The sequence below is a fragment of the Nocardia mexicana NBRC 108244 genome (assembly GCF_001613165.1).
GTDB classification, from domain to species: Bacteria; Actinomycetota; Actinomycetes; order Mycobacteriales; family Mycobacteriaceae; genus Nocardia; species Nocardia mexicana.
Map to the genome: position 1 here is coordinate 1 of NZ_BDBV01000027.1, position 112,779 is coordinate 112,779.

The 112,779-nt window shown below is 69.2% G+C and carries 112 protein-coding genes, 1 tRNA gene, 1 pseudogene and 1 riboswitch (1 of these 115 only partly in view); of the genes and pseudogenes, 41 read left to right on the forward strand and 73 right to left on the reverse strand.

The features are described from left to right. On the reverse strand, positions 1-1,959 hold a 1,959-nt coding region (locus NM1_RS11120; RefSeq protein ID WP_157123889.1), incomplete at its 3' end, for an ATP-binding protein. A 147-nt stretch (positions 1,960-2,106) separates the two neighbouring features. Next, positions 2,107-2,442: a WhiB family transcriptional regulator gene (locus NM1_RS40990; RefSeq protein ID WP_169814244.1), complete on the reverse strand. Its 336-nt coding sequence runs from the start codon at positions 2,440-2,442 to the stop codon at positions 2,107-2,109. A 256-nt stretch (positions 2,443-2,698) separates the two neighbouring features. On the opposite strand from NM1_RS40990, the gene NM1_RS11125 reads away from it, so the two are divergent. Both NM1_RS11125 and NM1_RS11130 read left to right on the forward strand, forming a co-directional pair. Beyond that, entirely contained in the window at positions 2,699-3,049 is a 351-nt protein-coding gene (locus tag NM1_RS11125; RefSeq protein ID WP_068017766.1) for a hypothetical protein, read from the forward strand. A gap of 161 nt (positions 3,050-3,210) precedes the next feature. Next, positions 3,211-5,757, forward strand: coding sequence for a winged helix-turn-helix domain-containing protein (locus tag NM1_RS11130; protein WP_068017769.1), 2,547 nt, complete (start codon positions 3,211-3,213; stop codon positions 5,755-5,757). 13 nt (positions 5,758-5,770) lie between these two features. Here the strand turns inward: NM1_RS11130 and NM1_RS11135 are convergent, their stop codons facing one another. Beyond that, on the reverse strand, positions 5,771-6,181 hold the full coding sequence (locus NM1_RS11135) for a DUF7144 family membrane protein (protein ID WP_174556864.1): 411 nt from the start codon (positions 6,179-6,181) through the stop codon (positions 5,771-5,773). 413 nt (positions 6,182-6,594) lie between these two features. Between NM1_RS11135 and NM1_RS11140 the strand changes: the two genes are divergently transcribed. Continuing rightward, on the forward strand, positions 6,595-6,969 hold the full coding sequence (locus NM1_RS11140) for an SHOCT domain-containing protein (protein WP_068017771.1): 375 nt from the start codon (positions 6,595-6,597) through the stop codon (positions 6,967-6,969). Positions 6,970-6,976: 7 nt separating this feature from the next. Further along, the gene (locus NM1_RS11145; protein WP_068017774.1) at positions 6,977-8,608 is read left to right on the forward strand and encodes an MFS transporter; all 1,632 of its coding nucleotides are present in this window, start codon (positions 6,977-6,979) and stop codon (positions 8,606-8,608) included. Between the two features lie 6 nt (positions 8,609-8,614). Here the strand turns inward: NM1_RS11145 and NM1_RS11150 are convergent, their stop codons facing one another. Beyond that, positions 8,615-9,187, reverse strand: coding sequence for a potassium channel family protein (locus tag NM1_RS11150; RefSeq protein ID WP_068017777.1), 573 nt, complete (start codon positions 9,185-9,187; stop codon positions 8,615-8,617). 75 nt (positions 9,188-9,262) lie between these two features. Next, positions 9,263-10,129 carry an AraC family transcriptional regulator gene (locus tag NM1_RS11155; protein WP_084519442.1) on the reverse strand — a complete coding sequence of 289 codons (867 nt, stop codon included), beginning with the start codon at positions 10,127-10,129 and terminating at the stop codon, positions 9,263-9,265. A gap of 137 nt (positions 10,130-10,266) precedes the next feature. On the opposite strand from NM1_RS11155, the gene NM1_RS11160 reads away from it, so the two are divergent. Continuing rightward, on the forward strand, positions 10,267-10,743 hold the full coding sequence (locus NM1_RS11160) for a VOC family protein (RefSeq protein WP_068017779.1): 477 nt from the start codon (positions 10,267-10,269) through the stop codon (positions 10,741-10,743). 29 nt (positions 10,744-10,772) lie between these two features. Here NM1_RS11160 and uvrB read toward each other — a convergent pair whose 3' ends face one another. Continuing rightward, on the reverse strand, positions 10,773-12,944 hold the full coding sequence (gene uvrB / locus NM1_RS11165) for an excinuclease ABC subunit UvrB (protein WP_068017782.1): 2,172 nt from the start codon (positions 12,942-12,944) through the stop codon (positions 10,773-10,775). 381 nt (positions 12,945-13,325) lie between these two features. Here uvrB and NM1_RS42175 point away from each other — a divergent pair, with 381 nt between their 5' ends. The 3 genes from NM1_RS42175 (at position 13,326) to NM1_RS11175 (ending at position 14,902) form a co-directional block, all read left to right on the forward strand. Beyond that, positions 13,326-13,490 (forward strand): hypothetical protein, encoded by a 165-nt coding sequence (locus NM1_RS42175; RefSeq protein WP_157123891.1) that lies wholly within the window; start codon positions 13,326-13,328, stop codon positions 13,488-13,490. Positions 13,491-13,638: 148 nt separating this feature from the next. Further along, a complete protein-coding gene (locus NM1_RS11170) occupies positions 13,639-14,316 on the forward strand; it encodes a DUF402 domain-containing protein (protein WP_246011352.1) in 678 nt (225 codons plus the stop codon). Positions 14,317-14,377: 61 nt separating this feature from the next. Next, positions 14,378-14,902 (forward strand): ribonuclease FAU-1 family protein, encoded by a 525-nt coding sequence (locus NM1_RS11175; protein WP_068017785.1) that lies wholly within the window; start codon positions 14,378-14,380, stop codon positions 14,900-14,902. 22 nt (positions 14,903-14,924) lie between these two features. Here NM1_RS11175 and coaE read toward each other — a convergent pair whose 3' ends face one another. After that, positions 14,925-16,112: a dephospho-CoA kinase gene (coaE, locus tag NM1_RS11180; RefSeq protein ID WP_068017788.1), complete on the reverse strand. Its 1,188-nt coding sequence runs from the start codon at positions 16,110-16,112 to the stop codon at positions 14,925-14,927. Positions 16,113-16,425: 313 nt separating this feature from the next. On the opposite strand from coaE, the gene NM1_RS11185 reads away from it, so the two are divergent. Continuing rightward, positions 16,426-16,638 carry a hypothetical protein gene (locus tag NM1_RS11185; protein ID WP_068017791.1) on the forward strand — a complete coding sequence of 71 codons (213 nt, stop codon included), beginning with the start codon at positions 16,426-16,428 and terminating at the stop codon, positions 16,636-16,638. 114 nt (positions 16,639-16,752) lie between these two features. Here the strand turns inward: NM1_RS11185 and NM1_RS11190 are convergent, their stop codons facing one another. After that, entirely contained in the window at positions 16,753-18,282 is a 1,530-nt protein-coding gene (locus NM1_RS11190) for a phospholipase C (protein WP_068017794.1), read from the reverse strand. A gap of 215 nt (positions 18,283-18,497) precedes the next feature. Continuing rightward, positions 18,498-19,970, reverse strand: a complete 1,473-nt coding sequence (rpsA, locus tag NM1_RS11195; protein WP_068017797.1) for a 30S ribosomal protein S1 — start codon at positions 19,968-19,970, stop codon at positions 18,498-18,500. Positions 19,971-20,238: 268 nt separating this feature from the next. Between rpsA and NM1_RS11200 the strand changes: the two genes are divergently transcribed. Beyond that, positions 20,239-21,168, forward strand: coding sequence for a class I SAM-dependent methyltransferase (locus tag NM1_RS11200; RefSeq protein WP_084519444.1), 930 nt, complete (start codon positions 20,239-20,241; stop codon positions 21,166-21,168). Between the two features lie 170 nt (positions 21,169-21,338). On the opposite strand, the gene NM1_RS43325 is transcribed toward NM1_RS11200, so the two are convergent. From NM1_RS43325 to NM1_RS11215, 4 genes are all read right to left on the reverse strand, one after another. Next, positions 21,339-23,327, reverse strand: coding sequence for a hypothetical protein (locus NM1_RS43325; RefSeq protein ID WP_068017800.1), 1,989 nt, complete (start codon positions 23,325-23,327; stop codon positions 21,339-21,341). Positions 23,328-23,436: 109 nt separating this feature from the next. Beyond that, positions 23,437-23,604 carry a type II toxin-antitoxin system antitoxin gene (locus tag NM1_RS43010; protein WP_169814245.1) on the reverse strand — a complete coding sequence of 56 codons (168 nt, stop codon included), beginning with the start codon at positions 23,602-23,604 and terminating at the stop codon, positions 23,437-23,439. Continuing rightward, positions 23,604-24,548: an SPFH domain-containing protein gene (locus tag NM1_RS11210; RefSeq protein WP_068017803.1), complete on the reverse strand. Its 945-nt coding sequence runs from the start codon at positions 24,546-24,548 to the stop codon at positions 23,604-23,606. Before NM1_RS11210 ends, NM1_RS43010 begins: the two co-directional genes overlap by 1 nt. A 135-nt stretch (positions 24,549-24,683) precedes the next feature. After that, positions 24,684-26,045, reverse strand: a complete 1,362-nt coding sequence (locus tag NM1_RS11215; RefSeq protein ID WP_068017806.1) for an FAD-binding oxidoreductase — start codon at positions 26,043-26,045, stop codon at positions 24,684-24,686. 71 nt (positions 26,046-26,116) lie between these two features. Here NM1_RS11215 and NM1_RS11220 point away from each other — a divergent pair, with 71 nt between their 5' ends. Next, on the forward strand, positions 26,117-27,043 hold the full coding sequence (locus tag NM1_RS11220; protein WP_068017809.1) for a LysR family transcriptional regulator: 927 nt from the start codon (positions 26,117-26,119) through the stop codon (positions 27,041-27,043). Between the two features lie 131 nt (positions 27,044-27,174). On the opposite strand, the gene NM1_RS11225 is transcribed toward NM1_RS11220, so the two are convergent. The 5 genes from NM1_RS11225 to NM1_RS11245 all read right to left on the reverse strand — a co-directional run bounded on the left by NM1_RS11225 (position 27,175) and on the right by NM1_RS11245 (position 31,857). After that, the gene (locus tag NM1_RS11225; protein WP_068017812.1) at positions 27,175-27,648 is read right to left on the reverse strand and encodes a DUF4383 domain-containing protein; all 474 of its coding nucleotides are present in this window, start codon (positions 27,646-27,648) and stop codon (positions 27,175-27,177) included. A gap of 340 nt (positions 27,649-27,988) precedes the next feature. Then, positions 27,989-28,741, reverse strand: coding sequence for an amino acid ABC transporter ATP-binding protein (locus tag NM1_RS11230; RefSeq protein WP_068018174.1), 753 nt, complete (start codon positions 28,739-28,741; stop codon positions 27,989-27,991). 38 nt (positions 28,742-28,779) lie between these two features. Continuing rightward, complete coding sequence (locus tag NM1_RS11235; RefSeq protein ID WP_373864034.1) at positions 28,780-29,700, reverse strand: amino acid ABC transporter permease; 921 nt, start codon at positions 29,698-29,700, stop codon at positions 28,780-28,782. Positions 29,701-29,705: 5 nt separating this feature from the next. Next, positions 29,706-30,641 (reverse strand): ABC transporter substrate-binding protein, encoded by a 936-nt coding sequence (locus NM1_RS11240; RefSeq protein WP_084519421.1) that lies wholly within the window; start codon positions 30,639-30,641, stop codon positions 29,706-29,708. Between the two features lie 121 nt (positions 30,642-30,762). Further along, the gene (locus NM1_RS11245; protein WP_246011353.1) at positions 30,763-31,857 is read right to left on the reverse strand and encodes an isocitrate/isopropylmalate dehydrogenase family protein; all 1,095 of its coding nucleotides are present in this window, start codon (positions 31,855-31,857) and stop codon (positions 30,763-30,765) included. A gap of 97 nt (positions 31,858-31,954) precedes the next feature. Between NM1_RS11245 and NM1_RS11250 the strand changes: the two genes are divergently transcribed. Both NM1_RS11250 and trxA read left to right on the forward strand, forming a co-directional pair. Further along, the gene (locus NM1_RS11250; protein ID WP_068017821.1) at positions 31,955-32,470 is read left to right on the forward strand and encodes a 2'-5' RNA ligase family protein; all 516 of its coding nucleotides are present in this window, start codon (positions 31,955-31,957) and stop codon (positions 32,468-32,470) included. Positions 32,471-32,516: 46 nt separating this feature from the next. Then, entirely contained in the window at positions 32,517-32,894 is a 378-nt protein-coding gene (trxA, locus tag NM1_RS11255; RefSeq protein ID WP_068017824.1) for a thioredoxin, read from the forward strand. Positions 32,895-33,073: 179 nt separating this feature from the next. On the opposite strand, the gene NM1_RS11260 is transcribed toward trxA, so the two are convergent. Continuing rightward, positions 33,074-33,508: a 2-isopropylmalate synthase gene (locus NM1_RS11260; RefSeq protein ID WP_068017827.1), complete on the reverse strand. Its 435-nt coding sequence runs from the start codon at positions 33,506-33,508 to the stop codon at positions 33,074-33,076. Positions 33,509-34,015: 507 nt separating this feature from the next. On the opposite strand from NM1_RS11260, the gene NM1_RS11265 reads away from it, so the two are divergent. Then, positions 34,016-34,381 (forward strand): four-helix bundle copper-binding protein, encoded by a 366-nt coding sequence (locus tag NM1_RS11265; RefSeq protein ID WP_147288992.1) that lies wholly within the window; start codon positions 34,016-34,018, stop codon positions 34,379-34,381. 156 nt (positions 34,382-34,537) lie between these two features. Here the strand turns inward: NM1_RS11265 and NM1_RS44620 are convergent, their stop codons facing one another. The 8 genes and pseudogenes from NM1_RS44620 to NM1_RS11295 form a co-directional block, all read right to left on the reverse strand. After that, the gene (locus NM1_RS44620) at positions 34,538-34,753 is read right to left on the reverse strand and encodes a three-helix bundle dimerization domain-containing protein (protein ID WP_373864035.1); all 216 of its coding nucleotides are present in this window, start codon (positions 34,751-34,753) and stop codon (positions 34,538-34,540) included. A gap of 204 nt (positions 34,754-34,957) precedes the next feature. Next, entirely contained in the window at positions 34,958-37,702 is a 2,745-nt protein-coding gene (gene polA / locus NM1_RS11270; RefSeq protein ID WP_068017833.1) for a DNA polymerase I, read from the reverse strand. A gap of 90 nt (positions 37,703-37,792) precedes the next feature. After that, complete coding sequence (locus NM1_RS43910; RefSeq protein WP_246011394.1) at positions 37,793-38,488, reverse strand: ABC transporter ATP-binding protein; 696 nt, start codon at positions 38,486-38,488, stop codon at positions 37,793-37,795. A gap of 249 nt (positions 38,489-38,737) precedes the next feature. Beyond that, positions 38,738-39,697 (reverse strand): annotated as a pseudogene (locus tag NM1_RS43915) (ABC transporter ATP-binding protein); the annotation flags it as partial. Then, positions 39,694-40,932 carry a branched-chain amino acid ABC transporter permease gene (locus NM1_RS11280; protein ID WP_068017836.1) on the reverse strand — a complete coding sequence of 413 codons (1,239 nt, stop codon included), beginning with the start codon at positions 40,930-40,932 and terminating at the stop codon, positions 39,694-39,696. The pseudogene NM1_RS43915 and the gene NM1_RS11280, both read right to left, overlap by 4 nt. Further along, the gene (locus NM1_RS11285) at positions 40,929-41,963 is read right to left on the reverse strand and encodes a branched-chain amino acid ABC transporter permease (protein WP_068017838.1); all 1,035 of its coding nucleotides are present in this window, start codon (positions 41,961-41,963) and stop codon (positions 40,929-40,931) included. The genes NM1_RS11280 and NM1_RS11285 overlap by 4 nt, the downstream gene beginning before the upstream one ends. 96 nt (positions 41,964-42,059) lie before the next feature. After that, positions 42,060-43,295, reverse strand: a complete 1,236-nt coding sequence (locus NM1_RS11290) for a branched-chain amino acid ABC transporter substrate-binding protein (protein WP_068017842.1) — start codon at positions 43,293-43,295, stop codon at positions 42,060-42,062. Positions 43,296-43,538: 243 nt separating this feature from the next. Continuing rightward, on the reverse strand, positions 43,539-44,165 hold the full coding sequence (locus NM1_RS11295; RefSeq protein WP_068017846.1) for an ANTAR domain-containing response regulator: 627 nt from the start codon (positions 44,163-44,165) through the stop codon (positions 43,539-43,541). A 203-nt stretch (positions 44,166-44,368) separates the two neighbouring features. Here NM1_RS11295 and NM1_RS11300 point away from each other — a divergent pair. The 4 genes from NM1_RS11300 to NM1_RS11315 all read left to right on the forward strand — a co-directional run bounded on the left by NM1_RS11300 (position 44,369) and on the right by NM1_RS11315 (position 46,456). Next, positions 44,369-44,452: transfer RNA gene (locus tag NM1_RS11300), tRNA-Leu, on the forward strand. 206 nt (positions 44,453-44,658) lie between these two features. Next, positions 44,659-45,171, forward strand: a complete 513-nt coding sequence (locus NM1_RS11305) for a phenylacetaldoxime dehydratase family protein (protein WP_068017849.1) — start codon at positions 44,659-44,661, stop codon at positions 45,169-45,171. Between the two features lie 138 nt (positions 45,172-45,309). Continuing rightward, positions 45,310-45,936: an arsenate reductase/protein-tyrosine-phosphatase family protein gene (locus tag NM1_RS11310; protein WP_068017852.1), complete on the forward strand. Its 627-nt coding sequence runs from the start codon at positions 45,310-45,312 to the stop codon at positions 45,934-45,936. A 157-nt stretch (positions 45,937-46,093) separates the two neighbouring features. Then, entirely contained in the window at positions 46,094-46,456 is a 363-nt protein-coding gene (locus NM1_RS11315) for a hypothetical protein (protein ID WP_246011354.1), read from the forward strand. A 90-nt stretch (positions 46,457-46,546) separates the two neighbouring features. On the opposite strand, the gene NM1_RS11320 is transcribed toward NM1_RS11315, so the two are convergent. From NM1_RS11320 to NM1_RS11370, 11 genes are all read right to left on the reverse strand, one after another. Beyond that, entirely contained in the window at positions 46,547-47,458 is a 912-nt protein-coding gene (locus tag NM1_RS11320) for an acyl-CoA thioesterase (RefSeq protein ID WP_246011355.1), read from the reverse strand. A gap of 2 nt (positions 47,459-47,460) precedes the next feature. Next, positions 47,461-48,882 (reverse strand): pyruvate kinase, encoded by a 1,422-nt coding sequence (gene pyk, locus NM1_RS11325; RefSeq protein ID WP_084519427.1) that lies wholly within the window; start codon positions 48,880-48,882, stop codon positions 47,461-47,463. Between the two features lie 104 nt (positions 48,883-48,986). Next, the gene (locus NM1_RS43920) at positions 48,987-49,655 is read right to left on the reverse strand and encodes an amino acid ABC transporter permease (protein ID WP_068017862.1); all 669 of its coding nucleotides are present in this window, start codon (positions 49,653-49,655) and stop codon (positions 48,987-48,989) included. A gap of 3 nt (positions 49,656-49,658) precedes the next feature. Beyond that, positions 49,659-50,456 (reverse strand): transporter substrate-binding domain-containing protein, encoded by a 798-nt coding sequence (locus tag NM1_RS43925; protein ID WP_246011356.1) that lies wholly within the window; start codon positions 50,454-50,456, stop codon positions 49,659-49,661. 188 nt (positions 50,457-50,644) lie between these two features. After that, positions 50,645-51,157, reverse strand: coding sequence for a TM2 domain-containing protein (locus NM1_RS11340; RefSeq protein ID WP_068017867.1), 513 nt, complete (start codon positions 51,155-51,157; stop codon positions 50,645-50,647). 76 nt (positions 51,158-51,233) lie between these two features. After that, a complete protein-coding gene (lgt, locus tag NM1_RS11345) occupies positions 51,234-52,454 on the reverse strand; it encodes a prolipoprotein diacylglyceryl transferase (protein ID WP_068017868.1) in 1,221 nt (406 codons plus the stop codon). A 125-nt stretch (positions 52,455-52,579) separates the two neighbouring features. Then, a complete protein-coding gene (trpA, locus tag NM1_RS11350) occupies positions 52,580-53,371 on the reverse strand; it encodes a tryptophan synthase subunit alpha (protein ID WP_068018182.1) in 792 nt (263 codons plus the stop codon). A 44-nt stretch (positions 53,372-53,415) separates the two neighbouring features. Further along, positions 53,416-54,657, reverse strand: coding sequence for a tryptophan synthase subunit beta (trpB, locus tag NM1_RS11355; RefSeq protein ID WP_068017872.1), 1,242 nt, complete (start codon positions 54,655-54,657; stop codon positions 53,416-53,418). After that, complete coding sequence (trpC, locus tag NM1_RS11360) at positions 54,654-55,478, reverse strand: indole-3-glycerol phosphate synthase TrpC (protein WP_068017876.1); 825 nt, start codon at positions 55,476-55,478, stop codon at positions 54,654-54,656. The genes trpB and trpC overlap by 4 nt, the downstream gene beginning before the upstream one ends. 150 nt (positions 55,479-55,628) lie before the next feature. Then, complete coding sequence (locus NM1_RS11365) at positions 55,629-56,333, reverse strand: TIGR02234 family membrane protein (RefSeq protein ID WP_068017879.1); 705 nt, start codon at positions 56,331-56,333, stop codon at positions 55,629-55,631. Beyond that, positions 56,330-57,892 (reverse strand): anthranilate synthase component I, encoded by a 1,563-nt coding sequence (locus NM1_RS11370; protein ID WP_068017884.1) that lies wholly within the window; start codon positions 57,890-57,892, stop codon positions 56,330-56,332. Before NM1_RS11370 ends, NM1_RS11365 begins: the two co-directional genes overlap by 4 nt. A 327-nt stretch (positions 57,893-58,219) precedes the next feature. Here NM1_RS11370 and NM1_RS11375 point away from each other — a divergent pair, with 327 nt between their 5' ends. The 4 genes from NM1_RS11375 (at position 58,220) to NM1_RS11390 (ending at position 60,317) form a co-directional block, all read left to right on the forward strand. Beyond that, entirely contained in the window at positions 58,220-58,444 is a 225-nt protein-coding gene (locus tag NM1_RS11375) for a hypothetical protein (protein ID WP_246011357.1), read from the forward strand. Positions 58,445-58,524: 80 nt separating this feature from the next. After that, the gene (locus NM1_RS11380) at positions 58,525-58,986 is read left to right on the forward strand and encodes a peroxiredoxin (RefSeq protein ID WP_068017890.1); all 462 of its coding nucleotides are present in this window, start codon (positions 58,525-58,527) and stop codon (positions 58,984-58,986) included. A 58-nt stretch (positions 58,987-59,044) separates the two neighbouring features. Continuing rightward, positions 59,045-59,650, forward strand: a complete 606-nt coding sequence (locus NM1_RS11385; protein WP_068017893.1) for a permease — start codon at positions 59,045-59,047, stop codon at positions 59,648-59,650. Between the two features lie 157 nt (positions 59,651-59,807). Further along, positions 59,808-60,317 (forward strand): MarR family winged helix-turn-helix transcriptional regulator, encoded by a 510-nt coding sequence (locus tag NM1_RS11390; RefSeq protein WP_174556865.1) that lies wholly within the window; start codon positions 59,808-59,810, stop codon positions 60,315-60,317. On the opposite strand, the gene hisI is transcribed toward NM1_RS11390, so the two are convergent. Genes hisI through priA form a run of 4 tightly spaced genes read right to left on the reverse strand, consistent with a single transcriptional unit; the run spans position 60,308 to position 63,141 of the window. Next, on the reverse strand, positions 60,308-60,655 hold the full coding sequence (gene hisI / locus NM1_RS11395; RefSeq protein WP_068017898.1) for a phosphoribosyl-AMP cyclohydrolase: 348 nt from the start codon (positions 60,653-60,655) through the stop codon (positions 60,308-60,310). The genes NM1_RS11390 and hisI overlap by 10 nt on opposite strands. A 35-nt stretch (positions 60,656-60,690) precedes the next feature. Beyond that, positions 60,691-61,464, reverse strand: coding sequence for an imidazole glycerol phosphate synthase subunit HisF (gene hisF, locus NM1_RS11400; RefSeq protein WP_068017904.1), 774 nt, complete (start codon positions 61,462-61,464; stop codon positions 60,691-60,693). Continuing rightward, positions 61,461-62,405, reverse strand: coding sequence for an inositol monophosphatase family protein (locus NM1_RS11405; RefSeq protein WP_084519432.1), 945 nt, complete (start codon positions 62,403-62,405; stop codon positions 61,461-61,463). The genes hisF and NM1_RS11405 overlap by 4 nt, the downstream gene beginning before the upstream one ends. Before the next feature lie 4 nt (positions 62,406-62,409). After that, positions 62,410-63,141: a bifunctional 1-(5-phosphoribosyl)-5-((5-phosphoribosylamino)methylideneamino)imidazole-4-carboxamide isomerase/phosphoribosylanthranilate isomerase PriA gene (gene priA, locus NM1_RS11410; RefSeq protein ID WP_068017907.1), complete on the reverse strand. Its 732-nt coding sequence runs from the start codon at positions 63,139-63,141 to the stop codon at positions 62,410-62,412. A gap of 229 nt (positions 63,142-63,370) precedes the next feature. Between priA and NM1_RS11415 the strand changes: the two genes are divergently transcribed. After that, entirely contained in the window at positions 63,371-63,850 is a 480-nt protein-coding gene (locus NM1_RS11415; protein WP_068017920.1) for an Rv1363c family protein, read from the forward strand. Positions 63,851-64,202: 352 nt separating this feature from the next. Here NM1_RS11415 and hisH read toward each other — a convergent pair whose 3' ends face one another. From hisH to hisD, 4 genes are read right to left on the reverse strand one after another with little or no spacing between them, the layout of a single operon-like run. Further along, the gene (gene hisH, locus NM1_RS11420) at positions 64,203-64,832 is read right to left on the reverse strand and encodes an imidazole glycerol phosphate synthase subunit HisH (protein ID WP_068017922.1); all 630 of its coding nucleotides are present in this window, start codon (positions 64,830-64,832) and stop codon (positions 64,203-64,205) included. Next, positions 64,829-65,443 (reverse strand): imidazoleglycerol-phosphate dehydratase HisB, encoded by a 615-nt coding sequence (gene hisB / locus NM1_RS11425; protein WP_068017927.1) that lies wholly within the window; start codon positions 65,441-65,443, stop codon positions 64,829-64,831. Before hisB ends, hisH begins: the two co-directional genes overlap by 4 nt. Beyond that, the gene (locus NM1_RS11430; RefSeq protein ID WP_068017928.1) at positions 65,440-66,573 is read right to left on the reverse strand and encodes a histidinol-phosphate transaminase; all 1,134 of its coding nucleotides are present in this window, start codon (positions 66,571-66,573) and stop codon (positions 65,440-65,442) included. The genes hisB and NM1_RS11430 overlap by 4 nt, the downstream gene beginning before the upstream one ends. Beyond that, a complete protein-coding gene (gene hisD, locus NM1_RS11435) occupies positions 66,570-67,907 on the reverse strand; it encodes a histidinol dehydrogenase (protein WP_068017930.1) in 1,338 nt (445 codons plus the stop codon). Before hisD ends, NM1_RS11430 begins: the two co-directional genes overlap by 4 nt. 311 nt (positions 67,908-68,218) lie before the next feature. On the opposite strand from hisD, the gene NM1_RS11440 reads away from it, so the two are divergent. After that, positions 68,219-68,641: a YjdF family protein gene (locus NM1_RS11440; protein WP_068017932.1), complete on the forward strand. Its 423-nt coding sequence runs from the start codon at positions 68,219-68,221 to the stop codon at positions 68,639-68,641. A 150-nt stretch (positions 68,642-68,791) separates the two neighbouring features. Here the strand turns inward: NM1_RS11440 and NM1_RS11445 are convergent, their stop codons facing one another. Continuing rightward, complete coding sequence (locus NM1_RS11445) at positions 68,792-69,394, reverse strand: maleylpyruvate isomerase family mycothiol-dependent enzyme (protein ID WP_068017935.1); 603 nt, start codon at positions 69,392-69,394, stop codon at positions 68,792-68,794. A 380-nt stretch (positions 69,395-69,774) separates the two neighbouring features. Continuing rightward, positions 69,775-70,062, reverse strand: a complete 288-nt coding sequence (locus tag NM1_RS11450; protein WP_068017938.1) for a putative quinol monooxygenase — start codon at positions 70,060-70,062, stop codon at positions 69,775-69,777. Positions 70,063-70,202: 140 nt separating this feature from the next. Here NM1_RS11450 and NM1_RS11455 point away from each other — a divergent pair, with 140 nt between their 5' ends. Beyond that, positions 70,203-71,060: a helix-turn-helix transcriptional regulator gene (locus NM1_RS11455; protein ID WP_068017941.1), complete on the forward strand. Its 858-nt coding sequence runs from the start codon at positions 70,203-70,205 to the stop codon at positions 71,058-71,060. Between the two features lie 125 nt (positions 71,061-71,185). Here the strand turns inward: NM1_RS11455 and NM1_RS11460 are convergent, their stop codons facing one another. The 6 genes from NM1_RS11460 to NM1_RS11485 form a co-directional block, all read right to left on the reverse strand. Beyond that, positions 71,186-72,748: a serine/threonine-protein kinase gene (locus NM1_RS11460; protein ID WP_068017944.1), complete on the reverse strand. Its 1,563-nt coding sequence runs from the start codon at positions 72,746-72,748 to the stop codon at positions 71,186-71,188. 242 nt (positions 72,749-72,990) lie between these two features. Continuing rightward, positions 72,991-74,748: a penicillin-binding transpeptidase domain-containing protein gene (locus tag NM1_RS11465; RefSeq protein ID WP_068018184.1), complete on the reverse strand. Its 1,758-nt coding sequence runs from the start codon at positions 74,746-74,748 to the stop codon at positions 72,991-72,993. Between the two features lie 140 nt (positions 74,749-74,888). Then, positions 74,889-75,755: an arylamine N-acetyltransferase family protein gene (locus tag NM1_RS11470; RefSeq protein WP_068017947.1), complete on the reverse strand. Its 867-nt coding sequence runs from the start codon at positions 75,753-75,755 to the stop codon at positions 74,889-74,891. Between the two features lie 96 nt (positions 75,756-75,851). Further along, the gene (locus NM1_RS11475; protein WP_068017955.1) at positions 75,852-76,793 is read right to left on the reverse strand and encodes an NAD-dependent epimerase/dehydratase family protein; all 942 of its coding nucleotides are present in this window, start codon (positions 76,791-76,793) and stop codon (positions 75,852-75,854) included. A gap of 111 nt (positions 76,794-76,904) precedes the next feature. Next, on the reverse strand, positions 76,905-77,906 hold the full coding sequence (locus tag NM1_RS11480; RefSeq protein ID WP_114699599.1) for an alpha/beta hydrolase family protein: 1,002 nt from the start codon (positions 77,904-77,906) through the stop codon (positions 76,905-76,907). A 232-nt stretch (positions 77,907-78,138) separates the two neighbouring features. Further along, the gene (locus NM1_RS11485) at positions 78,139-79,389 is read right to left on the reverse strand and encodes an FAD-dependent monooxygenase (protein ID WP_246011359.1); all 1,251 of its coding nucleotides are present in this window, start codon (positions 79,387-79,389) and stop codon (positions 78,139-78,141) included. 42 nt (positions 79,390-79,431) lie between these two features. On the opposite strand from NM1_RS11485, the gene NM1_RS11490 reads away from it, so the two are divergent. From NM1_RS11490 to NM1_RS11500, 3 genes are all read left to right on the forward strand, one after another. After that, on the forward strand, positions 79,432-79,767 hold the full coding sequence (locus NM1_RS11490; protein ID WP_068018187.1) for an ArsR/SmtB family transcription factor: 336 nt from the start codon (positions 79,432-79,434) through the stop codon (positions 79,765-79,767). Between the two features lie 144 nt (positions 79,768-79,911). Then, the gene (locus tag NM1_RS11495; RefSeq protein WP_068017968.1) at positions 79,912-81,084 is read left to right on the forward strand and encodes a winged helix DNA-binding domain-containing protein; all 1,173 of its coding nucleotides are present in this window, start codon (positions 79,912-79,914) and stop codon (positions 81,082-81,084) included. 420 nt (positions 81,085-81,504) lie between these two features. Further along, positions 81,505-81,915 carry a tellurite resistance TerB family protein gene (locus tag NM1_RS11500; RefSeq protein ID WP_068017971.1) on the forward strand — a complete coding sequence of 137 codons (411 nt, stop codon included), beginning with the start codon at positions 81,505-81,507 and terminating at the stop codon, positions 81,913-81,915. 26 nt (positions 81,916-81,941) lie between these two features. Here the strand turns inward: NM1_RS11500 and nadC are convergent, their stop codons facing one another. The 3 genes from nadC to nadA are packed head-to-tail and all read right to left on the reverse strand — an operon-like array spanning position 81,942 to position 85,629. Further along, positions 81,942-82,802 carry a carboxylating nicotinate-nucleotide diphosphorylase gene (gene nadC, locus NM1_RS11505; protein WP_068017973.1) on the reverse strand — a complete coding sequence of 287 codons (861 nt, stop codon included), beginning with the start codon at positions 82,800-82,802 and terminating at the stop codon, positions 81,942-81,944. 33 nt (positions 82,803-82,835) lie between these two features. Beyond that, a complete protein-coding gene (locus tag NM1_RS11510) occupies positions 82,836-84,587 on the reverse strand; it encodes an L-aspartate oxidase (RefSeq protein ID WP_068017983.1) in 1,752 nt (583 codons plus the stop codon). Between the two features lie 16 nt (positions 84,588-84,603). Then, positions 84,604-85,629, reverse strand: coding sequence for a quinolinate synthase NadA (gene nadA / locus NM1_RS11515; RefSeq protein WP_068017987.1), 1,026 nt, complete (start codon positions 85,627-85,629; stop codon positions 84,604-84,606). Positions 85,630-85,705: 76 nt separating this feature from the next. Here nadA and NM1_RS11520 point away from each other — a divergent pair, with 76 nt between their 5' ends. Beyond that, entirely contained in the window at positions 85,706-86,464 is a 759-nt protein-coding gene (locus tag NM1_RS11520) for an NUDIX hydrolase (protein WP_068017990.1), read from the forward strand. A gap of 66 nt (positions 86,465-86,530) precedes the next feature. Further along, positions 86,531-86,806, forward strand: coding sequence for a hypothetical protein (locus NM1_RS42180; protein ID WP_147288993.1), 276 nt, complete (start codon positions 86,531-86,533; stop codon positions 86,804-86,806). Positions 86,807-86,814: 8 nt separating this feature from the next. On the opposite strand, the gene NM1_RS11530 is transcribed toward NM1_RS42180, so the two are convergent. The 7 genes from NM1_RS11530 to bioB form a co-directional block, all read right to left on the reverse strand. Then, the gene (locus tag NM1_RS11530) at positions 86,815-87,789 is read right to left on the reverse strand and encodes a MerR family transcriptional regulator (protein WP_084519448.1); all 975 of its coding nucleotides are present in this window, start codon (positions 87,787-87,789) and stop codon (positions 86,815-86,817) included. A gap of 106 nt (positions 87,790-87,895) precedes the next feature. Continuing rightward, positions 87,896-88,453: a P-loop NTPase family protein gene (locus tag NM1_RS11535; protein WP_211339410.1), complete on the reverse strand. Its 558-nt coding sequence runs from the start codon at positions 88,451-88,453 to the stop codon at positions 87,896-87,898. Positions 88,454-88,474: 21 nt separating this feature from the next. Further along, a complete protein-coding gene (locus NM1_RS11540; RefSeq protein ID WP_068018001.1) occupies positions 88,475-88,654 on the reverse strand; it encodes a hypothetical protein in 180 nt (59 codons plus the stop codon). Between the two features lie 154 nt (positions 88,655-88,808). Beyond that, positions 88,809-89,345, reverse strand: a complete 537-nt coding sequence (locus NM1_RS11545; protein ID WP_068018003.1) for a DUF1353 domain-containing protein — start codon at positions 89,343-89,345, stop codon at positions 88,809-88,811. Between the two features lie 85 nt (positions 89,346-89,430). Further along, positions 89,431-90,108 carry a DUF2567 domain-containing protein gene (locus tag NM1_RS11550; RefSeq protein ID WP_068018009.1) on the reverse strand — a complete coding sequence of 226 codons (678 nt, stop codon included), beginning with the start codon at positions 90,106-90,108 and terminating at the stop codon, positions 89,431-89,433. After that, a complete protein-coding gene (gene bsaP, locus NM1_RS11555; RefSeq protein ID WP_114699620.1) occupies positions 90,108-90,317 on the reverse strand; it encodes a biotin synthase auxiliary protein BsaP in 210 nt (69 codons plus the stop codon). Before bsaP ends, NM1_RS11550 begins: the two co-directional genes overlap by 1 nt. A 108-nt stretch (positions 90,318-90,425) precedes the next feature. After that, positions 90,426-91,445 carry a biotin synthase BioB gene (gene bioB / locus NM1_RS11560; protein ID WP_068018012.1) on the reverse strand — a complete coding sequence of 340 codons (1,020 nt, stop codon included), beginning with the start codon at positions 91,443-91,445 and terminating at the stop codon, positions 90,426-90,428. Between the two features lie 103 nt (positions 91,446-91,548). On the opposite strand from bioB, the gene NM1_RS11565 reads away from it, so the two are divergent. The 4 genes from NM1_RS11565 to NM1_RS11580 all read left to right on the forward strand — a co-directional run bounded on the left by NM1_RS11565 (position 91,549) and on the right by NM1_RS11580 (position 95,455). Beyond that, positions 91,549-92,133 carry a TetR/AcrR family transcriptional regulator C-terminal domain-containing protein gene (locus NM1_RS11565; RefSeq protein ID WP_068018015.1) on the forward strand — a complete coding sequence of 195 codons (585 nt, stop codon included), beginning with the start codon at positions 91,549-91,551 and terminating at the stop codon, positions 92,131-92,133. A gap of 24 nt (positions 92,134-92,157) precedes the next feature. Further along, a riboswitch (cobalamin riboswitch) is annotated at positions 92,158-92,363 on the forward strand. Further along, entirely contained in the window at positions 92,323-93,354 is a 1,032-nt protein-coding gene (locus tag NM1_RS11570; protein ID WP_068018017.1) for a FecCD family ABC transporter permease, read from the forward strand. (Overlaps the previous riboswitch by 41 nt.) A gap of 256 nt (positions 93,355-93,610) precedes the next feature. Beyond that, positions 93,611-94,327: an ABC transporter ATP-binding protein gene (locus tag NM1_RS11575; RefSeq protein ID WP_246011360.1), complete on the forward strand. Its 717-nt coding sequence runs from the start codon at positions 93,611-93,613 to the stop codon at positions 94,325-94,327. A gap of 102 nt (positions 94,328-94,429) precedes the next feature. Next, positions 94,430-95,455 (forward strand): ABC transporter substrate-binding protein, encoded by a 1,026-nt coding sequence (locus tag NM1_RS11580; RefSeq protein WP_068018025.1) that lies wholly within the window; start codon positions 94,430-94,432, stop codon positions 95,453-95,455. 11 nt (positions 95,456-95,466) lie between these two features. Here NM1_RS11580 and NM1_RS11585 read toward each other — a convergent pair whose 3' ends face one another. From NM1_RS11585 to NM1_RS11600, 4 genes are all read right to left on the reverse strand, one after another. Continuing rightward, positions 95,467-96,612, reverse strand: coding sequence for an alpha/beta fold hydrolase (locus NM1_RS11585; RefSeq protein ID WP_068018193.1), 1,146 nt, complete (start codon positions 96,610-96,612; stop codon positions 95,467-95,469). Between the two features lie 222 nt (positions 96,613-96,834). Next, the gene (gene bioD, locus NM1_RS11590) at positions 96,835-97,515 is read right to left on the reverse strand and encodes a dethiobiotin synthase (RefSeq protein WP_068018028.1); all 681 of its coding nucleotides are present in this window, start codon (positions 97,513-97,515) and stop codon (positions 96,835-96,837) included. Next, positions 97,512-98,657: an 8-amino-7-oxononanoate synthase gene (locus tag NM1_RS11595; RefSeq protein ID WP_068018034.1), complete on the reverse strand. Its 1,146-nt coding sequence runs from the start codon at positions 98,655-98,657 to the stop codon at positions 97,512-97,514. The genes bioD and NM1_RS11595 overlap by 4 nt, the downstream gene beginning before the upstream one ends. A gap of 57 nt (positions 98,658-98,714) precedes the next feature. Beyond that, a complete protein-coding gene (locus tag NM1_RS11600) occupies positions 98,715-99,869 on the reverse strand; it encodes an FAD-dependent monooxygenase (RefSeq protein WP_068018196.1) in 1,155 nt (384 codons plus the stop codon). Between the two features lie 75 nt (positions 99,870-99,944). Between NM1_RS11600 and NM1_RS11605 the strand changes: the two genes are divergently transcribed. Beyond that, on the forward strand, positions 99,945-100,514 hold the full coding sequence (locus NM1_RS11605) for a TetR/AcrR family transcriptional regulator (RefSeq protein WP_211339411.1): 570 nt from the start codon (positions 99,945-99,947) through the stop codon (positions 100,512-100,514). A gap of 122 nt (positions 100,515-100,636) precedes the next feature. Then, positions 100,637-100,825, forward strand: a complete 189-nt coding sequence (locus NM1_RS42185; RefSeq protein ID WP_147288994.1) for a hypothetical protein — start codon at positions 100,637-100,639, stop codon at positions 100,823-100,825. Between the two features lie 39 nt (positions 100,826-100,864). Here the strand turns inward: NM1_RS42185 and NM1_RS11610 are convergent, their stop codons facing one another. Then, the gene (locus NM1_RS11610; RefSeq protein WP_068018035.1) at positions 100,865-102,133 is read right to left on the reverse strand and encodes an adenosylmethionine--8-amino-7-oxononanoate transaminase; all 1,269 of its coding nucleotides are present in this window, start codon (positions 102,131-102,133) and stop codon (positions 100,865-100,867) included. Between the two features lie 133 nt (positions 102,134-102,266). Here NM1_RS11610 and NM1_RS11615 point away from each other — a divergent pair, with 133 nt between their 5' ends. Further along, positions 102,267-103,202 carry a bifunctional helix-turn-helix transcriptional regulator/GNAT family N-acetyltransferase gene (locus NM1_RS11615; protein WP_068018036.1) on the forward strand — a complete coding sequence of 312 codons (936 nt, stop codon included), beginning with the start codon at positions 102,267-102,269 and terminating at the stop codon, positions 103,200-103,202. 51 nt (positions 103,203-103,253) lie between these two features. On the opposite strand, the gene NM1_RS11620 is transcribed toward NM1_RS11615, so the two are convergent. After that, a complete protein-coding gene (locus NM1_RS11620) occupies positions 103,254-103,694 on the reverse strand; it encodes a MarR family winged helix-turn-helix transcriptional regulator (protein ID WP_068018039.1) in 441 nt (146 codons plus the stop codon). Positions 103,695-103,723: 29 nt separating this feature from the next. Between NM1_RS11620 and NM1_RS11625 the strand changes: the two genes are divergently transcribed. The 4 genes from NM1_RS11625 to NM1_RS11640 all read left to right on the forward strand — a co-directional run bounded on the left by NM1_RS11625 (position 103,724) and on the right by NM1_RS11640 (position 110,640). Further along, complete coding sequence (locus NM1_RS11625) at positions 103,724-104,251, forward strand: cupin domain-containing protein (RefSeq protein WP_068018201.1); 528 nt, start codon at positions 103,724-103,726, stop codon at positions 104,249-104,251. Between the two features lie 174 nt (positions 104,252-104,425). Then, the gene (glgX, locus tag NM1_RS11630; RefSeq protein ID WP_068018041.1) at positions 104,426-106,558 is read left to right on the forward strand and encodes a glycogen debranching protein GlgX; all 2,133 of its coding nucleotides are present in this window, start codon (positions 104,426-104,428) and stop codon (positions 106,556-106,558) included. Then, positions 106,555-108,975 carry a malto-oligosyltrehalose synthase gene (gene treY / locus NM1_RS11635; RefSeq protein ID WP_068018044.1) on the forward strand — a complete coding sequence of 807 codons (2,421 nt, stop codon included), beginning with the start codon at positions 106,555-106,557 and terminating at the stop codon, positions 108,973-108,975. The genes glgX and treY overlap by 4 nt, the downstream gene beginning before the upstream one ends. 222 nt (positions 108,976-109,197) lie before the next feature. Next, positions 109,198-110,640, forward strand: coding sequence for a S1 family peptidase (locus NM1_RS11640; protein ID WP_068018047.1), 1,443 nt, complete (start codon positions 109,198-109,200; stop codon positions 110,638-110,640). A gap of 94 nt (positions 110,641-110,734) precedes the next feature. Here NM1_RS11640 and NM1_RS11645 read toward each other — a convergent pair whose 3' ends face one another. The 3 genes from NM1_RS11645 to NM1_RS11655 all read right to left on the reverse strand — a co-directional run. After that, positions 110,735-111,916, reverse strand: coding sequence for a T6SS phospholipase effector Tle1-like catalytic domain-containing protein (locus NM1_RS11645; RefSeq protein ID WP_068018049.1), 1,182 nt, complete (start codon positions 111,914-111,916; stop codon positions 110,735-110,737). Positions 111,917-112,155: 239 nt separating this feature from the next. Beyond that, entirely contained in the window at positions 112,156-112,473 is a 318-nt protein-coding gene (locus NM1_RS11650) for a putative quinol monooxygenase (RefSeq protein WP_068018057.1), read from the reverse strand. A 204-nt stretch (positions 112,474-112,677) separates the two neighbouring features. After that, positions 112,678-112,779, reverse strand: partial view of a TDT family transporter gene (locus NM1_RS11655; RefSeq protein ID WP_068018061.1) — the 3' portion only. It continues 1,035 nt past the right edge of the window; only the last 102 of its 1,137 coding nucleotides appear in the window; its start codon lies beyond the right edge, outside the window; it ends in the stop codon at positions 112,678-112,680.

The following is a 112,779-nucleotide window of genomic DNA, read 5'->3' on the forward strand; positions in this document are numbered from 1 at the left end:
GCCGCGGGCCGCGTGCCGCGCGCGGCACACCAGGTCGGCGGTGTCGCCCGGGCCCTCCGGCGACCGCCGCTCCAGGAATTCCAGTGCGTTCCAGTGCATCCGGCGCTGGCGCAGCGGCGGGATGCTGTTGTAGACGGTGTCCCGGATCAGTGCGTGGTCCAACGTGATTCGGCCCGCCGCGTCGAAGCCGACCAGCCCGGCGGCCGCCGCGGCGTCGATCCCGTCGACGATGTCGCCCTCGCCCACGCCCGACAGCCCGATCAGGGTGTCGAGATCGATCGCCCGGCCCCACACCGCGATGTGCTGCAGCACCGCGAGGACACCCTCGGGTAATCGCTCGGTGCGCTCGCTCAGCACCGCCCGGATGCTCTCCGGTAACGACCCCGACTCTCCCTGTGTCACCATCAGTTTCGATAGTTCCCGGACGAACAGCGGGTTGCCGCCGGTACGGCGATGCAGCGACTGCAGCGCGTCGTCGTCCAGCGCGACGAGCCCGGCGCCGTGTGCGATCTCCCGGGTCCCGGGCAGGTCCAGTCCGGTCAGCTCGACGCGCTCGCTCACCCGGTCCGCCAGTGCCGCCTCGGTGGCCCGCAGCACCGGCGGCAGCTCGGGGCCGCGCGCCGTCACGATGATCAGCACCGGCTCGCGGTCCAGCCAGCTCACCAGCTGCCGCAGCACCTGCAGGCTCGCCGTGTCCGAGCGGTGCATATCGTCGAGGACGATCGCCACGCCGCCCGCCGCCGCGAGTTCCCGGCACCGCTTGGCCACCGCGCGGACGATGGTGAACGGGTCGACCGCTTCGGCGAGGTCCTCCGAAAGCACCGACTCGCCGCCGAATTCGGCCAGGATCTCCCGCCAGACCCAGGCCGCGGGTGCGCTCTCGACCTCGGGGGCCTTGCCGTAGGCGGTGGCCCAGCCCGCTCCGGCCAGGTCGGCGATCGCCGTGCGCACCAGGGTCGTCTTGCCGGCGCCGACGTCGCCGACGACCCAGACCAGGCGGGTCCCGGCGGTCCGCGCCTCGATCGAGGCGGAGGCGATGGCGCCGCGTTGGACCGAGTAGCAGGTGGATGCCTCGGGCAACGCGCCGCTCTGGTCGGCTCCCTCCGAGACGCCTGCGGATCGGGCCGGTGCCGCGGATACCGCTGCCGCCCTCCGGGGTTCCCCGGGTGCGCGATCGGGCACGACGGTGTGATTGAGAAGTGCGAATTCCAGTTCGCTCAGCCTGGGTCCCGGATCGATGCCGTATTCCGACCGCAGATAGTCGCGCACGCGACGCACGGTGGCCAGGGCTTCCACCTGCTGCCCCAGCCGATATTGCGCCAGCGCCAGCAGGCGGGCGGTCTCCTCGCGGCCCGGATATTCCTCGATCTGCTGCCGGAGCACGGCCACGACCTCGCCGACCCGATCGAGTTCCAGGGCCGCCTGCGCCCGCATTTCGACCGCGGTCGCACGCAGGTCGGTCAATCGCGCCGACTCCGCGGTCGCCCACGAGGCCCCGGCGAACGATTCGAAAGCCGCGCCGTGCCAGCAGGAAAGGACCGCGTCGAGCATTCGATAGCGTTCCAGCGGGCCGGGCGGATCACCCGGTTCGTGCACGCGGTCCTCGTATTGCCGCAACAGCGCCTCGAACTGCCACGCATCGACATTTCCGGAGTCCAGCCGCAGTGCGTACCCGCTACCCTCGGAGACCAGAATCTGCGCGGGTGTGCGGGGCCTTCGGCCCGGCTCCAGGATTCTGCGCAAATTGTGGATCTGCACCTGCAATACCGACGGGGCGTGCGGCGGCGGCGACCCTTCCCAGACGTCGTCGACCAACCGGTCCACGCCGAGCGTCTTGCCTCCCGCCAGAACCAGGCGGCCCAGAATCGCCCGCTGCCGGCCCGCGCCGATACGGGCCGACCGGCCGCCGAGCAGGACCTGCAATGGACCGAACACCTGAACCTGTGGATCCGACATCATCACGCGACGCCCCTCCGACCGCCGGGCTAGCAAAGTAAGAATTGTCTGTATAACTTTCCGGTAAATTACCGTTGCGTGCACCCGAAGACAAATCACGGTCTTCGTGACACATCAGCAAACTGATTGAGCGACAACAACATCCACGATTCACCGGGGAATGTCCGCGAAGCCGCAGAGCTCGCAGATCCGGTCGGCCGAATCGGCCGGGACGATCCGCCAGCAGTGCACACACCGCCGTGAACGCCCGCGGCCGATCGCGATCGCACGCAAATGCACGATGCCGTCGCGGTCACCCACCGGCCATACTCCGGCGACTATCCCGCGCGGCGGACCGACCCTCAGCGAATGCCTGGCACAGTCGGCGACGACCGTGCAGCGACGGCAGTGGGCGAGCGCCTGCCGCGGATCTCCCTTCGGCGGCGGTGGCGGATGAAAGATGCCGGGCGCCGCATCGCGGCAAGCCGCCCGTTTTCGCCAGTTCACACGATCACCTCCTGTTCCGAGTCGCGGGCCGAGGTGCCCCGGGCCCATGATCGGACGATTTCGAAAGATCGTTCCCGAATGCCGTCACTGTATTCATCGGGTCGCGACATGTCGCCACCGAATGGAATTACGAAACGACAACGAAATGGCGTGGAAGTCAACCCGAAGTATCGTGGAACCGAGCTTGAAGAACGACGGAAGTAACCCGTCGGATAATCGCCGGAATATGTCGCTACAACCGCAGGAGTCGAGAATTATGGAAATTTCGCACGACCGAATTCGCCGACCGGCCTCGGACCCGGCACACCGTACCGTGATCGCCGGGCTGCTCGGTGTCGCCGAGCGGGTGATGGAGCTGGCGGGTGATCTGCTGATCTACCCCGTGCCGGGTGCCGCCCAGCGCGGTGCCGAGGAACTCGCCGCCGCACCGGAACCGGCGAATCCGGGCTGGTACCGCGACCGGGACGGCGATATCTGGCAGAAGACCGACTCGGGCTGGCGGCTCTGCCTGCAGCGCGGCGTCGCCGTGGACGGCACGATATGGGATTGGAGGGACGGGCACGTGCGCGACTACGGGCCGTTCGTCCCGGTGCCCGTTGCCCGGTAATTCCCTCTCCACATCGACCGCGAATTCGCGCACCGGGGCCGGTCCGAAAGTCCGATGGAATCGCCCCGGGGTCATTCGGGAAGAAATGTGGAAGTGCCCTGCTGAACACTGACTGCGCTCGGACGTCGGCTCGTATCGCGGTGCAGAATTCAGGAGGATAGATGAAAGATTCATCCGTTTCGTCGCATTCGGCGGTCCCGCGATTCGCATTCACGCCGATCCCGCGGCCCGAGCTGTATGTCCGGATCGACGGCCTGGCCGGGCCGGGCGGCCACATCCTGCTGATCACAGGTGCGGCCGGCGCCGGGAAGACTGTGCTGATCGCGCAGTGGGCGGGCGTACATCTGCCGCGGGCGCGGCCCACGACGCGGGTGGGCTGGGTGACGGCGTCCCGCTGCCCCACGATGCCCGGGCTGTCCGGCGCTGTGGCCGCGGCCCTCGGACTCGGGGGCACAACCCACGATGGTCCGGATACCGCTGCGGCGCAGCTGATCTCCGAGCTCGGCACGGCCGGGCATCCGGTGGTGCTGGTGATCGACGACGCGCACGCGCTGACCGAGCCCGCGGCCATCGCGTACCTGCAGCGCATCCTCACCGACGCTCCGGCGAACCTCACCGCGGTGATCTCGGGACGCCACGCTCCGCCGCTGCGCTGGCACGCGGTGGACCTGCACCGGCGTGTATTCCGGCTGCACGCAACGGATCTGGCGTTCAGCGACGTTCGTGCCGCGCAGCTGTGCCGCGAGCAGCACTGCGCTCCGGAGGGCGCGGAGCTCGCCATGCTGATGGGACTCACCCGCGGCTGGCCCGCGCTGGTACGCATTGCGGCGGGCCTCGTGGCCGCACACGACGATCGCGCCACCGCCCTCACCGAACTGGCGGAACCGCCCGCACCGATCGCGCAGTTCCTGACCGACGAGGTGCTTGCGCCACTACCGCAACGGATTCGGCGGTTCGTGCGGACAACCAGCGTTCCGGATGCCTTCACCGCGCCGCTCGCCGGGGCGCTCGCCGGGGAGGACGCCGTGCCGATCCTGCACGAACTGATCCGCCTCGGCTTCCCGATGACCCGCCTCGCCCGCGACGGCGACCTGTGGTTCACCTTCCACCCCCTACTGCGCGCCCACCTGCTCGCCGAGGCCCGGCGCAGCGACGACCTCGACGCGCTGCACCTGGGCACCGCGGACTGCTACCTGTCCGCCGGTATGCCGCGATCGGCGCTGCATCATCTGCTGCGCGTCCCCGCCTCCCCCGAACTACCGGCCTTCCTGCGCGACAACGCGATTCGGATGGTGCTGGCCGGGCACGGCGCCGACCTGTTCCGGCAGCTCGACGGCGAGCCCGGCCGGGCGGACGACCCCCTGCTGCGGGCGCTGCGAGCGGTGGACGCCCTCGAGCGCCGCGATGTCGCCGAGGCGATCGTCCACCTCGACCTGCTGTACCGCCGCCGGACCAGCGGCGAGACGATCGCGCCGAGCGGCTGGACACAGCTGTTGGCCTGGGCCGCGGCGGCAGGAATCGCGCTGGCGACCGGTGTCGGGCTCGCCGAATTCCGTCTCCCCGAACCGGTCTGCGCCACGGGACAGCCGGATATCGACGGCTACGCGGCCGTCGAATTCGGGACGGTCCTGCTCTCCCGCGGCAACGTCGACGCGGCGGAGCGGCAGTTTCGGCGCGGGCTGGCGATGGCCGACTGCGCGGGCAACGCACCCCTGCGGCTGCGGGCCGCCGTGCGGCTCGCCACCACCGCGGTGACACGCGGGACGGCCGCCCGGATGCGGGAATTCGCCGACCTCGCCGTCGTGATCGCCACCCGGCACGGGCTCGACGACACACCGGAAGCCGGTCGCGCACAGCTCATTTCGATGTATGCCCGCTACCTGCGCGGCCAGCCGGTCGATCGCAGGATCGTCACCGCCGCGGCGGCGCGGCAGCCAGGGCAGTCCTTCGAGGTCATCGTGCATCTGCTGGAGTTCGATCTCGCCGACGACCGGTTCACCGCGGCCGAGACCCTGCGGCGCGCCACCGTCGTCCTGCTGCGCACTCCGCTGGCGCTCCCGGCGGTGGCCGATCGGCTGCTCCCGCACATCGTCCGGGTGCTGCTCGACGTCGATGCCACCCATTCGGCGCGGCTGCTGATCGAACAGGCGGGGGCGGTACTCGGCTCCGGCCCGACGCTCGCGCGCGCGGTGACGGCACTCGCGGACCGGCCGGGCACGGCGCGGACGCTGATCGAACCCCTCCTCGCGACCGCCGATGCGGCACGACCGCTCCCCACCGTCTCGGCGTGGCTCGTCGAGGCCGTGGCACAGGCCGCGCAGGGCAATCCGCGCCGGGCACACGACGCCCTCGCCCGAGCCGTCCGATACGCCGCGCCCGATCATCTGGTGCGGCCGTTTCTCGACGTGCCGGGCGCCGGAGAGCTGCTCGATGCGCACATCGGAACCCTCGGGCACGACAACGATTTCGCCGCCACCGTGCGCCGCCACCCCGCGCTCCATCGCCGCCACCGGCCGCCGGGGCTGACCGCGACCGAGCTCACGGTCCTGAACCTGCTGCCGTCGGGGCGGACCGCCCAGCAGATCGCCGACCTGCTCGGCGTCTCGATCAACACGGTGAAGACCCACCTGCACGGGATCTACACCAAGCTCGGCACCAGCTCCCGCGCCGGCGCCCTCGATCTGGCGCGCCGCAGCGGACTGCTCTGAGCGGCAGCGCATTTCAGCGCGTCTGCACGTGCCAGGTCGCGACGGCCCAGATGACCACGACGTCGAGCACGAGAATCACGATGGACCAGGCCGGGTAGTACGGCAGCGACATGAAGTTCGCGATGATCGACAACGAGGCCACCAGCAACGCGGCGATCCGGGCCCACGCGGTGCCGCTCATCAGGCCGATGCCGGTGAGCGCCAGCACAATTCCGACGGCGATGTGGATCCAGCCCCATGCGGTGGTGTCGAACTGATAGACGTACTCCACCCCGACGAAGTACAGCTGATCGGCGCCGACGGCGGAGATGCCCTGCAGAATGTCCAGTGCGCCAACGGTTATCAGCAGAATCGCCGCAGCGAGCACGCCGCCGGGCACCTCCGTGCGATGTGCCTCCGGCTCGATATCCGACGCGTATGTCATGGTCGAACCCCTTCTGTGCTGTTGAAATACTGAAATATTGAAATACTGCGCGGACACTCAGAAATATTGCGCGGGCACGCTGTGAGGAACGCTTGGTAGCGCGCGCCGACTGTTCGCGCGCGCCGGGATGTGTGGCACACGCCGGATGTGTGGCACGCGCCGGATGTGTGGCACGCGCCGGATGTGTGGCACGCGCCGGATGTGTGGCACGCGCCGTCATGTGGCGCGATGCCCTACTCGAATCGTCCGCGCTCGGGTCGTGATCCGCCTCGTCCGTACCGGATGAAAACAAATGAAGCCGACGGGATTTCGGCGTCTCGGCGGCCGCGCCGGAGAAGTCATCCGCAGCGCATGAGGACACAGGGGACCTGGGCGGGGAGGGTCGTATTCACCGCACGGAAGGATTGCCGAAAATGTCATTCTGGGACATCGTCTGGTTCATCGTTCTCGGCCTTTTGCTGGTCGTCTACCTGATGCTGTTGTTCTCGATCATCGCCGATCTGTTCCGGGACCACGAGCTGTCGGGCTGGCTGAAGGCGCTGTGGGTGTTCTGCCTGATCGTATTTCCGTTCGTCACGGCATCGATCTATGTGGTCACGCGCGGCAGCTCGATGGCGGGGAGGTCCGCGGCGGCAGCACTGAAGCGTCGTGAGGACGAGGCCGATTACATCCGGCGCGTGGCGCGCGGCGATGCCACGGACCCCATGGCCGAGGCGAGAAATCTGCTCGACGACGGCGTGATCACCGAGGAGGAATTTGCCCGGATCCAACGACGCACACTCGGCTGAGCACGGCGTGGAAACATCCGCGACGCAGCGACCGCCGGCCGCGCGCCCGGTGCTGGCCGTCCTCGCCTCCGGCCAATTCCTCATGACCCTCGACAGTTCCGTGATGAACGTGTCGATGGCGGATGTCGCCGCCGACCTGAACACGCCCATCACCGGGATCCAGGTCGCGATCACCCTGTACACACTGGTCATGGCGACATCTATGATCACCGGCGGACGAATCGGCACCCGGCTCGGGCGGCGCCGAGCGTTCGGGGTCGGGCTGGTCGTCTACGGGGCGGGATCGCTGACGACCGCCCTCACCCCGAATCCGGCCGTGCTGCTGCTGGGCTGGTCGCTGCTGGAGGGACTGGGTGCGGCGCTGATACTTCCCGCGATCGTGGCGCTGGTGGCGGCCAACTTCCCGGGGCCTCGGCGGTCGGCTGCCTACGGCATGGTCGCCGCGGCGGGCGCCATCGGGATCGCCGCCGGACCGCTGATCGGCGGCACCGTCACCACCTACGCGTCCTGGCGGTACGTCTTCGCCGGGGAGGTCGTGCTGGTGGTCGTCATCCTGCTAGCGCTGCGGCGGCTCGCGGACGTGTCACCGACGGATGCCCGGATGGATCCCGTGGGGACGCTGCTGTCCGTGCTGGGCCTGGGAGCACTGGTCTACGGCGTGCTGCGGGCGGGCGAGTGGGGCTGGGTGCAGGCCGCACCGCAGGCACCCCGGATATTCGGGCTGTCGCCGGTGATCTGGTTGATCGTCTCGGGACTCGTTGTGCTGTACGGATTTCTGCGCTGGGAGTCGCGGCTCGCCGCACGCGGCCGCGAGCCGCTGGTCGACCCCGCGCTGCTGCGGAACCGTCGGCTCACCGGCGGGCTCGGGTTGTTCTTCGCCCAGTTCCTGGTGCAGGGCGGGGTGTTCTTCACCGTGCCGCTGTTCCTGTCCGTCGTGCTCGAGCTCAGCGCCGTCGAGACGGGCCTGCGCATCCTGCCGCTGTCGATAGCGTTGGTGCTCACGGCGATCGGCATTCCCAGGTTCGCGCCGCGCGCCGGTCCGCGCCGCGTCGTCCGCCTCGGCCTGGCGGCCATGGTCTGCGGGATCGTCGTCCTGATCGCGGGTCTCGATCCCACCGTGGACGCCCGCGTGGTCACCGTCCCGATGATCCTGCTCGGGCTGGGTCTCGGCGCCCTGTCCGCGCAGCTCGGCGCCGTCACCGTCTCGGCCGTACCGGACAGCCGCAGCGCCGAGGTGGGCGGGCTGCAGAACACCGGGACCAGCCTCGGCACCTCGGTGGGAACCGCCCTGATGGGGTCGGTGCTGATCGCAGCCCTGACGACCTCCGTGCTGGACGGGATCACCGGCAACCCCGCCGTACCGGAATCGGTTCAGCAGCAGGCGACCACGCGCCTCACCGCCGGTGCGCCGTTCGTTTCCACCACACAGCTGCAGCAGTCGCTGGGTGCCGCCGGTGTCCCGGCGCCGACCGCGCAGGCGATCGTCGAGGCCAACGCCGATGCCCGGCTGTCCGCGCTGCGGGCGGCGCTCATGGTCGCGGCGGTGTTCGCCGTGCTGGCACTGTTCGGCACCGGGCGTCTTCCCCGCGCCCCGGTCGGCGGGCGGCAACATTCGGGAGGTGAGCCGCGCCGATCGTGATCGGGTTCAGCGATCTCCGGTCGCGGCGCGATCACGCAGCTGCCCGCGCCGAATGTGCACCGAGGCAGTGAGCAGCCGAACTGCGAGTCCTAGCAGTATCAGATTCCCGATCATCTGCGTCAGCACGATCGCCCGCGACGACTGTGCGGTCGCTACGATATCGCCGAATCCGACCGTGGTGAATACGGTGACGCAGAAATACAGCGCGTCCAGCCGAGTCAGGGGTGCGTTGAATGTGTCCGGCTGCTCGGCCAGCAGGAAGTACGCAACGGCATATCCGACGAGATAGCAGCCGAACGTGGCCGCCAATGCCTCGACCGCCTGCGCGAACGGATATTCCGCCCGCAACACCTTGCGAATCTGCCACGCGCACACCACCGCCACCACGACCCCGCCGATCGCCACCAACAGTATCGCCGAGAATCCCGAGATATGGCGGAGGGGCAGCACGAAGTAGGCGGTCACCAAAACCGTTGTCGTGCCCAGCGGACGGAGCAGCGCGCGGCGCAGCGGGCGACGATCCGGGGGCTCCGGAGAATTGCGCTGTGTTTCGGATCGCGATTGCTGTGGTTCCGACATCGATTCGACTTTCCGACGGCGCGGTGTAAAGCAGAACCTCCTGATCCACGCTACTCCCCGGGCCGTCGGATGATGTCATGAACCAACTGCGGTGCGCGCGTACTCCAGCGGGGGCATTCCGACCTCCTTGGCGAATTCACGGGAGAAGTGCGCCTGGTCGAAATAGCCGAGGTCGATCGCGAGGGCCGCCAGGTCGTCGGTGCGGCCGTCGGCCAGCAGCTGGGCGCCGTCCTGCAGGCGGTAGCGGCGCAGCACCCACTTCGGGCCCGCGCCCACATATCGGCGGAACAGCCGCTGCAGGGTGCGGATCGGCACATCGAATCGCTCGGTCACCTGGTCGACGCGGGTCAAGTCGCGGTCGGACTCCATCGCGGCGACGATGCGCAGCAGCGATCGGTAGGACTCGTCGGCGGGCGCGTGGCGGGCCGCCTCGGTGAAGAAGTCCTCGACGATATCGCGGCGCCCCTCGAGGGTCGCTTCGGCCAGCACCTTCTCGCTCAGCCCCACCGCGGCGGGCAGCACCTCGGTGAGTTCCACCGCCGTATCACGGAACGAACCGACCTCGAGCCCGGTGAAGGCGCCGAAGCCGCCGACCCGGAACTTCAGCGCGAATGTCTCCCCCTCCCCGGCCAATTCGCGGGTGAACTTGCTGGTGCACACGCCGTTGACCCATGCGCCGCAGCGGGTATGGCTGCGTTCGAAGGTGACGTTGACGCACGGAAACGGCAGCACCTCGGCCACATACGGCGGGCGGCCGCGCAGGTCCCAGCGCACCGACCAGTACCACTCGACGAACCGGGACAGCTCCGGTCCGGCGGGCAATCGTTGCAAGGTGCGGTGCCGCGCCTGCTCGCGCGGATGCAGGATACCCTTGGCGACCTCGGGCGGCGGCACCGGAATAAGTTCCGGCGCAACGTCTTTCGCCCGGGACTGCGAAGTCATCCGCATCGGTCACCATCCCGCGCCGACCGGTGGCCATCCGTGCCACCGGTGCCGTGCCGATCGGCGTCCCCACGAAGGCAGCACGGCTGTCGCGTTCTTCCAAGACCCCTACGGCGCCGCCGACGAGAGTGGATGGCATGACGAACACCGACACCGTGAACCCCATCCCCGAGGGCTACCACTCCATCAACTGCTTCCTGGCCGTCCCCGACGGCAACAAGGCCATCGAGTTCTACGCCGCCGTCTTCGGCGCGGAGGTGCTCAGCCGCAACGACCTTCCCGACGGGCAGCCCGCGCACGCCGAACTGAAGATCGGCGACTCGACCGTCCAGGTCGGTATGCCGGTGCCGGAGCACGGGGTGCAGGCGCCGAACGGCGACTGGGTGCACACCAGCATCGTGCACTACTGCCCCGATGTGGATGCGGTCATCGCGCTGGCCCGCGAGCACGGCGCCCACAGCGTCGACGACCCGCAGACCTTCGTCACCGGCGACCGCTACGGTGCGGTCAACGACCCGTTCGGCCATCGCTGGGTGTGCATGACGCGCGTCGAGGACGTGCCGCGGGAGGAAGCGGAGCGCAGGGTGAACGAGTGGATGGCCACCCAGGCCTGAGCGATGCCGGCCGGCGTGGGTCACACCGCTCATTTCAACCCGGCCGCATCCATCCCGCGCAGCTCCTTCTTCAAATCCTGGATCTCGTCGCGCAGGCGGCCCGCCAGCTCGAACTGTAGTTCGCGGGCGGCGTTCATCATCTGGTCGGTGAGCTCCTTGACCAGGTCGGCGAGTTCGGCGCGCGGCATGCTCTTGATATCGCGGCCCTCGTACACACCGGCGCTGACGGCGCGCCCGGGTTCGCCCTGGGCGCGCCGGCCGCGGCTGGCGTTGCGGCCGGAGCCACCGACCTCCACCTCGGTCTCGTCGGCCTCCTTGTAGACCTGATCGAGGATGTCGGCGATCTTCTTGCGCAGCGCGCGGGGCTCGATCCCCTGCTCCTCGTTGTAGGCGATCTGCTTGGCGCGGCGGCGCTCGGTCTCCTCGATGGCCTGCTGCATCGAATCGGTGATCTTGTCGGCGTACATGTGGACCTCGCCGGACACGTTGCGCGCGGCGCGGCCGATGGTCTGGATGAGGCTGGTGGCGCTGCGCAGGAAGCCCTCCTTGTCGGCGTCGAGGATCGCGACCAGCGACACCTCGGGCAGGTCCAGGCCTTCGCGCAGCAGGTTGATGCCGACGAGGACGTCGTACTCGCCCAGCCGCAGCTGCCGCAGCAGTTCGACCCGGCGCAGGGTATCGATCTCCGAATGCAGATACCGCACCCGGACCCCGAGCCCGAGCAGGTAGTCGGTGAGGTCTTCGGCCATCTTCTTGGTGAGGGTGGTGACGAGGACGCGTTCGTCGCGTTCGGTCCGCTCGCGGATCTCGTGCACCAGATCGTCGATCTGGCCCTTCGTCGGCTTCACCACCACCTGCGGATCGACCAGGCCGGTCGGGCGAATGACCTGCTCGACGAACTCGCCGCCGGTCTGCCCCAGCTCGTACGGGCCGGGCGTGGCCGACATGTAGATCGTCTGCCCGATGCGGTCGGCGAACTCCTCCCAGGTGAGCGGCCGGTTGTCGACCGCCGACGGCAGCCGGAAGCCGTACTCGACCAGGTTGCGCTTGCGCGACATATCGCCCTCGAACATGCCGGCGATCTGCGGCACGGTCACATGGGACTCATCGATGATGAGCAGGAAATCCTCGGGGAAGTAGTCGAGCAGCGTGGCCGGGGCCGATCCCGCCGGGCGCCCATCGATATGCCGCGAATAGTTCTCGATGCCGGAGCAGAACCCGACCTGGCGGATCATCTCCAGGTCGTACTGGGTGCGCATGCGCAGCCGCTGCGCCTCCAGCAGCTTGCCCTGGCGCTCCAGCTCGGCCAGCCGCTGCTCGAGTTCGGTCTCGATATCGGCGACGGCCCGCTCCATCCGCTCGGCACCCGCGATGTAATGGGTGGCCGGGAAGATGCGCAGGTTGTCGACCTGGCGCACCACATCTCCGGTGAGCGGATGCAGGTAGTACAGCGCCTCGATCTCGTCGCCGAAGAATTCGATGCGTACCGCGAGCTCCTCGTACGAGGGAATGATCTCGACGGTGTCGCCGCGCACCCGGAAGGAGCCGCGCGTGAACGCCATGTCGTTGCGCGTGTACTGGATGTCCACCAGCAATCGCAGCAGCCGATCGCGGTCGACCTCGCCGCCGACCTCCAACTGCACCGAACGGTCCAGATACGACTGCGGCGTGCCCAGGCCGTAGATGCACGACACCGACGCCACCACCACCACGTCGCGCCGGGACAGCAGGTTCTGCGTGGCCGAGTGCCGCAGGCGCTCGACGTCGTCGTTGATCGAGCTGTCCTTCTCGATGTAGGTATCGGTCTGCGCGATGTACGCCTCGGGCTGGTAGTAGTCGTAGTACGAGACGAAGTACTCCACGGCGTTGTTCGGCAGCATCTCCCGCAGCTCGTTGGCCAGCTGCGCGGCGAGCGTCTTGTTCGGCGCCATCATCAGGGTGGGGCGCTGCATCTTCTCGATGAGCCACGCCGCCGTCGCCGACTTGCCGGTACCGGTGGCGCCGAGCAGCACCACGTCCCGCTCCCCGGCCGTGAGGCGGCGCTCCAGTTCGGCGATCGCGGTCGGCTGGTCGCCCGCGGGGCGATGCTCGCTGACCACCTCGAACCGGCCGTCGGCCCGCTCGATCGCACCGATGGGCCGGAACTCCGAATGCGCCAGCGGTGTGTTCCCCTCCGCGGGGACTTCGGTTGCGAAAGCCATGCCAACCAGCCTAGGACGAGCCACCGACAACAAACAGCCGAGCGCGCCGTCCAGCCCGACACGCCCGGGCAACGCATATCTGCCATATGGAATGGATCACAGCCGCGGCGTCCATGGCACTTGTCATACGCTCCGCCCCGGTGCCACGGCACCGGGTGCGGCACACTTCCGGCGCACTCACTCGTCCGACACACACTCGCCCGGACCCGGCCCGCGGTGCGCGGCGGACTCCGGCTCCGGACGCCCTGCCGGGCAACCGAACCCACCCGAGGGACGGCGCAGCGTCGCGGGCGGAACCGCCGAAAGCCGTGCCGAGATCCCGATTTCCCGCGAACACGACGGGAAGACGATGTACCACAGCGCAATTCGAGGCCGAACGGAGTGGGGCAGACCACCCGCGACAACGACCGTGGCCACCGGTACCGGTGCGGTGAGCGGCCCGCCCCCACCGTCGGCGGCGCACCCGCCGAGCAGCCGCCCGCGGCGATAGCCAGCCCCGCCCGCCACCGCCGGGACCTGCCCCGCCCCACGTCGGAGCAGCCCTGACGGTTTGTCCGAATTGTCCGGCGCTACAACGGCATTCACAATTCTCAGCAAATATATGACATGACATTATTCACCAGCGCTGGTTCGTCTTCGAGCGATTGCCCGGGTGTAATCTGATCCGGTCCAAGACGTCGAGAGGACGGGTGTCATGGCCGTTTTGCCTGCACTACGTGTCACACGGCCCGCGGTCACCGATACCGCGGAGCGGACCGTACGCGGCCCGCGCAGCACACGTGAGGGATTCACCGAGCACAACGGAGTCGCAGCCATTCAGACGAGCAACAGCAGACCCGATCCGCATCCCGACGCCGACGGATCGACCCCGGCGCACCGGCCCCATGTCGAATACTTCGATCTCGCCGATCTCACCCTCACCGACCCGCGCGGTTTCGTCCACCCGGTCGAGCGCTATCACGCCGAACCGTGGGGCCTGTACCTGATGCGCGCTGCCGACGCACCGCCGAACCGCTACACCGAGACCTGGCTGCTGCCCAAGCTGGCGATCCGGGTCGGCATGCAGCACGTCAACGCCGCTCACGACCGCGATCCCCACTATCACATCAGGCTCGGCGAGTACGCCCGGATCGAGCCGAAGCGGTGGGCGGCCTACGACCACTACATCGACCTGGTCGCTCGCAACGGCCGTCCCACCGAAATGCACGGCATCGCGGAACTGCTCGCCGCCCACGCCGCCGACTGCATCGACGCCGCGCAGGCGCAGCACATCATCGAGCACGCCAACGCCGTCGCCGACGGGATCGCCGCGCACGGCCGCAACGTCGAACGCTGGCTGCGGTCCCACGGCATCACGCTCACCTGGCTGTAGGACGCGCCCCGAGATCACCAACACCGAGAACCCGGCCGCGATCCTGGGTAGATTTCGATACATGACCCAGGTGCATGCGGTGGATCTGCATCGGCCCAAGGTCGAGTACTTCGATCTGGCCGAACTGACCAATACCGACCCGAAGGGGTTCGTCCGGCCGGTCGAGCGATATCACGTCGAGCCCTGGGGCTTGTATATGGCGCGCACCGCCGACCATCGCGAATTCCACTACCTGGAGTCCTGGCTGCTGCCGAGCCTGTCGATCCGCGCCACCGTATTCCACTACAACGCCGCCCACCACCGCGACCAGGACTTCTACCTCGATATCGGCGAATTCGGCGCCGTCACGCCCGATCGGTGGAAGTCCGTCGACCACTACCTCGACATCGTGGTGCGCACCGGCCGCGACGCCGAACTGCTCGATATCGATGAGCTGCTCGCCGCCCACAACGCGGGCTATCTCGACCTTCCCGACAGCCAGCGCGCCATCGCCGCCGCTACCACCGCGATCGACGGGATCGCCAGCCACGGGCACGATTTCGAGCACTGGCTGGGCTCATTGGGGCTGAAGCTGAGCTGGCTGTGACCGCCGAGCGGGCCGCGAAGGGCTAGGGCCGCTCCCGGCTCGCGAGCACGCGCGGATAGACCTCGTCGAACCAGGGCGTCTTCACATCGAGGTACGCCTGGACCGCGGACTCGCCGGTCAATCCCGCCGCCGCCGTCTCGGCCTTCTGCTTGACGGCCAGGTACTCCTCTCGGGCGGCCGGGTCGGCCCGCAGCCAGTCCCGGAAGGCCAAGGCCCACTGCTGATTCGGCCATCCGTCGACCCGCACGTGCACGTTCGCCGCCCGGCCCGGGTCGGCGTTGACATGAATTCGCTTGCCCCACACCGCCGGATCGGTGCCGGGCTTGGGGTCGTCGGTCGTGTACTCCTCGATGCGCGGAAATCCCGCCGCCTCCAACGACTCTCGCAGACCGTCGGCGGCCGCGAGGTCCGCGACGGTGACCTGGATGTCCAGGACGTCCTTGGCGGGCAGCCCCGGCACCGCCGTCGATCCGATGTGATCGATGCGCCGCGCCTCGGCCCCGCACACGACGGCGAGGCGGGCGATGAGCCGCTGCGCCTGTTCCGCCCAGGTCGGATCCGGACCGACCAGCTGCACCTCGCCGCGTGGCGCCCGGATGCGGTCGCGCAGGTTGCGCTCGAACGGCACCAGCCGATGCTCCCACAGCGCATCCACCTGCAGCTCGAGCCCGGCTGTGTCACCGGCGTTGTCCAGCAGCACGTCGGCCGCGGCGCGGCGCTGGTCGTCGGTGGCCTGCGCCTTGATCCGGGCCAGCGCGTCCTCCCGGGAGATGTCGCGGAATTGCTCGAGCCGATGGACGCGGGTCTCGACGTCGGCCACGACCACGACCACGAGATTCATCATCGCGCCGAGCCCGTTCTCCACCAGCAGCGGAATGTCCTGCACGACAACCGCATCCGCGGGTGCGGCGGCGAACAGCTCCGAGGTGCGGCGGCCCACCAGCGGGTGCACGATGCCGTTGAGGGTGGTGCGCGCCTCGTCGTCGGCGAACGCGCGGGCCGCCAGCGCGGGCCGGTCCAGGCTGCCGTCGGCGGCGAGGATGCCGGATCCGAACGCCTCGACCAGTGCCGCCAGCCCCTCGGTGCCGGGCGCCACCACCTCGCGGGCGATCACGTCGCTGTCGATCAGCACGGCGCCCCGCTCGACCAACAGCCGCGCCGCCGTCGACTTACCCGCTCCCATGCCTCCGGTGAGACCGATACGCAACATTCGACCAGTTTCGCATCCCGGTCCGGACGGGGCTCCAGTCGGTCGGGCTCGACCGGGACGAGCGGTCGAGAAGGCTCAGCTCCGCTGATTACCCACGGCGCCCGCATTTCTCACACCGGTGTCGGCAATTTACTCATTCCGTGATGGCGGCGATATCAATTCGCAACTTTTTCCGGCCGATCCAGACCTGGGGTCGGCAACTTTCCGACACGCCGGGACAAAAGTCGCGCAAAATACGCTGCCCCACACTTTTGTTCCGCTAATGTTTCGCCGCAGGCGATCCAGGCCGCATCAAGCAAGCAAAGGAACACCATTGGGCACCAGAAACATCCAGACGGGTCGCCACCGGCTGGGCACGCCAGGCACGACGCACTGCATCAAGATCCCCGAAGTAGCAAGCGCACTGGCCGAGTTTCGCCGCCCGTGGCTCACCGCCCTGATCAGTCCCGCCCGCCACAGCCTGGCCGCCATCCGCAAGCGCACGGCGGATGCCGCGGCGCAGTGGGTGCCCGCCACCGCGAGTTAGCGCCCGCACACCCGACATACCACCGATTCCCGGCGCGCTTTCGGCCGGGATCCACCTTTGCGCACCACACCTTCGCCGATGGATTCCGGCCGAAAGCATGCCGGAATTACGGGCCTAGACGAGGCCGCTCGGGCGGCGCCGCGCCCCCGGGTCCTGCATCGGCATGTTGTTCGGCGGCACCGGATACGGCGCGCCCTGCCCCGCCGTGCCCAGCGCAATATTGGGCCCGCATTGCGCGAGTGCGGCATCGACACGAGACCTCGGATCGGTGATGCGCGGCGGCACCGCATCGGGTCCCGCGGCGAAATCGAACGCCGTTGTCATATCGCCGGTGACACCGCGCCGCCAGGCCGTCAGATTCGGCACCTCGACGCCGAAACGGCGCTCCAGCAAACGCAATTGCGAGGTGTGGTCGAAGGTGTCCGAACAGACCAGGCCGCCCCGCGAATACGGCGAGACGACCCAGCACGGCACCCGATAACCCAGCCCGATGGGGCCGGTGATGCCCTTGGCGGCGGGCAGCCGGTTCAGGTCGACGGTGAGGAACTCCCCCGGCGTGCCCGGCGGCGGGGTGGGCGGGGTGACGTGGTCGAAGAAGCCGCCGTTCTCGTCGTACATGACGATCAGCGCGGTCTTCTCCCACACCGCCGGATTCGAGGTCAGGATGTCGAGCACCTGCATGATGCCGACCGCACCCAGCGCCGGGGGCAGCGCGGGATGCTCGCAGTTGACCAGCGGCGGAATCACCCACGACACCGAGGGCAGGCTGTTCGCGGCCACATCGGCGGCGAAGTCGTTCGGATAGACCGGCGCCTTACCGCGTTGCGCCAGTTCGGAATTCGGGTCTGCGGCCTGCTTGAAACACCCCATCATGCCGTCGAGGATCACCGAGGAGATGGGGCCGACATCGCGATTGTTGTAGATCTTCCAGCTCACCCCGGCCTCGGACAGGTTCTCCGGGTAGGTGCGCCAGCTGTAGGCGTTCTGCGGGATCAGCGGCGGCGTCTCGATCAGCGGGCCACCGGCCGCGCCGTCCGGATCGATGGTGGCCGAGACCCAGTACAGCCGGTTCGGATCGGTGGGGCCCAGCACCGAGCAGTGGTAGGCGTCGCAGAGGGTGAACGCATCCGCCAGCTCGTGGTGCACCGGGATGTCCTCGCGGGTGTAGTAACCCATTGCGGCAGCGGCATTTCCGGCGCCCACGCTCGCGATCGACATGGGCATCCAGCCGTCGTTGCGGCCGTCGTTCCACGCCTCGTGCATGCCCGCCCAGCCGTGGTCGGGGTCGTTGACGCATTCGCCGTCGAGCGTCGCGCCCCGGGTGGTGTCGAGGCGGAACGGCAGCTGGTAACCGTCGGCGGTCGGCCCGACGCCGGGCGCGTAACCGTACTGCTGCCAGGCGGGCGACGGATCACCGAATCCGCGCACCCCCGACATGGTCCCGAAGTAGTGGTCGAAGGACCTGTTCTCCTGCATCAGCAGCACGAAATGCTCGATATCCCCCAGCCCGCCCATCCCGGCCGGGTCGGCGGCATGCGCCCGCTCGATGATCGGGCTCGCCCACGAAGCCAGCGCCCCCACACCTCCGGCGGCCATCGCCTTCGCCAGGAACTCGCGCCGATTGATGCCGTCGAAGAGACCCATGCTGTGTCGACCTTCCCGCCGAGCCCGGACTGTTACAAAGTCTGAAAAACGATAGTTTCAATAACCTTGCCGAAGGATAGCCGATCCCGAGCAACGAACCGGTGGCGCACAGGTGAACCCGAAACCCCAAGACGCGCAGCGGCTCACGATAGAAGAGGGCCCCGGCCATAGCGACCGGGGCCCTGCCTCTATCTTCTGTCTAACACAGCACCAGCTCAGGCGTTGCCGGACAGCTTCTCACGCAGCGCGGCGAGCTGCGCGTCGCTGGCCAGCGAACCGCCGGTCGACTCCGGCTGCGAAGCCGACTCGGACCGGCCGCCGCCGCTCTCGGAGGAGTAGTTCGACGAGCCGCCGCCGTTCGCGGCCTCGGCCGCGGCGTCGGCCGCCATCTTCTCCATCTGCGCGGTGTGCATCTTGTGGCGACGCTCCGCCTCGGCGTAGCGGCCCTCCCACTCCTCGCGCTGCTTCTCGAAGCCCTCGAGCCACTCGTTGGTGTCGGGGTCGAAGCCCTCGGGGAAGATGTAGTTGCCCTGCTCGTCGTAGCTGTCGGCCATGCCGTACTTCGACGGGTCGAACTCGGCGTGGTAGTCCTCGTTCGCCTGCTTCAGCGACAGCGAGATCCGGCGACGCTCCAGGTCGATGTCGATGACCTTGACCATCGCGTCGTCGCCGACGGAGACGACCTGGTCCGGCACCTCGACGTGGCGCTCGGCCAGCTCGGAGATGTGCACCAGGCCCTCGATGCCCTCCTCGACGCGCACGAACGCACCGAACGGAACCAGCTTGGTGACCTTGCCGGGCACGATCTGGCCGATGGCATGGGTGCGGGCGAACTGACGCCACGGGTCTTCCTGAGTCGCCTTGAGCGACAGCGAAACCCGCTCGCGGTCCAGGTCGACGTCGAGCACCTCGACGGTGACCTCCATGCCGACCTCGACAACCTCGGACGGGTGGTCGATGTGCTTCCAGGACAGCTCGGAGACGTGCACCAGGCCGTCGACACCGCCGAGATCGACGAACGCGCCGAAGTTGACGATGGAGGACACGACGCCCTTGCGGACCTGGCCCTTCTGCAGCTGATGCAGGAACTCCGAACGCACCTCGGACTGGGTCTGCTCGAGCCAGGCGCGGCGGGACAGGACCACGTTGTTGCGGTTCTTGTCCAGCTCGATGATCTTGGCCTCGATCTCCTTGCCGACGTACGGCTGCAGATCGCGGACGCGGCGCATCTCGACGAGCGAGGCGGGAAGGAAGCCGCGCAGGCCGATGTCGAGGATCAGACCACCCTTCACGACCTCGATGACGGTGCCCTTGACGGCCTCGTCCTTCTCCTTGAGCTCTTCGATGGTGCCCCAGGCCCGCTCGTACTGCGCCCGCTTCTTCGACAGGATCAGCCGACCCTCTTTGTCCTCCTTGGTGAGGACCAGGGCTTCGACCTCATCGCCCACGGAAACGACCTCGGCAGGGTCGACATCGTGTTTGATGGACAGTTCGCGGGAAGGAATGACGCCTTCGGTCTTGTAACCGATGTCGAGCAGAACCTCGTCGCGGTCGACCTTGACGATGGTGCCTTCGACGATATCGCCGTCGTTGAAGTACTTGATCGTCTTGTCGATGGCGGCGAGGAAGTCCTCGGCGGAGCCGATGTCGTTGACGGCTACCTGCGGCGAGGTCACGGTGGTGGGCATATGTTGGGTTGCTCCGGACGGATTGTGGTCGGTAGTGGACATGTGGACTTTCGGTTTTGCTGTGAATCCACAGCGATGGAACTAGCGTTGGTCGTGCACAGCACATCGCTGCGACACAGCACAACGCTGTACTCATAGCATGCGGAACTCACAGCGCGCGCGGCCTCAATACGCAAGTACCGAAGACACTCGCGGGAAACAGCGTACGCGACGTGAGTTGCGGCAAGCAAACAAGGGTCCCCCCTCGTCAGATGGCTACTCTTACATGATGCCCGAAGATCATCCCGACGTGCGCGTCGACTCCGACCCGGCGGCCGCGGGCACACCGGTGGCGACCCGTGATCCCGCCGGTGAGGAACGCCACGCACAGGCGAACACCCTGCTCGGCACCGCGGCCGTGGCACGGACCGAGATCGACTCGGCCGACAGCGAGCGGGCGAATCGACGCTGGTGGGATGCCGACGCCGCGCAATATCACGACACCCACGCCGATTTCCTCGGCGTGGACTCCCCGACCGGAGAATTCGTGTGGTGCCCGGAGGGTATGCACGAGGGCGATTGGCATTTGCTCGGCGATATCTCCGATAAGCGGGTGCTGGAAATCGGCTGCGGCTCGGCGCCGTGCTCGCGCTGGCTTTCGGCAAATGGCGCGCACCCGGTCGGGCTGGATGTCTCCGGTGCGATGTTGCGGCGCGGACTCGCGGCGATGGAACGCGGCGGGCCGCGGGTTCCGCTCGTGCAGGCGGGCGCCGAGGCGCTGCCGTTCGCCGACGGCTCGTTCGATCTGGCCTGCTCGGCGTTCGGGGCCGTCCCGTTCGTCGCCGATTCCGCGCTGGTGATGCGCGAGGTGGCCCGGGTGCTGCGGCCGGGCGGGCGCTGGGTGTTCTCGGTGAACCACCCGATGCGCTGGATCTTCCCCGACGACCCCGGGCCGAAGGGTCTGCGCGCCAGCCTCTCGTATTTCGATCGCGCCCCGTATGTGGAGGTCGACGGCGACGGCGTGCCGACCTACGCCGAGCATCACCGCACCCTCGGCGATCGGGTCCGCGAGATCGTGGGCGCGGGCCTGGTCCTGCTGGACGTCATCGAACCGGACTGGCCGGAGTGGCTCGACCGGGAGTGGGGCCAGTGGAGCCCGCTGCGCGGCGAAATCTTCCCCGGCACGGCAATTTTCGTCACCGAGAAGCCGGACCCCTAGGGCTGTCACCCCGGCACGCCAGACCCGTCACCCCGGCACGCCAGACCCGTCACCCCGGCACGCCAGACCCGTCACCCCGGCACGCCAGACCCGTCACCCCGGCACGCTTTTGGCCGGGGTCGAGACGCAACCCGCGCACTTTCGCGACCCGCGGCCCTGCAGGAGCTGCGTCAATGTTTCGGGATCGGCCGCGTCTCCGCCCCGGCGGCGGTCTCGGCGTCCACCGGTACCGATCCGTCGGACAGCGAGCGGCCGGCGCGTCCCCGCCCGGACGGTATCGCCGTAGTCTCCGCCGCCTCGGACGGCACACGTGGAATGGCCGCCGAATTCGGTCCGTCCGGCTCGGACGGCACCCGCGGGATCGCCGCCGACTGCGGATCGTCCGGCTCGGACGGCTGTTCGGCATCGGCTGGCAAGCGGGGGCTGCTCCCGTCGGTCGCCTCGGCCGGTGCCCGCGACTCGGACGACAGGCGCCCGGCAAGTCCCCGGATCGGTCCGGTGGGTATGGCCGCGGTCTTCGCGGCACTCGCGCGTTCGGCGGCGTCCCCGGAGGTCGAACCGGCCGAAAATGCCGTCGTCTCGGCGGGGTCGGACGGGAATCGGGCACCGCTCTCCGAGGCGGCAGGAATCGCCGTGGTCTCGGCGGGATCCGACGGGAATCGAGCACCGCCGTCCGAGGCGGCAGGAATCGCCGTGGTCTCGGCGGGATCCGACAGGAATCGAGCACCGCCGTCCGAGGCGGAACCAGCAGCGATCGCCGTGGTCTCGGCAGGGTCCGCCGAGCTGTCGCTTCCCGGCGCGGGTTCGGGCCGTGCGGCGGATTCCAGGTCTTCCGAGGAGAACCGCGAGCGGATCGCGGACCCGGAACCTGCGGGAATCGCCGTCGTCTCCGGCGCCTCACCGGATAGCCACGAGCTGTCCTCCGACACCGGCGCCGAACCAGAAGGCATAGCCGTCGTCTGCGGCGCGTCCTCCGGTAACCACGGTCCACGCTCCGACACCGAGCCTGCGGACATCGCCGACGCCTCCGGGTCCTCGGACGGCGGCCGGGTTCCGGCGTCCGGCGCCGACTCCGCGGTCAGGAACCGTGAACCGATCTCCGACGCGGAACCCGGGATCGCGGTCGTCTGCGGCGCATCACCGGATAGCCAGGATTCGTCATCCTGCGACGAACCCGCCGACCTGCCCGACTCACCGGCCGGTACGCGCGGCGCACTCCCCAGCGCCATCGCGGTGGGGATCGGCGCGGTTTCGGTGGAGTCCATCGGGGACTGCGAGGTGCCCGGCCGGGAATTGTTCTCCGCGGTCGCCTTCGCGAGCAATGCCGATCGCCGGTCGACGCGATTGGGCGTCGCGCCGATCGGCGAACCCGCATACTGCCGGGCCGCCGCGGGGAGCCGGGGCATGCTGCCCGGCGCCGGACGGTCGGCGTCGGACGTCTCCCGGTCGCCGGTGAGCGCCGCGCCGCCGGACATGGGCGAGGGGTCGACCGCATCGGCCGTCTGCGGTGTCGCGGCCGCCGAGATGCCCACGCTGGGTGCGGGTGCCGTCTCCGCCGGATCATCGGCGGTCTCCGGCCCGGTGAAGGGCGGCAGCGCAGCGAATCGCGGGTCGACCTGCGCGGTGCGGCTGATGTGCGAGATCCAGCGGCGGGCGCGGCTGAGCGGGTGCTCGGGGAACTGCGGATCCCACTGCGCGTCGTCGGCCACGTTGTAGGGCAGCTTGCCCTTCACCTCGGGCGCGTAGGGATGCGCGCGAAACATGTTCTGGAAGCCCACCTTCGGCACGATGGCCGCCTCCCGCACCCCGGACCGCCCGGTCTCGCGGCACATGATCTTCAGGATCGCGCTGCAGGTGGCCTTCGGGAGCACGATCCCGGCCGTGAAGCCCAGCCCGGGCCGATCCGGCAGCGGGAACTTCTCCAGCCGCAGCAGCGCGGGCTGGCCCGCAACGGTGAGAACATGCGCCTCGATCAGGCAGCCGAACTCGGACTGCAGTTCGGTGAGCCGGCGGCGTAACGCGTCGATGTCCTCGAGGGGCACCGGAAGGTCGGGAACGGCATCGACGTAGGCGAGCGTGACCAGATCGCCGGTGGCAGGGTTTCCCCAGGTGCTTGGATCGAGCTGCTGCAGTCCGCCGGTTTCGAACGCGATAGGCACGCGACCACGTTACCGATTCGACGCATAGACGCACGTCCTTGTGCATTTTGTGCCCAATACGTGACTTGTTGGTGATCAATTCCAGACGAAACGGGTATTCGGTCTGTTTTCAACCCCGGGACTTCGGGGAGCGGCCGGACTGCTCCAGCGCCAGCCGCAGGGCGTATTCGATCTGCGCGTTGACGCTGCGGAGGTCGTCGGCCGCCCACTTGGCGATCGCCTCGTGGACGGCCGGGTCGAGCCGCAGCAGCACCCGCTTCGGCTCCCGCTTCGCCATCAGGCGTAGAGGGTTCCGGTGTTCACCACGGGCTGCGCCGATCGGTCGCCGCACAGCACCACCAGCAGGTTCGACACCATGGCCGCGCGGCGCTCCTCGTCGAGCTCGACCATGCCCTCGGCGGTGAGGCGGTCCAGCGCCATCCCGACCATGCCGACCGCACCCTCGACGATCCGGCTGCGCGCGGCGACCACCTGCGCGGCCTGCTGCCGGACCAGCATCGCCTGCGCGATTTCCGGCGCGTACGCGAGATGGGTGATGCGCGCTTCCAGGACCTCGATGCCCGCGAGCAGCGTGCGTTCCCGCAGTTCGGCGGTCAGCTCCTCGGCGACCTCCGTCCCGTTGCGCAGGCTGGTGCGCTCCGGCGCGGCGGCGGGAGCGTCGGAGCCGGAGTCCGCGGCCTGCGTAATCGCCGACGGCGCATCGGGCGCGGCGTCGTAGGGGTGCACGGTGGCCAGGTGCCGGACCGCGGCCTCGGACTGGGTCTGTACGTACTCCTCGTAGTCGTCGACCGCGAAGGCGGATTTGAAGCTGTCCACCACCCGGTACACGACCACGGCCGCGATCTGGACCGGATTGCCGTCGGAATCGTTGACCTTCAGCGTCTGCGTCTCGAAGTTGCGTACCCGCAACGAGATTCGGCGCTTGGCGGTCAGCGGGACCACCCAGAAGAAGCCCGCCTCGCTCACCGAACCGATGTAGCGGCCGAAGAACTGCAGCACCTTGGCCTCGTTGGGGCTGACCGTGGTCAGCCCGGTCAGCAGCAGCACCGCGGCGGCCGCGATCACGTATCCGGCGACCGCGCCCACCCCGGCCCCGGCGCTGCCGCCCTCCGAGGCGGCGCTGGTCGCGGCGACGGCGCCGATCAGCGCGCCGCCGCCGATGACGAGCAGCACCAGCAACATGAGGAACCCGTTCACCCGGAACGCCGGACGAAGCTCCATGACATCCTCCCAATATCGAAGTGATATCACGAAGATAGCATGGAGCGAGGCTGTGCTGTCAGGGCTGTGTTGTCAGGCCGCGGGGCGGCGTTGTCAGGCCGCGGGGCTGTGCTGTCAGACCGCGGGGCCGCGCTGTCAGACCGCGGGTCGAATATTGCGGTTGAAGCGGAACAGGTTGGCGGGGTCGTGTTCGGCCTTGAGCGCTGCCAGCCGGTCGTAGGTCTCCGGCCGGTACCCGCCTCGCGTCTGGTCCTCCCCGGCCCACCCGCCCGCTCCGTACAGGAAGTTGAGGCTGTGGCCGATCGTCCACGGGGACAACGCCTTACCGATCAGGTCGTGACGATCGCGGACAGCGGTGCCGTCGCCCTCGGGCATGGTGATGAACCGGGCGATGTACTCGGCCTCCCGGTGGTCCACCGCCGCACCGGCCGGGCCGGGACGGCGCAGGGCTCCACCGAGATGGCGGAACCCGGCGACCACCGGCACCGGCGAGTCCGGACCGGTGGTGTCCAGGAACGCCCGCGCGGTATCCGCCGTCAGCTCGGCCAGCAGCACGTTGGTGGCGGCGTAGGCGTGCGGGAAGTCCGGATCCCGGTAGATGCCATGGGTTTCCGAGTACCGCATGGCCCGCAGGTCGTCGTTCAGGCGGGGGCCGATCGCCCGCAGCGGGGCCACCAGCCGCTCCCCCTCGTCCGCCGAGCCGGTGTACGCGATGTTGATCGTGGCGATGTACCGCCCGCGCAGCGGCTCCGGGATCACCGGGATGTCGGGCATCGTCATGATCGTGATCGCCGACGTCATCTCCTCGGGCAGCGCACCGGTCCACTGCCGCCACGCCTCCAGTGCCGGTTCCACCAGCGGCGTGTCGAAGGTCAGCTGGCCGCCGTAGACGGTGGTCACGGGGACCAGGTCGATCTCCAAGGCGGTGACCACGCCGAAGTTGCCGCCGCTGCCGAGCACGGCGCCGAACAGCGGATCGCCGGGTGTCAGGCGGCGCAGCCGGCCGCTGGCGGTGACCAGCTCGATCGCGCGGACGTGGTCGGCGGCGTAGCCGAAGGTCCGGGCCAGGATGCCCAGGCCGCCGCCCAGGTGGTAGCCGACGACACCGACCGACAGGGACGAGCCGTTGAGCGGGGCGAGCCCGTGCGCCACGGCCGCCTCGATCAGTCCCTCCGCCTGCACCCCGGCGGCCACCCGCGCGGTGCGGGCCTCGGGGTCGACCGATACCTCGGTCATGCGGCGGGTATTGATCAGGACGCCGCCCTCGGCGGCCACCGAGCGTCCGTGGCCGGTGGCCTGGACCGCCAGCGGAAGACCTTGGCGCGCAGCGTATTCCACCGCCGCGCGGACATCCTCGGCGTGGGCGGCGCCGACGACCAGGGCGGGCCGGTGGGTGTCGGCGGTCTGGAAGCCGGTGGTCTCGGTGTCGTAGCCGGTATCGCCCGGGCGGAAAACCGGGCCGGCGAAGGTGGGGAGGTCGGAGTTCGCAGTGCTCATGACTCCTACTGTTCCGCTCTGGAAGTGAGAAGTAAAACAGATAGTTCTTCTAGTCGCTAGAATCTGTAGTTATGGAGCTTCGCCAGCTGCGCTACTTCGTCACCGTGGTCGAGGAGGCCAACTTCACCCGGGCCGCGGCCCGGCTGCACCTGGCGCAGCCCGGGTTGTCGGCCCAGATCAGGCAGTTGGAACGGGAACTGGGGCAGCAGCTGCTGGACCGGACCGGTCGCACCGTCACCCCGACCGCCGCCGGTGCCGCGGTCCTGCCGTACGCCCGGACGGCACTGGCGGCGGCCGAGCAGATCCGGCACACCGCCGACGAGTTCACCGGGCTGCTGCGCGGCCACATCCGGCTCGGCACCATATCCGGCGCCGCCACGGGGGAATTCGATGTCGCGTCCGTGCTCGCGGACTTCCACGACGATCACCCGCAGGTCGAAATCACCCTCACCGAAACCAATTCCGATCTCATGCTGGGCGATCTGGAGCGCGGCACGCTCGACATCGCGCTCGTCGGACTCACCGGCGCCGCCCTCGACCCGCGCATCGGGATCGATATCGTCCTCGACACCCGGATTGTCGCCGCCGTGGCCGACAACGACCCGGATCCGCGTCGGCGCCTTGCTCTGGACGAACTGCGCAACCGGCCGCTGATCTGCCTGACCCGCGGCACCGGCGTCCGAGGTCAGTTCGAACGCGCCTGCGCCGCAGCCGGTTTCGAGCCGAATATCGCCTTCGAGGCGGCCGCTCCCCCGCTGCTGCTACAACTGGCGGCCCGTGGCCTCGGCACGGCCGTCGTCCCCGCCCTCACCCCCGAGGAGACGGCCGCCTTCGGCGTCCGCACGCTCCCGATCGTCGACCCCGAACTCCGCGGCCAGCTCGCCCTCGCCTGGCGCACCGACCGCCTCACCGCCCCGGCCGCGAAAGTCCTTCTGGGCCAACTCCGTATCGCCCTGCGAACAAAGGAGACTGTGTCAACCCGCGGTGTACGCCCCTAGGCACCGCGCCGAGACTCCACGGCATCGCACCGCCGCACCCCGCATTCTTCCCCGTACAGCGCGAGCCGCGGGCGCACTGGGCAAGCCACGGGAACGCACCATGCCGATTCGGCTATCGACGAGTTCCTCGATCAGCCTGCGGCGGTGGGCAATCCGAGAGTGGTGCGCAGGTCGCCATCCCTGAAGGCCTGGATTGCCACCAATGCCAGCAGCACGACGCCGGTGACTATGTGCTCGACGGCGTCCAGGCGGTGGTTCGGGAAGCTGAACATCAGGACCTGATGCGAGAACAGGGCCCAGACGCCAACCACGAATCCGCCGCCCACCGCGGCGAGCACGCAGTACCAGGCCGACCACGACTTCCGCAGGGCCGCAACGAGAGCCGGGGTGAACAGCAGCAGCCCCGCCACGGCGTGCCAGCCGTTGTAGTCCATGCCGAGCACCGGCGTCGTGGGCGCGTGGTGCCCGACGGCGAAGCTGGGCTCGGCAATCCAGCCCGCGACCGCCCACACGATATGCACCACACCGACGACGAATACGGCCCACTGCAGAAAACTCCACTGCCCCACCAAGTTTCGCGCCCCACCCACCACCTGCACACCCATGACGCCCTCCCATCCGCCCGGCCGAGATTTCTACTACAAAGCGTAGTTTAACTTTCCGGGGAACGGAAGCCCCCCACCCGCAGCGCCCAGTCGTCCCGACACGCGGCCGTCGTCTCCGCAACACAGGTGCCCGCACCACCAAACTTCCCGCACCCCCGGCCTGCTCGCGCACCCCCTGCATTCGCGTACAAGGGGTGCGTGAACACGTACCGGGTGCGGCGAGAGCTGGTACGCCACACGGCGGTTCGCGCTTCCTTCGATGCGCACAATTCTCGCCGCACCCCGAATTGACTCCCGCACCCCGTGCAGCGCGTGCGGGGGCGCGGCGAGGCTGGGAGCGCTACAGGATTCTGGAAAGGAATGCCTTGGTGCGGTCCTGTTCCGGGTTGGCCAGCATCTCGCGGGGGTTGCCCGCCTCCACGACCACGCCCGCGTCCATGAACACCAGCTGGTCGGCGACCTCGCGGGCGAAGCCCATCTCGTGGGTCACCACCACCATGGTCATGCCGGAGGCCGCCAGCTCGCGCATGACGCCCAGCACCTCGCCGACCAGTTCCGGATCCAGGGCCGAGGTCGGCTCGTCGAACAGCATCAGCTTGGGATCCATCGCCAGTGCCCGGGCGATGGCGACCCGCTGCTGCTGCCCGCCGGACAGCTGCGCCGGATACGCGTCGGACTTCTCGGCCAGCCCGACCCGGTCCAGCAGTTCCTTGGCCCGCGCCACGGCGTCGGCCTTGCGCAGCTTCTTGACCTGGGTCGGCGCCTCGATAATGTTCTCCAGCGCCGTGCGGTGCGGGAACAGATTGAAATGCTGGAACACCATGCCGATGTCGCGCCGCTGCCGGGCCGCCTCGCGCGGATGCAGCTCGTAGAGCTTGCCGCCCTTCTCCTGATAGCCGACCAGATCGCCGTCGACATACAGCCGGCCGGCGTTGACCTGCTCCAGATGGTTGATGCAGCGCAGGAATGTCGACTTGCCCGAGCCGGACGGACCGATCAGGCACATCACCTCGCCGCGCTCGACCTCCAGCGAGACACCCTTGAGGACCTGCAGCGCACCGAAGCTCTTGCACACCTGCTCGGAGCGGATCATCGGGACGGCGTCGTTCGCGGGAGTGCTTGCGGCCGCGGTCATTTGCCCACCTCCGACATCTGGGCGTTGGCCAGCGCCTGCAGTTGTTTCGCGGTCAGCTGCCGGGTGGCGCCTCGGGAGAAATACCGCTCCAGATAGTGCTGGCCCACCATGAGCACACTGGTGACCAGCAGATACCACGTGGCGGCGACCAGTAGCAGCGGAATCGGTTGCAGGTTCACGGCATAGATGTCGCGGGCCCGGCCGTACACGTCGGTCGTCAGCGGAATGGCCGTCACCAGCGAGGTGGTCTTCAGCATGCTGATCAGCTCGTTGCCGGTCGGCGGGATGATCACCCGCATCGCCTGGGGCAGCACCGTGCGGCGCATCGTCTGACCCCACGACATGCCGAGTGCGGTGGAGGCCTCGCGCTGGCCCTCGCCGACGGAATTGATTCCGGCGCGGACGATTTCGGCCATGTACGCGGCCTCGTTGAGGCCCAGGCCGATCATCGCGAACAGGAACGGCGTCCGCCAGTCCTGGATATTCCAGTGCAGCAGCTGCGGACCGAACGGAACCCCGAGATCGATGATCTTGTACAGCGAGGGGAACAGACCCCAGAACACCAGCTGCACATAGACGGGCGTGCCGCGGAAGATCCACAGATACACCCACGCCACCGAGCGCAGCACCGGATTCGGCGACAGGCGCATCACCGCCAGCAGCATGCCCAGCACCACGCCGATGGCCATCGCGAGGACGGTCAGCTCCAGCGTGATCAGGACGCCGGACTCGATCCGCGAATCGAACAGGTACTTCCAGTAGATGTCCCACCGGTAGGCGGGGTTGGTGGCGGCGCCGTAGACGAACAGGGCCAGCAACGCGACGATGATCGCCGCGGCGATCCACCGGCCCGGATGCCGCAGCGGCACCGCCTTGATCGGCGTGGGCTCGGTGGGCGCCGAGTCGTTCTCAGTCACGGCCGTCAGCCCACCGCGCCGTTGATCGTGGCCTTGGTGATCGCACCCTCCTGGACGCCCCAGTTCTCGGCGATCTGCCGGTACTCACCCGAGTCGATCAGGTGCTGCACGGCCTCCTGCAGCACGGGGGCCAGCGGCGCGCCCTTGGGCACCGGCCAGCCGTAGGGCTGGGACTCGAACAGCGGCCCGGCCGACTCGATCTTGTCCTGGTTCTGCTTGATCGCGTACGCGGTCACGGGGGAATCGGCCGACATGGCATCGACCTGCCCGAGTACCAGCGCCGTCGTCGCCGCGCTCTGCTCGTCGAAGGCCACGGCCTCGATCTTGGGCTTACCGGCCGCCTCGCACGCCTTGCTCTTGTTCGGCACGTCCTCGGTTTCCTCGATGGTGGTGCGCTGCACCGCCACTCGCTTACCGCAGGCGTTGTTCGGGTCGATGGGCTTGCCCTTCTGCTGTGCCCACTGGATGCCCGCGTTGTAGTAGTCGACGAAATCGACCGTCTGCTCGCGCTCCTTGGTATCGGTCATCGACGACATACCCGTGTCGTAGGTACCGGCCTGGATCGCGGGAATGATCTTCTCGAAGTCCGACTCCTGATATTCGGCCCGGACACCGAGCACCTGCGCCACCGCATTCATCAGGTCGACGTCGTAACCGACGATCTGGCCGGAGGCGTCCTTGTACTCGTTGGGCTGATACGGGATGTTCACCCCGACCACCAGCTTGCCGGACTGCTTCACCTTGTCGGGCAGCTTCGCGGCGATCGCGTCGACCTTGGCGACCTGAATCTTCTCCGCCGTAGGCGCATTGTCCTCGGTGTTCTTGGTACAGCCGGTCAACGCCAGCGCACCGCCGGCGAGTAAACAGACGGCCCGCAGGGCGACCCCGCGGGCACCGATTCGAACAGACACAGCAGCCCTCCATGTTTGGGTGGGCGACATGTAGAGGTCGCCCGCCGTTCGAAATTTAGGCGATTCGGACCGACTGTGTCGGTCGGTTACCGAAGGTTAATCCGCACCGGATATGGCGGAGGCCCTTACACGCCGAGTTCGAAACCCTATATCACCACCGATGCAGCCGGGCCCGCACCTGTTCGGTGAATTCGGCGGTCGAGGCCAGCCCGCCCAGATCCGCGGTGGCGATGCCCGCGGCGAAGGTGGCCGCCACGGCCCGCTCGATATGGTCGGCCGCCAGCGACAGCCCGCGGTCGGCGCGGCGAGAACCCAACCACCGCAACAACATTGCCGCCGACAGCTGCAGTGCCGCCGGATTGGCGCGATTGTGACCGGCCAGGGCGGGCGCCGCGCCGTGCACCGCCTGCGCCATCGCCTGGGTGGCCGAGCAGTTCAGCGAGGCGGCCAGGCCGAGCGATCCGCTCAGTTCTCCGGCCAGATCCGAGAGGATGTCGCCGAACAGGTTCTCCGTCACCAGCACGTCGTAGTCGCCGGGCGCGCGCACCAGATGCGCGGCCGCGGCGTCGACGTGCTCGTCGTCGGCCACCACACCCGGGTACTCGGCGGCGACCTCGTAGCAGACGTCCCGGAACAGGCCCATCGTCATCGGCAGCACGTTCGCCTTGTGCACGATGGTCAGGCGGTGCCGCCGGGAAGCAGCGAGGCGGCAGGCCTCGTGCGCGATGCGCTCGCAGGCGGCCCGGGTCACCACGCCGACCGACAGCGCCACGTCCGCGCTCGGTGCGAACTCGCCGGATCCGGCGAACATATTGCGGTCCGCGTAGAGGCCCTCGCTGTTCTCGCGCACGATCACCAGGTCCATGTCGGCCGCCGCGCGCACGCCTGCGAATGCGCGCGCCGGGCGGATATTGGCGAACAGACCGAACCGCTTGCGAATCGCGCCGCCGGGAGGTGCGCCGATGCGATGCTCGGGGGCGTAGGAGGCGTTGTCGTGCGGGCCCAGAATCCACGCGTCGAGCCGCTCCAACGCCTGCAGCGTCGACTCGGGCAGCGGCTCGCCGAACTGCTCGATCGCCTTGTGCCCCATGGGTAACGGCATCCAGTCGACCTCGGGCGCGGAGACGGCGGCCAGCGCCTCGTCGACCACCTCGCGCGTCGCACGCACGACCTCGGGACCGATCCCGTCCCCCTCGATCAGCCCGAGCCGCAGTAATCCTCGTTCGTTGCCGCTGAGTTCGGTCACGCCACCATCCTCGACTGTGTAGTTTGCTCGATAGTGGCCGGGGGCGCACAGGCTGACTCACCGCGCCCGGCAGCAGCCAAGTAACTTGGCTCAGATCATGGTTCAGTCCGTCGAACTGCTGCTGGACGACGCCGCCGAGGCGGAGGTTCGTCGGCAGTGGCGGCTGCTGGCGGAGGTCGGCGTGCACAGTCCCGCCGCCGATCGGCGGCCGCACATCACGGTCGGGGTGGCCCGGGAGATCTGGCCGCGCCTGGACAGGGCCCTCGCCGCCGAGGAGTTCCACCCGCTTCCGGTGCGGCTCGGCGGGCTTGTGATCTTCGGCGCACGCAGCCCGGTCCTGGTGCGGCTGGTGGTGCCCACGGCGGAACTGCTGGATCTGCAGCGCCGACTGTTCTCGGTGATCGCGCAGTGCCCCGGGATCCCGGCGAATGTGCGGCCGGACGCATGGACCCCGCACGTCACCCTGGCCCGGCGAGTGAAGCCCCAGCAATTCGCGGAGGCCGTCCCCGCGGTGGCCGGTGATCGTGATTTCCCCGCTACGGTGGTGGGTATCCGTCGGTGGGACGGCGATCATCGGCGTGAATGGCCGGTCGCACGCGGAAGCGGAAGATAACCGACGTGCCCGGCGTTGCACCGGGCACCACAGACGAGAGGATCCCATGGCCACGCAGACCCTGACCACGCAGAACTTCGACGAGGTCGTCACCGGAAACGACGTGGTGCTCGTCGACTTCTGGGCCGACTGGTGCGGCCCGTGCAAACAGTTCGCGCCGACGTACGAGAAGTCCGCGGAGAGCCACCCCGATGTCGTCCACGGCAAGGTCGACACCGAGGCCGAGCAGAGCCTGGCCGCGGCGGCGAACATCCGCTCCATCCCGACCATCATGGCGTTCCGGGAAGGTGTGCTCGTATTCGCGCAGCCGGGTGCGCTGCCGGCGAGCGCCCTCGAGGACCTGGTCACCCAGGTGAAGGCCCTCGACATGGACGAGGTCCGCAAGCAGATCGCCGAGCAGCAGGCCCAGCAGGAGCAGGGCTAGGCTGCGCCGGTAAGCCGCTTCGCGCGTCAAGGCCATCACCGTCGGTGCCGCGAGATCTGCGTCTCGCGGCATCGGCGTGCCACGGCACCGATAGCCACGGGGCACCCGGAGTCGACGAAACCGGTTGCCGGGCCATGGCTTCCGGCCGACGATCGTTGCGTCAGCCGCTCATTGACATGTCAGCCGCCCAGCTTGTTGACCCCGGCGATCATCGCGCGGGCGGCGGATTCCGCGCCGTCGTCGGCGACGGCGGCACCCCAGCCCCGGCGGCCGTTGAATTCGCACAGCACGAAGGTGGCCGTGCCGGATTCGGTGCGCCGCTGGTGGAACTTCAGGATCTCCACCGGGAAGCCCTCGTCGTAGAGGGCGGAGGTGAGCGCCGCGACGGGGCTGCCCGCCGAAACCACGGTCCGCAGGTGATCGGCGAACTCGAGAGTCGCGGTGTACTCGGCGCCGTGCCGGTGCCCGGCCCGGCTCCAGTCGCTGAGCTGCACCGGACCGGCATGTTCGCACAGGCGGTCGTAGAACTCGGCGGGACTCAGTCCCGTGCATTCGGTCCGCAGGCCCTTGGGCGCAGCGGTGATGAAGTCGTGTGTGTCGATTGTGATCGTCATTGAACTAGGTCTTCCCGAACCTTGTCGTGTCTGAGTGACAGTCGTGTCTGAAATGACAGAGGGGACCAGCGCAATAAATCTGTACGGCCGCAGCGAGGGGGCCGGTCCGAATCAGACCTCGCTACGGCGAGGTACTACGAGAAGTCGTGCGGCAGCCACCATCGCGGTCAGCGGAAGGCGCGCAGCGCGGTCGCGGTCGGCGACGTTCGGCGCGGCGCTGTGGCTTGCGGCGGGATTCGGCACGGCAACGACAATATGGACTTCCCCACGCGTTGGCAACCACATTCCCGCGGAACCCACGAGTAACTTCGTCACACTGTTTCATGAACGGCGCGCCAACGCTCGATGATTGAGCTGGCAACTGCGTCTCGCAACCGTCCAGGCAGCTCGCACCGCACCGCGACACGGCGGGCAAACAATGGGAAAACCGGTTCTCAGGGCACCGGATGTGCCAGGCTCGAGCCGTGTCAGCGACACCCCGCACCGGTGTGCACCGAGGAGGCACCGATGACCGACCCGACCATCCAGAACGCGATCAACCATCTGCTCGGCTGTCACCGCCGCTGTGAACATCAGATCCACGAATCCCTGAATCGCGGCGGCGAACACGCCACCGACCACCACATCCAGACCCTGCGCGACTGCTCGGACCTGTCCCGCGTCACCGGCGATCTGCTGGACCGCCGCTCCGAATGGGCTGCCCAACTGTGCGAGCTCACCACCCGCGTCTGCACCGACACCGCCGAACGCTGCGACCGCCTGGGCGAAACGGCGTGCGCGTCGGTGGCAAGGGCAGCCGCCGAGGCGTGCGGAGCACTCATCGAGACGCCGGCAACAGCCGACTTCAGCCCGGCGGCGGCTGAACGACGCTGACGGGCGGCACGGGGATAATGCGATCAAGCGCAGGATGGCCATCGGTAGGATCGGTGGGCCTCGACTCGACCTTCGGTCGATATGCCGGATTCGGCTGGAACGGGCCGGGTCGCTCATAGTCGTCGAGCAGCTCGACCCGGTGGTGGCGCCGCGGACCTACCGCCGACGTAGGAGTCTGGGTGGGATCCCGGACAGTTCTCTTTCTGCGCAGCGCTCCACGAGTAATGGGGCGAATTCCCTTACGGCCGAGCCGGAGAACCGTTCGTGGAGGTGTTCGACGGTTGCTGCGACGCTGATCGAGGACATCTCGGGGTGATTGGCGCAGAGTCGCTCGATGATGGCAGCGATCTGCGCGGGCCCGTCATTCTGCATGGCGATCCCTGTCTGGCTGGTTCGTGTGCGCTCGCGCCGGCCGACTGTCCGCGGCCCCGGTTCATCGGCGTCCCTCGTTCGACGCCGGTATGTCGCCGAGCTCGGGAGCTAATCTACCATCGATTGGTGGGCCAATAGATGGCGTTCCGTCATTTTGGGTATGCCGCTGAACACACCGGCCGCCGCGAGACGAGCACCAAACCCTCAGTGCGCGGCCGCATCCCAACTACGCCCCACTCCGACAGAGACCTCCAACGGCACCGACAGATCGATAGCCTTCGACATGTGGTCCCGGGCAAGGGATTCCAGGGCCTCCCGCTCCCCCGCGGCAACCTCGAAGACCAGCTCGTCGTGGATCTGCAGCAGCATCCGAGACTTCAGCCCCGCGTCCTGGATGGCGTGCTGCACGTTGATCATCGCGACCTTGATGATGTCGGCGGCGGTGCCCTGGATGGGGGCGTTGAGGGCCATCCGCTCGGCGGCCTCGCGGCGCTGGCGGTTGCTGGAGTCCAGGTCGGGCAGGTAGCGGCGGCGGCCGAACAGGGTTTCGGTGTAGCCGACCTTGCGGGCCTGGTCGACGGCGTCGCGCAGGTAGTCGCGGATAGCGCCGAAGCGGTCGAAGTAGACCTCCATCTGGGCCTTGGCCTCGTCGGGGGTGATCTTCAGCTGCTGCGACAGACCGTAGGCCGACAGCCCGTAGGCCAAGCCGTAGGACATCGCCTTGATGCGGCGGCGCATCTCCGGATGGACCTCGGAGAGCGGGATGTCGAAGGCCTTGGACGCGACGAAGGTGTGCAGGTCCTCACCCGAATTGAAGGCCTCGATCAGCCCGGCGTCCTTGGACAGGTGCGCCATGATCCGCATCTCGATCTGGCTGTAGTCGGCGGTCATCAGCGATTCGAAGCCGGGGCCGACGACGAACGTGTCGCGGATGCGGCGGCCGGTGTCGGTGCGGATCGGGATGTTCTGCAGATTCGGCTCGGTGGACGAGAGCCGCCCGGTGGCGGCGATGGTCTGGTTGAAGGTGGTGTGGATGCGACCGTCGTCGGCGACCGACTTCAGCAGGCCGTCGACTGTCACCTTCAGCCTGGTCGCGTCGCGGTGGGCCAGCAGGTGTTCCAGGAACGGGTGCTGGGTCTTCTCGAACAGCGACTCCAGCGCGTCGGCGTCGGTGGTGTAGCCGGTCTTGGTGCGCTTGGTCTTGGGCATTTCGAGCTCGTCGAACAGCACCACCTGCAGCTGCTTCGGCGAGCCGAGGTTGATCTGCTTGCCGATCACCTCGTAGGCAGCGTTGGCCGCATCGGCGACGCGGTCGGCGAATTCGGACTGCAGCTGCTGCAGTTCGTCGACGTCGACGGCGATGCCCGCCTCCTCCAGCTGGGCCAGCACGCCGAGCAGCGGCAGCTCCATCTCGGTGAGCAGCCGGGTGGATTCGATGCCCTCGAGCTCGCTGTCGAAGGCGTCGGCGAGATCGGAGACGGCGCGGGCGCGCAGCATCTCGGTCTGCGCGAGTTCGGCGTCGACCTGGTCCTCGTCGTCGAGCAGCGACAGCTGGGTGTCCTCGGCCGACTCGACCCGCAGCTCGCGCGACAGGTAGCGCAGCGACAGGTCGTCGAGGTTGAAGGTGCGCTGGCCCGGCCGGACGAGATAGGCGGCCAGCGCCGTATCGCTGGTGAGCCCCTCGAGCGTCCAGCCGCGGCCGCGCAGCGCATGTGTGGCTGCCTTCGCCTCGTGCACCGCCTTCGGCGTCGCCGGATCGGCCAGCCAGGCGCCCAGTGCCTGCTCGTCCTCTGGGGTCAGCCCGATGACGTCGAAGTAGCCGCCCTCGCCGTCGGCCGCCGAGATCGCGATCGCCTTCACGTCACCCTGGAACGGGGTACCGGTACCCACGATGGAAATACCGTGCCGCACACCGGCTTTCGCATGTTCGGCCAGCCAGTCGGCCGCGGCGCCGGGAGCCACTGCGCCGCCAGTGATCTCGAAGCCGCCCTCGGCCTCGGGCTCCGGCGGGGCCAGGGTCTCGAACAGCCGGTCGCGCAGTACCCGGAATTCCAGATCGTCGAACAGGCGGTGGATCCGGTCGCGATCCCAGGGCTGCTGGGCCAGCTGCTCGGGGGTGTAGGGCAGCGCGACGTCCTTGACCATCTCGGTGAGCTGGCGGTTGAGTACGACGCTGGACAGGTTGGCGCGCAACGCGTCACCGACCTTGCCCTTCACCTGGTCCACCCGGTCCACCAGGGTGGTCAGATCGCCGTATTCGCGCACCCACTTGGCCGCGGTCTTCTCCCCCACGCCCGGAATGCCCGGCAGATTGTCGCTCGGGTCGCCGCGCAGGGCGGCGTAGTCCGGGTACTGGGCCGGGGTGAGGCCGTATTTCTCCTCCACCGCGGCGGGGGTGAACCGCGTCAGCTCGGAGACGCCCTTCTTCGGGTACAGGACGGTGACGTCGTCGTTGACCAGTTGCAGCGCGTCCCGGTCGCCGGTGACGATCAGCACTCGGTAGCCCTGCGGCACAGCCTGAGTGGCCAGGGTGGCGATGATGTCGTCGGCCTCGTAGCCCTCGAGCTGCATCGTCGGGATGCCGAGCGCGCCGAGTACCTCCTGGGTGACCTCCACCTGGCCGCGGAACTCGTCGGGCGTGGTGATGCGGTTGGCCTTGTACTCCGGGTAGGCCTCGGTGCGGAAGGTCTTGCGATTGACGTCGAACGCGGCCGCCACATGGGTGGGCTTCTCGTCGCGCAGCAGGTTGATCAGCATGGCGGTGAAGCCGTAGACCGCGTTGGTGGTCTGCCCGGTGACGGTCTTGAAGTTCTCCGCGGGCAGTGCGTAGAAGGCGCGGTAGGCCAGCGAGTGCCCGTCCAGCAGCAACAGCGTGGGCCGCTCACCGGGGGCATTCGGGGTCGCTGCGGACACACTGCTCGGGCGCTGATCGGTGGTCGCTGGAGTCACGGCCCTGAGTCTATGTACCGGCACCGACAAGCGGGGGCACGGGGGATGACGTGGGCCACATCAGTGCGTCGCCATCCCCCGCGCCTGCGCCTACGCCACCCCCAGGTACGCCGACTTCACCGCGGGATCGGTCAGCAACTCCCGCCCCGAACCTGCCTTGGTGACCTCGCCGGTCTCCAGAATGTAGGCGCGGTCGCTGCGCGTCAGCGCCTGCTGGGCGTTCTGCTCGACCAGCAGCACCGTGGTGCCCTGCGCGTTGATCTCCCCGATGATGCGGAAGATCTGCTTGATCACCATCGGCGCCAGGCCCATCGACGGCTCGTCGAGCAGCAGCAGCTTCGGTCGCGCCATCAGCGCGCGGGCGATGGCCAGCATCTGCTGCTCGCCGCCGGACAGCGTGCCGCCGACCTGTTTGCGTCGCTCCGCCAGCCGCGGGAACAGCTCGAGAATCCATTCCAGGGTCTTGGCGTACTCCGAGCGCTCCTTGAAAGGCCGGGCGTGACAACCCATGTCGAGGTTCTCCTGCACCGTCATGCCGGGGAACACGCCCCGGCCCTCGGGCGCCTGGATGAGGCCGGACACCACCCGATCGTGCGCCTTGACCCGGGTGAGATCCTTGCCGTCGAACAGGATTCGGCCGCCGGTCAGCGGCAGCAGCCCGGACAGCGCCCGCATGGTGGTGGTCTTGCCCGCGCCGTTGGCGCCCAGCAGGGTCACCAGCTCGCCCTGCGTCACCTGTAGCGAGATACCGTGCAGCGCTTGGATTCTGCCGTAGTTGACGACCATGTCCTCGACGACCAGGAGCGGTTGGTCGGGCGCTGCCGAAAACGAATCACCAGCCAGGGCAATACGACTCGACGCGGTGGTCGCGTGTTCACCCGCACGAGAGGCATTCTCGCCTTGACCTCCGGAGTCGGGTGCACCGCCTATCTCGAACTCCGGGCTGGTCCGGTGTTCGGGATCGTCCGGCGACCGGGTCCGGCCGCCTGGATCTCCCGCCGAATCGCCCTGTACAGCACCGTCTTCCACCGTTTCGGCCACCTCGTCGTCGGGCACACCCAGGTAGGCCGCGATCACCGCCGGGTCGTCCCGGATCGCCTCCGGCAGCCCGTCGGCGATCTTGCGTCCGAACTCCAGCACCACGATCCGGTCGGTCACGCCCATCACCAGCCGCATATCGTGCTCGATGAGCAGCACGGTGAACCCGTCGTCGCGGATCTTGCGGATCAGATCCATCAGCGCCGACTTCTCGCTCGGATTGAACCCGGCCGCGGGCTCGTCCAGGCACAGCAGCTTGGGTTCGGTCGCCAGCGCGCGGGCGATCTCCAACCGGCGCTGATCGCCGTAGGAGAGGTTGCGCGCCTTCTCCACCGCCCGCGGCGCGATGCCCACGAACTCCAGCAGCGCCATGCCGCGCTCGATGGCGTCGTGTTCCTCGCGCCGATGCCGCGCGGTGCGAAAGATGGCCCCGGGCACCGAGGTCCGGTGCCGCGCGTCCGTGCCGACCACCACGTTCTCCAGCGCCGTCATCTCCCCGAACAGCCGGATGTTCTGGAAGGTCCGGGCGATGCCGAGCCGGGTGATCTCGTTGCGTTTGGTCTTGGTCAGCGGCCGACCGTCGAAGAAGACCCGCCCCGCCGCGGGCCGGTAGATCCCGGTGATGGCGTTGAAGCAGGTGGTCTTGCCCGCCCCGTTCGGGCCGATGAGCCCGAGGATCTCGCCGCGGCGGATCTCGAAACTCACCTCGTCGAGCGCGGTGAGGCCGCCGAACCGGACGGTCAATCCCTCCGTGCTCAAAAGCGGTGCGCCGACCTCGGTTTCGATCACGCGGGTGGGCGCCACCACCTCGGCGACGGCCTCGGCATCGGCCAGTTCCGGCAGCACCTCGCTGACATCGACCACGCCCGCGCTCGGCGCCGCCTCCGGCGCCTCGGCGTAGCCGGCCGCCATATCCTCGTTGTCGAACAGCGCGCCGCCCGCGCCCGGCCCGGTCATCGGCCCGCCCCCTCGGTCGCGGCCGCATCGGGGCCCGCCGCGGGCCGCCGCACCGCCTGGTACACCTGACGGCCGTATGCCAGCAGTTTCTGCCGCACCGGGAACAGCCCCTGCGGACGGAAGATCATGACCACCACCAGAGTGAGACCGAAGAACAGATACTTGTAGTCGCCCAGCGACTGCCCGCCGACCTCGATCGACATGAGCCGGTTGGGCAGGTAGACGATCAGGAACGCGCCCACGATCACGCCCAGCTTGTTGCCCTGCCCGCCGAGCACGACCGCGCACAGGAACAGCATCGAGTTGATGATGTTGAACCCGGTGGGGTTGATGAACTGCACCTGCCCCGCGAACAGTGCACCCGACAGGCCGCCGATCGCGGCGCCGATGGTGAACGCCCACAGCTTGAACTTGAACGTCGGCACGCCCATCATCTCCGCGGCGTCCTCGTCCTCGCGGATCGACACCCAGGCGCGGCCGACCCGGCTGCGTTCCAGGTTGCCGACCATCAGCAGCACCACGATCACCAGCGCCATGCCGATCCAGAACCACCAGGTGCCGGAGTTGGCGCGGTCCAACAGGTTCCACGAATCCGGGTCACCGAGATTGCCCGAGGAGAAGTACCCGGTGGGATGGCTCTCCGATTCGCCCAGTCGCGGATAGGCGATACCCGCCAGCCCCAGGCTGCCGTTGGTGATATCGCCGAGGTTGTCGGCCAGCAGCCGCACGATCTCACCGAACCCGAGCGTGACGATCGCGAGATAGTCGCCGCGCAGGCGCAACGTCGGCGTGCCCAGGATCAGACCGGACACCGCGGTCAGCACGATCGCCAGTGGCACACACGCCAGCCAGGCCCACTTGGAGTTCAGGAAGCCGCCGTCGGTCTGGTTCCACGGACTGTTCGGACTGGTGAGCAGCCCGACCGAATACGCGCCCACCGCGTAGAAGCCGACGTAGCCCAGGTCCAGCAGACCCGCCTGTCCCACAACGACATTCAGCCCGATCGCGATCAGCGCGTACATCGCGAACTGCGCCATCACGCCGCCGAAACTCGTGCCGGGAGTGTCCAGCAGCGGCGGCGGAAACAGCGGCAGCAACGCCAGCAGCACGATGGCCGGGACGCCGACGGCCCACTGCATGGGCCGGGACAGTCCGTCCCACCACGACCGCAGCGCATCGCCGACACCGTGCCTCGGCCGGGTTTTCTTCTCCGGTTCCAGCGTCGCGGTAGTCATACCCGTGACCTCCCCAGGCTCTCGCCGAGGATTCCGGTCGGCCGGAACATCAGCACCGCCACCAGCAGCACGAACGCGACCACGTCGCGCCATTCGGTGCCGAACAGGATCTGGCCGTAGTTCTCGGCCAGGCCCAGCAGCAGCCCGCCCAGCAGCGCGCCGCGCAGATTGCCGATGCCGCCGAGCACCGCGGCGGCGAATGCCTTGATGCCCAGGATGAATCCGCCCGAGTAGATGATGCCGTTGGGGATCTTCAGCGTGTACAGCATCGCGGCGGCGCCCGCGAGCAGGCCGCCGATCAGGAAGGTGAGCATGATGACCCGTTCCCGCGACACTCCCATCAGCGTCGCGGTGTCCGGGTCCTGGGCCACCGCGCGTATGCCGCGGCCGAATTTCGTTCTGTTGATGACCAATTCGGTGATGACCGCCAGGATCACCGCGGAGAAGACGATCACCAGCGCCACGTTGGTCACCGAGGCGTCGAAGACGTGGAACGCGTCGGTCGGCCGGACCAGGATGATCGGCTGCTGCGCATTGGTGCCGCCCAGATCCGGATCGATCTTGGGCAGCACGTAGTGCACGAATTCCTGGAGCACGAACGACATCCCGATCGCGGTGATCAGGAAGATCAGCCGCTTCGCCCCGCGTCTTCGCAGCGGCCGATAGGCCACGCGCTCCAATCCGACGGCCGCTCCCCCGGACACCAGCATGCCCACGACCATGGCCGCCCCGAGATAGACGACGGTCAGCGCTGTCCCTTGCGAATAGATGTCACCGCTGGCCGCGAATCCGAGCAGCATCAAACCCACCAGCTGCCCGAACAGACCCAGCATGAATATTTCCGAATGCGCGAAATTGATCAGCAGCAGCACCCCGAAAACCAGGGTGTATCCCACCGCGACCAGCGCGTAGATCGAACCGTACGTCAACCCGTCCACCGTGAGCCGCCAGAACTGGTCGACTACACCGGAGACGTTGAAATCGATGGAGCCGTTGGCAAGCAAGGTCGCATCGGCCAGACCTGAACTCATCGTTACCCTCATTATGGGAAAAGCAGCGTGTGCCGGCGGGTGCCCGTGTAATCGGGCTATCGGCAGGCCGGCACACGCTGTTTCGAATCGAGACCGCTACTTGACCTGGTACATCCAGATCAGCGCATTCGACAATTCGCCGGTGGGATCCCACTTGTACTGGCGGGCCACGCCCTGGCCCTCGTAGGTGCGGACGTACTCGACCAGGTCCGCGCGCGACACCTTGCCCTGAGCCAGGCCCTTCAGCACGATCGTGGTCAGGTCGTAGCCCTCGGTCGAATAGGTGCCAGCCTCGAATCCGTTCAGCGCCTTGTATTCCTCGGCGAACTTGTCGGGCGCCGGGCCGCACGGGCACGACACCACCGAGTCCTTGGAGGCATTACCGGCCTGCTTGACGAATTCGACGTCCTTGGTGCCGTCGTCGGAGATGAACGTCGCCGTCACCCCGCCGGACCGCAATTGCTGCACGAGCGGCGCCGCCTCGGCGTAGTAGCCCGCGTAGAAGATGCCGTCCGGCTTGGCCGACGACAGCTTCGACACCGCGGCCGAGAAGTCCTTGTCGCCTTCCTTCACATTCACCGCGCAACTCGGATCGGCCAGCGGGCCGAGCGTCTCGGTCAGCGATTTCGCCAGGCCGGTGCCGTAGTCGGTGTTGTCCTGGACGACGCAGATCTTCTTGTACTTCCCGGTGCTCTGCAGGTATTTCGCCACCGACGGGCCCTGGATGCCGTCGTTGCCGAGGCCGCGGAAGAAGGTCTTCCAGCCGTTCTTGGTGAGGTCGGTATTGGTCGCCGACGGCGTGAGCGACAGCAGTCCGGTATCGCTGATCCGCTGGCCGGTCGCCTTCGTCTCACCGGAGAACGTCGGCCCGATCAGCGCGACGATCGACTGGTCGCCGAGGATCCGGTCGATCACCTGTCCGGCCTTCTGCGGGTTGCCCTCGGTGTCGAACTCCTTGAGCTTGACCTGGCAGTCGGCATTGGCCTTGTTGTGCTTGTCCAGCGCCAGCTTCACACCCCGGACGATATTGAGGCCGAGGTTGGCGTTCGGCCCGGTCAGGGGGCCCGCCATGGCGATCGACGTCTCGGGCGCGCATTTCGTTTTACCGTCACCGGCGGGATCGGCGGCCGCGGAGGTATCGGCCGCCGGGACTTCCTTGCCGTCCTTGTCGACCTGTACCAGCGGGGTGATCTTCAAACCGCCGGAACCGGAATCGCCGCCGGAGTCGTTATCTGTCGACTTGCTGCTGCACCCAGCCACCGCTAGTACCGCCGCGGCTCCGATCACCAGCGCGCCGCGGGTCACACGGCTACGTGCGACCCTCCGCGTCATTGAACCAAGCACGATTACACCTCTATGTCCTGCTGATCCCCCGGGGTCGCCGAGGGGGCCGACCATGTCGGCCCGGCTCAGAACATAGCGGCGTGACGTTAGCTCTGCATCACATTCGAGTCATTTACGTGACTTCGATCCCGAGTATTTATCGGGGGGTGTTGCAGGGGCGTTAATTTCCCGCAATCGCTGCGCAGCGTGCAACGACACGAGAGGTCGCAGCGATACCAGCGGTACCCGGTACTACGATTTCGGCGCCAGGTTCTCCAACACCACCTCGGCGACCGCCTTCATCGTGGTGCGGCGATCCATCGCGGTGCGCTGAATCCACTTGAACGCCTGGGGCTCCGAGAGCCCCTGGGTCTGCATCAGCACACCCTTCGCCCGCTCGACGAGCTTGCGTGTCTCCAGCCGGTCGGCCAGGCTCGCGACCTCGCCCTCCAGCGCGGTGATCTCGTGGAAGCGGCTGGCCGCCAGCTCGATCGCCGGCACCAGATCCGACTTGGTGAACGGCTTCACCAGGTACGCCATCGCCCCCGCGTCGCGCGCCCGCTCCACCAGGTCGCGCTGGCTGAAGGCGGTCAGAATCACCACCGGCGCAACGCGTTTCGTCGCGATCTCGGCCGCCGCATCGATGCCGTCGCGGCGCGGCATCTTGACGTCCATGATCACCAGGTCCGGACGCAGCTCCTCGGCCAGGTCGACCGCCTGCTGGCCGTCGCCGGCCTCGCCCACCACCTGATAGCCCTCCTCGGAGAGCATCTCCACCAGGTCCATCCGGATGAGCGCCTCATCCTCGGCCACCACCACTCGCTTGGCGGCGGTCGCCGCATCCTTCTTCGCGCCCGCGCCCCCTGCTGTCGTTCCCATAGATAGACCCCTCGTGATTCCGATGCCAAATACTCGCTGCGCACGCCCGTCCGCCCCACCCTTGCCGGACCGGCGCACACTCCCGAGTGCCCTAAAGCGTACAGTTCAACCTCGCGCAGAACCCATCTACCCAGCGCCGACCGGTAATCGTCACGCCGATTCGGTCACCGGGGTACACACCGGCTATGATTTCCACCCGGTGCGCCGAGTTGGCGGAACTGGCAGACGCGACGGTCTCAAAAACCGTTGTCCTCACGGACGTGTGGGTTCGAGTCCCACACTCGGCACTGTTTTCACGAGCTGCATTTCATGATCGCCCCCCGATCGGGGGGGTTCCGAATTCGGTTGTCTCGCAAGCACTCCGGTGAGAAATGTCATCCCACTCCCGGGCGTGTCGCCCCTGGGCGCCCGGCCGCATCGAACCGCGCCCACGCCGTCGCCGTAATTCCCCAGAGACAGCACACGACCTCCGACTCGAGTGGAGAATGCAGGTATGCGGGTGAACCGGCTGACGGCGGACCTGTCCGGGTATCCGGACCTGGTCGTCATCTACCTCGGCATGCGCGTGCGCAAACCCCGCGGCATCCTGCGCCTGCTGGGGCTGGGTCCCAAGCTGTATCGCTCGCATCGCGACCGGCCCGACGGGCTGCTGCTGCACGAGGACGTCATCTGGTCGCTGTTCCCGCCGCACTGGGGCGCCCGGCAATACTGGCGTGATCTCGACAGCCTGGAACGCTGGACGCGCTCCGAGCCGCACCGCGAATGGTGGCGGCGATTCCTGCGCGACTCCGGCGGCACCGGATTCTGGCACGAGGCATACTTCATGCGCGGCGGCATCGACACCATGTACGACGATATGACCAGCCCGACCGGACTGGGCCGGGTCGCGCCGACCGTGGCCATGCGCGGGCGGCTGTTCTCCGCGCGCGGTCGGGTGCACCAGGGGGATCCGAAGGTCGCGCCCGTGGTTCGCGAAAGCGCCTATTACCCAGACGATTGCGAATGAAAGTAATTTCCCGGCCATCCGTCGCTCAGACCAACAGCGGCAAACGACTCGCTACGCCGGGATGAACATCGAAACAAATCAGCGGGTTTCGGACTTTCGGTGCTATTCGTTTCGATTCTCGCGTTCTACCGTACTGCCATGCATGTCCTGTTCGTCTGCAACGGCAACGTGTGCCGGTCGGTCATCGCCGAACGCCTCACACGCGCCGTGGCGGCCGAACACGGGCTCCACGACCTGACCGCGGAGAGCGCCGGAACCCGCGCACTGGTGGGATTCGGCGCGGATCCGCTTGCCGCCGAAACGATCAGCGGACTCGGCGCGGACCCGAGCAATTTCAAGGCCCGTAAACTCAAACCCGCCATGGTCGAGGGCGCGGATCTGGTGCTGGCGATGGCCGAGCAGATCCGCGACGATGTCGTCGCCCTGGTACCGGCGGCCGCGGGCCGGGCGTTCACGCTCATCGAGGCGTACCGCATCGCGAAGGTCAGCGGCGCCCGCACCATCGCCGAAATCGACCGGGCCCGCGACGATCTCGCCCTCGTCGGCCGCGAGAACATCGCAGATCCGGTCGGCCTGTCGGCCGAGAAGTACTGCGAGGTCGGCGATCGCATCGCCCAGGCCCTGGTACCGCTGTTGCTGGCGTTGCACATTCACGAGGGCCGCCCCACCGACGAACGCGGGCGACCGCGGCTGGTGGTGCTGCCGGGCGGCCGCAGCGAACCGCCGCCGTACGTGGACGCCACCCGAATCGGCCGTCACGCCTGAGGGATCCGGCAACACTCCCCGACACGCATGCGTCCTCCCCATTTCGGGTAAAGAGGGACTACACTCCCGGCCGGATACTCCCGCCGAAGGATTCGACACAAGAACAGGACTGAACGACATGCCGAAACGCATTTCGGATGTTTCGCTCCATGTTTATGTGACAGCCGAAACCCTCGAACGTGTTGTGGAAACCGTGCGCCGCGTGGTCGACGACCACGTGGCCGAACGCGACGTGTTCGCCTGGCGCTTCACCCTCCCGCTCGACTCCGACCAACAGCCGCACCCGCTACTCGAAACCCAGTGGCTCCTGGACCATCCCGGCGCCGACCCGGGCGACCGCCGCACCTACGAGATCGCGCTCAGCCTGGTGGGCGACAAGAAACTGCTCACCGAGGCCAACCTGTCCGCCCTGGAACAGCAACTGATGCTGAGCATTTCGGACGAGGACGCGGTCCCCTATTCGCTGCACGCCCTGCAACGCGAAAGTTTCGATATGGAAGAAAATCGCGAGTTGATCTAGATCCCGGCCAAAAGCGTGCCGGGAATGACAGGAGTGCTCGGCTCCGTGCCGGGAATGACAGGGCCAGCCACACGCCGGGAAGACAGCACTTCAGCCGCGGGGCGGGAAGTGGCGGATGACGCCCTCTTGGACCACGGTGGCCAGCAATTCTCCGGCACGCGAATAGAAGTGGCCCGTGGCGAGGCCGCGGGAACCCGCCGCCACGGGCGACTGGGTCGCGTACAGCGCCCAGTCGTCGAACCTGAAGGGGCGGTGGAACCACATCGAGTGGTTCACCGTGGCCGCGACGATGCGGTCGAAGCCCCACGACAGGCCGTGCGTGGTGATGATCGAATCGAGCACCGTGGTGTCCGACGAATATCCCAGCGTCGCAACGTGAATCAGCGGATCGTCGGGCAGCTCGCCGTCGGCGCGCATCCAGACCCGGTTGTATTCCAGCGTCCCGCCGGTGCCCTTCAGGGTCCACGCCGTGTCGTTGGTGTAGCGCATATCGATCGGGTGCGGGGCATTGACGAACATCTGCAGCCGGTCCTCGAGACCGGCAAAAGACTCCTCCACCCGGGGCAGGCCGTCGGGATCGGGCACCTGCGGCTGCGGGACGGCGTGCTCCAGGCCCTTGGCGGAGTCCTGGAAGGCCGCCAGCATGACGAACAGCTCCTGGTCGCCCTGGTAGGCGGTGACGGTCCGGTTCGCGAACGAGCGGCCGTCGCGGTGGCGTTCCACCCGGTACTCGATCGGTTTCTTCACGTCACCGCCGCGCACGAAATGGGCGTTGATCGCGTGCACCGGGCGTTGCGGCCGGGCCGGGTCGGTGGCCACCGTGCGACCGGCCGCGATGATGGCCTGCGCCACCAGCTGCCCGCCGAAGGTCCGGCTCCACACCTTCTCCGGATGCTGTCCGAGGAAGGTGTCCTCGCCGGTCTGCTCCAGATCGAGCAGCCCGAGCAGAACCTGTAGGTCGCTCGTACCCGTGTCGGTGGATTCGCCCAGTGACGCATTCACTTTCAGTGGTCCTCTTCGCCGATCCTGTGCACGTGGATGAGGTTGGTGGAACCGACGGTACCCGGTGGCGAACCGGCCACGATCACCACCAGGTCGCCCTTGGTGTACCGGTTCAGCGACAGCAGCTCCTTGTCGACCTGGCCGATCATCTCGTCGGTGGTGCCGACCGGCGGCACGATGAACGTTTCCACGCCCCAGGTCAGCGCCAGCTGGCTGCGCACCTCCGGCAGCGGGGTGAAGGCCAGCAGCGGCAGCGTGGTGTGCAGGCGGGCCAGGCGGCGCACCGTGTCCCCGGACTGGGTGAAGGCCACCAGCGCCTTGGCGTTGAGCCGCTCGCCGATATCGCGTGCGGCGTAGGAGATCACGCCGCGCTTGGTCCGCGGCACGTGGGTCAGCGGCGGCACCTGGGCCGAGGATTCGGACTCCACGGCGTGCACGATGCGGGCCATGGTGCGCACCGTCTCGATCGGGTACTGGCCGACCGAGGTCTCGCCCGACAGCATCACCGCGTCGGCGCCGTCGAGCACCGCGTTGGCCACGTCGGAGGCCTCGGCGCGGGTGGGGCGCGAATTGCCGATCATCGACTCCAGCATCTGGGTCGCCACGATGACGGGTTTGGCGTTCTCCCTGGCCATTTGGATGGCACGCTTCTGCACCAGCGGCACCTGCTCGAGCGGCAGCTCCACGCCCAGGTCGCCGCGCGCGACCATGATCGCGTCGAAGGCCAGCACGATCGCCTCGAGGTTGTCGATGGCCTCGGGCTTCTCCAGCTTGCCGATGACCGGCACGCGGCGGCCGACGCGGTCCATGATGTCGTGCACCAGCTCCACGTCCGAGGGCGAACGCACGAACGACAGCGCGATGAAGTCGACGCCGAGCTTCAGCGCGAATTCCAGGTCTGCGATGTCCTTCTCGGACAGGGCCGGGACCGACACGTCCATGCCGGGCAGCGAGACGCCCTTGTTGTTGGAGACCGGGCCGCCCTCGGTGACGCGGCAGACCACGTCGTTGCCGTCCACCCGGATCACGGTCAGGCCGACCTTGCCGTCGTCGACGAGCAGGCGGTCGCCGGCCTTGGCATCCTCGGCCAGCTGCCCGTAGGTGGTGGAGACGCGGTCGTGGGTGCCCTCCACGTCGTCGACGGTGATGCGCACCTCCTCCCCCGTCGCCCAGGTGGTCTTGCCTTCGATGAACCTGCCCAACCGGATCTTCGGTCCCTGCAGATCCGCGAGAATGCCTACGGCACGGCCCAATTGGTCGGCGGCCTTGCGGACCTTCTGGTAGTTCTCAGCGTGATCGGAGTGCTCGCCATGGCTGAAGTTCAACCGGGCCACGTCCATGCCGCTTTCGACAAGTTCGCGAATCCGGTCCTCGGAGGCGGTAGCCGGTCCGAGGGTGCAAACAATTTTTGTTCGTCGCATCACGAGTCGAGCGTAGTCCTGCCGAACGAGCCTCGCTGACTGGGCATACCCTTCGCTATCAATAGTGCGAACCTATGATCCCGGTCACTGAACCTATATGACCGGCGTCACCTGGCGACATGTCGTGCAAGCCGGGTTTCCAGGCGAGTTTGCGCGAATCCGAGGATCAGGCAGATTACCCAGTAGTAGATCGCCGCGACCCCGTAGAGGGCGAAGAAATCGAAGGTCGGCGCGGCCGCCAATTGCGCCGTCCGCAACAATTCGGTTACCAGGATGGTCGAGGCCAGCGAGGTGTCCTTCACCAGCGAGATGAGCGTATTCGACAGCGGCGGCACCGCGATGCGCGAGGCCTGCGGCAGGATGATCGAGCCCAGGGTCTGCACGTGCGACAGGCCCAGCGCCTGCGCCGCCTCCCACTGGCCGTGCGCGACCGACAGAATCGCGGCGCGAATCACCTCCGCGGCATAGCCGCCGACGTTGAGACTGAACGCGATCACCGCTGCGGGGAACGGGTCGATCACGATGTTCAGCTGCGGCAGCGCATAGAACACGATGAACAACTGCACCAGCAGCGGGGTGCCGCGAATGATCGAGATATAGAAGCGTGCGGCCGCCGCGACCGGCCACAGCTTCGACATCCGCGCCAGTGCCACGAACAGCGCGAGCACCAGGCCGATCGAGAAGCTGATCGCGGTCAGCGGCAGCGTTTTGGTGATCGTCGCCTGCAGCATCGGCTGCAGGTTGTGACGGATGAGTTCCCAGGTGGCGGGGTCCATGCGCTACTTGCTGACGTCGGTTCCGAAGTACTTGTCGGAGATCCGCGCCAGGGTGCCGTCGGCGCGCAGCGCGTCCAGGGCGCCGTTGACGTCGGTGGTCAGGCTGCCGGAATCCTTGCGGGCGGCGAAGGCCTGGCGGCTGGTCTCACCGGTCTTACCGGCCACCTTCACGCTGCCCTGCCCGTTCTGCTTGGTGTACGCGCCGACCGCCAGCGTGTCGTTGACCGTCGCGTCGACTCGGCCGTCCTTCAGCAGCTGGACGGCCTGCACGAAGCCCTCCACGGCCTCCACCTTGCAGCCGACGCCCGAGGCGACCTTGCTCCAGTTGCTGGTCGAGGACTGCGCGCAGGTCTTGCCGTTGAGGTCGCCGAGGGCCGCGATGCCGGAGTTGTCGGCACGGGTCACGATGACGCCGTCGGAGGTGGTGTACGGCTGCGACAGCGAGTACTTCTGCTCGCGCTCCGGGCTGACCGTCACCTGGTTGGCGACCAGGTCGAAACGCTTGGACTCCAAGCCCGCGAAGATGGCGTCCCACGGGGTCTGCACGAATTCGACGCGCTTGCCGAGCTTCCCGGCGACCGCCTGCACCACCTCGACGTCGTAGCCGGTGAGATTGCCGTCGGGCCCCTGGAAGCTGAACGGCGCATAGGTGCCCTCGGTGCCGACCTTCAGCACGTTCGGGTCGCTGCTGCTACAGGCGGCGGTCAGCCCCGTGGCGGCGGCGATGGCGAGCACGGCGGCGAACAGCTTGCGGCGCAATGGGGTACCTCTCCAGCGGGCGCGGGCGGTTCCCACGCGCACGACACACAGAACCGCCACAGCCTACGACATGCGACAACGCTGATACATAATTACACGCACGGTGAGCTGAACCTGATCCCCGCCTCACGGCCCCAGGGGGCCGTGAGGCGGGGAATGCAGGGCGCCTGCGAGTAAAGTTAGAAACCCCGAGCGCCTGCAGTAAAGCGGGGAATGCTGGACGCCCCCGCTCAGCTTTCCTGCAGAGGCCGGCCGTACTGGTCGCGGACCTTGCCGGTGAGGATCATGATGCCGTCGATGAGGGGCCAGATGCCGCCTATGCCGCAGGTCAGCCAGGTTACGGCGATCTGGGCGACGGCCAGGCCGGGGTAGCCGAGGTAGAAGCGGCCGACGCCGAAGCTGCCGAGGAAGATCTGCAGCAGGCCCGCCACCATCTTCGACTTGTCGGAGTACGGCTCGCCGTACATATTGCGGCCGAACGGCGCCTCCGGGTCCATGCCCGGCATGCCGTACGGCGCGGGCGGATAGCCGCCGGGCGCACCGTAGGGCTGGCCGTACTGCGGCTGTCCGTAGGGATTCGGCTGGCCGTACGCATCCATCGGCGGCTGCTGCTGGCCGTACGCATCCATGGGCGGCCCGGCGGGTTGCCCCATCGGCTGCCCGGGTTGCCCCATGCCCGGGCCGGTTCCGGGCGCGCCGTACTGCGGCCCGTATCCCGGCTGCTGCTGGTAGGGGTCGGTCACTCAGGTCCTCCTAGTTTGCCCGGGCCCGCCTCGACGGCCCGGTCTCCCGTCCCGCCGCACGGCCGCGGCGGTCGGGTCAAAGCTTGCCCGACTCCGGCGGTTTCGTCGCGCCGGACGCCCCACCGTTGGCGGCATTCGCTGGGTTATCGCTGACATCGGCGGATTCGTTGCGGTCAGCGACGGCGGATTCGGTGTCGCTCGCATCATTCCCGGACTCGGCCGCAGCATCTCCGGATCCGCCCGCGGCACCCCGAGACCCGGCTGTTTCGTCCTCGGAATCGCTCAGCCCGTCCGGCTCAGCGGCGTCGTTTTCGGATGTCTCGGGGCCGGGCTCCGCCGACTCCTCCGAGGTCTTCCCCTCTTTTGTCGAAACAGCCTCGGCGGCAGCGGCTTCCGACTCCGCTCCCGCCCGGCGGAGTGCGCCGAGTTGCCACGGCCACGGCCGGTTGCCGCCGGGCTCCAGCTGTGCGGCGGTCTCGCGGCCCTTGGTGGCGAGCACGAAATAGGCGATAGCGCAGAGGAATACCACCGCGGAGGTGAAGGAGTTGATGCGGATGCCCGCGATGTGCGTGGCCTCGTCGTCACGCAGCAGTTCCACCCAGAACCGGCCGAAGCAGTAGATGGCGACGTACAGCGCGAACAGGCGGCCGTGGCCGATGCGGTAGCGCTTGTCCACCCACACGAGCAGCAGCACGCCGAGCAGATTCCATACCAGCTCGTAGAGGAACGTCGGCTGTACGGTCTTCTCCACCACGCCGGTGGAGACGCCGTTCATCATGTCCAGCTGACCGTTGTCGTCGAAGCGCAGGAAGATCTGCAGGCCCCACGGCGCATCCGTGGCGCGGCCGTAGAGCTCCTGGTTGAAGTAGTTGCCGAGGCGGCCGATCGCCTGCGCCAGCAGGATCGCGGGGGCGATCGCATCGCCCAAGGCGGGCAACGGGATTCGGTACACCCGGCAGCCGATCCAGGCGCCGACGCCGCCGAGGAACACCGCGCCCCAGATGCCGAGACCGCCCTCCCAGATCTTCAGCGCGTTCATCGGGTGGCCGTCGTCGCCGAAGTACTTCTGCCAATCGGTGGCGACGTGGTAGAGCCGACCGCCCACCAGCCCGAAGGGCACCGCGAACATGGCGACGTCCAGCACCGCGCCCGGCTGCCCGCCGCGCTCGCGCCACCGCCGCTCGCCCCACCAGATCGCAGCGATGATGCCGACGATGATGCACAGCGCGTAGGCCCGCAGCGGGAACCCGCCGACGTACCACACCCCGCGCGGCGGGCTGGGTATATAGGCCAGCACCGCGGCCTGCGCCCCACCGTGCGCAACAACACTGTCTGCCAGGACTGGAAAAGTCACGGCCCCACCGTAACGGAACGGACGCTGAACGCACGTGCTGCCCTGCACTCGGCGTCGAAACGCTTTGCTCAGGAGGCGACGGGAGCCGAGCGCACACCCTCGGCGAGTTCGGCGGTGAGGGCGCGGACCCGGTCCATGCTGTCACCGGCCGCGGAGACCAGGGCCGAGCCGACGATGACTCCGTCTGCGTACGAGGCGATTTCGGCGGCCTGGGCGCCGTTGCGCACGCCGAGGCCGACGCCGATCGGGATGTCGGAGTGGGCCCGGACGCGCGCGCACAGCGCGGGAGCCGCCGAGGACACCGCGTCCCGGGCTCCGGTCACGCCCATCGTGGAGGCGGCGTAGACGAAACCGCGGGTGGCGTCGAGGGTCTTGGCGAGCCGCTCCTCGGTCGAGGAGGGCGCCACCAGGAAGATGCGATCGAGGTCGTGGGCGTCGGAGGCGGCCATCCACTCGTCGGCCTCTTCGGGGATCAGGTTCGGCGTGATCAGCCCGAGCCCGCCCGCTCCCGCGAGGTCGCGGGAGAACGTGTCGACGCCGTACTTCAGCACCGGATTCCAGTAGGTCATGACCACGGCCTTGCCCCCGGCGTTGCTGATCGCCTCGACCACGGCGAAGACGTCGCGCACCCGCACGCCGCCGCGCAGCGCCTGTTCCGCGGCGGCCTGGATGGTGGGCCCGTCCATCACCGGGTCGGAATAGGCGATGCCGACTTCGATGATGTCGCAACCGGATTCGACCATCGCGGTGCAGGCGGCGATGGAGCCGACCAGATCCGGATACCCCGCGGGCAGATAGCCGATGAGAGCGGCGCGGCCCTCGGCGCGGCAGGCGGCGAAGGTGCTGCCCGAGCGGCTCACGGCCGTCGGCGACGCCGTGCCGGAGGATTCGCTCGCACGCTCGCTCACTTCGCGTCCTCTCCGTACAGCCCGAACCATTTGGCCGCGGTATCCATGTCTTTGTCACCACGCCCGGACAAGTTCACGAGAATGGTTGCGCCCTCGCCCAATTCGCGGCCCAGCTGCAGCGCGCCCGCCACCGCGTGCGCGGACTCGATGGCCGGGATGATGCCCTCGGTGCGCGACAGCAGCAGCAGCGCGTCCATCGCCTCGGTGTCGGTGATCGGCCGGTACTCGGCGCGGCCGGTGTCTTTGAGGTACGCGTGCTCGGGGCCCACCCCCGGGTAGTCCAGACCCGCGGAGATGGAATGCGATTCGATGGTCTGGCCGTCGGAGTCCTGCAGCAGGTACGAGTACGCGCCCTGGAACGCGCCCGGCGTACCGCCGGTGAAAGTGGCTGCGTGCCTACCGGTTTCGACGCCGTCGCCCGCCGCCTCGTAGCCGATCAGCCGGACGCCCGGATCGTCGATGAAGGCGTGGAAGATGCCGATCGCGTTGGATCCGCCACCGACACAAGCGGTCACGGCGTCGGGCAGCCGCCCCGTCCGGTCCAGCACCTGCGCCCGCGCCTCCAGGCCGATGACACGCTGAAAGTCGCGCACCAGCAACGGGAACGGATGCGGGCCCGCGGCGGTGCCGAAGCAGTAGTACGTGTCGTCGGCGTTGGTGACCCAGTCGCGCAGCGCCTCGTTGATGGCGTCCTTGAGCGTCTGCGAGCCCGTGGTCACGCTGACCACCTCGGCGCCCAGCAGCCGCATCCGGGCCACGTTCAGCGCCTGCCGTGCGGTGTCGACGGCGCCCATGTAGACGATGCAGTGCAGCCCGAGCAGCGCGCACGCGGTGGCGGTGGCGACGCCGTGCTGACCGGCGCCGGTCTCGGCGATGACGCGGGTCTTGCCCATCCGCTTGGCGAGCAGCGCCTGCCCGAGCACATTGTTGATCTTGTGCGAGCCGGTGTGGTTCAGGTCCTCCCGCTTGAGCAGGATCCGGGCGCCACCGGCATGCTCGGCCAGCCGCGTGCACTCGAACACCGGCGACGGGCGCCCGGCGTAGTCGCGCTGCAGGCGATCCAGCTCGGCCAGGAACCCCGGATCGACCCGGCACTTGTCGTACTCCGCGGTGACCTCCTCGATCACCGCCATCAACGCCTCGGGCACGTGCCGCCCGCCGTAGACGCCGAAGTGGCCGCCCGGGTCGGGCTCGTGGCTGCGCTGGGTGACGCCCGCGCTGGCCGGGGGCAGAGTCATCGCGCCGCTCCCCGGCGCAGCGGCCGCGGGCAGGACGGATGGGTTCCGGCGGTCACCAGCTCCGAGACCGCGGCCCGCGGGTCGCCGCTGGTCACCAGGCTCTCGCCGACCAGCACCGCGTCCGCGCCGGCGCCGGCGTAGGCGAGCAGGTCGGCGGTGCCGCTGATGCCGGATTCGGCGATGCGGATGACCTCGGTCGGCAGGCCGGGCGCGATGCGGGCGAACACGTCGGTGTCCACCTCGAGGGTCTTCAGGTTGCGGGCGTTGACGCCGATGACCGAGGCACCGGCCTCCAGCGCGCGGTCGGCCTCCTCCTCGGTGTGCACCTCGACCAGCGCGGTCATGCCCAGCGATTCGGTGCGATCGATCAGCGAGGACAGCACGTCCTGCTCCAGCGCGGCCACGATCAGCAGGATCACGTCGGCGCCGTGCGCGCGGGCCTCGTGAATCTGGTACGGGCCGACGACGAAGTCCTTGCGCAGGATCGGCACGTCGACCACCGCGCGCACCGCGTCCAGGTCGTCGAGCGAGCCGTTGAAGCGACGGCCCTCGGTGAGCACGCTGATGATGCGGGCGCCGCCGTCCTCGTAGGCCTTCGCGAGGCTGGCCGGGTCCGGGATGTCGGCCAGCTCGCCCTTGGAGGGGCTGGCGCGCTTGACCTCGGCGATGACGCCGACGCCGTCCTGGTGCAGGGCGGCGTACCCGGGACGGGGCGAGGGTGCCGCGGCGGCGGCCTGCTTGACTGCCTGGAAATCCAGGACGGCTTCCCGAGCGGCCACATCCGCGCGGACCCCGTCGAGAATCGAGTCGAGTACCGTCATCTGGCTCGAATCCTTTCTGGGGAGACCGACTTGCTGCCTGAGAATCCCCCAAGGCGCTGTCTCACCGATGCAGGTAAAGAGTAAATGGCTATGTTCCCGACGCCGACGGCGGGGTGTTCCGCGTCGCATCTGTCCCGACTGGGATAATGCTCACCTTCCGGGCTGGTCGTCGGTGGGGTCGGTGCCCGCGTCGAGGGCGTCCCACAGCACGCGTTCGGACAGCTGGTCCGATGCGGCGGAGTCCGGCTGGGACGCCGCGGGTTTCGCCTGCTGCGCCGCCACCTGGTCGGCGGCCGCGGCGCGGCGGAACACCGGGTTGTCGTACTTGCCGGACAGCCGCGCCGTCTCCTCGGGCATGCGGGCCAGCAGCACTCCCGCCCCGAACGCCGCCACCGCGCCGACGAGGCTCAGCACCGCCGGGAACGCGGCCGAGGTCACCTGGTCCACCTGGGCGCGGGCGGGCAGCTCGGCCAGTGTGGCGGCCCGTTCGCCGAGCTTGCCCCGGCCGGTCACCAGCGCGAAACCGGGCACGGCGGCCACCGCGGCCAGCAGCGCGATCACCACGCCGAGCACCCGGCGCAGCCAGCCGCGGGTGGCGAATACCGCGGCGATCGCGGCCACCAGCACCAGGGCCAGCGGTGTCAGCGCACCGAACCACTCGCCGCCGTTCAGGTTGTTCGTGCGGGGCTCGGTGAGCCCGTCGGAGGACACCAGCGTCACCCACGTCATCCGCGACGAGGCCCACAGCGCGATGGCGGCCACGGCGAGCAGGAGTGCGGGGCCGACGGGGTACTTGCGCGGGGGCGAGGCTCCGGGAGAATGCGCTTGCGCCGGTTCGGGTTCCGAGGAGTTCATAGCTGCTCACCGTCGGGGTGGTCGGGGGTGAAGACGCGCACGGTCTTGGCCGCGGCGATAGCTTTCAACACAGCCATTGCCTTGTTGCGCGCCTCGTCGTCCTCGTATTCGGGCACGGAGTCGGCGACGATGCCCGCACCCGCCTGGACGTAGGCCGTGCCGTCCTTGAGCAGCGCGGTGCGGATCGCGATGGCGGTATCGGCGTCGCCGGCGAAGTCGAGGTAGCCGACCACCCCCGCGTAGGTGCCGCGGCGGGTCGGCTCCAGCTCCTCGATCAGCTCCATCGCGCGCACCTTCGGGGCGCCGGACAGCGTGCCCGCGGGGAAGCAGGCCCGCACGGCGTCCAGGGCGATCTTGCCCGGCGCCAGCCGCGCCGACACCGTCGACACCAGGTGCATGACGTGGCTGTAGCGCTCCACGTGCCGGTACTCGGTGACGCGCACCGAGCCCGGCGCGCACACCCGGCCCAGATCGTTGCGGCCCAGATCGACGAGCATCAGGTGCTCGGCGTTCTCCTTCTCGTCGGCCAGCAGGTCCTTCTCCAGCAGCAGGTCGTCCTCCTCGGTGGCGCCGCGCCACCGGGTACCGGCGATCGGATGCGTGGTGGCCACGCCGTCCTTCACCGTCACCAGTGCCTCCGGGCTGGACCCGACGATCGAGAAGGCCGTGCCGCCCTCGCCGTCCGGGATGTGCATCAGATACATGTACGGGCTCGGATTCGACGCCCGCAGCATCCGGTACACCTCCAGCGGACTGCCGTCGTAGTCCATCTCGAACCGCTGCGACAGCACCACCTGGAACGCCTCGCCCGCCTCGATCTCCTTCACCAGGCGGCGCACCCCGGCGCCGAACTCCTCGGTGGTGCGACGGCGGCGGTAGTCCGGTTCGGGCCGGTCGAACACCGACACCGTGGAGGCGGCGGGGGCGGCCAGCGCGGCCGTCATCCGGTCCAGCCGGGCCACCGCGTCGTCGTAGGCCTCGTCGACCCGCTCGTCGGTGCCGTTCCAGTTGACCGCGTTGGCGATCAGGGTGATCGCGCCCTCGTGGTGGTCGAATGCGGCCAGATCGGTGGCCAGCATCAGCACCATCTCCGGCAGCTGCAGGTCGTCGGTGGTCAGCTCGGGCAGCCGCTCCATCCGGCGCACGATGTCGTAGCCGAGGTAGCCGACCAGGCCGCCGGTCAGCGGCGGCAGGCCCGGCAGCCGCTCGGTGCGCAGCAGCTCCAGCGTCTCGCGCAGGGCGGCCAGCGGCTCACCGCCCGAGGGCGCGTCGGCCGGGGTGGTGCCCAGCCAGGCGGCCTGCCCGTCGATGACGCTCAGCGCGGCCCGACTGCCCGCGCCGATGAACGACCAGCGCGACCACGATCGCCCGTTCTCCGCCGACTCGAGCAGGAACGTGCCGGGCCGTTCCGCGCCGAGCTTGCGATAGGCCGACAGCGGAGTCTCCGAGTCGGCCAGCACTTTTCGGATGACCGGGACCACGCGGTGTTCGGCCGCGAGCGCGCGGAACTGCTCACGAGTCGTAGTGGTCCCCGGGCCGTCGGTTGCTGCGCCGTGCATCCCCTCATCATTTCAGGCGGTATACCGCGCCGACGTGTGCGGGGGTGGCCCGGCGGCCCGCCAGGCTACAAATCGGCCACGACGGCCAGCCACGCCCCGCACAGCCCCGAATAACTGGGGCGAACCCGCCGTGCCGAGGCGCGGCAATTCGGCACCGCCGCGCTCACTAGACTCGCGACGTTCGAAGTCGCACGCGGTATCCCTTGCAACGAGAGGAGTTCAACACAGATGTACCCCTCGCAACCGGTCGCACCGGAGGGTCCCCGGCACGCCGCCCCACCCACGATCGGAGGCCCCCTGCCCGGTCAGCCGCCCCGGATGGTGAATATGAACCACTCCTCGAGCGGCCAGAACCCGGCCAAGCACAATGCGCTCGCGTCGTTCGTGACCTACGTCAAGGCGATCGAGAACCTGGATCGCCACCGGTTCCCCGACGAGTACGCCGAGCACACCGACCGCATCCGGGAGCTCAAGCCGTTCCTGAAGGCGCACGGCATCCTCGACGTCATGGAGATCAAGAATCCGGAGGTCGCCGGAATCCTCGGCGTCTGATTCCGGCCGCGAAGCATGCCGGAATGACGGGGCGAGAGCGCGGTACCGGGCGCCGGGTGCGCCCGGTACTGTCGCTTCCTATGAAGACTGGCCAGCGCGCTCCCCAGTTCGATCTTCCCGACCAGGCCGGGATCGCCCGCTCCCTCGACGCCCTGCTCTCGGACGGCCCGCTGGTGCTGTTCTTCTTCCCCGCCGCCAATACCCCCGTCTGCACCGCCGAGGCGTGCCACTTCCGGGATCTGGCGAGCGAATTCGCGGCCGTGGGCGCCTCGTGCGCCGGCATCAGCGCCGATTCGGTCGACACCCAGGCGGGCTTCTCCGATAAGCAGCGACTGGGCTACCCCCTGCTGTCCGACCGCGACGGCGCGGTCGCCGAGCGGTTCGGGGTCAAGCGCGGCCTGCTCGGCAAGCTGGCTCCGGTCAAGCGGCAGACATTCGTCATCGATACCGACCGCACGGTCCTGAAGGTGATCACCGGTGAACTCCGGGCGAACGTCCATGCCGATCACGCCCTGAGCTTCCTGCGCGACCGAAACAGCTGATCCAAAACGCCGAGCCGAGACATTCCCCCGCACCGGGTGGTGCACATACGCTGTTGCCATGACTTCGCGGAGCGTGGAGCAAACATCCGGCAGTAAGCCCGCCACGACCACGTGGCGCAACCGGATCATCGCGGGGGTGGCGGTCGTGGCGGTGCTCGTGGCCGCCTACTTCATCCTCGCGGCGTTCATTCCGCGCTGGTGGGCACAGCGGATCGCGAACATGTCGGGCCACGGCAGCTTCGCCAAGGGCATCTGGTCCGGGCTGGCGCTGGGCTTCGTGTGCACCTTGGTGCCGCTGCTGCTCCTACTGTTCGCCGTCACCGTCTGGAAGCGGCGCGGCGGCCGGTTCCTCGCCGGTGTGGCGGCGGTGCTGGCGGTGGCCGCGGCGCTGCCCAATCTGATGACGCTCACCATCGTGCTGGGCGGCAACAACGCCGCGCACGCGGGTGAGCGAATCCTCGACGTGGATGCCCCCGGCTTCCGCGGCGCATCCCTGACCGCCGCCATCGTCGCGGCGGCGATCTTCCTGCTGCTGGTCTTCGTGGTCGTCCGCCGCCGATACCGCAAACGCCGGGCAGCCAAGCAGGCGCCGCAGCCGCAGACCGCCGAACCGGCCCCGCCCACCGAGGAATTCCAGCCCCGGGAAGACCCGCCGCTGCATTGAGGATCCACGTGATAGGTGTCACGTCATTGACTACACCCGTGACCCTCGAGCGAAATCATGGCAAACTTGATATCTGCCGGTGACTGATTTGAAGTTTCAATTATCGCTAGCTCTGCTAACGAATAAGCGTCACGCGGCTGCATTGAGAGGGCGCGATGTGACGAAGTGGCTGAATCCCATCGAACAGCGAGCTTGGCGGACTCTTGTCGCGCTGACGACTCGGCTACCAGCAGCGATGGATACGCAGCTGCAGCGCGAGTCCGGCGTGACGCATTTCGAGTACTTCGTGATGGCACTGCTGTCAGAGGAGGCCGGCCATCGCTTACAGCTGAGCGAACTTGCCTACAAAGCAAATGCTTCGCTATCCCGACTTTCCCACGTGGTAACAAAATTGGAGCGTCTCGGCTGGGCGCGCCGGGAAACATTGCGCGGACGACGCGGCGCCTACGCTGTCCTCACCGACGCCGGTTACCGGAAGGTCGAGGACTCCACGCCCGGCTACCTCGAGGCGGTCCGCGGGCTGGTATTCGACGGCTTGGACGCCGAGCAGACCGAGCGGCTGGTTCAGCTCGGTGAGGCGCTGGTCGATCAGATGGAATCCGGGATCAACCGCGGCATCGGCAGGTCGAACGGCCATCCGAGCCCGCCGGACAACGGTCAGGACTGAGCCGCCAGCAGCACGTCGCTGTCCCAGCAGGTGTGGGTGCCGGTGTGGCAGGCCGCGCCCTCCTGGTCCACGATCAGCAACACGGCGTCGCCGTCGCAGTCCAGGCGCACCTCGTGCACGTACTGCGTGTGCCCGGACGTCTCGCCCTTGACCCAGTACTGCTGCCGGGACCGGGAGTAGTAGGTCGCCTTGCGGGTCTCGAGGGTCCGGGCCAGCGCCTCGTCGTCCATCCACGCCATCATCAGCACGTCGCCGGTGTCGCGCTCCTGCGCGATCGCCGCGACCAGCCCGGCCTCGTTGCGCTTGAGGCGGGCGGCGACGGCGGGATCCAGACTCATGCAGACCTTTATATCAATGCCTGCGTGTCGGGCCGTCAGCGGACGGTGATGCCCTCGGCCCGCATCGCGTCCTTGACCTGGCCGATGGTGAGATCGCCGAAGTGGAAGACGCTGGCGGCCAGCACGGCGTCCGCGCCGGTCTGCACCGCCGGAGGGAAGTGCTCGACACCGCCCGCGCCGCCGCTGGCGATGATCGGCACCGAGACCGCCTTGCGGACCGACGCGATCATCGGCAGGTCGAATCCGGCCTTGGTGCCGTCGGCGTCCATCGAGTTCAGCAGGATCTCCCCGACGCCCAGTTCGGCGCCGCGCAGCGCCCATTCGATCGCGTCGATGCCGGTGCTGCGCTTGCCGCCGTGGGTGGTGACCTCCCATCCGGACGGGGTGGCCGGATTGCCGTCGGGGACCAGCCGTGCGTCGACGGACAGCACGATGCACTGCGAGCCGAACCGCTGCGACATCTCCCGCAGGATCTCCGGATTCGCGATGGCGGCGGTGTTGACCGAGACCTTGTCCGCCCCGGCGCGCAGCAGCCGGTCCACATCGTCGACGGTGCGCACGCCGCCGCCCACGGTGAGCGGGATGAAGATCTGCTCGGCGGTGCGGGTCACCACGTCGATCATGGTGCCGCGGTCGCCGGAGGAGGCGGTGACGTCGAGGAAGGTGAGCTCGTCGGCGCCCTGGGCATCGTAGGCGGCGGCCAATTCGACGGGATCGCCCGCGTCGCGCAGGTTTTCGAAGTTCACGCCCTTCACGACGCGGCCCGCATCGACGTCCAGGCACGGAATCACGCGTACGGCCAACGTCATGGCGCCTCCTCGGAGTTGTTGCCGCGACGCCCCGGGCTCCCGTCGTCCGCGCGAACGCCGGGATCCTCGTGCGCCACGGTGGATCCCGGCGCGATTCCGGGATGAGGAGTAGCGGCCGCGCTGTCGATCAGTTCGAGCAGTTCTCCGTGCACCCCGGGTGCGGCAGCGAGCACCGACCCCGAGGTGATGGTCCACGGTTCGCCGCGCAGGTCGGTGACCACTCCCCCGGCCGCGCGCACGAGGGCGACACCCGCCGCGTTGTCCCACGGATGGTGGCCGAAGACCACGGCCCCGCCGAGCACCCCGGAGGCGGTGAACGCCAGGTCGATTCCGGTGGAGCCGTGCATGCGCACTCGCCCCGACAACCGGCTCAGCGCCCCCAGCAGGTCGAAACGGAAGCGGCCGGGAATGCGGCCGTGGCTGTCGATATTGAATGCGCCGAAACCGATCATGGCGTCCGAGAGCCGTCCGGAATCCAAGGGCGGCAGCGGTTTTCCGTCCAGCAGCACCGGGCCGCCGACGGCCGCGGCGTACCGGCGGCCGAGCAGCGGCAGCCAGGTCAGTCCGAGCACCGGTTCACCGCCGTCGACCAGCGCCAGCAGCATTCCCGACAGCGGGTGTCCCGCAGAGTAATTGAAGGTGCCGTCGATCGGATCGAGCACCCAGGCGGTGCCCGAGGTCAGCTCCGGTCCGCCGAATTCCTCGCCGTGCACCGGGATTCCGGTCCGCTCGCGCAGCTGCGCCGAGAGCGTGCGCTCCAGCTCGAGATCCAGTTCGGTGGCGAAGTCGCCGCGGCCCTTGGCGACCGCGCTCGGCGCGCCGACGCCCTCCACGAAACGCGGTGTGGCCGAATCCAGTAGCTCGCTCGCGACGGTCAGCAGTCCGGCGAGTTCGGTGCCGGGGACGCCGCCCACCGGCCGGTCGCCGTTTTCGGTCGCCATACCCTCAGCGCACCGCGGCCAGCGCCTCGGGCAGCGTGAATCGCCCGGCGTACAGGGCCTTTCCGACGATCGCGCCCTCCACGCCCTCGGGCACCAGCCCGGCGATGGCGCGCAGGTCGTCCAGGGTGGAGACGCCGCCGGAGGCGATCACCGGGGCCTCGGTGGCATTGGTGACCTCGCGCAGCAGGTCGAGGTTCGGGCCGGTGAGGGTGCCGTCCTTGGTGACGTCGGTGACGACGTAGCGCGGGCAGCCGTCGCGCTCCAGGCGCTCGAGCACCTCCCACAGGTCACCGCCGTCGCTGACCCAGCCGCGCCCGCGCAGCCGGTACTCGCCGTCGATGATCCGCACGTCCATGCCCACGGCGATACGGTCCCCGTATTCGGCGATGGCGCGCGCACACCACTGCGGGTCCTCCAGCGCGGCGGTGCCGAGGTTGACCCGGGCGCAGCCGGTGGCCAGGGCCGCCTTCAGCGACTCGTCGTCGCGAATGCCGCCGGACAGCTCGACCTGCACATCGAGTTCGCCGACCACCTCGGCGAGCAGCTCGCGGTTGGAGCCGCGGCCGAAGGCGGCGTCCAGGTCGACCAGATGCACCCATTCCGCCCCGGCCTGCTGCCAGGCCAGCGCGGCCTCGCGCGGGGACCCGTAGCTCGTTTCGCTGCCGGCCTCGCCCTGAACCAGGCGCACGGCCTCCCCATTGGCGACATCGACGGCAGGTAGCAGCACAAGACTCACAAAAGCAGCCTACTGAACAGCGTTCCTGGTCTCGGCGCCGGGATGGCGCAAATAGGACGCCGGTCACGGCCATGCGCCGCGATCTGCGAGGTTTGCCCGGCCCTCCGGCGGGCAATACGAACTACGTTGTGCCGACCCACCGGCGAGAGTCCGGTCACACGCCGAACGTGCGTATCCTGGGGTCCGGCTCCCATAGTCCCCATCACGTCTACCACCAAGGATTTCAGTCATGCCCCGGATCACGCTGCGCCGCTTCGTGATTGCGCTGCCCCCGGCGGCGGTCGCGGTGGCCGCGCTGACCGTGATTCCACCGGCGGCCGCCGCACCCACCGATCCCGCCCAGCTGGCCGCGTGCGATTTCGGCCGCCAGCTCAGCACGTTCGACTTCAACGCCTACGACGACTACGACCAGCGGGTGCTGGACCGCTCCACCGGCCCTTTCCACGAGCAGTTCCAGGCTTCCGCCGCCGAGCGCCGCGCCCGCGCCACCGGCTCGCACACCATCGCCGAGGCGCGGACGGTCGAATGCCGCACCGAGACCTCCGATCCCGAGCACGCCGAGATCATGGTGACCGTCGACCAGTCGACCCGCAGCGACGTCACCCTGGGCCTGCCGCAGCCGATTCGCTCGAGCATGCGGGTGTACCTGGACAATGTCGAAGGCCGCTGGCTGGCCAGCCGGGTGGACCCGGTGCAGGCCATGCGGTAATTTCTGCCTCCGCTTCGCTGCGGCGGGTTTGGCTCTCGCTTCGCGGCCGGGGTTGGCAAGGTGGCCGGGTTAGGAGAGTACGGAGACGCGCTGCCGTGAAGGCTTAGGAACCAGAACCGGTTTCGGGTAGACCTGCTGTGAAGTAGCTGATCCATGTGGGGATGTCGAACGCGGTCGCTAGCAATGCCGGAATGTCGCCCATGGCAATCCCTTTCCACCGTGTCGTGCCTCGTCGGTGCGACGATAGCCCGGTCGGTAGCCGAGGCTTCGCCAGCACGCGAGGTTTCGGGCGTGGCCTAGCTCACACTCCGCCGGTGACGGCGCTGCTCCCGGTGCGAGATGCCGCGTTCGGCTACAGGGCCTTCACCCAGTTGCGCAGGAGCTGGGCACCGGCGTCGCCGGACTTCTCCGGGTGGAACTGCGTGGCGCTGAGCGGGCCGTTCTCCACGGCCGCGAGGAAAGGGCCGCCGTGCTCGGACCAGGTCAGCTTCGCCGGGGCCAGCGGGCCGCCCTCCGGAAGGTCCCAGGTGCGGGCCGCGTAGGAGTGCACGAAATAGAAGCGGGTCCCGGGATCCATCCCGGCGAACAACACCGAATCCTCCGGGGCCCGCACGGTATTCCAGCCCATGTGCGGCAACACCTCGGCGGGCAGCCGGTCCACGGTGCCGGGCCACTCCGCGCAACCATCGGTCTCCACACCGAATTCGACGCCGCGCTCGAACAGGATCTGCATCCCGACGCAGATGCCGAGCACGGGACGCCCGCCCGCGAGGCGCTTGCCGATGAGGCGGTCGCCGCGCACCGACAGCAGCCCGGCCATGCAGGCGGCGAAGGCGCCGACGCCCGGCACCACCAAACCGTCCGCGTTCAAGGCGATTTCCGGATCCGCGGTCACCGTGACGTCGGCACCGGCACGGATCAGGGCGCGGTTGGCCGAGTGCAGGTTGCCGGAGCCGTAGTCCAGCAGCGCGACGGTTGTCACAGCGTCCCCTTCGTCGACGGCACCCCGGTCACCCGCGGGTCGAGCTCGACCGCGGCGCGCAAAGCCCGTGCCACGGCCTTGAATTCGGCCTCGGTGACATGGTGCTGGTCGCGGCCGTAGAGCACCCGGACGTGCAGCGCGATGCGGGCGTTGAGCGCGATCGACTCGAAGACGTGGCGGTTGAGCACGGTCGAGTAGGGCGCGCCCGGGCCGTTCGTCGGAATCACCGTGTGCAGCAGGTGATCCGGTTCGCCGGTGTGCACGCAGTACGGCCGCCCCGACACGTCGACGGCGGCGTGCGCGAGGGTCTCGTCCATCGGGATGTAGGCGTCGCCGAAGCGGCGGATGCCCTGCTTGTCGCCCAATGCCTGGGCCAGCGCCTGGCCGAACACGATCGCGGTGTCCTCGACCGTGTGGTGCGCCTCGATCTCGATATCGCCCTCGGCTCGCACGGACAGGTCGAAGCTGGCGTGCGCGCCCAATGCGGTCAGCATGTGGTCGTAGAACGGGACGCCGGTGGCGATATCGGTGCGGCCGGTGCCGTCGAGGTCCAGCTCGACGACGATGCTGGACTCCTTGGTGGTGCGCTCCACCCGTGCGGTTCGGTTCACAGTCGCCCCTCCAGTTCCGTAGCGGCCAGTTTCGCGCTGACGCGCAGGAATTCGTCGTTCTCGGCCGCCAATCCGATGGTGACCCGCAGGTGCCCGGGGATGCCGACATCGCGGATCAGCACGCCCTCGTCCAGATACCGCTGCCAGGCGGCGGGCGCGTCGGCGAAGTGGCCGAACAGCAGGAAGTTGGCGTCACTGGGCGAGACCGCGTAGCCCAGCTCGCGCAGCGCGGGCACCACCCGATCCCGCTCGGCCGCCAATTCCGCGACGCTGCCCAGGGTTTCGTCGGCGTGCCGCAGCGCCGCCCGCGCCGCCGCCTGCGTGACCACCGACAGGTGGTAGGGCAGCCGCACCAGCAGCATCGCGTCGATCACGGCCGGGGCGGCGGCCAGATAGCCGAGGCGGCCGCCGGCGAAGGCGAACGCCTTCGACATCGTGCGCGTGACAACCAGTTTCGCGGGGAACCGGTCGATGAGCTCGATCGCGCTGGGGGCGCCGGAGAATTCGCCGTAGGCCTCGTCGACCACCACGAGACCCGGTGCGGCGTCGAGGATCCGGACCAGATCGGGCAGCGCGATGCTGTGCCCGGTCGGGTTGTTCGGGCTGGTCACGAAGACCACATCGGGTCGGCGTTCGGCGATCGCCAGCACCGCGTAGTCGATATCGAGAGAGAAGTCGGCGTTGCGCTTGGCCTCCACCCACTCGGTATCGATGCCCTCGGAGATGATCGGGTGCATCGAATACGACGGCACGAACCCCAGCGCGCTGCGCCCGGGCCCGCCGAACGCCTGCAGCAACTGCTGCAGGATCTCGTTGGAGCCGTTGGCCGCCCACACGTTCGCCACGTCCAGCGCCACCCCCGTCTGCCGGGTGAGATACGCGGCGAGGTCGGTGCGCAGGGCGATCGCGTCGCGGTCCGGGTAGCGGTGCAGATCGGCCGCCGCGGCCCGGATCGCCTCCGCGACATCGTCGACGAGGGCGCGGGTCGGCGGATGCGGGTTCTCGTTGGTGTTCAGCTGCACCGGCACGGTCAGTTGCGGTGCGCCGTAAGGCTTCTTGCCGCGCAGGGTGTCCCGCAGCGGCAGATCGTCGAGCGTGACGACGGAGCCCGGGACCGGCTGCGCGGTCACGACAGCGCCTCGAACCGCGCCTGCACGGCCTGGCCGTGCGCGGGCAGATCCTCGGCGTTCGCGAGGGCGACCACATGTCCCGCAACGTCTTTCAGCGCGGTCTCGCTGTATTCCACGACGTGGATGCCGCGCAGGAAGGTCTGCACGCTCAGGCCGGAGGAGTGCCGGGCGCATCCGGCGGTCGGCAGCACGTGGTTGGACCCGGCGCAGTAGTCGCCCAGGCTCACCGGGGACCAGGCGCCCACGAAAACCGCTCCGGCACTGCGGACCCGGGCCGCGACGGCGGACGCGTCGGCGGTCTGGATCTCCAGGTGCTCGGCGGCGTAGGCGTTTACCACGCGCAGGCCCTGATCGATATCGTCGACGAGGACGGTGCCGGACTGCTTGCCGGACAACGCTTCCGCCACCCGGTCGCGGTGCTTGACGACCGCCAGCTGGGTGGTGATGGCGGCGTCGACGGCCTCGGCCAGCTCGGCGCTGTCGGTGACCAGCACGCTGGCCGCCAGCACGTCGTGCTCGGCCTGGCTGATCAGGTCGGCGGCCACGTGCACCGGGTCGGCGGTGGCGTCGGCGAGGATCGCGATCTCGGTCGGTCCGGCCTCGGCGTCGATGCCGACCAGGCCGCGGCACAGGCGCTTGGCGGCGGTGACGTAGATATTGCCCGGGCCGGTGATCATGTCGACCGGCGGCAGCTGGGCACCGTCGGTATCGGTGCCGCCGTAGGACAGCAGCGCGACCGCCTGGGCGCCGCCGACCGCCCAGACCTCGTCGACGCCGAGCAGCTTCGCGGCGGCGAGGACGGTCGGGTGCGGGAGCCCACCGAACTGCTGCTGCGGCGGCGAGGCCACCACCAGCGACTCGACGCCGGCGGTCTGGGCGGGTACCACGTTCATCACGACGCTGGAGGGATAGACGGCATTGCCGCCGGGCACGTACAGGCCGACGCGTTCGACCGACACCCAGCGCTCGGTCACCGTGCCGCCGGGGACCACCTCTGTGGTGGTGTCGGTGCGCCGCTGGTCGGCGTGCACCGCGCGGGTGCGCTCGATCGCGACCTCCAGTGCGGCGCGCACCTGCGGGTCCAGCTGCTCGAGCGCCCGGTCCAGCTCGGCGGCCGGGACGCGCACCGACGCGGGCACCACGCCGTCGAACCTCTCGCTGAATTCCAGTGCCGCCTCGACACCCCGGTCGCGAATCGCCTCCACGACCGGCCGCACGTGGTGCAGCACCGAGTCGACGTCGACTCCCCCGCGCGGCAGCGCGGTGCGCAGCTCGGCGGCGGTGGGAGTGCGACCGCGCAGATCGACGCGGGCGAGCTCGATGCGGGATGTCATAGCGGTGCGGAATCCTTGTCTGTGCTGGTCATCACACCGAAGCCGGAAGGCCTCGGGCCGCCTACCAGACTATCGGGTCGGCCCAGTGATTTATCCCGCCGCCTCCGGAGTCACCGCGCCGCATCCGCCCGGGCGCGAACAAATCACTCGCCGGTGGCCGGGGGCGCCGGTAGATTCGTGGCCGGACGAGCGAAAACACAGCCCGGTTGGTAGTCCGGGCGGCCGTGCGCGGCTCAGTAACCTCCCTCCCAGGGTGTCCGGCCCGTCCTCTCATCGCGGCACAGGCCGCACGACAACCATGGGAGGAAACGATGCCGAGCACGTTCAGCGTGTATTTCGACGGCCAGTTCTGGGTCGGTGTCCTCGAGATCACCGACGAGTCCGGCGTGCGCGCGGCACGCCATATCTTCGGCCCGGAGCCGACAGGACCCGAGCTGGAGGAGTTCGCGATCCGGCACTACGGCCGACTGCTCGACCGCGCGCTCGCCGCGCCCGCGGTCGCCGCCGACAGCCGCCCGAAGGCTACGGTGAACCCGAAACGCCTTGCCCGCCAGGCCGCTCGGGAGCAGGCTTCCCGCCCCCTCACCTCCGCCGCCCAGGACGCCTTACGTGTCGCGCACGAGCAGGCGGGCCATCTCAACCGCGCCGCCGCCAAACGCCGCCGCGCCGAGGACGCCGACCACCGCCGCGAACTGGCCGCCCGCAAACGAAAAGCCAAGCGCCGCGGCCATTGACGGCCCCACATTCCCGCACCCCTTGCATGTTCCCGCACGCCCTGCAGAGGCCTGCAAGGGGTGCGGGAACGTGCAGGGGGTGCGGGAATGGGCTGGCGCGGATCCCTCAGGCCGGAATGGCGGCATTTCCCTTCTCGCTGGGGGACTTGGTCAGGTGAGGCGTTGGCGGAGGGTGGGGACGCCGTCGCCCTCGAGGTCGGCGAGGGCGGCGGGGCGGCCGACCATGACGAGGGCCAGGGCCTCGGCGGGGCCGCGGACTTCGGGGCCCTCGCCCTGGGTCCAGTCCAGGTCGGTGGCGGCGAAGTGCAGGCCGCGGGTGTAGCGCCGGGGGAAGGCGAAGGGGTCGGGGTTGGCCAGGACGGCCCGGAGCCGTTCCGGCGGGACCTCGCGTTCACGGCCGAGCGGGCGGCGGATGTCCTGCTGATGCACGAACGTGTCGGCGAGGGCGAGGCCGGGCGACATGCGCGAGAACCAGCCGTCCGGGCCCGCGAGCCGATCGGTCAGGGTCGTGGTCGGCAGCGGAGCCATCTTGCGCACCAGGAGCTCGTTGACCCGGTCGACCGAGAACCGCCCCCGCACCAGGAGCCCGGTGTAGGACGACAGCGTGACCGTGTCGGTCTGCAAGTGCGCCACCACATCCCGCACCCGCCAGCCCTCGCACAGCGACGGCGACTCCCACTCCTCCTCGGACAGGGTGCGCAGCAACGAGACCAGCTCGGCGCGCTCCGCCCTGAGCATCAGCCGTGTATTCATCACGAAAGGCTAACCGGGACAACGAGTGCGGCGATACCCCCATAGACGACGCGATTGCGCCAACGGCGTCGGGAGGCAGTGCCGCTTCCATGCGTGGCGAGGTCCCGTCGTCGCGGCCCAGGGGCCGCGACGACGGGAAATGAGGGAGCCGAGGGGCCGAGCCAGGGAGCTGGGCGAGCGCGAGACGATCTGGGCGAGCCCGAGGAGCTGGGCGAGCCCGAGAGAAACCGGCCCAAGGGAACCGAACGGCCCAAGGGAGCCGGCCGGGGCGGGGAGCTGGGCGAGCCCGAGGCGAAACCGAATCGCCCAGGGAACCCGGACGAACCCAAGGCAGAACCAGCCGGACCAAGGGAACCCGCACGGGCAGGGAGCCAGGCGGGTTACTCGGGGGTGAGGCGGTGAATTGCCAGGGGCTCGGCCAGGATCTCGTCGAACACCTCGGCCACGTGCTTGAAGTGCTGCGTGGTGAAGTGGGCCTCCAGGGCGGCGGCGTCGGTCCACTCCTCGACGACGACCAGGTGCGCGGGGTCGTTCGGGTTCACGAAGGGCTGGTAGCTCAGGCAGCCGGGTTCGGCCAGGGACGGCTCGATCATCGCTTCCAGCGCCGTGCGCAGGCGGTCCTCGCGACCGACGGCGGCGCGGCATTCGGCGACGACATGCAGGCTCATGGAATTCGCTCCTTCTTTTCGGGCCGGACGACTCCGGCAGGATCCACTCTCGCCGCCTGGACCGGCCGCAACCAGAGCCGCGGCAGCCTGGGCACGGCACGACCAGGCAGCGCCGAATCCCGGCCCGGCATACTGGCGGCATGCTCGATCGACGCTCCGAACTCGGTGAATTCCTCCGCTCCCGCCGGGCACGACTCCGCCCGGACGAGGTGGGCCTGGCCACCCACGGCACCCGCCGCCGCGTGCCGGGGCTGCGCCGCGAGGAGCTGGCGCTGCTGGCCGGGGTCAGCGTCGACCATTACGTGCGCCTGGAGCAGGGGCGCACGCTGCAGTTCTCCGAATCGGTGCTGGACGCGGTCGCCCGGGCGCTGCGGCTGAACCCGGTCGAGCGCGAGCACTTCTACCGTCTGGCCCGCCCGTGGTCCGGCGAGGAGACGGCGGGCAACCAGCAGGTGCGCCCGGGCCTGCGGCGGCTGCTCGACTCGGCGGCCGACCTACCCGCCTACATCGTCGGCCGCGGCACCGACGTGCTGGCCTGGAACGATCTGGCGGCCGCGCTCATCACCGACTTCGGCGCGCTCGCCCCGCACGACCGCAACCTGGCCCGGCTGGTGTTCCTCGACGAGGGCATGCGCGAACTCTACGAGGACTGGGACGCCAAGGCCGCCGACGTGGTCGCGTATCTGCGACTGGATCTGTCCCGCCATCCGGGCGATCCGCAGATGGCGGCGCTGACCCACGAATTGTGTGACGCCAGTGCCGAATTCCGCGAACTGTGGGACCACCACGAGATCAAGGACAAGACCCACGGCCGCTACGCGTACGTGCACCCGGTCGTCGGCCGCATCGAGCTGAACTACGAAACCCTGCGCCTGCCCGACGATCCCGACCAGGCCTACATCGCCCACACGGTGGATGCGGGCACGCCGTCGGAGACCGCACTACGACTGCTGGCGAACTGGGCGGCGGGCATCCCGGCGAAAAGCATGCCGGGATAAAGATAGAAAAGCCACATGCAGGGAAAGGGATAGAACAGCCCCATGCCGGATGATCCGCCCGTGCATTTCCGGCGCGATGGCCCGCCCGCGCATTTCCGGCGCGCTTTCGGCCGGAATCCCTGCCGCTACTTGGTGTCGCTGTCGATCAGGAGGCGGCCGCTGCCCGCGTCGATGACGCGCAGCTGTGCTTCCTTGCTCTTGCCGCCGTAGCTGACATTCGCCACCGACATGTCCACGGAGCCATCGGAATTGGTGCTGCTGCCGCCGCGCGCGCCCTCGATGGTCGAGTACCGCGTGATCCGATTCTGCGTCCAGTAGGTCTGGAAGGCCTGCTGACTGCCGTAGACCTGCTGTGCCGCCGGGGTCAGCCGGTTCCAGGCATCGGAGAACTGCTGTTCGACGAGTTCGCCGTAGAACTTGTCGATCATGTCGGCGGCGCCGCCGACCGTCGCCTGCCCGACGCTCTTGGTCTGCCCGAGCGCGCCGGAGCTGGGCGTGCTGCTGCGGGCCGGGGCGCTGGTGGCGGCCGAGCCGCCCTGCGACGGACTGGTGCCCGTATTCGGCGGGGAGAACAGGAAATACAGTGCCGCCGCGACGATCCCGAGGCCCACGACGAATCCACCGATCAGCGCCCACCGGCGGCTGGGGGCGGGTGCGTCGGGCGGCGGCGCCGACGGCACCGGATTCGAGCGGGTGGCCGGGTGCGCCCCGGCGCGGGCGGGCCGCACCGGCGGCAGGTCCGGCTCGGAAACCGGTGCGGCCGTGGCCATCATCTCCGCGGTGGAGATATCGGCCTGGGCCGCACGGCGATCCAGGGTCGGGGTGGCGTGGCGGCGCGCGGCGGGCCGGTGCGTGGCCAGCATCCGGGTGGTCTCGTCGCCCGCTCCGAATTCGGCGAAATCGGCCAGCTCGTCGCGCACCTCGGTCATGCTGGGCCGATCCTCGGGCTCGAAGCTCAGCAGCGACAGCAGCAGATCGGTGAGCGGGCCGGCGTTGCGCGGCTCGCTGAGCTGGCCGTTGGCCGCGGCGTATAGCAGCGCCAGCGGATTCGGGTTGGTGCCGTAGGGGGGCTCACCCTCCAGCGCGTGGAAAAGCGTTGCGCCCAGGGCGAATACATCCGCGGCGGGGGTCGGCTCCGCACCGCGGGCCACCTCGGGCGCCAGATAGGCGGCGGTGCCGGAGATCAGGCCGGTGGCGGTGAGGGTGACGTCGCCCTTCGCCTTCGAGATGCCGAAGTCGGTGATCTTCACCGTGCCGTTCTCGCCGAGCAGCACGTTGCCGGGCTTGACATCGCGGTGCACGATGCCCGCCCGGTGCGCGGCCACCAGCGCCGAGGCGACCTGCTCACCGATTCGCGCCACCTGCGGCAGCGGCAGCGTGCCCTGCGACGACAGCACCACCGCCAGGCTCTGCGACGGCAGGTACTCCATGATCAGGCAGGGATCACCGCTGTGATCGGTGATGTCGAAGACGACGATCGCGTTCGGGTGCTGGAAGCGGGCGGCATTGCGGGCCTCACGGGAGGCGCGCTGCCGCACGATCTCCTTCTCGCCCGGCGGCAGGCTGGGCTGGGTGAGGATCTGCTTGATGGCGACGGACCGTTCCAGTCGCTCGTCGACGGCACGCCAGACGACGCCTGTGCCGCCGCTACCAATCCGCTCGACCAGGCGGTAATGCCCTGCGATCACTTGGCCGGTTTCGATGGCACTACTCCGAGTTCTCCGCGATCCGTGACTTACCGCGCACGGGGTTGCCCGCGCGTTCCTCGGACGAGTGTAGCGGGCCCGACGGGCGGGTCTGTCGCCGGAGCGACATCCGTGTGAAATATGTACGAATGCCCTGAGATGCGGGTGAGATCACGGTGCAATCGAGCTGAGATACCGTGTGTTCTATATCACTTTCGGGTCACTGTTGCTCTGATGTCACAGGGTCAGCCCTGGGCCCGCAGGAAGCGCCCCGCCGCATCCACCGCCGGGCCGGAACTGCCCGCGTCGCTGACGAATACGGCCACCGCGAGATCGCCGTCGATGCCGACGAACCAGCCGTGCGCATGCTTGTCATCGATGTACTCGGCGGTGCCGGTCTTACCGAGCATGCCCGGGATATCGCGCAACTGGGTGGCGGTGCCGCCGGTGATCGTCTCGCGCATCATCGCCTTCACCTGATCGGCGACGGTCTGCGGGAGCGGCTCCGGGGTCCGGTCGGGCACACCGGGGCGTCCCGCGACGATGGCGGGGTTGGGCACCGAACCGTGGGCCAGCGACGCGGCCACCAGCGCCATGCCGAACGGCGAGGCGGTCACCTTGCCCTGGCCGATCCCCTCCTCCACGCGCAGGGCGGGCGTATCGGCGACCGGCACCTTGCCGGTGACGGTCGTCATGCCGGGTGCCGTGAAGTCGATGCCGAGCCCGAGCTGGGCGGCCGCCTTGGTGAGGCCGTCCGGTGGCAGGTTCACCGCCAGCCGCCCCATCGTGGTGTTGCAGGACCTGGCGAACGCCGTGTGCAGCGGCACCGTGCCGAGGTCGAAGTTGTTGTCGTTGGGGATCTGTCGGCCCTCGATGTTCTCGGTGCCGGGGCAGGGCACCATGGTGTCGGGGGTGACCTGGCCGGTCTGCAGCGCCTCCGAGACGGTCACGGTCTTGAATGTCGAACCCGGCGGGTACAGGCCGGTCAGCGCGATCGGGCCCTGGGCGTCGGCGGGCGGATTCTGGGCGAGGGCGAGCAGATTTCCGGTCGAGGGCTGCATGACCACCATGGCCGCCGGGGTCGGGATGGGCGCCAGTGCGGCGTCGGCGCTGCGCAGCATGCCGGTGTCGAGGGTGCTGGGGATGTCGGCGACCGGTTTCGGATCCTCCCCGCCGACCCGCTGCGTCCCGCCCGCGGTCGTGGCGCGCACCGCCCATCCCGAGGCCGCGTCGGTGTTCTGCTGCCACAGCTCCGACAGCCCCGACAGGGTCGGCGAGTTCAGCTCCCTGTCGGTGGCGAGCAGACGGGTCTGCGGGGCCAGGGTGACATTCGGCAGCGCGGCCAGGCGGTCCTGGATCGGATCCAGGTCGGCCTGGCGCAGCGCGACCGCGGTGACCAGTTTGCCTTGCGCCCCGGCCAGTTCCGCCTGCAGCGATGCGGCGCTGATGCTGTTGTCGAGCGGATTCAGCAGCGCCGCAACGGCATTCACATCGGCACCCGGGGCGACATTGACGAGCGTGACGACCTGCTCGGTCAGTAGGTCCGCACCGGACCGATCGAGCACTCGCGCAGCGGGATTCGGGGATACGGCGCTATAGCTCAGCGGCCCGGCGTCCAGGCCGGGTGCGACGGTCGCCGGATTCCAGCGGATCTTCCAGTCGTCCCCGGACTCGTCGGCCGCGCCGGTGGTCCGGTACGTCCACTGGTTCTTGCCACCCGGGCCGAGCTTCCAGGTCGCGGCGAGGGAGAAGGTGGCGCCGTTATCGGTCTTCTCGATCTTGTCGACCTGGAAGTGCACGTCCTTGCCGAGGCTGTCGTACAGCTTCGCGACGGTGGCCGACGCCTGCGCCGGATCGTTGGTGACGGCGGCCGCCGCGGCGGCATCGTCGCGGTTGAGGGCGTCCGCGAAATCGTTCACGGTGCTGTCCAGGCGGTCGGCGGATTTGTCCGAGCAGGCGGCCAGGGCCAGGACGGGGGTGGCGAACAGGGCGAACAGTTTCATACCGGTGCGCACCCGCCCGACCCTACCGGCCGAAAGCGCCGGTGCACGGGAGCGCTCGCGCGGCTGGACAGAACTCGCGATCAAGTCAGTGGTACAGCGCGGGCGAAGCGACCAGCGTTGCACTGACCAACGCGATCAAGTCAGTGGTACAGCGCGGGTGACGCGACCAGCGTTGCGATGTCGTCGCCCTCGAGCTCGATGTCGAAGACCTCGGCAAGCGTCTTCGGCAGTTCGGACGGTTCCAGGTCGCGGGACTGCGAGCTGCCGTCCGGGTACTCCGACATCCAGGTGGTGCCGTCGATGACGTGATGCACCTCCGGCAGGAAACGCTGCACGTACGGGCGGGTCACGAACGGCGACCGCGGGGATGTGGAGACGAAGTGGTTGCCGACCGCGTAGTCGATGCGGTACTGCGGATTCATCGTGAAGGTGTAGCGCGCGAGCCAGCCGTCGCGCGCGAAGTGGTGCACCGCCCACAGCTCGCTGTCGAGCTCGCCGCGGGTGCGCTCCACCCGCAAGCGCCACTCCCCGGCTTTCACCTCGCCGCGGTCGGGGTTCAGCTCCAGTGGCTCGAGCGGCCCGGCGCCGAATCCCACGTCGCACAGCCACACTCGGTCGTCGTCGGCCGTGGTGACCCGGGCCAGCGCATGGGTCGCCGGGCGCAGGCCGCTCGGCGCGCCCATCTCGATGCGCCCGCTCAGGCCGGTGACGCCGAAGCCGAGCCGTTCCAGGGCGGCGGCGAACAGGCCGACGTTCTCGTAACAGTATCCGCCGCGACGACGCCGGATCATTTTGTCCTGCAACGTTTCCAGATCCAACGGAATCGAGCGGCCCAGGATGATCTCCAGGTTCTCGAACGGGATCGACGTGGTGTGGGCGTACTGCAGCTGCCGCAGAGTCTCGAGCGTCGGCCGGCGCTCGCCGGTGAACCCGATGCGGGCGAGATACGCGTCCAGGTCGAGCTTGTCACCGTCCCAGTGATAGGCCGGGTCAGCGGGCTTGTTCATGGCGCCTCCACTTCGAGTTCGTCCGTTATGTGCTGGTTTCTGTCCGGAAACAACCGCACTCTGCCCGAACATGTTCCGGGAGGCCAGCGATATATGTCACCGCGACCGGGCCAGCGTGGCGACACCCTCCCGGAAGCTCGGCAGGGCCGGACGCCACTCCAATTCGGCCGCGGCCTTCGCGTTCGACACCCGGATCGACATCTCCAGCATCTGCCGGGCCACCAGCGGCGCACCCATGCGCACGAGCCGGTCCGGCAGCCGCGGCGGCTTCGGCGCACCGAACGCCCGCGCCAGCTCGGTGAACATCGCGCCCCAGCTCGCGGGCTCGTCGTCGACGACGTTGTACGCCGCGCCCGCCCGGCCACGGTCCAGCGCCGCCACGGTCGCCGCCGCGGCGTCGTCGACATGGATCCAGCCGGTCGTCCCGGTTTCCCGGCGCGGGAGCGGCAGCAGCCTCAGCTTCAGCATCCGCGCGAACACGTCGGAGGCGCCCGGACCGTAGAAGAACCCGTACCGGAGCGCGACCGAATCGATTCCCGGCGCCCGCGCGGGCAGGTCCTCGGCAGTGCGCAGCGCCGCGAGGGAGGCATCGATGAGGCTGCCGTCCGGCCTGCCGAACTCGGCATCCTCGGTCACGGCCGCGGTGCCGTGGTCGCGCAGGCCGTAGCCGAGGATCAGCGACTGGGTCACAAACCGTTGCGCGCCTATCGTTTTCGCGACGTCCAGCAGGTTCCGGGTGCCGGTGGTGCGCAGGTCGTTGGTCTGCCGCAACCCCGGGCTGCGGTAGTGCGTGGGCGGGGAGCGACGGTAGGCGGTCAGCTCGTGGACCACCGCGTCGGCGCGCACGCCCGCCACCGCGCGCAGCAGCCCGGCGCGGTCCAGCACATTCGCGACGATCGGTTCCATACCGAGTTCCGCGAGCCGCCGCGCGCCGCCGGAACTCCTCGTCAGCGCGACGACCTCGTGCCCGGCCTCCCCCAGCCTCCGCACCAGCGGCCTGCCTATCGCTCCGCTCGCACCGGCCACCACCACTCGCATGGGATACCTCCCCTCCGTCGTGGGCATACTTCCCCGACGATAACGATGGGATGGTGCGTGCGGGGGTGCTGTGAGGCGCGGTTGCTCCCCAACGCGTTTCCGGGCATGGTGTCAGGCCGCGCATTTGGCGCCGGGCGGTGCCGGTGGTGCCGTGGCGACGCCGCGGGCGACGTCGACGAGGTAGTCGCGGTCTCCCCCGTCGACCGGTTCCGTGCCGCCGAGGAGGCGCTCGACGACGCAGCCGCCCTCGAAGAAGGCCGGGCCCACGCCGTGTTCGCCGGGAACTACCGTGCCGAACAGGTCGGTGCCGGTCGCGATGGTGTACAGCGAGGTCGGCCTGCCCGCCGTGGTGAGGGCCGCGCGCATTTCCAGGCTGTTTTCATAGGGCACCAGGCTGTCGGCGGTGCCGTGTACCAGGAAGGCGCGGCGCACGCCGATCCTGTGCGCCTGCAGGGCGGGCGAGCGCTCGGCGTAGGCCTGCGGGCAGACCACCGGCGGGCAGCCTCCGGCATCGCGTTCGATCTGCCCGCGAAGCTCCGGGCCGATCCGGTCGGCACCGGCCCAGGCCGTGAAATCGTCTGCGGGACCGAAGGTGTCGACCCAGTAGTCGAACAGTCCCGGCGGCGCGGATGCCGCCGCCAGCCCACTCGTGAGGCCGCCCTGGCTCCAGCCCCACAGCACGGTCCGCTCGATCGAGGGATGCTCGTCGCGGTACCGGCGGGTGGCGGCGAGCACGTCGTCGCGGCCCGCGCGCAGATTCCAGTCGCCGGTGCGCCAGACGCTGTCGGCGCTGCGCATATCCATCGACAGCAGCGGCACCTCGGTGCGGCGCACCAGGGCGCCCAGGTAGTCCGCGAAGTCGGCGGAGGTGTTGTCGTGGCCGTGCACGGCCACGATGAGGCTCCGGGGAGCCGTGTCACCTTCGGCGCACCTGTAGGGCTCGTAGACGCGACCCGTGGCGGGCTCACCGTCCACGGTCAGCGTCACCGGCCGCACCGCGACTCGGACCGCGCACCCGGGCTCCGCCGAAACCTGCGGCGCCACAACGCCTGTCGCCACCAGCACGGCAAACAACAGCAGCACCCGCACCGACCTACCGTATCGACGCCTCATCACCGCATCATCGCACCCGGCGGTGTCGGCCCGGCGCCACCACCGAGTACGACATCCGACAGGTCGTGCCGCCTCCCCTGCCCTCATCCCGGCGCGCGGCGGGGAGCGCCGGACGCTATCCACGCCGCCGACCGCGACACCGATCATTCACACATTCACGATGGCCGTTGACATGAGCCTGCAACACATGCGTTGGCACGTTGTAGCGACGACCACTTGCGGTACGCCGCCGTCATCCGTCTTGGGTTCCAGCAGCTACACGGGGTTTCCGGTTTACGGTTTCGCGAGAAGTGATCCGGTTCGTGCGACCGACCGCGCGACCCACCGTGTTGCGTACCACGAGGCCTGGTCGGGTGCTGGGCACCAGGACTCTGGCGAGCAGGTCGACGCGTCGCTGCCGCGGACGCACTTCGCGGCGGAGCCGCGACTCGTAGGTGGCGAAGGCGCGAGCGTGATCGTCGTGGTGGGCGGCGAGTTCTTCCGCGAGGGCGTACGCACCTGCCATCGCGATGCTGGATCCGTCGCCCAGCAGGGCCGTGGCCGCCGCCGCGTCCCCGAGCAATACGACCCGTCCGCGGGACCACGAGAGCATCCGGACGGTCGTCAGGGGGTCGAAGAACGGGGCTGGATGGTCGAGGTACGCCGCCACGAGTTCCGGTGCCCGCCACCGCACGTCGGCGTACGTATCGGCCACGATTTGCTTGTGCAGAGCGATGTTTTTGCGGTCGTGGGGCGCTGGCTGCGCGGCCCGGAAGGTGAAGATCGCGAGCGGCGTGGTGCGCGAGGGGTGGACGACCAGCATCCGGTTGGGCACGGTCAGCATCGTCAACTCGCTCGGATCGTCGATGGCGTCGGGTTCCAGCGGGACGGTCGCGCCGTAGAGACCCAGGTCGCTCACGAACTGCCGCTCGGGCCCGAACACCAGACGCCGGATGGTGGAGTGCATCCCATCGGTACCGACCACCAAGTCGAAACGCCGCGGCGCGGACCGTCGAAAGGTGACGTCGACCCCGCCCTCGTCCTGACCGAGTGCGGTGACCGTGTCGTCGAACACGAACTCGGCATCGCCGCGCGCCGACCGGTGCAGTACCTCGGACAGGTCGGCCCGGGTCACCTCGACCGTCGGCGCCCCTACCGAGGAGTTGGGAAGTCGCAGGACTCGTTTGCCGGCCGGGTCGAGCAGGGTCAGCGACCGATTGCGGGTGGCGAGCTCGCGCAGCTGCGGAAGGATGCCCATACGCTCGGCGACCGGCATCGCGGGCCCCTTCACGACGATCGCGCTGCCACCGGAGCGCAGCTGCCGGGCATGCTCGACGACGGTCGGCCGGTATCCGTTGCGGGCGAGCCAGTACGCGAGCGCGGGCCCGGCGATTCCGGCACCGACTATCAGCACCTCGGGCTTCTTCATGACAAGACCTCTCGGAGCGTCGACGACCACATCCCGCCGTCTAGGTACGATCAATTTCGTACTCGAGTAGAACATGCCACTGAGGTACGATGCAAGACGTACCTAAGGGAGGTGTCCGTGGCCGGAACGAACCTGGTCGGCCCAGAGGTCGATGCGCTCGAGCTGGGCGTGGTGCTTCGCGCTCTCGCTGACGAGCACCGTCGTTCGGTAATGACGGAGTTGGCCGCCGACCACACCGACAGCGAGCGAGGGTGTAACTCGTTCGCTCTCCCGATCTCGAAGCAGACCCAGACCCATCACTTCCGGGTCCTGCGCGAAGCAGGCCTCATCGACGAGATCGACTACGGCAACCGCAAGGGCATCCGCCTCCGACGCACCGACATCGAGAGCAGGTTTCCCGGCCTGCTCGCGCTCCTGGAAGCCGAACACCAGGACGGTACCGCCCCTCGCTGAACAGAGCCCCTCGTCTCACGGTCGGTGCCAGCTGAGCTGACAGCGGCCTCCCACATGAGGTCGGCCTTCCCGGCGCGCACCGGTGCCGGCACGTCCGGGCTGTGTGGATGACGGGTGCGGCTGTGGTGGGACTAGGATTCGTTCATGCGTTCGATGGATACCGGGCAGCGGCGGGCACGGCTGGGGGAGCGGCAGCTGCTGGCACCTGCCGTACGGGTGGACGATGCCGCCGCGGTCGCCGAGGCGATGGTGGCGTTGCATGCCACCGATCCCGCGACGGTGTTCCTGTCGGTGGCCGCGCGCGGTCGCGGCCTCGAGCCCGCGCACGTGGAGAAGGCGCTCTACGAGGACCGGACGCTGCTGCGCATGCTGGCCATGCGGCGCACCATGTTCGTGGTGCCGGTCGCGCTGCTGCCCGCGCTGCAAGCCGCGGTCGCCGACGGGCTGGCGGTCAAGCAGCGCCGCACCTACGGGCGCTATCTGGAGCAGGCCGTCGACGGGGATATCGCGAGCTGGCTGGCGGAGGTGGAGCAGGAGACGCACCGTGAACTGCTGGCCCGCGGCAGCGCCACGGGGGCGCAGCTGTCCGCCGCCGTCCCGCGGCTGCGCACACAGATCGACACCGCGCCCGGCAAGGCGTACTCCAAGCCGACCAACATCACCACGTGGGTGCTGGTGATGCTCGGCTGCGCGGGGCATATCGTGCGGGGCCGCCCCAACGGCAGCTGGGCCAGCAGCCAGTACACCTGGGCGCCGATCGAATCCTGGCTGCCCGCAGGGGTTTCCGCGGTTCCGATCGAGCAGGCCCGCACCGAACTCGTGCGCCGCTGGCTGTACACCTTCGGCCCGGCGCCGATCGGCGACCTGAAGTGGTGGACCGGATGGTCGCTGGGCGACGTGCGAAAGTCCCTGGCGCACCTCGACATCGCCGAGGTCGACCTCGACGGCACCACCGGCATCGCCCTGGCCGACGACCTCGACCCGGTGGCAGCGCCCGAACCGTGGGCGGCGCTGCTGCCCGCCCTGGATCCCACGCCGATGGGCTGGCAGTCCCGGGACTGGTTCCTCGGCCCGCACGCACCCGCGCTGTTCGACCGCAGCGGCAATATCGGCCCGACCGTATGGTGGGACGGGCGCATCGTCGGCGGGTGGGCGCAGCGCAAGGACGGCGAGATCGTATGGCGGCTACTGGAGGACGTCGGCGCCGACGCGCAGGCACGGATCACGGCGGAGGCCGAGCGCATGGGCGCGTGGTTCGGCGAGGTGCGCGCGATACCCCGGTTCCGCACGCCGCTGGAGCGTGAGCTGACCGCCTGAGCCGGTTCGATCGCCCGGCGGCGAGATCGCCTGTGGCCGAGATCACCTCGAGAATTCGCGCGGCCGCCGCACACCGGCCGCAACCGGAGCCCGTCGAATGCTCGGCGGGCCGATTGTCTCGCGGCCGCATTGTTCGCGCCGACGCGGATCGGTGCGGCCGCCCGCTCCCTGGCCTTGGCTTCGGCGAAAGCGCCAGTGGCTCTGCGTATTTCATGTCGAAAGCAATAGCTTCGGCGTTGCCGCTCGCGGCCCTGCTGCCCGAGCCGCCGCCCCGCAACCACCGGCGGTCGGGAGTCTCGGCGCCCCCACAACTTCCGGGGCTTTTCCTGTCGGTGATCTCTGTTAGCGTCTGCCTGTCGATGTTCAGGTCCGATAGCCAGGTCATGCGGGGTCACCGGGCAGATCCAGGGGGTTAGAACCATGCCGCTTGCCAGCGCTACGCCGGAAGCCTTGCGCAACACCATGTTCCGCGACGCCGCCGTGGGTGTGTGCGCCTTGGTCAGCGCCACCGGCGCCGCCGACCCGGCCGACCGGAGCCGGGTCGCCGACCGTGTCGGCGCCGCACCGGTTCTGGACCACTTCCCGGCGCAGGACCTGCGAAACCTGTTCGAGGACAACTGGCTCCGGCTCACCCTCGATCCCGCGTTCGGCCGGGCGTACGTGCTGCATCAGGTCGCCCGGGTCACCGGTCGACCCGTCCAGGCCCGCGCCGCCGTGCGGGTGGGTATCGAAATCGCGGAACCTGCAGGAGCATTCGACACTCGCGAGGCCGCCGCCTTGCGTGAATGCTGCGGCGTGCTGCGGCTGGCCCCGGACGAGTTCGGCCTCTGAGCGCGCTCCGGCCCGCCGGCCGCCCGCTACATGTCGAGACCGAGGTCGAGCACGCGCACCGAGTGGGTGAGCGCTCCGACCGCGAGGTAGTCCACGCCCGTGCGGGCGTAGTCCGCGGCGGCGTCCAGCGTCAGCCCGCCCGAGGATTCGAGCTTCGTCCGCGGGGAGCGGGCGTTGCGGCGCTGCACCGCCGCCTGGGTGGCCCACAGCGGGAAGTTGTCCAGCAGCACCAGTTCCACGTCCTCGGCCAGCACCTCGTCGAGCTGTTCGAGGCTGTCCACCTCGACCTCGCAGGTGATATCGGGGGCGAGTTCCCGCACGGCGCGCAGGGCCGCGACCACCGAACCGGCGGCGACCACGTGGTTGTCCTTGATGAGCGCCGCATCGCCGAGGCCCATGCGGTGGTTGACCCCGCCACCGGCGCGCACCGCGTACTTCTGCAGGGAACGCAGCCCCGGCAGCGTCTTCCGGCTGTCGCGGACCCGGCAGTGCGTCCCGGCCATCGCCGCCACCCACTCGGCGGTGGCGGTGGCGATGCCCGAGAGATGGCACACCAGGTTCAGCATGGTGCGCTCCGCGGTCAGCAGTCCGCGGGTCGGCGCGAGGAGGTCCAGCACCGAATCTCCGGGCGCCACCCGGGTGCCGTCGGAGACCCGCTCGGTGACCTCGTAGCCGCCCGCGCCGATCACCTCGTCCAGCACCAGCAGCCCCACGTCCAGCCCCGCCACGGTCCCGTGCTGCCGCGACACCATCGACGCCTTCACCACGGCGTCGGCGGGAACCGTTGCCGCCGTGGTGATGTCGGGTCCGTACCGCAGGTCCTCGTCCAGAGCGGTACGGATCAGCCGCAGCGTCTCGTCACGGTCGAGTTCGGCGTCCAGGGCCATCACTGCACTCCTTCGTTCAACTGCTCGGCCAACTCATGCTCGCGACGCCGCGAGGTGATCCGGTTCCCCGGTCGTCCCCGCGCCCTCGGTGGCCAGTTTCGGGCGGCCGTCCGCACCGAGGCGGACGGGGAGGCTGCGGCGCAGTTCGTCGCGCGACTCGGGGTGATCGGAGCGGGTGTGACAGCCGCGGCTCTCGGTGCGCGCGGTCGCGGCGACCAGGAAGGCGCGGGCGGTCAGGGTGAGCGACGCGTCTTCCAGCGCCGTGACCACTCGCGCCATCGCCCCGGCCCGGCCCGGTTCCGGCAAGTCTCCCGGGTTACCTTCCAGCCCTGTGTTTTCCGTGTCCTCGACCGCGTGAGCGCCGTCGTCGAACGCGGCCGGGGCGACGGATTCCGGATCCCTGCCGTCCACGCCCGCTCCCTGGGACGGGCCGATCGGCTCCGCCAGCAGCTGCAGCAGGCGCAGCACCGCCGATCGCATGCCGTCGCCGTCACGCACGACCGACGCGTGTTCGGTCATCAACTCCTGCAGGGACTTCCGGTTCGCGCGGGGGAAGGTGACGGCCCCGAGTTCGGTGATGCGGTCCGATTCGCCGAGGCGTTCCGCCGCCGCGGCACCGGCCCGTCCGCCGACCACCAGACCCTCGAGCAGGCTGTTGGACGCGAGGCGGTTGCCGCCGTGCAGGCCGGTGCGGGCGACCTCGCCCGCGGCGTACAACCCGGGCACCGCGGTGCGGCCGTGGGTGTCGGTGACGATGCCTCCGCACTGGTAGTGCGCGGCGGGCGCCACCGGGATGAGGTCCACGCGCGGGTCGATCCCGACCTCCGCACACGACGCCGTGATCGTCGGAAAGCGTTGCGCGAACCCGTCGATCATCCGCGCGTCGAGGTAGACGTGATCGGTGCCGGTGGCGTGCATGCGCGCCGCGACCGCCCGCGACACCACATCGCGGGGTGCGAGGTCGCCGCGCGGGTGCACACCGTCCGTCACCGATGTACCGTCCGAATCGACGAGCACGGCGCCCTCACCACGCACCGCCTCACTGATCAGCGGCCGCCTGCCGAGACCGCCGGAGGCGAACAGCACCGTCGGATGGAACTGCACGAACTCCAGATCGGCGACCGCCGCACCGGCCCGCAGCGCCAGCGCGATGCCGTCCGCGGTCGCACCGGCCGGGTTGGTGCTGCATGCGTACAGCTGGCCCAGGCCGCCGGTCGCCAGCAGCACCGCCGGGGCGTGTACGACGCCGAAACCCTTGTCCGACACCGCGATCACGCCGCGCACTCCCCTGGGCCCGGTGACGATATCCACCGCGGCGGTGCCGAACAGCACCGGCAGCCCGGCCGTGTTCAGTGCCCGCTGCACCTCCGCGCCGGTGGCGTCGCCGCCCGCGTGGATGATGCGGCGCGTGCTGTGCCCGCCCTCGCGGGTGCGCGAAATCTGGCCGTCCCGGCCCAGATCGAACACCGCGCCGAGATCGGTGAGCGCCGCCACCGCGTCCCGGCCGCCCTCGACGATGGACCGCACCGCCGCCGGATCGCACAGGCCCGCGCCCGCCGTGAGCGTGTCCTGCATATGCGCCTCCACCGAATCACCGTGCGGCGCAACGACGGCGATGCCGCCCTGGGCGTACTGCGTGGAGGTGTCGCCCGGGCCGCCCTTGCTCAGGGTCAGCACCCGCAGCCCGCGCAGCGAGGCCGTGCGGGCGGCGGTGAGACCGGCGACCCCGCCACCGATCACCACCAGGTCGGCGTCCGCCTCCCAGGCGATCGACGGGATACTCATCGCACGGACGCCCTGTTCACTCGCCGCCGCCTGGGTTGCCGATGGCGATCATCCGCTGCACCGAACTGCGGCCCAGCGCGGCGGTTTCCGGATCGACGTGCACCTCGTCGCGGTTTTCCACGAGGCAGCGCAGCAGCGCCGCCGGGGTGATCATCTTCATGTACTTGCAGGAGGCGCGGTCGTTGACGGCCTGGAAATCGATTCCCGGTGCGGCCCTGCGCAATTGGTGCAGCATGCCGACCTCGGTGGCGACCAGCACCTGGTTCGACTTGGCCGCCCGGGCCGCGTCGATCATGCCGCCGGTGGACAGGATGTGCACCCGGTCGGCCGGGAAGGCGCCCTCACCGGCCAGGTACAACGCCGAAGTGGCGCAACCGCATTCGGGATGCACGAACAGCTCCGCGTCCGGGTGGCTGCGCGCCTGCTCGGTCAGCTCGTCGCCGTTGATGCCCGCGTGCACGTGGCATTCACCGGCCCAGATGTGCATGTTCTCCCGCCCGGTCACGCGCTTGACGTGCGCGCCCAGGAACTGGTCGGGCAGGAACAGCACCTCGCGGTCGGGGTCGATGGACGCCACCACGTCCACGGCATTCGAGGAGGTGCAGCAGATGTCGGTCAGCGCCTTCACCGCGGCGGTGGTGTTCACATACGACACCACCACGGCGCCGGGATGTTCGGCCTTCCACGCGCGCAGGTCGTCGGCGGTGATCGAGTCGGCCAGCGAGCATCCGGCCCGCTGGTCCGGAATCAGCACGGTCTTCTCGGGACTGAGGATCTTGGCCGTCTCCGCCATGAAGTGCACGCCGCAGAACACGATCGTGTCCTCGGGCGCCTCGGCCGCGATGCGCGACAGCGCCAGCGAGTCGCCGACATGGTCGGCGACGTCCTGGATCTCGGGCAGCTGGTAGTTGTGCGCCAGGATGGTCGCGTTGCGCTCGCGCGCGAGGCGCTTGATCTCCTGCGCCCACTCCGGGGTGGCCTCCACCCCCGAATATCCCGACGGACCGTCCTCAACGCGCCCGGCAAACGTCATAGTCGCCATGGTCTGGCTCCTTCCTCATGCGCTCGGCAGCCTCGCCGATTCGCATCCACCAGGTTTTCGACTTACAATCGAAAACGTGGCCCATAGTAGCACCATTCACGAATCGCTCACCGCGGTGTTCCAGGTTCGTCGCTTCCCCGACACCATCACCGCAGGTCAGGATGCCAGTGCACCGGTGGACCCCGAGTCACCGCGGTGCGCACCGGGCTGGCACACCGAACTGGCGGTGTTGCTGTGGGAGCGGGCGATGGAGCCGCAGACCGGCACCTGGTCGCTACCCGGCGGCCGCCTGCGCGACGACGAGGATCTCGATGTCTCGGCCCGCCGCCAGCTCGCCGAGAAGGTCGATGTGCGCGAGCTGTGGCATATCGAGCAGCTGTCGGTCTTCAGCGATCCGGACCGTGTCCCCGGCCCGCGCCGCATAGCCTCGGCCTACCTCGGGCTGGTCCCGCTGTCCGCCGACCCCCATCTGCCGCCGGACACCCGCTGGCATCCGGTCTCGTCGCTGCCGAACATGTCCTTCGACCACGGCACGGTCGTCCATCACGCCCGCACCAGGCTGGCAGCCAAGCTGTCCTACACCAATATCGCCTTCGCCCTTGCTCCTTCGCATTTCACCATGTCCACGCTTCGCGAGATCTATTGTGCCGCTTTGGGATACGAAGTCGATACCACCAACCTGCAGCGAGTCCTGAGCCGCCGCAAGGTGATCACCCCGACCGGCGACACCGCCTCCCCCGGCAAGGCGGGCGGACGGCCCGCCGCCGTCTACCGCTTCACCGACGACGAGATCAGGGTGACCGACGAATTCGCCGCGCTGCGGCCGCGCGGGTGAACCTTCCTATCTTGCCGCCTTCTGATGTACCGTTATTTAACGGCACGCTAAGCGTCAGGAGGCGAAATGCTCGGTCTGGAACGTCGGCTCGGCCGACGGCGGCAACCAGGTCTGGAACATCGGCTCGCTCAGCTCATCGAGGAGGCGAGAGACTCGGGCGACGGCGCGACCGTCGAGCGTGTGAGCGGTCTGCGGCACGCCCTCGGCTTCCTGGATCAGGAGCTCGCGACCACGACCGGCACCACCGCTCGGCGCCGGGAACTCGGCAGGCTGCGCCGGGAAGTGGGACTGCTCCTGGCCGATGCGCATGCGCGCGCCGTGCTGGCGCGGGATTTCGGGTAGCCCGGCCATCAGACCGGTGAGGGCAGCGACGGCTCGCCGAGGCCGGCGGCGCGTGCGCCCGGCAGAGTGTGTGCCTCGGCGTCGACCGATCGGGCCAGCCCGTCCAGTAACCACAGCTGCAAGGTACCGAGAGTGACTGGGGCATCGGTCAATTCGCCGACCAGCTGCCAGTAGCGGAGGGTCCCCGGATCGCGCTCCGCGGCCAGGTAGTCGAGCAGGAAACGCCGGAACTCGGGCGTATCCCCGACCTTCCGGGCCGCCGCGTGACTGGCCACGAAGTGGTCGAGCACGGCGCCGGGGCCCGGCCGGGCGCCCGCGCGCACCAGCGGTTCGGCCAGCTGACACGCCTCGCCCACACCCGCGAGCAGGGCGGTGTCCGCGCCGGTCGGCCTGTGCCCCAAGTGCATTCGTGTCACCAGTCGGCCGGTCAGGGACCGATTGCCGATCAGGCCGACCAGCTCGGCGTAGGCGACGGCCTGTTCGACCGTCGGTTCCCTCGGCGGTGCCGGAACGCACATCTCGACGAACGAGTCGAACAGGTCGGCGGGTAGGCGGCCGTCGAACAACCGCCGCCAGAAGGCGATCACCGCATCGCGCGCCGCGATCGGATCCTCCACCGCGGCAAGCAGTTCCACGCATCCGCTGATATCTCCGGCCACCGTGCCCTCGACGGCGGCGAGCCGGGCCCGCCGCCATGCGAGCACCGTCAGCTGATCGTCCACCGCGGTGCGCTCGGCCGCGACGGCCTCCGCGATCGAGCGCTCACCCTCGAGCACGGAGGCGATCGCGGGCAGTCCGAGCCCGAGCCCGCGCAGTCGCCGCACGAGTGCGAGGCGGTCGACCGCCGCGGGCGCGTACCGGCGGTGCCCGCCGGAGCTGCGCACCGATTCGAGGATCCCCTCGTCGCTGTAGTAGCGGATCGTCCGCACCGGAACGCCCGTCACCTCGGCGAGCTCCCCGATACCCAACGCCGTGCGCCGCATCCGAACCTCCACCTGCCAGTGGCTTCCACGATACGGCGACCGGTCACCCCGGCGCTCCGGCCGATCCGAGAATCACCCGAGATCGCCGCCACAACTGCCCCGTGGACTACGTGCGTGGCAGCCGGGTGAGCCCGGCCATAAATGCCTCGGCCTCCCGGTGAGACCGCACGCGAACGAAGTCGATGTGCCCGTAGGCCGGGTCTGTCTGCGCGGCCGCGTAGCGTGCGCGATTCCCGGCATGGGTCGTCCAAGCCCAGACGATCACCGATCGTTCGGGATCGGTCGACAACATGTTTCGCCAATCCTCTCGATTGCCGTTCCACAGCTCGCGGCCCGTGAGTGATCGGCCTACCGTGCGCTTGACGATCTGCAGCATGACCCGCGCACGCGGCAGGTCCAGCCAGACCACGGTGTCCGCGCGCTGCCACACCAGGTCCCCGAGCTTCCCCCGGTAGTTGCCGTCGACCACCCAGGCATCCTGTGCGATTCGCTCGGCGACCACGGCCCGGAACTCGTCCGCGGGCATGGGCGTCCAATCTGCTTGATGATGGATGGCGTCGAGTTCGATATGCGGGATCCCGAGCCGCCGCGCAATGCGGCATGCCAGTGAACTCTTTCCCGAACCCGACGTGCCCACCACCGAGATCCGGCGTTGCACGGTCACCGACGCATTATCCACTCGGGCTCAGTAGCGCTGTCGATGCTTCACGACGCGGCGGTATGCCGGCTTGCTCGGAATCGGTTGCGCACCATTGGATCTGCGCAACTCGTGGCGCCGGCGCCAGGCGGTGAGGTCGGCGCGTTCGCCCGCCTGTGCCGTCGTCGCGTCGCCGTGCGCGTGCTCCGCCCGGCGTGTCTTGCCCATCGCCGCCTCCTTCCGCTTCGATCGCGACCACGGTAGCGATCGGCGCCCCGGGCGGCCAGCGAATTTCGTTCCCGATCGGCGGCCGGTGGTGGGACGGGGCCGGGTATCCGGCTACTCGACGGGTATCAGACCACACCCGAACATGCCTGCGGCCTCAGGTGGACATTCGCACCCGAGGTTTGGGCGGGGGTGCGTCGGTGCGGCCCGCTATCCGGCCGAACATCCAGAACAACGCCTCCACCACCCAGAACAACAGCAGCCACAGCTGGACGACGACCACCGGAACCACCAGGAATACCGTGGACGGGATCGCGATGAGGAGAAACAGCGCGATGTCGCCGGGGCTCGCGCCGCTCAACCTCGAGCCCAAACGTACTGCCGCCCACATCATCCAGCGCTGCGGGACCGACACACCGGTTTCGCGCAGGGCACGCCGGAACAGCCCGTCGGCGTCCGCGCGGCTCACCTCGTCGCCGCGGGTCAGATAGTCGTGCAGGATGGCGGCGCGGGTGAAGGCGCCGTAGCGCGGGACCAGCCACACCAGGGCCCGAGGCACCGACGCGAAGTCGGTGCGGAATCCGGAGGGGACCACGAAAGTCTGGTATTCACCCCGGTATTCGATGGGTTGGCAAATGCGCCAGGACTCGGCGTCGATAGCCTCGACGATCGGTCCGGCCCCGATGAACCCCACGGCCCGCCGCCTTTCCGAAGGTGCTGTGCCCTCAGCCTACGGCGCGCCGGAAAACCTACGGCAACAGTTCGGCCGCGGCCCGGCGTCAACGCGGCGAACCGGAATCGGCTCCTTGGAACGGGCCGAGATGGATGGCCTGCGAGACCGGTGTGCCGTACGGCCCATAGGTGACGTCGGAGGCGTAGGGCCGCGCACCGTCGGGCGACTCGCCGGTGCTCCCCGCGCCGGAACCCAGGTCCTCGGAGGTGCTCAGCGCGGCCAGCACCAGCACCACCAGCGAGGCGATCAGCGGCTGCACCATCAGCTGAGTCCAGCCCGTGACCTGCGACGGCACGATGGCCGGAGCCAGCTCGACGATCGCCTGCACCGGCGGATTCGACGGGCGCGGATGCAGCAGACCCGCCACCTGATCACCGACCCAGGACATCAGCCAGGCACCGGCCAGCGACCCGGCCAGCAGACCGCCCTGCAGCAGCGGACCACGCAACCGCCGCAGCCGCCACACCGCCGCGGCGCTCAGCAGTCCCGCGATCGCACCGGCACAGACGAATATCGCGACGGCATCGAATCGGTGCGCGCTCTCCCCCGGCAGCGCCGCACCCCGGCCGGGCTCGACCACGAGCACCTTCTCCGCGGGCGCCAGCACCCCCCACAACGCGCCGCCGACCGCACTCACCAGCAGTACGGCCGCCACCACCCACAACACGGCGCGCAACTCGCGGCGCCGGGCGTCGGACGGCACGACAGCGCTCTGATGCGCCATCAACGATGTTCCAGGCTCTTGGAATCGGTGACCCCGTGCCGCGAGCACTTCGCCCACCAGCCGTCGGGGCTCACCTGAACCACCATGCGCCGCCCGCAGTGCTCGCAGAACCGCGGCGGCTCCAGACCCAGCAGTGCGGCCGCGGGGACCGCGTCGTCCAGATTCGGTACAACCCGCTTACCCGTGAACGGGTTGTAGCGCTCTTCCATGATGTCCACGACCACCTCGAAAAGTGCAGCTCCTGGGCTGCCGACAATACCTGAACCGCACCGGGCCGCAGTGCACTGGGCGGCGCGCACCGGTGCGGCCGAAGCGCCCTAGATGGTCTCGTTGAGCGCCTTGATCGGCATCTTCAACTCGCCGAGCAGATCCAGGTCCGCCTCGGCCGGGCGGCCCAGGGTGGTCAGATAGTTGCCGACGATGACGGCGTTGATGCCGCCGAGGATGCCCTTCTTGGCGCCCAGATCGCCCAGGGTGATCTCGCGGCCGCCGGCGAAGCGAAGCATGGTGCGCGGCAACGCCAGCCGGAACGCGGCCACCGCCCGCAGCGCGTCGGCGGCGGGCAGCACCTCGAGGTCGCCGAACGGGGTGCCCGGGCGCGGGTTGAGGAAGTTCAGCGGCACCTCGTCGGGCTCCAGCTCGGCCAGGTTGGCCGCGAATTCCGCACGCTGCTCCAGGGTTTCGCCCATGCCGAGGATGCCGCCGCAGCAGACCTCCATGCCCGCCTCGCGGACCATGCGCAGGGTGTCCCAGCGCTCCTCCCAGCTGTGCGTGGTGACCACGTTCGGGAAGTGCGACCGCGAGGTCTCGAGGTTGTGGTTGTAGCGGTGCACGCCCATCGCGGCGAGCTGGTCGACCTGCTCCTGGGTGAGCATGCCCAGCGAGCACGCCACCTGGATGTCGACCTCGTTGCGGATCGCCTCCACACCGGCGGCGACCTGCGCCATCAGCCGCTCGTCCGGGCCGCGCACGGCCGCGACGATGCAGAACTCGGTGGCGCCGGTCTTGGCGGTCTGCTTCGCCGCCTCCACGAGTGAGGGGATGTCGAGCCAGGCCGCGCGCACGGGCGACTGGAAAAGCCCCGATTGCGAACAGAAGTGGCAGTCCTCCGGGCAGCCGCCGGTCTTGAGCGAGATGATGCCCTCGACCTCGACCTCCGGCCCGCACCACCGCATCCGCACCTCGTGCGCCAGCTCCAGTAGTTCCTCGAGCCGCTCGTCGCCGAGGCGCAGCACCTCGAGCGTCTGTTGCTCGTCGAGGCCGACGCCGCGGTCGAGCACCTGCTCGCGGGCGGTCGCCAGAATGTCGGTGTCGGTCCTGACGGGTGCCTGGGTCATGCGCACGAATCCCTTCGTCCGGCCGGTCGGCCGTGCAACTTGAACGGTGTTCAGGCTAGGGTAGCGTGGGACGCGAGTCAAAGCACGGAAGGGTTGTCGCCAAGTGCAACTGCATCGCACGGACGTCGTCGACGGCGCCGTCGCCATCCTCGACCAGTACGGCCTGGCCGATCTCACGATGCGCCGGCTGGCGACCGCACTGCATGTGCAGCCCGGCGCGCTGTACTGGCACTTTCCCAACAAGCAGGCGCTGCTGGGCGCGGTCGCCGACCGCATCCTGGCGCCGCTGGACGAGGCGATCACGGCCGACGAATGGTCCGCGCAGGTGGGCGAACTGGCGCATCGGATGCGCTCGTGCCTGCTCGCCTACCGCGACGGCGCCGAACTGGTGTCGTCCACCTACGCCTCCCGCCTCACCACCAGCAAGGGCCGCGAGCGCGTGGCGGGAGCGCTGATCCGCGGCGGCATGACCCGCGAGGAGGCCGACCTGGCCGCCTACACGCTGCTGTACTACGTGCTCGGCGAGACCGTCGACGAGCAGTCGCGGATGCAGATGGATTCGGCGGGCGCGCTGGCGGAGGAGTCGTCGCCGCTGTACGAGAACACCAGCGCCACCGACCGTTTCGACTTCGGGTTGCAGCTGTTCGTCGGCGGCGTGCGGCACCTGCTGGGCAGCCGGGTGCGCTGACCCGAGACCGATCCCAGAGAACCGGACTGTAGAGTTCGTTTCCGTCCCTGCCGGCGAGTGCGGGAATCCGGTGGAAATCCGGAACGGTCGCGCCACTGTGACCGCGGGCCCTGGTGCACCGCGGAAGTCAGACCTCCCTCGCCCGGCACAGCTCTGCAGAGGTCGCGAGGTGCCCATGGAGTATCGGCGATGATCCGTGCGCGGATATCGGTGGTAATCCCCGTCGTCACGGTGATGTTGGCGGTCGCCATGGTCGCGGCGACCGGATTCGGGGCCGAAAACCTGCCCCTCGCAACGGTGTTCGAGGTGTTGCGCGGCCATGTCACCGGCGCTCCCGGGGCCGACCCGGGCATGGACACCATCGTCTGGGAGCTGCGGGTGCCGCGCACCGTGCTGGCCGCCGTGGTCGGGGCGGGCCTGGCGCTGGCGGGTGCGGCGATGCAGACGCTGGTGCGCAATCCGCTCGCCGATCCCTATCTGCTCGGGGTGTCCTCCGGGGCGGGGGTCGGAGCGGCGGCCGTGATCACCTCCGGGCTGTTCGCCGGGGCCGGGGTGTGGGCACTGTCGGGCGGCGCACTGGCGGGCGCCTTCGTCGCGGCCGCACTGGTTTTCGCGATCTCGGTCGCGCAGGGCGGGCTCACGCCGCTGCGGCTGGTGCTGACCGGCACCGTCCTCGGCTCTGCCTTCGCGGCCCTGAGCAGCTATCTGATCTTCCGCAGCGCGGATCCGGCGGCGGCGCAGTCGGTGCTGTTCTGGCTGCTGGGCAGCCTGGCGGGCGCGGACTGGACACGGATCGCGCTGCCCGCGTGCGTGGTCGGCGCGGCGGCGGTCGCGCTGCTGGCGACCAGCGGATGGCTCGACGCCCTGAACCTCGGCGCCGATACCGCGGCCTCGGTGGGAGTTCCGGTGCGCGCCCTGCGGATCGCGCTGTTCGTGGGGCTCGCGATTCTCGTCGGGGTGCTGGTGGCGGTGTCCGGTGGCATCGGTTTCGTCGGGCTGGTGGTACCGCACGCGGCGCGGCTGCTGGTCGGGTCGCCGCATCGGGCGCTGCTGCCCGTCTGCGCGCTGTGCGGGGCATTGTTCCTGGTGGTGGCCGACGCCGCGGCCCGGATTCTGGTGCGGCCCACCGAGATTCCGGTGGGGGTGCTGACGGGGCTGATCGGCGCGCCGGTGTTTCTGCTGCTGATGGGGCGGCGGCGCTACCGGTTCGGTGCGGCATGAATGCGGGAATACGGCCCGGGGTCGACCGATCGGCGCAGACGACCGTGGGCTTCTGCCGAGCGGCGACCAGGTTCAGCGGCGCGGGGGTGGTACCGGTGTGCCGGACGCTCTTGTCCGGACCAGCGTCCGCAGTGGCCGATTTCGGTTGCGGCACACAGGGGTCGAGCGGGGCACGATGAGCGAGAACACCCCTGCCGCCGCCCTCGAGACTCGCGGCCTCGGTTGTGGCCCCGGGCGACGGACAGTAATCGAAGACGTGTCCTTCACGGTCCGGGCCGGGGAGACCATCGGCATCGTCGGGCCGAACGGCAGCGGGAAGACCACGCTGCTGCGGACGCTGGCCGGGCTGCTGCGACCGCATCACGGCAGCGTGCTCGCCGACGGGCATGAGCTGCACCGGCTTTCACCGCGACGCCGGGCCCATACGGTCGCGCTGGTCGCCCAGGACGAGCAGCCGCCCGATGATCTGCGCGCCGGCGAGGTGGTCGCGCTGGGCCGCACACCGTATCTGCCACCGTGGGGCCCGGGCGGTCCCCGCGAGCGCCAGGCGGTCGAAAGCGCTCTGCGCACAGTCGATCTCGACGGCTTCGCCGACCGTCCGGTGCACCGGATGTCCGGCGGGGAGCGGCAGCGGGTGCTGCTGGCCCGGGCGCTGATCCAGTCCACTCCCCTGCTGCTGCTCGACGAGCCGACCAACCACCTCGACATCACCCACCGGCTGGCGCTGCTGGAACAGATCCGCACCCTGGACCGGACCGTGGTGCTGGCACTGCACGATCTGACCCTGGCCGACCGCTATTGCGACCGGGTGCTGGTGCTGCACGACGGCCGGGCGAGCGCGCTGGAGCCGCCGGAGGCCGCGCTGGCCCCCGACACGCTGAGCACCGTATTCGGTGTCCGGGCCGCGCGAGTGCGCCATCCGGATACCGGCGCGGTCCATCTGCTGCTCGACTCGAACCCCGGACCACCGTGATCCGGCCGCCGCGTCCACTCTTCTCGCTCACATGGCAAGAACTGCCGCACGAACGCGAATAGTGACCACTCGGGCCGGATCCCCCTCTACAGAAAGGCAGCCATGAGACAAGCAACTCTGGCCCTCACTCTCCTGACCGCCGCCCTGACCGTGGCGGCATGCGGCCCGTCACCGACGGCCGGCGGCAACCTCACCGTCCGCAACTGCGGGCAGGAGGTGCGCTTCCCGTCCCCCGCGCAGCGCATGTTCGTCAACGACAGCAACATGATCTCGATGGCGCTGGCCCTGGGCGCCCAGGATTCGGTGGCCGCCGTATCGAGCATGGGACGCGACGCCGACACCCTGCGACGGCATTACGGCGATGTGGTCGATCGGTTGAAACAGGTTGCGCCCCAGAAACCTTCGCGCGAGACCGTACTGGCCCAGCATCCCGATGTCATGGTCGCGGGCTGGAACTACGGGTACGAGGAGGCCACCGACCTCACCCCGGACTCGTTGCGCAAGAACGGCATTGCCGCGTACGTACTCACCGAGAGCTGCCGGCAGGCCGGGAGCGAACGGGCCCGCGGGGTCGTGGAGCCGTGGACCGCGCTGCGGACCGACCTGGACAATCTCGGCGCGATCACCGGCCGCACCGAGCAGGCGAAGTCGCTCATCGCCGACCTTGATCAACGCCTGGACGCGTTGCACCGGGCGCCCCAGGCCCCGCGCCGCCCGAATATCTTCGTCTTCGACAGCGCCAGCGACACCGTCTTCTCCAGCGGCAAATTCGGTGGGCCGCAGGCGATCCTGGACGCGGCCGGCGCGCGCAACGTGCTCGACGACGTGAGCGACACCTGGACCAAGGTCTCGTGGGAGCGGCTGGCGAACTCCGATCCGGACGCCATCGTCTTCGTCGACTACCCCCCGCAGTCGTTCCAGGAGAAGGTCGACCTGCTGCGCGCCAAGCCGGGCATCAACCAGTTGCGCGCGGTCACCGAGCAGCGCTTCCTCAATCTGCCGTACGCGATGTGGACCAGCGGGCCGCTCAACATCGATGCCGCAGAGCAGATCCGAGCCCAGCTGGAACGCTGGAACCTGCTGCCGCCCTCGGACATCCGGCCCCGGACCGACGACACGGTGCGCTGAACTCGCGCCGGTCACCGGGCCGTCGAGACCAGCTCCTGATTGCGCACCAGCCGCATGAACGGCACCACCTGCTGCTCGATGACCTTGTTGTACTCGCCCGGCTGCTGCCTCGGATTGGCATGGCCGGTACCGCGCGTGAGCACCACCAGCAACGTCCCGTTCACGCCGCCCGCCTGTTCGATCAGCACGCGGTGGGTGGCCTCGACGTCGACGATCGGGTCGCGTTCCGGATTGTGCGGCCGGATGAAGGCGATCGCCGGGCGCGGCTTGCCGTGCGAGGGCTTGGCCAGCGCCCGCAGATCATCGACGGCGCCGCCGGCCACGATGGCCCGGAACTGCGATTCGATCAGGCCGTTGCTGGCCGCGTCGCGGTTGGCGATCTTCTGCCGCAGCACATCCTGGACCGCGTTCCCGAATTTGTCGGTGCGGATCCCCGGCGGGAACGTGGACTGGTCGACGAAACGCTCGCGGCGGGCATAGGTTTCGGCGATGATCCGCAGTCCGCGACTCTCCCGGGTCCCGGGCAGCCATCCGGTCCACCGCATCAGGTCCTCGCCCTGATCCCGGCTCTCCGGGCGGACCGCGCCCAGGTCGACCGGCGTGCAGTCCAGCAGGATTCCCGCCAGGGTCTTGGTGCTGTCGGTGTGGATGTGCTTGCCGATCTCGAGGGCGATGACGCCGCCCATGCTGTGCCCGACCAGCACCACATTGTCGATCTTCGCGGCCTCGGTGACCTTGATGATGAGGTCGCTGATGACCTTCGTGTCGATACCGGAGTTGTCGTAGCGCACGGCCCACACCGACCCCAGCCGGGTCAGGGACGGCAGGGCGCGCGCGGTGTCGGTGGCATCCAGCGTGCCCAGACCCGTCAGATCGAATACGGCGGTGTTGCGGGCCTCCGGGGCGGGGGCGGCGATCGGCAGCACCGCCGGTTCGGTCTTGGCCAGCCGCGCCCGCTCAGGGGCGACGTCGACGGCCAGGTACTGGGCGAACGCCACGAGAAGTACGAGCGGAATCAACAGGATCCCCAGCAGTACCTTGCGCGTGCGCCGCAACCGACCCCAGCCATGCCCGGGCCTGGTCTCGGCCAGCCGCACCCTCCGCCGCGCATCGTCGAAGTCCGCGACGGTGGACGGGTGCCGGTCCTCCAGAAGCATCTTCATCCACTGTAGGACCGATCCACCGTCACGATCATCCGCGGCAGCCCCCCGGTGTCCCGCGCCACACCCACCCATCCCCGGCTATCCCCCCGCCCGAGTGCTCTCCTTCGCGCACGCCCTTCATATTCCCGCACTCCCCACAGGCCGCTGCAGAGCGTGCGGGAACGAACAAGACGTGCGGGAACCGCTGTGCTGGGCCGGGCGCGTCGCGGGTGGTGGTCAGCCGAGGTGGCGGGTGCGCCAGTGCGGGAGGAACCAGTCGGGCGCGGTGGCGGCGAAGCGTTCCGGCTGCCAGTTGCCCGCGCCCTCCGGGACGATGCCGACCAACGCTTCGCCCGTGACCGCGGGCAGGTCGACGCGATTGCACTCGGCGGCGAGGCCCGGGGCGATCGGCCATGATCCGATGGCCAGGCCCGCGCAGGGCACACCGGCGACGGCCAGCGCGCGGGTGGTGAGCTCGCTGTGATTGAGCGTGCCGAGCTCCGCGGCCGTGACCACCAGCACGGGCGCGCCCAGCTTCTGTGCGAGATCGACGACCGTGAATTCGCCCAGCCGGACCAGCAATCCGCCCGCACCCTCCACCAGGGTCAGATCCGCATCCGCCAGCGAGTCGATGGCGGCGGCCGTCTCCCCGAGCGTCAGCAGCGGCTGCCCGGCGCGGCGCGCGGCGGTGTCGGGCGCCAAGGGATCGGGATACCGGGCCAGTTCGAGCGTGCGGGTGACACCGGCGAGCCGCCGGACCTCCGCGAGGTCTCCGGGCTCACCCGGTCCCATCCCCGTCTGTGCCGGTTTGCACACCGCCACCGAGCGTCCGGCGGCTCGGGCGGCAGCGGCCAGTGCCGCCGTGACGATCGTCTTTCCGACCTCCGTGGAGGTTCCGGTCACAATGAGCACGCTCATGCCCGGACCTCGCCTCGCGCAGTAGCCAGCACCTCAGCGAGAACCGTTGCGATGGTGTTCATTTCGGCGTCGTCGAGGTCGGCTCGGGCGGTGAGGCGTAGCCGTGAGGTGCCCTCCGGCACCGAGGGCGGGCGGAAGCAGCCCACGCTCAGCCCCCGGGCACGGCTGGCCTGGGCGGCATCGTAGGCGACCTGCGCCTCTCCGAGCACCACCGAGACCACGGCCGAATCCGGTTGCGGCACACCGGCGATCCGCGCGATGGCGGTGGCCCGATCCAGGACCCGGCCCGCCATCGCGGGCTCGCGGCGCAGCAGGCGCAGGGCGGCCCGCGCCGCGCCTACGGCCGCCGGGGCCAGTCCGGTATCGAAGATGAAGGTGCGCGCCGCGTCGATCAGATGTGCCCGCACCCGCTCGTCGGCGAGTACCACACCGCCTTGGGCGGCAAGGGCTTTCGAGAGCGTCGCGGTGACGATCAGGTCGGGCGCACCGGCGAGGCCGAGCTCGTGCACCAGTCCGCGGCCCCCTGCGCCGCGCACCCCGATGCCGTGCGCCTCGTCGACGATCAGTACCGCGCCGTGGGCGCGCACCACCCGGTGCAGATCCGCCAGCGGCGCGAGATCACCGTCGGCGCTGAACACCGAGTCCGTCAGCACGACCGCCCGCTCCTCGGTGCGCGCGGACAGCAGCCGCGCCACGGCATCGACGTCGCGGTGCGGCGCGATCTCCACCCGGGCGCGCGAGAGGCGGCAGGCATCGACCAGCGACGCGTGACTGCCCGCATCCGACACCACCAGCGCACCGCGCCCGGCCAGCGCCGTCACCACGCCCAGATTGGCGGCGTAGCCCGAGGCGAACACGAGTCCCGCCTCGGCGCCGACGAACTCCGCCAGCTCGTCCTCCAGCTGTTCGTGCTCGACCGTCGTCCCGGTGACCAGCCGGGATCCGGTCGATCCGGCGCCCCATTTCCGCACGGCCTCGACCGCACCCTCGATCACCTCGGGATGCCGCGACAACCCCAGGTAATCGTTGGACGCCAGGTCTATCAGCCCGGTCTCCGGCGCCCGCGCCCGCAATTCCCGCCGCAGCCCGGCCCGCACCCGCTCCCCGGCCCGCGCATCCAGCCAACCCAACGGATCTCTCACAGCACAGCAGCATACTTGAACGCCGTTCAGGAGGGGGGCGAGGGTGGAGGCGCGACGCTACTCGGCCGTGAGTTCCGGCGGACCCCAGTCGAGGATCGGCGCCAGAGAACGCAGCCCGGCTTTGCCCGGGGTCCGGCGAACGACGGTGTCGCGCAGCATCGTTGCGGGTCGCCAGGACCACTGGGCCACGGCGCCGACGCGGCGGGAGCGCCGGACGATCGCCTGGGTGTGCGGGCGGCGCAGGCGGTCGTAGGTGGCCAGGGCCGCCTCGATCGGGTGGCGGTCGAGCAGGGCGGCGAGTGCGACGGCGTCCTCGAGAGCCTGGTTCGCGCCCTGGCCGACATTCGGCGTCATGGCGTGGGCGGCGTCGCCGAGCAGGGCCACCCGGCCGTGGACGAAGGCCGGCAGGTCGGGCAGGTCGTAGATGTCGTGGCGCAGGACGGCCTCCGGATCGACCGCGTCGAGCAGCGCGGGGATCGGATCGTGCCAGGTACCGAAGTGCCGTCGCACCTCGCCCCATTCGCCGTCCGGGCCCCGGGCCCCTTCCGGCGCATTGACGGTCCCGTACAGGTAGACGCGACCGTCCGACAACGGAACGATGCCGAAACGCCTACCGCGGCCCCAGGTTTCACCACCGCTACGGAGCGGCGGCACGGGGTGGGTGACCATCCGCCAGGTGGTGTAGCCCGCGTACCGCGGCCCCCGGGCCTGTGGCCACACCGCGTGGCGCACCCTACTGCGCAGCCCGTCCGCCCCGACCACCAGATCGGCCTCCGAGACGCCCTCGCTGTGCACGACCTTCGCCCGGCCGCCGTGGTTCTCGACGCCGGTGACCGTGATACCGAGCCGGAGCGTGTCCGCGGGCAACGCATCCCGCAGAATGCCGAACAGGTCCGCGCGATGAATCGTCACCATCGAGCCGTATCGCCGGGCCAGCTCCACGGTGTCGGTCTTCGACATCCATCGGCCCGCCAGATCACGGACCCCGCCGTCGGTATCGACCATCGCCCGGGCGCGCACCCGCTCCCCCACCGTCAGCGCGTCGAGAGCCCGTACTCCGTTGGGCCACAACCCCAGACCCGAACCGGCGTCCGCCGCCACCGCCGCGCGCTCGAGCACCTCGACCTGCCAGTCCCGCCGTGTCAGCGCGATGGCCGTGGCCAGGCCGCCGATGCCGCCGCCGACCACGATCGCCCGTCCGGTAGCTCCCATGACATCCTCCACTACAGCTGTAGTTCACCGTCCAACTACAGTTGTAGTCCGGATGCCGAGGAAAGGGAACCGATCGTGACCGAGACCGCAGACCGACGTGCCCTGCTCGCCGACGCGGCGATCGAAACGCTGGCCCGCTCGGGTATGCGCGGGCTCACGCACCGCGCGGTCGATCAGGCGGCCGGATTACCGGAAGGCTCGTGCTCCAACCACTTCCGCACCAGGCAGGCACTGCTCACGGCGGCGGTCGACCGGCTCGCCGAGCGGGACCTCGACGCGACGATCGCACCGCCGACCACCGATCCCGACGAGATCGCCCGGGCGATCGCGGATCTCGCCGTGCAGTGGATCACCACCGAGAAGGTGCGCATGCTGGCCCGCTACGAACTCGCCCTCGAGGCGACGCGGCGGCCGGAACTGCGAAAGACGCTGACCGACGCGGGATCCCGGATCCGCCGACCGGCCGAGCAGATGTTCACGGCACTCGGCGCCTCCGCCCCCGTCGCGCAGGCCCACGCCTTCGTCGCCTGCCTGGACGGGCTCGTATTCGACCACCTCGCCGGCGCCGGAACGCTGGAGCTGTCCCGAGACCGGCTGCACGACATCGTTCTTACCCTGTTGCAAGCCTTCACCAGTCCGGGGTGAGAACTCGGTCACGTCTACGAACTCCGCAGCAACACGTCGCGTACCTCGCTGCGCCCGTGGAACACTCGACCACGACCGATCTCGGCAGGACACTGCCTCCGCTATCTGGCAGCATCGCGCGCATGAGTGTTACCCATGCCGTGCTCGCCCAGTCCGTCGATGCCGCCCAATACTACGAAGCGGCCGGGGTGCTGAAGAAGATCCGTGACGCGGTACTGGTCTTCCTGCTCGTCATCTTCGTGATCGGCCTGCTCGTCGGAGGATTCATCGGATACGCGATCGGCAAGGCGGTGGAACGCGCCCGGCACTGACCGCGGGGCCGAACACGCTGTGGCGCAGGTGAATCGGACTCAGGTCGCGGCGGCCGCAATCGCGGCGGCGCCGATCCGCGCCACATCCTCCTCGCTGCTGATGAACGGCGGCATGGTGTAGACGAGGTTGCGGAACGGTCGTAGCCACACTCCGGCCTCGACGGCGGCATGGGTCGCCTTGCGCATATCCACCGGGCGCTCGAGCTCGACGACGCCGATGGCCCCCCGCACCCGCACCTCCACCACACCTGGAACCTCGTGCGCGGCAGCCAGTCCCGCGGTCAGGCCCGCTTCGATCCCGGCCACCTCCGCCGCCCAGTCGCGCGACAGCAGCAGCTCGATCGAGGCGACCGCGACGGCGCAGGCGAGCGGATTGCCCATGAACGTCGGCCCGTGCATCAGCCCGCCGTGCCCGGCGCTGATGGTTTCGGCGATCGCCGCGGTGCACAGCGTGGCGGCCAGCGTCAGGTACCCGCCGGTGAGCGCCTTGCCCAGGCACAGCACATCCGGCCGCACGCCGGCCCGATCGGCCGCGAAAAGCGTTCCGGTGCGGCCGAATCCGGTGGCGATCTCGTCGAAGACCAGCAGCACCCCGTGCTCGTCGCACAGCCGCCGCAGCTCGTTCAGGTAGCGCGGGTGGTGGAATCGCATCCCGCCCGCACCCTGCACGATCGGCTCCACGATCACCGCCGCCATCTCCTCGGCGTGCGCCTCGAACAGGCGCTCGAGTTCGCGAACATATTCGGGCTCATAGTCTTTCGGCGGCACCGGCGCGAAGATCTGTTCGGTCAGCACGTCGGTCCACAGCGAGTGCATGCCGCCGTCGGGATCGCAGACGCTCATCGGCGTGAACGTGTCGCCGTGATACCCACCGCGCCAGGTGAACAGCCGTCGCTTGCCCGGACGGCCCAGCGCCCGCCAGTACTGCAGGCACATCTTCGCGGCGACCTCCACCGACACCGAGCCGGAGTCGCACAGGAACACCTTGTCCAAGCCGTCCGGGGTGATCTCGACCAGTAGCTGCGCCAGCCGCGCCGCGGGCTCGTGGGTCAGCCCGCCGAACATGACGTGACTCATCCGCCGCGCCTGCGCCGTCAGCGCGGCGTCCAGCACCGGGTGCCGGTAACCGTGCACGGCTGCCCACCACGAACTCATCCCGTCGACCAGTTCCCGGCCGTCGGCCAGGGTCAGCCGGGTACCGGCCGCCGACGCGACGACGAGCGGCTCGGTGCTGGCGGGAAAGCCCCCGTACGGGTGCCAGACGTGGGCGGCGTCGAGGGCGGTGATCTCATCGGAGGTGAGGGCCACGGGAATCCTTCGCGCAGGCGTCTTGAACGCCGTTCAAGTTACCACGACGCGGCGCGGCGCCGCGGAAAACCCGTGCGCAGCGCAGGCCGGTGCACTAACCTTTGACTCAGTCAAAGACTGGAGGCACAGGGACATGAGCACCGCCACTGCCGCGTCCGTCGGCTCCGACCACATCGCCGCGGTCCGCGAATTCAACCGCCGCTACACGCGCCTGATCGGGGTGCTGCACGAGCACCTGGTCGACAGCGAATTCTCCCTGACCGAGGCCCGAATCCTGTTCGAGCTCAACCATTTCGGCCCGGCCGAGGTGGTCGCGCTGCGCCAGGGGCTGGGACTGGACCCCGGCTACCTGAGCCGCATCCTGTCCCGGTTCGAGGGCGCCGGGCTGGTGCTGCGGCAGCGCTCCGAAACCGACGGGCGCCGCCAGCTGGTCCGGCTCACCGACCGGGGCGCCGCCGCCTTCGCCGACCTGAACGAGCGCTCCAGCCACGACGTCGCCACCCTGCTCGAGAGCCATCCCCCCAACGATCGCGACCGCCTCGTCAACGCCATGCGCACCATCGAACACATCCTCGACGGCCGCGCCGGCGCGCCGTTCACCATCCGCGACCCCCGCCCGGGCGACTACGGCTGGGTCATCGGCCGCAACGCCGCCCTCTACGCCGCCGAATACGGCTGGAACGGCGACTACGAAACGCTCGTCGCGCGGATCGTCGCCGACTTCCTGGAATCCCGTGAGCCACAATCGGAACGGGCCTGGATCGCCGAACAGGACGGCGAGCCGATCGGCTGCGTGTTCTGCGTCCGCGAGGACGACAGCACCGCGCGGCTGCGCCTGCTGCTGGTGGAACCGTCCGCGCGCGGCCTCGGCGTCGGCAGCGCGCTGGTCCAGGAATGCCTGCGATTCGCCTCCAACGCCGGGTACCGGAGCATGGTGCTGTGGACCAACGACGTGCTCACCTCGGCCCGGCGGATCTACGAGGGCGCGGGGTTCGAGCTCACCGAATCCGAGACCCACCACAGTTTCGGGAAGGATCTGACAGGGCAAACCTGGCGGCGGCCCCTCTGACTCCAACGGCCCAACTTCCCACCATTCCCGGCATGCCGACAGCCCGAGTGGCTACTCGGGAGCGAATGCCGTACCCGCCCGTGCCAGGAGGCGGCGCAGATCAGCCAGTCCGCCGGGCCCCAGATGCTCGCTCAACCGGCGTTCGATGTCGGCGATGTGCCCGGCCGCGGTTTTCAGCGCCGCCCGCCCGGAGTCGGTGACCACCACCAGCCGCGCCCGCCGGTCGGCCGAGTCGACGCGGCGCTCGACGTAGCCGCGGCGCTCCAGGTGGGTGACGAGTTCGCCCATCGACTGCTGGGTCATGCCCGCGGCGTCGGCGAGGTCGCCGATGCGGGACCCGTCGGGGGCCAGATAGCGGAAGACGGCGTAGTGGGCGGGGCGCAGGCTGTCGTCCAGCGCGGCGCGCAACTCGCGGTTCAGCTCCTGCTCGACGGCTCGGGCGAGGATCGTGAGCAGCTTCAACAGAGTGGCGTCCGAATCGACCATTGACATATTACAAAGGTTACCTTTATATCTTGAGCATGGGAACCACACTCACCTTCCGCAGCGGCCATCGCGTCACGCTGGTCGAGGAGGGCGCCGACGAGCGCGGCGAATACCTGCGCCTGCAGCACCACCTGCCGACGCCGGGGCGGGAGGCCGGGCCGCACTGGCACCCGGTGCTGGCCGAGTCCTGGACGGTGCGCGAGGGGCGCCTCCGGTTCCGCATCGACGGCACGGAAGTGATTGCCGGTCAAGGAGATTCCGCATCGGCCCCGGCGGGGACGGTGCACGAGTTCTGGACCGAAGCCCCCGGCACGGTGATCGATCACGAGATCCGCCCGCCGCTGCGGCACTGGCAGATGTTCCGGCTGTGGCAGGCGCTCGACGCCGCGGGCAAGACCACCCGCGCCGGGTTGCCGCGCAACCCGCTCGCGCTGGCCCTGCTGTGGGAGTACCAGGACGGCTACATCGCGGGCATCCCGGCCGGGCTGCAGCGAGTCGTCCTCGGCGGCCTCGCCCGGCTGGCCCGCGGCCTGGGCTGCGAACGGCGCTGGCTGGCGGACTGACGCCCGGCCTAACCCGGTTCCCGGAACGTCTCGTCGTCGCGGCACGACTGTTCTCACGACGCAGCACACCCTGGCCCGCGGAACTACCACCCACCATCTGCACATATACCGCCGCAACCAGCGCTCCAACACCGCACGCACCGCTCGGTCCGCGCTGCGATTAGTGTCGGTGGCATGGTTTCGCCCAATCCGCTCGGTGACGTGGCACCGCTGGGCGTCTGGCCCGGCACCGCGTACCCGCTGGGCGCCACCTACGACGGGGCCGGAACCAACTTCTCGGTGTTCTCCGAGGTCGCCGAGCGGGTCGAGCTGTGCCTGATCGACCGCGCCGGGGCCGAGACCCGCATCCGGCTCGAGGAGGTCGACGGGTACGTCTGGCATGCCTACGTGCCGACCGTGGCCCCGGGCCGCCGCTACGGATTCCGGGTGCACGGCCCGTACGAACCCGAACTCGGACTGCGCTGCGATCCGAGCAAACTGCTGCTCGATCCGTACGGCAAGGCCTTCGCCGGGGAGTTCGGCAACGATCCGTCGCTGCACACCCGCGGCCGGGATTCGCTGGGGCACACCATGACCGGCGTGGTCATCAACCCGTTCTTCGACTGGGCCGACGACCGGGCGCCGCGGCGGCCCTACCACGAGACCGTCCTCTACGAGGCGCACGTCAAGGGCATGACGATGACCCACCCCCAGGTGCCGCCGGAACTGCGCGGCACCTACGCGGGCCTGGCGCACCCGGCGATCATCGAGCACCTGAAAGCGCTGGGCGTCACCGCGATCGAGCTGATGCCGGTGCACCAGTTCCTGCACGACCGCCCGCTGCTGGACCGGGGCCTGCGAAACTACTGGGGCTACAACAGCTTCGGCTACCTCGCCCCGCATCACGAGTACGCGGCCGACCCGCGCGCCGGAGCCGCGGTCACCGAGTTCAAGGCGATGGTGCGGGCCCTGCACGCGGAGGGCATCGAGGTGATCCTCGACGTGGTCTACAACCACACCGGGGAAGGCAACCACCTGGGGCCTACGATCTCGCTGCGCGGCATCGACAATGCGGCGTACTACCGCCTGCTAGAGGACGACCCCGCGCATTACATGGACTACACCGGCACCGGCAACAGCCTCAATGTGCGGCATCCGCATACGCTGCAGCTGATCATGGATTCGCTGCGCTACTGGATTCTCGAGATGCACGTCGACGGCTTCCGCTTCGACCTGGCCGCCACCCTGGCCCGGGAGTTGCACGATGTGGACCGGCTGTCCACCTTCTTCGATCTGGTGCAGCAGGATCCGGTGGTGAGCCAGGTGAAGCTGATCGCCGAACCGTGGGACGTCGGCGAGGGCGGCTACCAGGTCGGCAACTTCCCGAGCCTGTGGACGGAGTGGAACGGCAAATACCGCGACACGGTCCGCGACTACTGGCGCGGCGAACCGGCGACGCTGGGCGAGTTCGCCTCCCGCCTCACCGGCTCCTCGGACCTGTACGAGGCCACGGGCCGCCGCCCCGGCGCCAGCATCAACTTCGTCACCGCGCACGACGGATTCACGCTGCGAGACCTGGTGTCCTACAACGACAAACACAACGAGGACAACGGCGAGGACAATCGCGACGGCGAAAGCTACAACCGCTCCTGGAACTGCGGCGTGGAGGGCCCCACCGACGATCCGGAGGTCCTCGAGCTGCGAGAACGCCAGAGCCGCAACATGATCGCCACGCTGGCCCTGTCGCAGGGTACGCCGATGCTGCTGCACGGCGACGAATTCGGCCGCACCCAGCACGGCAACAACAACGCCTACTGCCAGGACTCCGAGCTGTCGTGGATGGATTGGTCACTGGCGCACAAGAATTCGGAGCTGTTGGAGTTCACACGCAACGCCGTCGGGTTGCGCGCGAGGCACCCGGTGTTCCGGCGGCGCCGCTTCCTCGACGGGCGCCCGGCCCCCGACCACGACCGGCCCGGCGATATCGCCTGGCTCACCCCGGCCGGTGTCGAGATGACCGCCGCCGACTGGGAGACCGGCTTCGCCCGCTCGCTCGCGGTGTTCCTCGACGGCGAGGGCATCGCCGAACCCGGCCCGCGCGGCGAACGCATCCGCGACGACTCGTTCCTGCTGTGTTTCAATGCCCACGACGCCCCCATCGACTTCACCGTTCCCGGCCCGGACCACGGCACCGAATGGTCGATCGCACTCGACTGTTCGGCGCCCACCGGGCTGACCAGAGCCGAATACCCCGCCGCCGGCACGGTCGGGGTTCCGACCCGCTGCCTGCTCGTGCTCCGCCGTCCCGCAAGATCGACATGGAAATGAACGACACCACCCCTGAACACCGCACCGGCCCGATCACCCGTAAAACCTCCGTGCGCAGCACCTACCGGCTGCAACTGCGCCCGGACACCCTGACCTTCGCCGACGCCCGCACCATCGCCGAATACCTGCAGCAGCTGGGTGTCTCACACCTGTACCTGTCGCCGATCATGACCGCGATGCCCGGTTCCATGCACGGCTACGACGTCACCGACCCGACCACGGTGTCCGCCGCGCTGGGCGGCCCGGGCGGGCTGAAGGCGCTGTCGGACGAGGTGCGCAGCCGCGGCATGGGCCTGATCGTCGACCTGGTGCCCAACCACGTGGGCGTGGGCGACGCGCAGCACAACGCGTGGTGGTGGGATGTGCTGCGGCACGGTAAGAAATCGCAGTTCGCGCACTGCTTCGACATCGACTGGAGCCCGGGTAACGGCGCCGGTGGCCGGTTGGCGCTGCCGGTGCTGCAGAGCGAGAACGACCCGGCCGCGCTGACCGTCGACCGCAGCGGCTCCGAACCCATGCTGTCGCTGCACGACCTGCGCTTCCCGATCGCCCCGGGCACCGACGGCGAGAACGCGCTGCGCATCCACGACAAGCAGCACTACCGCCTGGTCAGCTGGAAGGCCGGGATCTGCACGTACCGCCGGTTCTTCGCGGTGTCGAGCCTGGCGGCGCTGCGGCAGGAGGACCCGGTGGTGTTCGAGCTCACCCACCGGGAGCTGACGGCCTGGTGCGAGCACGACCTCATCGATGGCGTGCGGGTCGACCATCCGGACGGATTGGCCCAGCCCACAGCGTATCTGGCGAAGGTGCGCCGGATCATCGGGCCGAACCGGCTGCTGCTGGTGGAGAAGGTGCTCTCCAGCCGGGAACCGCTGGACGCCACGCTGCCCATCGACGGCACCACCGGGTACGACGCGCTCGCCGAGCTGACCGGGGTGCTGGTCGACCCGTCGGGCGAATCGACGCTGACCGGCCTGTCGCGGGAGTTCTGCGGGCACGGCAGCAACGCCGCCTGGATCGGCAACAACGAGCACCGCATCAAACGCGCAGTGGCGGAACGGCTTCTGGTGCCGGAGGTGCGGCGGCTGGTCGCCGCGATCAAGCGCGACGCCGTGATCGGCGGATTCGACGCCGCCGCCATCAGCGATGTGGCCCTGACCAATGCCACCGTCGAGGTGCTGGCGTTCATGCCGGTGTATCGCACCGACTACGCGCCGCTGGCCGGGATGATGGGCAACGTCGTGGCCAAGGTGGGCAAGCGCCACCGCGAACTCACCGTGCCGCTGTCGGTGCTGGTGACGGCGCTGTCGGCGGGCGGCGAGGCGGCGGTGCGGTTCCACCAGGTCTGCGGCGCGGTGACCGCGAAGGCCGTCGAGGACACCATGTTCTATCAGGCGGCCCGGCTGGTGTCGCTGCAGGAGGTGGGCAGCAATCCGGCCCGGTTCGGCCATTCGCTGCTGGAGTTCCATCTCGCCAATACCGAGCGCGCCACCCGCTGGCCCGCGACGATGACCACGCTGTCCACCCACGACACCAAGCGCGGCGAGGACGTGCGCGCCCGCATCGGCGTGCTGTCGCAGGCCCCCGAGGCCTGGTCCAAGACGGTCAAGGCCGCGCACGAGATCACTCCCCCGCCCGACGGCGCGACGGCACTGTTCCTGCTGCAGAACATGTTCGGGGTGTGGCCGGTCGACGGCCGCGCCGCCGCGGTGCCCGGCCTACGCGAGCGGCTACATCTGTTCGCGGAGAAGGCGGTTCGCGAGGCCGGTACCAAATCCTCCTGGGAGGAACCGGATCTGGAGTTCGAAACCGAACTGCACCGGTGGCTGGACGCGGTGATCGACGGGCCGGTCGGCGCGGAGCTGACCGAACTGGCGACCCGGCTGGCACCGCATGCCTGGTCCGATGCGCTGGCGCAGAAGGTGCTGCAGCTGTGCGGTCCCGGCATCCCGGACCTCTACCAGGGCAGCGAGCTGTGGGAGGACTCGCTGGTCGATCCGGACAACCGCCGCCCGGTCGACTTCGGCCACCGGCTGGCGATGCTGCAATCGCTCACCGGCACACCGGAACTGGACTCCACCGGCGCGGCGAAGATGTGGGTGGTCGCCTATGCGCTGTGGCTGCGCCGGGAACGCCCCGACTGCTTCGTCGGCGGCACCTACACCCCGCTGTTCGCCACCGGCGAGCGCGCCGACCACCTGATCTCCTACGCCCGCGGCCGCTCCGGCGACACCCCGCAGGTGCTGGTGGCCGCCACCCGGCACAGCGCCACCCTGTCCGAAACCGGTTGGGGCGATACCACTTTGGACCTACCCGAGGGCTCCTGGACCGACCGCCTGACCGGCAACACCTTCTCCGGGCGAGCCCGGCTGGAAAAAGTGTTCACCCGCCTGCCGGTCGCCCTGCTGGTGCGCTGAGCCTTCCATCGGACATCAGCCGCCGACCGGCGCGGGCGCGAGACCTCTTCGGCGGTCGAGCAGGGCACGGTCAGGTCTCCTCACGACACACCGCCCGGGCTGGGCCGGGATCACCGCCCAGCACCCTAGAGTGCAACACGTCACAAACCAGTCGGTCTCGTCAGCGTGGGGTCACGTACCGATGCCGAGGTGCGGTCACCACTCGACTTCTGAGGTGGGCGCATGCGTGCAGGCACGGCGGTTCGGGGAGCGATCGGTTGCTGCGTAACGCTGGCGGCCCTGGCGCTGTCTCCGGCGACGAGTACCGCGGAACCGTCCGCCGTCGGCGCCGAACTGCCCGCGGATCTGGTCGTGGCGATCGAGCGGGATCTGCAGCTGACCCCGCAGCAATACCTGAATCGCGCCGCACAGTCCCAGCGCCTGGCCGATTTCGCCGTCTTCGCGCGGATCGCCTACCCGAGCGCGTTCGCCGGCGTGCACATGGACGGCGATCGCGCCGTCGTCTCGCTCGCCGACGGGGCGAGCACCGCCGATGCCCGGCAGGTCGCGAAGCAGGCCGGATTCGACGTCGCCATGGTCGCCGACAGCGAGGCGGCGCTGCGCGACCGGCGGACCGCCTTCGAGCAGTGGCTGGCCGCCCAGCCCGACGCCGTCGCCGACAACATCCGCAGCTACGGCATCGATGTCGCGCACAATGCCCTCGCCGTGCACCAGGTGAAGGACACGCGGTTCCCCCGGGAGCTCGGGACGATCCGGTCGGTCGCGGCATCGGGACCGAAGACCGGTCCCGATACGACGCCGCCGGGTCCCGGGGTGCTCGCCACGACACCCGAGTCGCCGTACATCGGCGGGACACCGTACGGGGTCGCCCACGGGGACAACACGCCGCGATGCACGCTGGGATTCAACGGCACCGACAGCGCGGGCAATACCGTGAACATCACTGCGGGGCACTGCAATCCCGGCAACTGGTTCGATCCGGCCGCGCGGGTCCAGGGGACGCACCGGATCTACGACATGCAGGGCGGGCAGCGCGGCGAGGCCATCGGGGAGTTCGACGTCTCGGAACTCGGCCCGCACGATTACGCGGTCGTCCGCATCCTCGACGAGTACGCGCCGCGCTTCCGGAACAATCTCGTGTCGGTGCAGGAGATCGACGCCCCGCAGCCGTCGATTCCCAGCGGCTCCGGGGGCAGCGCCGGGCTGCCGCCCGCGGGCAGCAGCGGGGTGCAGTCCGGGAGCAGCGCACCGGCCGGGCTGGTCCCCGTGGCCATGACCGACGACAAGACGCTCCACATCGAGGGAACCGCCGAGGCGGTGGACGGAGCCGATGTCTGCAAGATGGGCATCATCACCGGATTCGCCTGCGGCAAGGTCACCGGCGTCGGCCAGAAACTGATCACCAAGGGCGTGCCGGGCGACGAGAACCGAGGCGTCGCGATAGAGGACATGTTCACCACGAACCTCTGCACGCACCGCGGCGACAGCGGCGGGCCGGTCTTCACCCTCACCGAGCAGGGCGCCCAGGCCATGGGCATGACCAGCTCCGGCAGCCCCGACACCGATCAGCCCGCCCCGGTCTGCGGTCCCAACCCGCTGCACGTCGCGCAGCCGATCAACACTGTGCTGCAACAGCACGAGGGGTTGTCCGTCCGCACCAAGTGATCCGCGACCGAAGCGGAGACGCTGCCGAGCGGGGTCGAATATCATCGACCCCGCCCTGTCTCACCGGAGCTGAATACCGTTGCGGCATCTACACTCAGGCTCGCACCGGCTCCTCGAGCTCCGGCACCTCGAGTTCCGGCGACGGTTCGGCCACGACGTTCTCCACCGGCTCGCTCGGCAGCGGCTTGCCCTGCTTCTCCAGCTCCCGCTGCCACCGTTCGAGATTCGGCGGCCGGTAGTCCTCGCAGACCTGGACGGTCGAGGACAGGTACACCTTCTTGTCCTCCGGCTCCGACATGCGCCGCCAGAAGTCGGCGTAGTACCGCTGACTGCGCGGATTCACCATCAGGCCCAGCAGATTCAGGATTCGGTACCCGATCGGCAGCTCGTTGTGCGGCTGCACGGAGTTGTCGAACACGGGGCTGCGCGCGATCAGCTGCTCGAGCCGTTCGCGATCGAACTGCAGGCCCTGAACGGCGGCCTCGTCCACCATCCAGCGCAGCGTGATGTCCGACAGCCGGGTATCGGTGTTCCCGCCGCCGATATCGCCGTGCCCGCCCTTGAACCACACCTGCTTGACCCGGTCGGGACGCTGCTGCTCGACATCCGCCTCGTCGGTGACCTCCCACAGGCAGGGCGCGAAGATGCGGCGGCGCTCATCGATCGCCAGCGCCTGCCGCGCGCAGTGCACATGCGGCGACAGCCGCACGTCGTGGAAGCGGTACCGCCACGAGGTCACCCCGGGCACCCCCATCGCGCCGACGGTGTCGAACACCCCGATGAACTTGATCGGCACCGGGTAGACGCAGTTCTCCTTGCGGAAGTCGGCCCAATGCGGGGGTTCCGGCTCGTCCGGATGCCGCTTGCGCTCCCGGTAGATCTTCAGCGCCTCCGGGTATCGCTTGTCGATCATCGCCTCCGGCTTCAACAGCCCGAGCCGATGGATCATCCCGGCCACGCTGCGCGCGGTGTAGGCGCCGCGGCTGAAACCGAAGATGAAGATCTCGTCGCCTGGCTCCCAGTTCAGCGCCAGCTGCCAGTACATGGTGGACACGTTCGCGTCGAGACCGAGCCCGAACGCGCCCCCGAGCAGCTTGTCGGCCAGGTACCCCTGCGATCCGGGACCGTCGGCGTAGAAAACCCGCTGTCCCACATGTTCGCCCGTGTCCAGGGTGGTGCCCAGTCGCACCGACTCCGCGATCTTGACGACATTACTTACGGTTGGGTTGCTCTCAGAGCCCCACGTGCCATCACAGCACACCACCAGACGTTTCATGGACCGATCCTCCCGCCCCGTATTCCACGGATCCTGCGTAGCGAACTACTCGATTCATCGCTGCGAACCCGCGCGGGCGTTAATTGTCCCCGCACATTCGTTCCGCCGCAGCCACGATTTCCTCACAATCGCGCCGTCAGGCTAGTGGTTTGCCCGGGCTCACGTCTCCCCGGGCGCGGGTATCCCGGCATGCGTTCCCCGAGCCGACCGGCATCGTTGCCGAGCCGGACACCGGCCCGTCACTCCCGCGCGGGCGGCACCTGGATCGGGGCGCCGTACACGTCGGCGGCACCGGAGACGAACAGGGGCATCAGCTCGCCGAGCACGATCTCGCGGAAATGGTCGCTGGCCTGGTGTGCCGCCAAAGCGTCTGCGCCGGTGTATCTCTCAACGGTCACGTAGTGCTCGGGGCGCTCCACCGAGCGGAACACCTCGAACGACAGGCAGCCCGCCTCGGTCCGGGCGGCCAGCGCGAATTTCTGTAGTACACGGCCGAATTCGTCGGCGTTGTCGGGGCTGGACGAGGAGGCGGCCACGACGGTGAGCGGAGATTCCATGGCTGAACGGTAGGCCGGGGCGGTGGGTTCGGCGGGCGGTTCGTGAGTAATCACCGCGGTGCCTCGGTTCGGCCTCACACCGATGTCACAGCGGCCGATCGGTGCCGAATCACCAGGCTGGGAAACAGTTCTCGAGCAGCAACCGGCCTCGGACTCGAACCGGTCAGGGTTCGCGGGTTCGCCTTGTCGGTGAGGTGCCGCGTCCTAGGCCGGGGCTGGAGTTGGGCGGAGCAGGGTGCCGCCGAACAGGCCCTGCAGAGTGCGGGTGGCCACCACAGCCCATGTACCGACCAGAAGTAGGTAGAG

Coding starts and splice junctions, on each gene's coding strand:
- NM1_RS11540 (WP_068018001.1), bottom strand. CDS start 88,654: ATGGGCAAGACACGCCGGGCGGAGCACGCGCACGGCGACGCGACGACG.
- NM1_RS11585 (WP_068018193.1), bottom strand. CDS start 96,612: ATGCTTCTGGAGGACCGGCACCCGTCCACCGTCGCGGACTTCGACGAT.
- NM1_RS11190 (WP_068017794.1), bottom strand. CDS start 18,282: ATGGGTCTCTTCGACGGCATCAATCGGCGCGAGTTCCTGGCGAAGGCG.
- bioD (WP_068018028.1), bottom strand. CDS start 97,515: ATGAGCGTGCTCATTGTGACCGGAACCTCCACGGAGGTCGGAAAGACG.
- NM1_RS11280 (WP_068017836.1), bottom strand. CDS start 40,932: ATGACTACCGCGACGCTGGAACCGGAGAAGAAAACCCGGCCGAGGCAC.
- NM1_RS11445 (WP_068017935.1), bottom strand. CDS start 69,394: ATGAATACACGGCTGATGCTCAGGGCGGAGCGCGCCGAGCTGGTCTCG.
- NM1_RS42185 (WP_147288994.1), top strand. CDS start 100,637: ATGAGTGTTACCCATGCCGTGCTCGCCCAGTCCGTCGATGCCGCCCAA.
- hisF (WP_068017904.1), bottom strand. CDS start 61,464: ATGACGTTGGCCGTACGCGTGATTCCGTGCCTGGACGTCGATGCGGGC.
- hisI (WP_068017898.1), bottom strand. CDS start 60,655: ATGAGTCTGGATCCCGCCGTCGCCGCCCGCCTCAAGCGCAACGAGGCC.
- NM1_RS11570 (WP_068018017.1), top strand. CDS start 92,323: ATGATCCGTGCGCGGATATCGGTGGTAATCCCCGTCGTCACGGTGATG.
- hisD (WP_068017930.1), bottom strand. CDS start 67,907: ATGACATCCCGCATCGAGCTCGCCCGCGTCGATCTGCGCGGTCGCACT.
- NM1_RS11645 (WP_068018049.1), bottom strand. CDS start 111,916: ATGAAACGTCTGGTGGTGTGCTGTGATGGCACGTGGGGCTCTGAGAGC.
- NM1_RS11580 (WP_068018025.1), top strand. CDS start 94,430: ATGAGACAAGCAACTCTGGCCCTCACTCTCCTGACCGCCGCCCTGACC.
- nadA (WP_068017987.1), bottom strand. CDS start 85,629: ATGGCGACTATGACGTTTGCCGGGCGCGTTGAGGACGGTCCGTCGGGA.
- coaE (WP_068017788.1), bottom strand. CDS start 16,112: ATGTTGCGTATCGGTCTCACCGGAGGCATGGGAGCGGGTAAGTCGACG.
- NM1_RS43910 (WP_246011394.1), bottom strand. CDS start 38,488: ATGGTCGTCAACTACGGCAGAATCCAAGCGCTGCACGGTATCTCGCTA.
- NM1_RS11620 (WP_068018039.1), bottom strand. CDS start 103,694: ATGTCAATGGTCGATTCGGACGCCACTCTGTTGAAGCTGCTCACGATC.
- treY (WP_068018044.1), top strand. CDS start 106,555: ATGAACGACACCACCCCTGAACACCGCACCGGCCCGATCACCCGTAAA.
- NM1_RS11285 (WP_068017838.1), bottom strand. CDS start 41,963: ATGAGTTCAGGTCTGGCCGATGCGACCTTGCTTGCCAACGGCTCCATC.
- NM1_RS11160 (WP_068017779.1), top strand. CDS start 10,267: ATGACGAACACCGACACCGTGAACCCCATCCCCGAGGGCTACCACTCC.
- bsaP (WP_114699620.1), bottom strand. CDS start 90,317: ATGGAAGAGCGCTACAACCCGTTCACGGGTAAGCGGGTTGTACCGAAT.
- NM1_RS11170 (WP_246011352.1), top strand. CDS start 13,639: ATGGCCGTTTTGCCTGCACTACGTGTCACACGGCCCGCGGTCACCGAT.
- NM1_RS11450 (WP_068017938.1), bottom strand. CDS start 70,062: ATGAGCCTGCATGTCGTCGCCGAATGCCGCGCCGCCGTCGGTCGCGAG.
- NM1_RS11140 (WP_068017771.1), top strand. CDS start 6,595: ATGTCATTCTGGGACATCGTCTGGTTCATCGTTCTCGGCCTTTTGCTG.
- NM1_RS11485 (WP_246011359.1), bottom strand. CDS start 79,389: ATGTTCTACTCGAGTACGAAATTGATCGTACCTAGACGGCGGGATGTG.
- NM1_RS11130 (WP_068017769.1), top strand. CDS start 3,211: ATGAAAGATTCATCCGTTTCGTCGCATTCGGCGGTCCCGCGATTCGCA.
- NM1_RS11210 (WP_068017803.1), bottom strand. CDS start 24,548: ATGGAGCTTCGTCCGGCGTTCCGGGTGAACGGGTTCCTCATGTTGCTG.
- NM1_RS11215 (WP_068017806.1), bottom strand. CDS start 26,045: ATGAGCACTGCGAACTCCGACCTCCCCACCTTCGCCGGCCCGGTTTTC.
- NM1_RS11495 (WP_068017968.1), top strand. CDS start 79,912: ATGCGTTCGATGGATACCGGGCAGCGGCGGGCACGGCTGGGGGAGCGG.
- NM1_RS11475 (WP_068017955.1), bottom strand. CDS start 76,793: ATGCGAGTGGTGGTGGCCGGTGCGAGCGGAGCGATAGGCAGGCCGCTG.
- NM1_RS11370 (WP_068017884.1), bottom strand. CDS start 57,892: ATGCACGGCGCAGCAACCGACGGCCCGGGGACCACTACGACTCGTGAG.
- NM1_RS11175 (WP_068017785.1), top strand. CDS start 14,378: ATGACCCAGGTGCATGCGGTGGATCTGCATCGGCCCAAGGTCGAGTAC.
- NM1_RS11260 (WP_068017827.1), bottom strand. CDS start 33,508: ATGACGATCACAATCGACACACACGACTTCATCACCGCTGCGCCCAAG.
- NM1_RS11480 (WP_114699599.1), bottom strand. CDS start 77,906: ATGAGGCGTCGATACGGTAGGTCGGTGCGGGTGCTGCTGTTGTTTGCC.
- NM1_RS11265 (WP_147288992.1), top strand. CDS start 34,016: ATGACCGACCCGACCATCCAGAACGCGATCAACCATCTGCTCGGCTGT.
- uvrB (WP_068017782.1), bottom strand. CDS start 12,944: ATGGCTTTCGCAACCGAAGTCCCCGCGGAGGGGAACACACCGCTGGCG.
- NM1_RS11220 (WP_068017809.1), top strand. CDS start 26,117: ATGGAGCTTCGCCAGCTGCGCTACTTCGTCACCGTGGTCGAGGAGGCC.
- NM1_RS11310 (WP_068017852.1), top strand. CDS start 45,310: ATGCATGTCCTGTTCGTCTGCAACGGCAACGTGTGCCGGTCGGTCATC.
- NM1_RS11405 (WP_084519432.1), bottom strand. CDS start 62,405: ATGGCGACCGAAAACGGCGACCGGCCGGTGGGCGGCGTCCCCGGCACC.
- NM1_RS11385 (WP_068017893.1), top strand. CDS start 59,045: ATGACTTCGCGGAGCGTGGAGCAAACATCCGGCAGTAAGCCCGCCACG.
- rpsA (WP_068017797.1), bottom strand. CDS start 19,970: ATGCCCACCACCGTGACCTCGCCGCAGGTAGCCGTCAACGACATCGGC.
- NM1_RS11305 (WP_068017849.1), top strand. CDS start 44,659: ATGCGGGTGAACCGGCTGACGGCGGACCTGTCCGGGTATCCGGACCTG.
- NM1_RS11200 (WP_084519444.1), top strand. CDS start 20,239: ATGCCCGAAGATCATCCCGACGTGCGCGTCGACTCCGACCCGGCGGCC.
- NM1_RS11230 (WP_068018174.1), bottom strand. CDS start 28,741: ATGATCCGCTCCGAGCAGGTGTGCAAGAGCTTCGGTGCGCTGCAGGTC.
- NM1_RS11455 (WP_068017941.1), top strand. CDS start 70,203: ATGCTCGATCGACGCTCCGAACTCGGTGAATTCCTCCGCTCCCGCCGG.
- trpB (WP_068017872.1), bottom strand. CDS start 54,657: ATGACTCTGCCCCCGGCCAGCGCGGGCGTCACCCAGCGCAGCCACGAG.
- NM1_RS11365 (WP_068017879.1), bottom strand. CDS start 56,333: ATGAACTCCTCGGAACCCGAACCGGCGCAAGCGCATTCTCCCGGAGCC.
- NM1_RS11155 (WP_084519442.1), bottom strand. CDS start 10,129: ATGACTTCGCAGTCCCGGGCGAAAGACGTTGCGCCGGAACTTATTCCG.
- trxA (WP_068017824.1), top strand. CDS start 32,517: ATGGCCACGCAGACCCTGACCACGCAGAACTTCGACGAGGTCGTCACC.
- NM1_RS11290 (WP_068017842.1), bottom strand. CDS start 43,295: ATGACGCGGAGGGTCGCACGTAGCCGTGTGACCCGCGGCGCGCTGGTG.
- nadC (WP_068017973.1), bottom strand. CDS start 82,802: ATGGCCCTGGACGCCGAACTCGACCGTGACGAGACGCTGCGGCTGATC.
- NM1_RS11470 (WP_068017947.1), bottom strand. CDS start 75,755: ATGAACAAGCCCGCTGACCCGGCCTATCACTGGGACGGTGACAAGCTC.
- NM1_RS11250 (WP_068017821.1), top strand. CDS start 31,955: ATGGTTCAGTCCGTCGAACTGCTGCTGGACGACGCCGCCGAGGCGGAG.
- NM1_RS11150 (WP_068017777.1), bottom strand. CDS start 9,187: ATGTCGGAACCACAGCAATCGCGATCCGAAACACAGCGCAATTCTCCG.
- NM1_RS11295 (WP_068017846.1), bottom strand. CDS start 44,165: ATGGGAACGACAGCAGGGGGCGCGGGCGCGAAGAAGGATGCGGCGACC.
- NM1_RS11465 (WP_068018184.1), bottom strand. CDS start 74,748: ATGAAACTGTTCGCCCTGTTCGCCACCCCCGTCCTGGCCCTGGCCGCC.
- bioB (WP_068018012.1), bottom strand. CDS start 91,445: ATGACCCAGGCACCCGTCAGGACCGACACCGACATTCTGGCGACCGCC.
- NM1_RS11650 (WP_068018057.1), bottom strand. CDS start 112,473: ATGGAATCTCCGCTCACCGTCGTGGCCGCCTCCTCGTCCAGCCCCGAC.
- NM1_RS11125 (WP_068017766.1), top strand. CDS start 2,699: ATGGAAATTTCGCACGACCGAATTCGCCGACCGGCCTCGGACCCGGCA.
- NM1_RS42180 (WP_147288993.1), top strand. CDS start 86,531: ATGCTCGGTCTGGAACGTCGGCTCGGCCGACGGCGGCAACCAGGTCTG.
- NM1_RS11640 (WP_068018047.1), top strand. CDS start 109,198: ATGCGTGCAGGCACGGCGGTTCGGGGAGCGATCGGTTGCTGCGTAACG.
- NM1_RS11415 (WP_068017920.1), top strand. CDS start 63,371: ATGCCCCGGATCACGCTGCGCCGCTTCGTGATTGCGCTGCCCCCGGCG.
- NM1_RS11615 (WP_068018036.1), top strand. CDS start 102,267: ATGAGCACCGCCACTGCCGCGTCCGTCGGCTCCGACCACATCGCCGCG.
- trpC (WP_068017876.1), bottom strand. CDS start 55,478: ATGACGGTACTCGACTCGATTCTCGACGGGGTCCGCGCGGATGTGGCC.
- NM1_RS11380 (WP_068017890.1), top strand. CDS start 58,525: ATGAAGACTGGCCAGCGCGCTCCCCAGTTCGATCTTCCCGACCAGGCC.
- NM1_RS11530 (WP_084519448.1), bottom strand. CDS start 87,789: ATGCGGCGCACGGCGTTGGGTATCGGGGAGCTCGCCGAGGTGACGGGC.
- NM1_RS11625 (WP_068018201.1), top strand. CDS start 103,724: ATGGGAACCACACTCACCTTCCGCAGCGGCCATCGCGTCACGCTGGTC.
- NM1_RS11500 (WP_068017971.1), top strand. CDS start 81,505: ATGCCGCTTGCCAGCGCTACGCCGGAAGCCTTGCGCAACACCATGTTC.
- NM1_RS11375 (WP_246011357.1), top strand. CDS start 58,220: ATGAACCACTCCTCGAGCGGCCAGAACCCGGCCAAGCACAATGCGCTC.
- NM1_RS11440 (WP_068017932.1), top strand. CDS start 68,219: ATGCCGAGCACGTTCAGCGTGTATTTCGACGGCCAGTTCTGGGTCGGT.
- NM1_RS11600 (WP_068018196.1), bottom strand. CDS start 99,869: ATGGGAGCTACCGGACGGGCGATCGTGGTCGGCGGCGGCATCGGCGGC.
- NM1_RS11240 (WP_084519421.1), bottom strand. CDS start 30,641: ATGTCGCCCACCCAAACATGGAGGGCTGCTGTGTCTGTTCGAATCGGT.
- glgX (WP_068018041.1), top strand. CDS start 104,426: ATGGTTTCGCCCAATCCGCTCGGTGACGTGGCACCGCTGGGCGTCTGG.
- NM1_RS11135 (WP_174556864.1), bottom strand. CDS start 6,181: ATGACATACGCGTCGGATATCGAGCCGGAGGCACATCGCACGGAGGTG.
- NM1_RS11550 (WP_068018009.1), bottom strand. CDS start 90,108: ATGGCGCATCAGAGCGCTGTCGTGCCGTCCGACGCCCGGCGCCGCGAG.
- NM1_RS11225 (WP_068017812.1), bottom strand. CDS start 27,648: ATGGGTGTGCAGGTGGTGGGTGGGGCGCGAAACTTGGTGGGGCAGTGG.
- NM1_RS11510 (WP_068017983.1), bottom strand. CDS start 84,587: ATGAGTATCCCGTCGATCGCCTGGGAGGCGGACGCCGACCTGGTGGTG.
- NM1_RS43010 (WP_169814245.1), bottom strand. CDS start 23,604: ATGGCGAAGCGGGAGCCGAAGCGGGTGCTGCTGCGGCTCGACCCGGCC.
- NM1_RS44620 (WP_373864035.1), bottom strand. CDS start 34,753: ATGCAGAATGACGGGCCCGCGCAGATCGCTGCCATCATCGAGCGACTC.
- NM1_RS43920 (WP_068017862.1), bottom strand. CDS start 49,655: ATGGACCCCGCCACCTGGGAACTCATCCGTCACAACCTGCAGCCGATG.